The 113,532-nt window shown below is 74.7% G+C and carries 115 protein-coding genes (2 of these 115 only partly in view); 84 read left to right on the top strand and 31 right to left on the bottom strand.

Annotation, left to right across the window (positions count from 1 at the left end; genetic code table 11):
* A protein-coding gene (locus tag ND486_RS15545) for an FAD-binding oxidoreductase (RefSeq protein ID WP_251784881.1) crosses the window boundary here: on the bottom strand, positions 1-1,059 show its 5' portion. 87 nt of this gene lie to the left of the window's left edge; the window shows 1,059 of its 1,146 coding nt (coding positions 1-1,059); the start codon lies at positions 1,057-1,059; its stop codon lies off the left edge, out of view.
* Between the two features lie 56 nt (positions 1,060-1,115).
* Positions 1,116-2,570, bottom strand: coding sequence for an FAD-binding oxidoreductase (locus ND486_RS15540; RefSeq protein WP_251784880.1), 1,455 nt, complete (start codon positions 2,568-2,570; stop codon positions 1,116-1,118).
* A gap of 175 nt (positions 2,571-2,745) precedes the next feature.
* On the opposite strand from ND486_RS15540, the gene ND486_RS15535 reads away from it, so the two are divergent.
* The 11 genes from ND486_RS15535 to mnhG (ND486_RS15485) all read left to right on the top strand — a co-directional run bounded on the left by ND486_RS15535 (position 2,746) and on the right by mnhG (ND486_RS15485) (position 14,781).
* A complete protein-coding gene (locus tag ND486_RS15535; RefSeq protein ID WP_251784879.1) occupies positions 2,746-4,896 on the top strand; it encodes a malate synthase G in 2,151 nt (716 codons plus the stop codon).
* Positions 4,897-4,976: 80 nt separating this feature from the next.
* The gene (locus ND486_RS15530; protein ID WP_251784878.1) at positions 4,977-6,158 is read left to right on the top strand and encodes an MFS transporter; all 1,182 of its coding nucleotides are present in this window, start codon (positions 4,977-4,979) and stop codon (positions 6,156-6,158) included.
* A gap of 193 nt (positions 6,159-6,351) precedes the next feature.
* Positions 6,352-7,572 (top strand): cytochrome P450, encoded by a 1,221-nt coding sequence (locus ND486_RS15525; RefSeq protein ID WP_251784877.1) that lies wholly within the window; start codon positions 6,352-6,354, stop codon positions 7,570-7,572.
* Positions 7,573-7,633: 61 nt separating this feature from the next.
* On the top strand, positions 7,634-8,068 hold the full coding sequence (locus ND486_RS15520; protein ID WP_062404342.1) for a GNAT family N-acetyltransferase: 435 nt from the start codon (positions 7,634-7,636) through the stop codon (positions 8,066-8,068).
* Positions 8,069-8,241: 173 nt separating this feature from the next.
* Positions 8,242-10,614, top strand: a complete 2,373-nt coding sequence (gene mbhE / locus ND486_RS15515) for a hydrogen gas-evolving membrane-bound hydrogenase subunit E (RefSeq protein ID WP_251784876.1) — start codon at positions 8,242-8,244, stop codon at positions 10,612-10,614.
* Positions 10,611-11,195 (top strand): MnhB domain-containing protein, encoded by a 585-nt coding sequence (locus tag ND486_RS15510; protein ID WP_208821083.1) that lies wholly within the window; start codon positions 10,611-10,613, stop codon positions 11,193-11,195. The genes mbhE (ND486_RS15515) and ND486_RS15510 overlap by 4 nt, the downstream gene beginning before the upstream one ends.
* Entirely contained in the window at positions 11,192-11,650 is a 459-nt protein-coding gene (locus ND486_RS15505; protein WP_020622059.1) for a Na(+)/H(+) antiporter subunit C, read from the top strand. The genes ND486_RS15510 and ND486_RS15505 overlap by 4 nt, the downstream gene beginning before the upstream one ends.
* Before the next feature lie 5 nt (positions 11,651-11,655).
* Complete coding sequence (locus ND486_RS15500) at positions 11,656-13,287, top strand: Na+/H+ antiporter subunit D (RefSeq protein WP_251784916.1); 1,632 nt, start codon at positions 11,656-11,658, stop codon at positions 13,285-13,287.
* On the top strand, positions 13,284-14,066 hold the full coding sequence (locus ND486_RS15495; protein ID WP_251784875.1) for a Na+/H+ antiporter subunit E: 783 nt from the start codon (positions 13,284-13,286) through the stop codon (positions 14,064-14,066). The genes ND486_RS15500 and ND486_RS15495 overlap by 4 nt, the downstream gene beginning before the upstream one ends.
* On the top strand, positions 14,063-14,329 hold the full coding sequence (locus ND486_RS15490) for a monovalent cation/H+ antiporter complex subunit F (protein ID WP_062400930.1): 267 nt from the start codon (positions 14,063-14,065) through the stop codon (positions 14,327-14,329). The genes ND486_RS15495 and ND486_RS15490 overlap by 4 nt, the downstream gene beginning before the upstream one ends.
* Positions 14,311-14,781: a monovalent cation/H(+) antiporter subunit G gene (gene mnhG / locus ND486_RS15485; protein WP_307799284.1), complete on the top strand. Its 471-nt coding sequence runs from the start codon at positions 14,311-14,313 to the stop codon at positions 14,779-14,781. Before ND486_RS15490 ends, mnhG (ND486_RS15485) begins: the two co-directional genes overlap by 19 nt.
* Here the strand turns inward: mnhG (ND486_RS15485) and mnhG (ND486_RS15480) are convergent.
* The 6 genes from mnhG (ND486_RS15480) to mbhE (ND486_RS15455) are packed head-to-tail and all read right to left on the bottom strand — an operon-like array spanning position 14,697 to position 20,301.
* Positions 14,697-15,065 (bottom strand): monovalent cation/H(+) antiporter subunit G, encoded by a 369-nt coding sequence (gene mnhG, locus ND486_RS15480; protein WP_251784874.1) that lies wholly within the window; start codon positions 15,063-15,065, stop codon positions 14,697-14,699. The genes mnhG (ND486_RS15485) and mnhG (ND486_RS15480) overlap by 85 nt on opposite strands.
* Positions 15,062-15,334, bottom strand: a complete 273-nt coding sequence (locus tag ND486_RS15475; RefSeq protein WP_226355704.1) for a monovalent cation/H+ antiporter complex subunit F — start codon at positions 15,332-15,334, stop codon at positions 15,062-15,064. The genes mnhG (ND486_RS15480) and ND486_RS15475 overlap by 4 nt, the downstream gene beginning before the upstream one ends.
* Positions 15,331-15,822 carry a Na+/H+ antiporter subunit E gene (locus tag ND486_RS15470; RefSeq protein ID WP_208821089.1) on the bottom strand — a complete coding sequence of 164 codons (492 nt, stop codon included), beginning with the start codon at positions 15,820-15,822 and terminating at the stop codon, positions 15,331-15,333. Before ND486_RS15470 ends, ND486_RS15475 begins: the two co-directional genes overlap by 4 nt.
* The gene (locus tag ND486_RS15465; protein ID WP_251784873.1) at positions 15,732-17,261 is read right to left on the bottom strand and encodes a monovalent cation/H+ antiporter subunit D family protein; all 1,530 of its coding nucleotides are present in this window, start codon (positions 17,259-17,261) and stop codon (positions 15,732-15,734) included. The genes ND486_RS15470 and ND486_RS15465 overlap by 91 nt, the downstream gene beginning before the upstream one ends.
* The gene (locus ND486_RS15460) at positions 17,258-17,566 is read right to left on the bottom strand and encodes a sodium:proton antiporter (protein ID WP_062400935.1); all 309 of its coding nucleotides are present in this window, start codon (positions 17,564-17,566) and stop codon (positions 17,258-17,260) included. Before ND486_RS15460 ends, ND486_RS15465 begins: the two co-directional genes overlap by 4 nt.
* The gene (gene mbhE / locus ND486_RS15455) at positions 17,563-20,301 is read right to left on the bottom strand and encodes a hydrogen gas-evolving membrane-bound hydrogenase subunit E (RefSeq protein ID WP_251784872.1); all 2,739 of its coding nucleotides are present in this window, start codon (positions 20,299-20,301) and stop codon (positions 17,563-17,565) included. Before mbhE (ND486_RS15455) ends, ND486_RS15460 begins: the two co-directional genes overlap by 4 nt.
* A gap of 189 nt (positions 20,302-20,490) precedes the next feature.
* On the opposite strand from mbhE (ND486_RS15455), the gene ND486_RS15450 reads away from it, so the two are divergent.
* Genes ND486_RS15450 through ND486_RS15440 form a run of 3 tightly spaced genes read left to right on the top strand, consistent with a single transcriptional unit; the run spans position 20,491 to position 22,308 of the window.
* Complete coding sequence (locus ND486_RS15450) at positions 20,491-21,015, top strand: gamma carbonic anhydrase family protein (RefSeq protein WP_251784871.1); 525 nt, start codon at positions 20,491-20,493, stop codon at positions 21,013-21,015.
* Positions 21,012-21,692: a uracil-DNA glycosylase gene (locus ND486_RS15445; protein ID WP_062400939.1), complete on the top strand. Its 681-nt coding sequence runs from the start codon at positions 21,012-21,014 to the stop codon at positions 21,690-21,692. Before ND486_RS15450 ends, ND486_RS15445 begins: the two co-directional genes overlap by 4 nt.
* A 10-nt stretch (positions 21,693-21,702) precedes the next feature.
* Positions 21,703-22,308: a DUF1707 domain-containing protein gene (locus tag ND486_RS15440; protein ID WP_251784870.1), complete on the top strand. Its 606-nt coding sequence runs from the start codon at positions 21,703-21,705 to the stop codon at positions 22,306-22,308.
* 72 nt (positions 22,309-22,380) lie between these two features.
* Here ND486_RS15440 and rpmB read toward each other — a convergent pair whose 3' ends face one another.
* A complete protein-coding gene (rpmB, locus tag ND486_RS15435; protein WP_020627372.1) occupies positions 22,381-22,572 on the bottom strand; it encodes a 50S ribosomal protein L28 in 192 nt (63 codons plus the stop codon).
* Positions 22,573-22,729: 157 nt separating this feature from the next.
* Between rpmB and ND486_RS15430 the strand changes: the two genes are divergently transcribed.
* Together ND486_RS15430 and recG are read left to right on the top strand one after the other, a co-directional pair.
* Complete coding sequence (locus ND486_RS15430; protein ID WP_251784869.1) at positions 22,730-24,502, top strand: DAK2 domain-containing protein; 1,773 nt, start codon at positions 22,730-22,732, stop codon at positions 24,500-24,502.
* Positions 24,503-26,683 carry an ATP-dependent DNA helicase RecG gene (gene recG, locus ND486_RS15425; RefSeq protein WP_251784868.1) on the top strand — a complete coding sequence of 727 codons (2,181 nt, stop codon included), beginning with the start codon at positions 24,503-24,505 and terminating at the stop codon, positions 26,681-26,683. It begins immediately after the preceding gene.
* A 4-nt stretch (positions 26,684-26,687) separates the two neighbouring features.
* On the opposite strand, the gene ND486_RS15420 is transcribed toward recG, so the two are convergent.
* The gene (locus ND486_RS15420; RefSeq protein WP_251784867.1) at positions 26,688-27,335 is read right to left on the bottom strand and encodes a hypothetical protein; all 648 of its coding nucleotides are present in this window, start codon (positions 27,333-27,335) and stop codon (positions 26,688-26,690) included.
* Positions 27,336-27,607: 272 nt separating this feature from the next.
* Here ND486_RS15420 and ND486_RS15415 point away from each other — a divergent pair, with 272 nt between their 5' ends.
* Both ND486_RS15415 and rsmD read left to right on the top strand, forming a co-directional pair.
* On the top strand, positions 27,608-30,988 hold the full coding sequence (locus ND486_RS15415) for a pyruvate carboxylase (protein WP_251784866.1): 3,381 nt from the start codon (positions 27,608-27,610) through the stop codon (positions 30,986-30,988).
* 21 nt (positions 30,989-31,009) lie between these two features.
* Positions 31,010-31,564 carry a 16S rRNA (guanine(966)-N(2))-methyltransferase RsmD gene (rsmD, locus tag ND486_RS15410; protein WP_208821105.1) on the top strand — a complete coding sequence of 185 codons (555 nt, stop codon included), beginning with the start codon at positions 31,010-31,012 and terminating at the stop codon, positions 31,562-31,564.
* A 7-nt stretch (positions 31,565-31,571) separates the two neighbouring features.
* On the opposite strand, the gene ND486_RS15405 is transcribed toward rsmD, so the two are convergent.
* Genes ND486_RS15405 through ND486_RS15395 form a run of 3 tightly spaced genes read right to left on the bottom strand, consistent with a single transcriptional unit; the run spans position 31,572 to position 32,913 of the window.
* Positions 31,572-32,240, bottom strand: a complete 669-nt coding sequence (locus ND486_RS15405) for an HAD family phosphatase (protein ID WP_251784865.1) — start codon at positions 32,238-32,240, stop codon at positions 31,572-31,574.
* Positions 32,237-32,686 carry a PTS glucose transporter subunit IIA gene (locus ND486_RS15400; protein ID WP_073578206.1) on the bottom strand — a complete coding sequence of 150 codons (450 nt, stop codon included), beginning with the start codon at positions 32,684-32,686 and terminating at the stop codon, positions 32,237-32,239. The genes ND486_RS15405 and ND486_RS15400 overlap by 4 nt, the downstream gene beginning before the upstream one ends.
* A complete protein-coding gene (locus ND486_RS15395) occupies positions 32,683-32,913 on the bottom strand; it encodes a glucose PTS transporter subunit EIIB (protein WP_020626212.1) in 231 nt (76 codons plus the stop codon). Before ND486_RS15395 ends, ND486_RS15400 begins: the two co-directional genes overlap by 4 nt.
* Before the next feature lie 169 nt (positions 32,914-33,082).
* On the opposite strand from ND486_RS15395, the gene ND486_RS15390 reads away from it, so the two are divergent.
* Genes ND486_RS15390 through ND486_RS15360 form a run of 7 tightly spaced genes read left to right on the top strand, consistent with a single transcriptional unit; the run spans position 33,083 to position 38,690 of the window.
* Positions 33,083-34,378, top strand: coding sequence for a PTS transporter subunit EIIC (locus ND486_RS15390; protein ID WP_251784864.1), 1,296 nt, complete (start codon positions 33,083-33,085; stop codon positions 34,376-34,378).
* A gap of 26 nt (positions 34,379-34,404) precedes the next feature.
* Positions 34,405-34,671 (top strand): HPr family phosphocarrier protein, encoded by a 267-nt coding sequence (locus tag ND486_RS15385; RefSeq protein WP_062404348.1) that lies wholly within the window; start codon positions 34,405-34,407, stop codon positions 34,669-34,671.
* Complete coding sequence (locus ND486_RS15380; protein WP_251784863.1) at positions 34,668-35,831, top strand: N-acetylglucosamine-6-phosphate deacetylase; 1,164 nt, start codon at positions 34,668-34,670, stop codon at positions 35,829-35,831. Before ND486_RS15385 ends, ND486_RS15380 begins: the two co-directional genes overlap by 4 nt.
* Positions 35,831-36,610 (top strand): glucosamine-6-phosphate deaminase, encoded by a 780-nt coding sequence (locus tag ND486_RS15375; protein ID WP_208821117.1) that lies wholly within the window; start codon positions 35,831-35,833, stop codon positions 36,608-36,610. Before ND486_RS15380 ends, ND486_RS15375 begins: the two co-directional genes overlap by 1 nt.
* 20 nt (positions 36,611-36,630) lie before the next feature.
* Positions 36,631-37,365 carry a GntR family transcriptional regulator gene (locus tag ND486_RS15370; protein ID WP_208821119.1) on the top strand — a complete coding sequence of 245 codons (735 nt, stop codon included), beginning with the start codon at positions 36,631-36,633 and terminating at the stop codon, positions 37,363-37,365.
* Positions 37,366-37,395: 30 nt separating this feature from the next.
* Positions 37,396-37,878 (top strand): pantetheine-phosphate adenylyltransferase, encoded by a 483-nt coding sequence (coaD, locus tag ND486_RS15365; protein ID WP_073578201.1) that lies wholly within the window; start codon positions 37,396-37,398, stop codon positions 37,876-37,878.
* Positions 37,879-37,937: 59 nt separating this feature from the next.
* A complete protein-coding gene (locus ND486_RS15360) occupies positions 37,938-38,690 on the top strand; it encodes a DivIVA domain-containing protein (protein ID WP_062400965.1) in 753 nt (250 codons plus the stop codon).
* Positions 38,691-38,736: 46 nt separating this feature from the next.
* On the opposite strand, the gene ND486_RS15355 is transcribed toward ND486_RS15360, so the two are convergent.
* Both ND486_RS15355 and ND486_RS15350 read right to left on the bottom strand, forming a co-directional pair.
* Positions 38,737-39,936 carry an MFS transporter gene (locus ND486_RS15355; RefSeq protein WP_251784862.1) on the bottom strand — a complete coding sequence of 400 codons (1,200 nt, stop codon included), beginning with the start codon at positions 39,934-39,936 and terminating at the stop codon, positions 38,737-38,739.
* Between the two features lie 138 nt (positions 39,937-40,074).
* On the bottom strand, positions 40,075-40,572 hold the full coding sequence (locus ND486_RS15350; protein WP_251784861.1) for a glyoxalase/bleomycin resistance/extradiol dioxygenase family protein: 498 nt from the start codon (positions 40,570-40,572) through the stop codon (positions 40,075-40,077).
* 61 nt (positions 40,573-40,633) lie between these two features.
* Between ND486_RS15350 and ND486_RS15345 the strand changes: the two genes are divergently transcribed.
* The 6 genes from ND486_RS15345 (at position 40,634) to mutM (ending at position 45,095) form a co-directional block, all read left to right on the top strand.
* Positions 40,634-41,401: a helix-turn-helix domain-containing protein gene (locus ND486_RS15345; RefSeq protein ID WP_251784860.1), complete on the top strand. Its 768-nt coding sequence runs from the start codon at positions 40,634-40,636 to the stop codon at positions 41,399-41,401.
* A gap of 176 nt (positions 41,402-41,577) precedes the next feature.
* Positions 41,578-42,597: a MinD/ParA family protein gene (locus tag ND486_RS15340; protein ID WP_251784859.1), complete on the top strand. Its 1,020-nt coding sequence runs from the start codon at positions 41,578-41,580 to the stop codon at positions 42,595-42,597.
* Positions 42,598-42,623: 26 nt separating this feature from the next.
* On the top strand, positions 42,624-43,199 hold the full coding sequence (locus ND486_RS15335) for a DUF177 domain-containing protein (protein ID WP_062400972.1): 576 nt from the start codon (positions 42,624-42,626) through the stop codon (positions 43,197-43,199).
* Positions 43,200-43,269: 70 nt separating this feature from the next.
* On the top strand, positions 43,270-43,452 hold the full coding sequence (gene rpmF / locus ND486_RS15330; protein WP_251784858.1) for a 50S ribosomal protein L32: 183 nt from the start codon (positions 43,270-43,272) through the stop codon (positions 43,450-43,452).
* Positions 43,453-43,460: 8 nt separating this feature from the next.
* Positions 43,461-44,210 (top strand): ribonuclease III, encoded by a 750-nt coding sequence (gene rnc / locus ND486_RS15325; RefSeq protein WP_208821126.1) that lies wholly within the window; start codon positions 43,461-43,463, stop codon positions 44,208-44,210.
* 6 nt (positions 44,211-44,216) lie between these two features.
* Positions 44,217-45,095 (top strand): bifunctional DNA-formamidopyrimidine glycosylase/DNA-(apurinic or apyrimidinic site) lyase, encoded by an 879-nt coding sequence (gene mutM / locus ND486_RS15320; RefSeq protein ID WP_208821127.1) that lies wholly within the window; start codon positions 44,217-44,219, stop codon positions 45,093-45,095.
* A 13-nt stretch (positions 45,096-45,108) separates the two neighbouring features.
* Here mutM and lysA read toward each other — a convergent pair whose 3' ends face one another.
* Positions 45,109-46,443 carry a diaminopimelate decarboxylase gene (gene lysA / locus ND486_RS15315; protein ID WP_251784857.1) on the bottom strand — a complete coding sequence of 445 codons (1,335 nt, stop codon included), beginning with the start codon at positions 46,441-46,443 and terminating at the stop codon, positions 45,109-45,111.
* A gap of 203 nt (positions 46,444-46,646) precedes the next feature.
* Between lysA and ND486_RS15310 the strand changes: the two genes are divergently transcribed.
* Both ND486_RS15310 and ND486_RS15305 read left to right on the top strand, forming a co-directional pair.
* The gene (locus tag ND486_RS15310; RefSeq protein ID WP_178376874.1) at positions 46,647-46,964 is read left to right on the top strand and encodes a PadR family transcriptional regulator; all 318 of its coding nucleotides are present in this window, start codon (positions 46,647-46,649) and stop codon (positions 46,962-46,964) included.
* The gene (locus ND486_RS15305; protein ID WP_251784856.1) at positions 46,961-48,148 is read left to right on the top strand and encodes a hypothetical protein; all 1,188 of its coding nucleotides are present in this window, start codon (positions 46,961-46,963) and stop codon (positions 48,146-48,148) included. The genes ND486_RS15310 and ND486_RS15305 overlap by 4 nt, the downstream gene beginning before the upstream one ends.
* Before the next feature lie 40 nt (positions 48,149-48,188).
* Here ND486_RS15305 and ND486_RS15300 read toward each other — a convergent pair whose 3' ends face one another.
* A complete protein-coding gene (locus ND486_RS15300; RefSeq protein WP_062400981.1) occupies positions 48,189-49,235 on the bottom strand; it encodes a magnesium and cobalt transport protein CorA in 1,047 nt (348 codons plus the stop codon).
* A gap of 44 nt (positions 49,236-49,279) precedes the next feature.
* Complete coding sequence (locus tag ND486_RS15295) at positions 49,280-49,672, bottom strand: hypothetical protein (protein WP_251784855.1); 393 nt, start codon at positions 49,670-49,672, stop codon at positions 49,280-49,282.
* A gap of 346 nt (positions 49,673-50,018) precedes the next feature.
* On the opposite strand from ND486_RS15295, the gene kdpF reads away from it, so the two are divergent.
* Genes kdpF through ND486_RS15265 form a run of 6 tightly spaced genes read left to right on the top strand, consistent with a single transcriptional unit; the run spans position 50,019 to position 57,771 of the window.
* Positions 50,019-50,105, top strand: a complete 87-nt coding sequence (kdpF, locus tag ND486_RS15290) for a K(+)-transporting ATPase subunit F (RefSeq protein WP_062400985.1) — start codon at positions 50,019-50,021, stop codon at positions 50,103-50,105.
* Positions 50,105-51,787, top strand: coding sequence for a potassium-transporting ATPase subunit KdpA (gene kdpA / locus ND486_RS15285; RefSeq protein WP_251784854.1), 1,683 nt, complete (start codon positions 50,105-50,107; stop codon positions 51,785-51,787). The genes kdpF and kdpA overlap by 1 nt, the downstream gene beginning before the upstream one ends.
* A 38-nt stretch (positions 51,788-51,825) precedes the next feature.
* Entirely contained in the window at positions 51,826-53,928 is a 2,103-nt protein-coding gene (gene kdpB, locus ND486_RS15280) for a potassium-transporting ATPase subunit KdpB (RefSeq protein WP_308215848.1), read from the top strand.
* Positions 53,928-54,536, top strand: coding sequence for a potassium-transporting ATPase subunit C (locus ND486_RS15275; RefSeq protein ID WP_208821135.1), 609 nt, complete (start codon positions 53,928-53,930; stop codon positions 54,534-54,536). Before kdpB ends, ND486_RS15275 begins: the two co-directional genes overlap by 1 nt.
* A gap of 23 nt (positions 54,537-54,559) precedes the next feature.
* Complete coding sequence (locus ND486_RS15270; RefSeq protein ID WP_308215847.1) at positions 54,560-57,073, top strand: DUF4118 domain-containing protein; 2,514 nt, start codon at positions 54,560-54,562, stop codon at positions 57,071-57,073.
* Positions 57,070-57,771, top strand: a complete 702-nt coding sequence (locus tag ND486_RS15265) for a response regulator (protein ID WP_178376867.1) — start codon at positions 57,070-57,072, stop codon at positions 57,769-57,771. The genes ND486_RS15270 and ND486_RS15265 overlap by 4 nt, the downstream gene beginning before the upstream one ends.
* 7 nt (positions 57,772-57,778) lie before the next feature.
* Here ND486_RS15265 and ND486_RS15260 read toward each other — a convergent pair whose 3' ends face one another.
* Positions 57,779-58,576 (bottom strand): CAP domain-containing protein, encoded by a 798-nt coding sequence (locus tag ND486_RS15260; protein WP_251784853.1) that lies wholly within the window; start codon positions 58,574-58,576, stop codon positions 57,779-57,781.
* A gap of 22 nt (positions 58,577-58,598) precedes the next feature.
* On the opposite strand from ND486_RS15260, the gene ND486_RS15255 reads away from it, so the two are divergent.
* From ND486_RS15255 to ND486_RS15170, 18 genes are all read left to right on the top strand, one after another.
* A complete protein-coding gene (locus ND486_RS15255) occupies positions 58,599-58,889 on the top strand; it encodes an acylphosphatase (RefSeq protein WP_251784852.1) in 291 nt (96 codons plus the stop codon).
* Positions 58,890-58,951: 62 nt separating this feature from the next.
* Positions 58,952-59,368: a VOC family protein gene (locus tag ND486_RS15250; protein ID WP_062400995.1), complete on the top strand. Its 417-nt coding sequence runs from the start codon at positions 58,952-58,954 to the stop codon at positions 59,366-59,368.
* A 79-nt stretch (positions 59,369-59,447) separates the two neighbouring features.
* A complete protein-coding gene (smc, locus tag ND486_RS15245; protein ID WP_251784851.1) occupies positions 59,448-63,053 on the top strand; it encodes a chromosome segregation protein SMC in 3,606 nt (1,201 codons plus the stop codon).
* 56 nt (positions 63,054-63,109) lie between these two features.
* The gene (ftsY, locus tag ND486_RS15240; RefSeq protein ID WP_251784850.1) at positions 63,110-64,813 is read left to right on the top strand and encodes a signal recognition particle-docking protein FtsY; all 1,704 of its coding nucleotides are present in this window, start codon (positions 63,110-63,112) and stop codon (positions 64,811-64,813) included.
* A gap of 289 nt (positions 64,814-65,102) precedes the next feature.
* On the top strand, positions 65,103-66,362 hold the full coding sequence (locus ND486_RS15235; protein WP_237454072.1) for an ammonium transporter: 1,260 nt from the start codon (positions 65,103-65,105) through the stop codon (positions 66,360-66,362).
* Positions 66,363-66,365: 3 nt separating this feature from the next.
* Positions 66,366-66,704: a P-II family nitrogen regulator gene (locus ND486_RS15230; RefSeq protein ID WP_062401001.1), complete on the top strand. Its 339-nt coding sequence runs from the start codon at positions 66,366-66,368 to the stop codon at positions 66,702-66,704.
* A gap of 138 nt (positions 66,705-66,842) precedes the next feature.
* Positions 66,843-69,242 carry a [protein-PII] uridylyltransferase gene (locus ND486_RS15225; protein ID WP_251784849.1) on the top strand — a complete coding sequence of 800 codons (2,400 nt, stop codon included), beginning with the start codon at positions 66,843-66,845 and terminating at the stop codon, positions 69,240-69,242.
* A 99-nt stretch (positions 69,243-69,341) separates the two neighbouring features.
* Entirely contained in the window at positions 69,342-70,634 is a 1,293-nt protein-coding gene (locus tag ND486_RS15220; RefSeq protein WP_251784848.1) for an ammonium transporter, read from the top strand.
* Complete coding sequence (locus tag ND486_RS15215) at positions 70,631-70,969, top strand: P-II family nitrogen regulator (protein WP_251784847.1); 339 nt, start codon at positions 70,631-70,633, stop codon at positions 70,967-70,969. The genes ND486_RS15220 and ND486_RS15215 overlap by 4 nt, the downstream gene beginning before the upstream one ends.
* 217 nt (positions 70,970-71,186) lie before the next feature.
* Positions 71,187-71,870 carry an AAA family ATPase gene (locus tag ND486_RS15210; RefSeq protein WP_251784846.1) on the top strand — a complete coding sequence of 228 codons (684 nt, stop codon included), beginning with the start codon at positions 71,187-71,189 and terminating at the stop codon, positions 71,868-71,870.
* A gap of 10 nt (positions 71,871-71,880) precedes the next feature.
* Positions 71,881-73,449 carry a signal recognition particle protein gene (gene ffh / locus ND486_RS15205; protein ID WP_062401008.1) on the top strand — a complete coding sequence of 523 codons (1,569 nt, stop codon included), beginning with the start codon at positions 71,881-71,883 and terminating at the stop codon, positions 73,447-73,449.
* Between the two features lie 15 nt (positions 73,450-73,464).
* Complete coding sequence (locus ND486_RS15200; protein WP_251784845.1) at positions 73,465-74,583, top strand: amidohydrolase family protein; 1,119 nt, start codon at positions 73,465-73,467, stop codon at positions 74,581-74,583.
* Positions 74,580-75,575: a CPBP family intramembrane glutamic endopeptidase gene (locus ND486_RS15195; RefSeq protein WP_251784844.1), complete on the top strand. Its 996-nt coding sequence runs from the start codon at positions 74,580-74,582 to the stop codon at positions 75,573-75,575. Before ND486_RS15200 ends, ND486_RS15195 begins: the two co-directional genes overlap by 4 nt.
* A gap of 147 nt (positions 75,576-75,722) precedes the next feature.
* Positions 75,723-76,226 carry a 30S ribosomal protein S16 gene (rpsP, locus tag ND486_RS15190; RefSeq protein ID WP_251784843.1) on the top strand — a complete coding sequence of 168 codons (504 nt, stop codon included), beginning with the start codon at positions 75,723-75,725 and terminating at the stop codon, positions 76,224-76,226.
* A 5-nt stretch (positions 76,227-76,231) separates the two neighbouring features.
* Positions 76,232-76,462, top strand: coding sequence for an RNA-binding protein (locus ND486_RS15185; protein ID WP_149663515.1), 231 nt, complete (start codon positions 76,232-76,234; stop codon positions 76,460-76,462).
* Complete coding sequence (gene rimM / locus ND486_RS15180) at positions 76,459-77,010, top strand: ribosome maturation factor RimM (protein WP_062401014.1); 552 nt, start codon at positions 76,459-76,461, stop codon at positions 77,008-77,010. Before ND486_RS15185 ends, rimM begins: the two co-directional genes overlap by 4 nt.
* Before the next feature lie 94 nt (positions 77,011-77,104).
* Positions 77,105-77,320, top strand: a complete 216-nt coding sequence (locus ND486_RS15175; RefSeq protein WP_062401017.1) for a helix-turn-helix domain-containing protein — start codon at positions 77,105-77,107, stop codon at positions 77,318-77,320.
* Positions 77,321-77,333: 13 nt separating this feature from the next.
* A complete protein-coding gene (locus ND486_RS15170) occupies positions 77,334-77,879 on the top strand; it encodes a Clp protease N-terminal domain-containing protein (RefSeq protein ID WP_251784842.1) in 546 nt (181 codons plus the stop codon).
* A 19-nt stretch (positions 77,880-77,898) separates the two neighbouring features.
* Here ND486_RS15170 and ND486_RS15165 read toward each other — a convergent pair whose 3' ends face one another.
* Positions 77,899-78,657: an MgtC/SapB family protein gene (locus tag ND486_RS15165; protein ID WP_251784841.1), complete on the bottom strand. Its 759-nt coding sequence runs from the start codon at positions 78,655-78,657 to the stop codon at positions 77,899-77,901.
* A gap of 51 nt (positions 78,658-78,708) precedes the next feature.
* Here ND486_RS15165 and trmD point away from each other — a divergent pair, with 51 nt between their 5' ends.
* From trmD to ND486_RS15115, 10 genes are all read left to right on the top strand, one after another.
* Positions 78,709-79,485, top strand: a complete 777-nt coding sequence (trmD, locus tag ND486_RS15160; RefSeq protein ID WP_251784913.1) for a tRNA (guanosine(37)-N1)-methyltransferase TrmD — start codon at positions 78,709-78,711, stop codon at positions 79,483-79,485.
* A gap of 398 nt (positions 79,486-79,883) precedes the next feature.
* The gene (gene rplS, locus ND486_RS15155; RefSeq protein WP_060714490.1) at positions 79,884-80,240 is read left to right on the top strand and encodes a 50S ribosomal protein L19; all 357 of its coding nucleotides are present in this window, start codon (positions 79,884-79,886) and stop codon (positions 80,238-80,240) included.
* A 42-nt stretch (positions 80,241-80,282) separates the two neighbouring features.
* Entirely contained in the window at positions 80,283-82,547 is a 2,265-nt protein-coding gene (gene lepB / locus ND486_RS29790; RefSeq protein ID WP_251784840.1) for a signal peptidase I, read from the top strand.
* A gap of 93 nt (positions 82,548-82,640) precedes the next feature.
* Positions 82,641-83,411, top strand: a complete 771-nt coding sequence (locus ND486_RS15145) for a ribonuclease HII (protein ID WP_251784912.1) — start codon at positions 82,641-82,643, stop codon at positions 83,409-83,411.
* Positions 83,408-83,731, top strand: a complete 324-nt coding sequence (locus tag ND486_RS15140; protein ID WP_020627284.1) for a DUF2469 domain-containing protein — start codon at positions 83,408-83,410, stop codon at positions 83,729-83,731. The genes ND486_RS15145 and ND486_RS15140 overlap by 4 nt, the downstream gene beginning before the upstream one ends.
* 134 nt (positions 83,732-83,865) lie before the next feature.
* Positions 83,866-84,228 (top strand): YraN family protein, encoded by a 363-nt coding sequence (locus ND486_RS15135; RefSeq protein WP_062401027.1) that lies wholly within the window; start codon positions 83,866-83,868, stop codon positions 84,226-84,228.
* A complete protein-coding gene (locus tag ND486_RS15130; protein ID WP_251784839.1) occupies positions 84,228-85,742 on the top strand; it encodes a YifB family Mg chelatase-like AAA ATPase in 1,515 nt (504 codons plus the stop codon). Before ND486_RS15135 ends, ND486_RS15130 begins: the two co-directional genes overlap by 1 nt.
* Positions 85,739-86,920, top strand: coding sequence for a DNA-processing protein DprA (locus tag ND486_RS15125; protein WP_251784838.1), 1,182 nt, complete (start codon positions 85,739-85,741; stop codon positions 86,918-86,920). The genes ND486_RS15130 and ND486_RS15125 overlap by 4 nt, the downstream gene beginning before the upstream one ends.
* Positions 86,921-86,951: 31 nt before the next feature.
* Positions 86,952-88,025, top strand: coding sequence for a tyrosine-type recombinase/integrase (locus ND486_RS15120; RefSeq protein ID WP_251784837.1), 1,074 nt, complete (start codon positions 86,952-86,954; stop codon positions 88,023-88,025).
* A complete protein-coding gene (locus ND486_RS15115) occupies positions 88,000-89,043 on the top strand; it encodes a FliA/WhiG family RNA polymerase sigma factor (protein ID WP_251784836.1) in 1,044 nt (347 codons plus the stop codon). The genes ND486_RS15120 and ND486_RS15115 overlap by 26 nt, the downstream gene beginning before the upstream one ends.
* On the opposite strand, the gene ND486_RS15110 is transcribed toward ND486_RS15115, so the two are convergent.
* Positions 89,000-89,815 carry a M23 family metallopeptidase gene (locus ND486_RS15110; protein ID WP_251784835.1) on the bottom strand — a complete coding sequence of 272 codons (816 nt, stop codon included), beginning with the start codon at positions 89,813-89,815 and terminating at the stop codon, positions 89,000-89,002. The genes ND486_RS15115 and ND486_RS15110 overlap by 44 nt on opposite strands.
* Positions 89,816-90,279: 464 nt before the next feature.
* Here ND486_RS15110 and rpsB point away from each other — a divergent pair, with 464 nt between their 5' ends.
* From rpsB to ND486_RS15085, 5 genes are all read left to right on the top strand, one after another.
* Positions 90,280-91,143 carry a 30S ribosomal protein S2 gene (gene rpsB, locus ND486_RS15105; protein ID WP_062401033.1) on the top strand — a complete coding sequence of 288 codons (864 nt, stop codon included), beginning with the start codon at positions 90,280-90,282 and terminating at the stop codon, positions 91,141-91,143.
* Positions 91,144-91,236: 93 nt separating this feature from the next.
* Complete coding sequence (tsf, locus tag ND486_RS15100; RefSeq protein WP_251784834.1) at positions 91,237-92,052, top strand: translation elongation factor Ts; 816 nt, start codon at positions 91,237-91,239, stop codon at positions 92,050-92,052.
* Between the two features lie 101 nt (positions 92,053-92,153).
* On the top strand, positions 92,154-92,711 hold the full coding sequence (gene frr, locus ND486_RS15095; protein WP_020622047.1) for a ribosome recycling factor: 558 nt from the start codon (positions 92,154-92,156) through the stop codon (positions 92,709-92,711).
* A gap of 5 nt (positions 92,712-92,716) precedes the next feature.
* Positions 92,717-93,652: a phosphatidate cytidylyltransferase gene (locus ND486_RS15090; RefSeq protein WP_251784833.1), complete on the top strand. Its 936-nt coding sequence runs from the start codon at positions 92,717-92,719 to the stop codon at positions 93,650-93,652.
* Positions 93,649-94,401, top strand: a complete 753-nt coding sequence (locus tag ND486_RS15085; RefSeq protein ID WP_251784832.1) for a class I SAM-dependent methyltransferase — start codon at positions 93,649-93,651, stop codon at positions 94,399-94,401. The genes ND486_RS15090 and ND486_RS15085 overlap by 4 nt, the downstream gene beginning before the upstream one ends.
* 22 nt (positions 94,402-94,423) lie before the next feature.
* On the opposite strand, the gene ND486_RS15080 is transcribed toward ND486_RS15085, so the two are convergent.
* Complete coding sequence (locus ND486_RS15080; RefSeq protein WP_251784831.1) at positions 94,424-94,906, bottom strand: Rieske (2Fe-2S) protein; 483 nt, start codon at positions 94,904-94,906, stop codon at positions 94,424-94,426.
* Positions 94,907-95,076: 170 nt separating this feature from the next.
* On the opposite strand from ND486_RS15080, the gene ND486_RS15075 reads away from it, so the two are divergent.
* The gene (locus ND486_RS15075) at positions 95,077-95,655 is read left to right on the top strand and encodes a hypothetical protein (protein ID WP_251784830.1); all 579 of its coding nucleotides are present in this window, start codon (positions 95,077-95,079) and stop codon (positions 95,653-95,655) included.
* A gap of 31 nt (positions 95,656-95,686) precedes the next feature.
* The gene (rlmN, locus tag ND486_RS15070) at positions 95,687-96,796 is read left to right on the top strand and encodes a 23S rRNA (adenine(2503)-C(2))-methyltransferase RlmN (protein WP_062401040.1); all 1,110 of its coding nucleotides are present in this window, start codon (positions 95,687-95,689) and stop codon (positions 96,794-96,796) included.
* 86 nt (positions 96,797-96,882) lie between these two features.
* Here the strand turns inward: rlmN and ND486_RS15065 are convergent, their stop codons facing one another.
* Genes ND486_RS15065 through ND486_RS15050 form a run of 4 tightly spaced genes read right to left on the bottom strand, consistent with a single transcriptional unit; the run spans position 96,883 to position 101,233 of the window.
* Positions 96,883-98,007, bottom strand: coding sequence for an ABC transporter ATP-binding protein (locus ND486_RS15065; RefSeq protein WP_062401042.1), 1,125 nt, complete (start codon positions 98,005-98,007; stop codon positions 96,883-96,885).
* Positions 98,008-98,037: 30 nt separating this feature from the next.
* Positions 98,038-98,901 carry a carbohydrate ABC transporter permease gene (locus ND486_RS15060; protein WP_224403201.1) on the bottom strand — a complete coding sequence of 288 codons (864 nt, stop codon included), beginning with the start codon at positions 98,899-98,901 and terminating at the stop codon, positions 98,038-98,040.
* Complete coding sequence (locus ND486_RS15055) at positions 98,901-99,839, bottom strand: carbohydrate ABC transporter permease (RefSeq protein ID WP_373324099.1); 939 nt, start codon at positions 99,837-99,839, stop codon at positions 98,901-98,903. The genes ND486_RS15060 and ND486_RS15055 overlap by 1 nt, the downstream gene beginning before the upstream one ends.
* A complete protein-coding gene (locus ND486_RS15050; protein WP_226369757.1) occupies positions 99,836-101,233 on the bottom strand; it encodes a sugar ABC transporter substrate-binding protein in 1,398 nt (465 codons plus the stop codon). Before ND486_RS15050 ends, ND486_RS15055 begins: the two co-directional genes overlap by 4 nt.
* Before the next feature lie 159 nt (positions 101,234-101,392).
* Here ND486_RS15050 and ND486_RS15045 point away from each other — a divergent pair, with 159 nt between their 5' ends.
* Positions 101,393-102,385, top strand: a complete 993-nt coding sequence (locus tag ND486_RS15045) for a LacI family DNA-binding transcriptional regulator (RefSeq protein ID WP_251784829.1) — start codon at positions 101,393-101,395, stop codon at positions 102,383-102,385.
* A gap of 58 nt (positions 102,386-102,443) precedes the next feature.
* Here the strand turns inward: ND486_RS15045 and ND486_RS29785 are convergent, their stop codons facing one another.
* Complete coding sequence (locus ND486_RS29785; RefSeq protein ID WP_251784828.1) at positions 102,444-103,310, bottom strand: endonuclease domain-containing protein; 867 nt, start codon at positions 103,308-103,310, stop codon at positions 102,444-102,446.
* 141 nt (positions 103,311-103,451) lie between these two features.
* Positions 103,452-104,516, bottom strand: a complete 1,065-nt coding sequence (locus tag ND486_RS15035; RefSeq protein WP_251784827.1) for an ATP-dependent DNA ligase — start codon at positions 104,514-104,516, stop codon at positions 103,452-103,454.
* Between the two features lie 89 nt (positions 104,517-104,605).
* Between ND486_RS15035 and mug the strand changes: the two genes are divergently transcribed.
* The gene (gene mug, locus ND486_RS15030) at positions 104,606-105,178 is read left to right on the top strand and encodes a G/U mismatch-specific DNA glycosylase (RefSeq protein WP_251784826.1); all 573 of its coding nucleotides are present in this window, start codon (positions 104,606-104,608) and stop codon (positions 105,176-105,178) included.
* Here mug and ND486_RS15025 read toward each other — a convergent pair.
* Genes ND486_RS15025 through ND486_RS15015 form a run of 3 tightly spaced genes read right to left on the bottom strand, consistent with a single transcriptional unit; the run spans position 105,175 to position 106,638 of the window.
* A complete protein-coding gene (locus ND486_RS15025; RefSeq protein ID WP_208822450.1) occupies positions 105,175-105,351 on the bottom strand; it encodes a hypothetical protein in 177 nt (58 codons plus the stop codon). The genes mug and ND486_RS15025 overlap by 4 nt on opposite strands.
* Positions 105,352-105,362: 11 nt before the next feature.
* Entirely contained in the window at positions 105,363-106,343 is a 981-nt protein-coding gene (gene ligD / locus ND486_RS15020) for a non-homologous end-joining DNA ligase (protein ID WP_251784825.1), read from the bottom strand.
* A gap of 7 nt (positions 106,344-106,350) precedes the next feature.
* Positions 106,351-106,638 carry a DUF2631 domain-containing protein gene (locus ND486_RS15015; RefSeq protein ID WP_168172194.1) on the bottom strand — a complete coding sequence of 96 codons (288 nt, stop codon included), beginning with the start codon at positions 106,636-106,638 and terminating at the stop codon, positions 106,351-106,353.
* 73 nt (positions 106,639-106,711) lie between these two features.
* Between ND486_RS15015 and dxr the strand changes: the two genes are divergently transcribed.
* The 8 genes from dxr to ND486_RS14975 all read left to right on the top strand — a co-directional run.
* Entirely contained in the window at positions 106,712-107,857 is a 1,146-nt protein-coding gene (gene dxr / locus ND486_RS15010) for a 1-deoxy-D-xylulose-5-phosphate reductoisomerase (RefSeq protein WP_251784824.1), read from the top strand.
* Positions 107,854-109,173, top strand: a complete 1,320-nt coding sequence (locus ND486_RS15005) for a site-2 protease family protein (protein WP_251784823.1) — start codon at positions 107,854-107,856, stop codon at positions 109,171-109,173. Before dxr ends, ND486_RS15005 begins: the two co-directional genes overlap by 4 nt.
* On the top strand, positions 109,170-109,661 hold the full coding sequence (locus ND486_RS15000; protein WP_251784822.1) for a hypothetical protein: 492 nt from the start codon (positions 109,170-109,172) through the stop codon (positions 109,659-109,661). Before ND486_RS15005 ends, ND486_RS15000 begins: the two co-directional genes overlap by 4 nt.
* 55 nt (positions 109,662-109,716) lie before the next feature.
* Entirely contained in the window at positions 109,717-110,874 is a 1,158-nt protein-coding gene (ispG, locus tag ND486_RS14995; protein WP_174565920.1) for a flavodoxin-dependent (E)-4-hydroxy-3-methylbut-2-enyl-diphosphate synthase, read from the top strand.
* 45 nt (positions 110,875-110,919) lie between these two features.
* Positions 110,920-111,753 (top strand): GNAT family N-acetyltransferase, encoded by an 834-nt coding sequence (locus ND486_RS14990; RefSeq protein WP_251784821.1) that lies wholly within the window; start codon positions 110,920-110,922, stop codon positions 111,751-111,753.
* A gap of 101 nt (positions 111,754-111,854) precedes the next feature.
* A complete protein-coding gene (locus ND486_RS29780) occupies positions 111,855-112,565 on the top strand; it encodes a CPBP family intramembrane glutamic endopeptidase (protein ID WP_251784820.1) in 711 nt (236 codons plus the stop codon).
* 39 nt (positions 112,566-112,604) lie between these two features.
* Complete coding sequence (locus ND486_RS14980; RefSeq protein ID WP_251784819.1) at positions 112,605-113,051, top strand: MarR family winged helix-turn-helix transcriptional regulator; 447 nt, start codon at positions 112,605-112,607, stop codon at positions 113,049-113,051.
* A 52-nt stretch (positions 113,052-113,103) separates the two neighbouring features.
* A protein-coding gene (locus ND486_RS14975; protein ID WP_251784818.1) for a penicillin-binding transpeptidase domain-containing protein crosses the window boundary here: on the top strand, positions 113,104-113,532 show its 5' portion. The gene runs 1,404 nt beyond the window's last position; 429 of the gene's 1,833 nt are visible here — the first part of the coding sequence; it begins with the start codon at positions 113,104-113,106; the stop codon falls past the right edge of the window.

The following is a 113,532-nucleotide window of genomic DNA, read 5'->3' as shown; positions in this document are numbered from 1 at the left end:
CGGTGCGGGGCCCCACGCGGGGGCGTCGAGGGCCTCGGGCCGGTCACGCAGCACGCTGGTGCCACCGACCGCGGCGACGGCGTCGTGCACCTCCGCGACGGCGGCCCCCGGCACGGTGACGGTCGCGACGCCGGTCGCGAGGCCGGCCGTGACGGCGGTGGCGGGCAGCTGCTCCACCAGCGGCGCCAGCCGGGTCGGTGCGCACCCGATCCGGACGACGGCGCCGTCGAGGGCGGGCCCGTCGCCGTCACCGCCGGCGTGCGGGCCGTCGGTCAGCGACGTGTGGGCGTCCCATGCGTCCGCGCCCACCTCCCGGGCGTCGGCGCCGAGCAGCTCACGCAGCCGTTCCACCCGTGCGGGCAGGGTCCGGGCGCCGCCCTCCAACCGGACCAGCAGGCGTCCCGGGTCACCGGAGACCCACTCGACGGCGATCGGCTCCAGCGGGCTGGCCATCAGCTCCAGCACCCGCGACGCGGCCTCGGCCACCGGGCCGTCGACGCCCACGCAGGCGACGGCCTTCGGGACCGGGTGCAGCCGCAGGACGACCTCGACCAGCGGGCCGAAGGTGCCGTAGGAGCCGTGCATCAGCTTGGCCATGTCGTAGCCGGCGACGTTCTTGATGACGTGCCCGCCGGAGCGGACCATCGTGCCGTCGGCGAGTACCGAGGTGGTGCCGATGACCAGGTCCCGCAGACCGCCCCAGACCAGGGCGGACGGGCCGGCGTCGGCGGTGGCGAGGAGCCCGCCGACCGTGGCGCCGCGGGCGACCCGGGCGGCGTCGAACGCGAGGCGCTGACCGTGCTCGGCCAGCTGCTCCTGCAGCGCGCGGACCGGGGTCCCGGCGTGCACCGAGACGGTCATGTCGCCGGGGTTGTGGTGGATCACCCCGGACAGCGCGGAGAGGTCGAGCGTCGCGGCGACGTCGTCGGCCGCGCGGCCGGCCCAGCCGGTGGCGGTGCCGGCGCCGGTGATCGCGAGGCGGCCGGGGGTGTCCAGGACGGCGTCCCGGACCTCCTTCGCCGAGGTGGGGCGCAGCGTGGTGGGAGCAGCGCGTGTCATGTCGTCGGGCCCTTCCGGGTCTCGTACGGGTCGGTCGGACAGGTCGGCCGGACGGGTCACAGCCGTTCGATCAGGCCCGCCTCCTCCAGCGGGTGCGGCCGGTAGAGCCCCGGCTTCTCCCCGCACAGCCGCGGGGTGGGCAGGAGCTTGCCGGGGTTGCAGATGTGGTCGGGGTCGAAGCCGTCGCGGATGCGGCGCATGACGGCCAGGTCGTCCTCGCCGAACATCCGCGGCATGGAGCAGGCCTTGTCGGTGCCGATGCCGTGCTCGCCCGACAGCGAGCCGCCCATCTCGACGCACAGCTCCGCGATCTGTGCCGACAGGTGCTCGGCCTGCTCGGTCTGGCCCTCGGCGGCGGAGAACAGGACCAGCGGGTGCAGGTTGCCGTCGCCGGCGTGGAAGACGTTCGCGACGCGCAGCCCGGCGTCGGTGCCCATCTCGTCGATCCGTTCGAGGATCTCGGCGAGCCGGGTCCGGGGGACCACGCCGTCCTGGACGATGTAGTCCGGCGAGATCCGGCCGACCGCGGCGAACGCGGCCTTGCGGCCTCGCCAGATGTTCGCCCGCTCCTCGGGGGAGCCCGCGATGTGCAGCCGGGTGCAGCCGTGCCGGTCGCAGATCTCCTTGACCAGCGCGAACTGCTCCTCGCACTCCTCGACGGTCCCGTCCAGCTCGACGACGAGTGCGGCCGGGGTGTCGAGGGAGTAGCCGGCCCCGGTGGCGCCCTCGGCGGCCTCGATGGCCAGCGCGTCCATCATCTCGACCGCGGCGGGCACGATCCCGGCCGCGACGATGTCGGAGACGACCTGCCCGCCCGCCGACACCGACGGGAAGTCCGCCAGCAGCGTGCGCATGACCTCGGGGGTGCGCAGCAGCCGGACGGCGACCTTCGTGACGATGCCGAGCGTTCCCTCGGAGCCGAGGAACACCCCGCGCAGGTCGGGCCCGGACTGCTCCATCGTGTCCGAGCCGAGGGTGACCACCTCGCCGTCGGGGAGCACGACCTCCATCGACAGCACGTGGTTGGTGGTGAAGCCGTACTTGAGGCAGTGCGCGCCGCCGGAGTTCTCCGCGACGTTGCCGCCGATCGTGCACACCTGCTGGCTCGACGGGTCCGGGGCGTAGTAGAGCCCGTACGGCGACGCGGCCGCGGTGATCTCGAGGTTCGTGACGCCCGGCTCCAGCACCGCGCGCCGGTTCTCCGGGTCGACCTCGAGCACCCGGTTGAGCCGGTTCAGCCCGATGACGACGCCCTCGGCCACCGGCAGCGCGCCGCCGGACAGGCCGGTCCCGGCGCCGCGGGCGACGAACGGGATCCGGTGCCGGGCGCAGATCCGCACGCACCCGGCGACGTCCTCGGCGGTGCGGGGCAGCAGGACCAGCTCGGGGACGACCCGGCTGCCGGTCAGGCCGTCGCACTCGTAGGTGCGGGTACGGACCGGATCGTCGAGCACGTCCGCCGCGCCCAGGAGGGCGACGAACTCGTCGTGGATCGAGCGGGCCAGAGGCATCGCTGCACTCCCTTGCTGCGCGTGGCGGGGCTCACGGGAGGGTACGTCGACACGGTGACGCCACGCCTGTTCGACGTCGCGGTCAGGGTCCGTGTCACTTCCGTGATGCGGAAAAGATAATCCACTGGTAGAAATACGACCAGTTCTGACATCCACACGGAGAGGGTGGTCACAGATGGCCGACACCGCCGGCCTGCAGATCGACCAGCACCTGAGGTCCTTCGTCGAGGGCGAGCTCCTGTCCGACGTCGACCTCACGGCGGACGACTTCTGGGCGACCCTGGCCGGGCTCCAGGAGCGCTTCGCCCCGAGGATCGCCGACGCACTGGCCCGTCGCGACGAGATCCAGTCGCGCATCGACGAGTGGCACCGCGAGCACGGGGCCGGGTCGGTCGAGGAGTACGAGACGTTCCTCACCGACCTCGGCTACCTGCTTCCGGAGAAGTCCCCGACCATCGGCGTCGACCGGGTCGACCCGGAGATCGCCGAGGTCCCCGGCCCGCAGCTGGTCGTGCCCTCGACCGTCCCGCGCTACGCGCTCAACGCCGCCAACGCCCGCTGGGGCTCGCTGTTCGACGCCTTCTACGGCACCGACGCGCTCCCGCAGGACGGCGAGCTCGCACAGGGCTACGACGAGCGCCGCGGCGCGCAGGTGATCACCGCCGCCGACGAGCTGCTCGACGAGCTGTTCCCGCTCGCGAAGGGCAGCCACGCCGACGCCACCGCCTACCGGGCCTCGACCGACGGGCTCGTCGTCGACACCGGCGCGACCGGCACGGTCGGGCTGGCCGACCCCGCGCAGTTCGCCGGGTTCCGCCCGGTCGACGGCGACGGCCGCGGCGCGGTCCTGCTGACCCGCAACGGGCTGCACCTGGAGATCACGATCGACCCGACCACCCGGGTCGGCACCCAGCACCACGCCGACGTCGCCGACGTCGTGCTCGAGTCCGCGGTCACCACGATCGTCGACCTCGAGGACTCCGTCGCGACCGTGGACGGCGAGGACAAGGCGCTGGCCTACCGCACCTGGCTCGGGCTGCTGCGCGGCGACCTGACCGCCGAGTTCCGCAAGGGCGGGAGGACCGTCACCCGCCGCGTCAACCCGGACCGCGAGTACACCGCGGCCGACGGCTCCGACCTCACCCTGCCCGGGCGCTCGCTGATGCTGGTCCGCAACTGCGGCCACCACATGACGACGAACGCGGTGCGCACCGCCGACGGCGCCGAGGTCGCCGAGGGCGTGCTCGACGCGCTCGTCTCGGCCGTCGCCGGGCTCTACGACCTGCAGGGGAAGGGCCCGCACACCAACTCCCGCGCGGGCAGCGTCTACATCGTCAAGCCCAAGCAGCACGGGCCCGAGGAGGTCGCGCTCACCGTCGAGCTGTTCGGCGCCGTCGAGGAGGCCCTCGGGCTGCAGGCGAACACGCTCAAGATCGGCATCATGGACGAGGAGAAGCGGACCACGGTCAACCTCTCCGCCTGCATCGCCGAGGCCGCGAACCGGGTCATCTTCGTCAACACCGGCTTCCTGGACCGCACCGGCGACGAGATCCACACCTGCTTCGCCGCGGGCCCGGTGCTGCGCAAGGGCGACATGAAGTCCACCACCTGGCTGAAGACCTACGAGGACCGCAACGTCGACGTCGCGCTCGCGGCCGGGTTCGCCCACACCGCGCAGGTCGGCAAGGGCATGTGGGCCAAGCCCGCCGCCATGGCCGAGATGATCGAGCAGAAGATCGGCCACCCGAAGGCCGGTGCGAACTGCGCGTGGGTGCCCTCGCCCACCGCGGCCACCCTGCACGCGCTGCACTACCTGCGCGTCGACGTGCACGCGGTGCAGGACGAGATCGCCTCCCGCACCACCGCGGACCGTCGCAACCTGCTCGAGGTCCCGGTGACCGACGCGTCGTCGCTGTCGGCGCAGGACGTGACCCACGAGCTGGAGACCAACGTCCAGTCGATCCTCGGCTACGTGGTGCGCTGGGTCGGCATGGGCATCGGCTGCTCCACCGTCCCGGACCTGGAGGGCGTCGGGCTGATGGAGGACCGCGCCACCCTGCGGATCTCCGCCCAGCTGGTCGCGAACTGGCTCGCCCACGGCGTGGTCGACGAGCAGACCGTGCGGGACACCTTCGCCCGGATGGCCGCCGTCGTCGACGAGCAGAACGCCGGCGAGCACGGCTACCCCGCGATGGCGAAGGACCTGGAGTCCAGCGAGTCGTTCCAGGCCGCGCTGGAGCTGGTGTTCAGCGGGGCGACCGAGCCCAACGGCTACACCGAGCGGACGCTGACCCGCTGGCGTCAGCGGGCCAAGGCCGCGGCCTAGGCCGCACCACCACCGTCGACGACGACGCCCCCGGGACCGGTTCCCGGGGGCGTCGTCGCGTTCCGAGGAGGAGACCGATCGTGAAGCCGTGGACGCGGCCGGCCGCCGTGCTGTTCGGCGTCGGCTACGGCGCCAACCAGTTCAGCCCGCTGATGGTCATGTACCGCGAGCAGGGGCACTACTCGCCGACCGTGGTCGCCGCGTTCTTCGGTGTCTACGTGCTCGGTCTCGCCCCGGGCCTGCTCGTCGGCGGGCCCGCGTCGGACCGCTGGGGCCGCCGCCGGGTGCTGCTGCCCGCCACGGCCGCGTCGATCCCGGCCAGTGCCGTCATCGCGCTCGGTGCGTTCTCCGAGATCCTGCTCTACGCCGGCAGGCTGCTGTTCGGCCTGTGCATCGGCGTCGCGATGGCGGTGGCCACGACGTGGGTCAAGGAGCTGTCCGGGGAGGGGGAGGGCGCCCGGCGGGCGGCGCTCGCGCTCACCGCGGGCTTCGGCCTCGGACCGTTGGTCGGCGGGCTGCTCGCGCAGTTCGCACCGCTGCCGATGGAGCTGCCCTACCTGGTCCACATCGCGCTCATGGTCCCCGTCACCTGGTGGCTCGTGGCGGCCCCGGAGACGGTCGTGCCGGGCCGCTCCCGGTCCTGGCTGCGCGACCTGCGGGTGCCCGCCGCCGCGCACCCCCGTTTCCGGTGGCTGGTGCTGCCCGCCGCGCCGTGGGTGTTCGGCGCCGCCGCGCTGTCGTTCGCGGTGCAGCCGACCGCGCTCGGCGACGTCGTCGGCGGCTACGGGCTGCTCGTCGCGACGCTGCTCACCGCCGTCACCCTGGGCTGCGGCTTCCTCGCCCAGTCCGCGGCCCGGACGATCGACGCCCGCTCGCCGCTCGCCGCCACCCGGATCGGGCTCGCGCTCGTCGTCGTCGGGACGGTGGTGGCCGCGGCGGGTGCCGCCGGCCGCTCCGTCCCGGTCGCGTTCGGTGCCGCCGCGTTGCTCGGCGCCGGCTACGGCTTCGTGCTGCTGTCAGGACTGCAGGAGGTCCAGCGCATCGCCGCGCCGGAGCACCTGGCCGGGCTCACCGCGGTGTTCTACTCGCTGACCTACGCCGGTTTCCTGCTGCCGATGCTGCTGTCCGCCCTGACCGGGGCCGCGGGATACCCGGTCCTGCTGCTCGTCGTCGCCGGGGTGCAGGCGGTCTGCCTGGGCCTGGTCTGGGCGGGGGCGCACCGGGTGCGCCGGTCCCCACGGGAGCGGACCGCGGTGCCCTGACCCGTGGCCACGGCCCCGGTGTGGTCGCGGTCCGCGCGCTGATCCGCTCCGCGCGCGCGTCCGGGTCCGCGCGCGCCGCGGATCACCGCGCGCGGTGCGGATCCCCCCCCCCCCGCCGTCCGAGCCGGGGGTCCACCCGATGTCCACCCCGGGACGGAGGCGGCCACCGGCCGGCGCTCGTACCGTCGGGCGGGTGACCACCACCACCGGTCCGGACACCACGGACCTGCCGCGCCTCCCGTTCCCGCGCCACGACGTCCTCGAGCTGCCGCCGCTGTTCGACCGGCTGCGGGAGCGGTCCCCGATCACCCCGGTCCGGACCCCGGCCGGCGATGTCGCGTGGCTGGTCACCGGCTACGACGAGGCCCGCGCCCTGTTCGCCGACGACCGGCTCGGCCGCAGCCACCCCGAGCCGGAGCGGGCCGCGCGCATCTCCGACTCGATGATCTTCGGCGGGCCGAGCGGCGACTCGCCGGACACCGAGCGCGCGAACCACACCCTGATGCGCAAGCTGCTCGCGCCCGCGTTCTCCGCGCGCCGGATGCGCAGGCTCTCCGGGCACGTCGCGGAGCTGGTGGCCCGGCAGCTCGACGTCGTCGAGGCCGCCGGTCCCGGCGCCGACCTGCACGAGCTGTTCTCCTTCCCGCTTCCGGTGCTGGTCATCTGCGAGCTGCTCGGCGTCCCCTACGACGACCGCGAGGAGTTCCGGCGCTGGTCCGGTGAGCTGGGGCTGCTCCACGACCGGCCCCGCGCCGAGGCCGCCGCGCAGGCGCTGTTCGCCTACGTCCGCGGCCTCGTCGACCGCAAGGACGACGAGCCGGGGGAGGACGTGCTGTCGGACTTCGCCGCGCTCGGCTCGGCGCCGGAGCAGCGCGACCGGCTCGCCGCGCTCGGTGCCGGACTGCTGTTCGCCGGGCACGAGACGACGGTCGGCCGGATCGACACCGGCACCGTCCTGCTGCTGGACCGCCCGGGGGAGTGGGCGGCGCTCGCCGCGGACCCGGAGCGCGCCCCGGGGGCGGTCGAGGAGGTCCTGCGGCTGGCGGTGCCCAGCGGGGGCAACGGCGGCATCCCGCGCTACGCGCACGCCGACGTCGACATCGCCGGGGTGCACATCCCGGCGGGCGACGCGATCCTGCTCGCCCCGGGCGCGGCGAACCGGGACCCGCGGCACTTCGCCGGGGCGACCGAGTTCGACGCGGAGAGGAAGTCCTCGCACCTCGCGTTCGGGCACGGGCCGTACTTCTGCGTGGGCGCGAGCCTGGCCCGGGTCGAGCTGACCGAGGTGTTCCGGGCGCTGCCCGCCCGGTTCCCGTCGCTGCGCCTCGCCGTGCCGCGCACCGAGCTGGAGCTGCGCTCGGACGTGCTCACCGGAGGGCTGCGTGCGCTGCCGGTCACCTGGGACCGATCATGAGGACGTGGGGGAACTCGAACTGCGCGTGGCGGGGCTCGACCATCCGGACGTGACGCCACTGATGCGGCGGCTGCAGGCGTTCTACGGCGAGGTCTACGGCGACGGCGACGCCACCCCCGTCGACCCGGCCGACTTCCGGACCCCGTCCGGGTTGTTCCTGGTCGGCTACGACGACGGCGTCCCCGTCGCGACCGGGGCGTGGCGCGCCGTCGACGCCGATCCGGCCGACCCGGCGCGCCGTGACGGCGACGCGGAGCTGAAGCGGATGTACGTCGAGCCCGCCGCCCGCGGCCGGGGACACGCCCGGGCGGTGCTCGTCGCGCTGGAGCGTGCGGCCGCCGCCGCCGGGCGTCGTCGCATGATCCTCGAGACGGGTGACGGCCAGCCCGCTGCGATCGCGCTGTACGAGACCAGCGGATACCGTCGGACCAGCAACTTCGGTGCGTACCGGAACGACCCCCGCTCCCGGTGCTTCGCCAAACCGCTCGCGGCGTGAGACTCGGTACGGTCACGGGCGAAACGTCCGGTTGCGCCGATAGGATGACCTCGGCGTCGTCGCCGCGTCCCTTCCGGTGATCGTGCGGCGGCCTCTTCCGGCGCTCCCCGGGTCCGGCCGTGACGTGAGCGGAACCGCTGGTCCGAACGACCCCGTGACTCCAGGAGGTGTCGGTGCTCGCCGTCGTGGCCGCCCATCTCGTCCTGGCGCTGTGCCTGCCCGCGCTCGCCCGGTACCACCGGCGGCTGGCGTTCGGCGCCGGCGCCGCCCTGCTCGCCGCCACCCTCGTGTGGGCGATGACGCAGGCCTCGACCGCACTCTCCGGCGGGGTGACCGACCGCGTCGAGTGGGCGCCCGAGCTGGGGCTGACGCTGAGCCTGCGGATGGACGCGCTCGCGATCGCGATGATCGTGCTCGTCTCCGGCGTCGGAGCGCTGATCATGATCTACGCGGCCTGGTACTTCGGACCGCGCTCCACCGACGCGGCCCGCTCCGCGGCGCTGCTGGTCGCCTTCGCCGGGATGATGCTCGGCCTGGTGCTGGCCGACGACCTGCTGACCCTCTACGTGTTCTGGGAGCTGACGTCGCTGACGTCGTTCCTGCTCGTCGGGCAGGGCGGCCAGTACCGGGAGAACCGCCGCGCCGCGGTCCAGGCGCTCGTCGTGACCGTGTTCGGCGGGCTGGCGATGCTGCTCGGGATCGTGCTGCTGGGCCAGCTGGCCGGCACGTACTCGATCCCGGAGATCACCGCGGCCGCGACCTCCGGCACGCTCGCCCCGGACAGCCCGGTCGCGCTGTCGGTGTCGCTGGTGCTGATCCTGCTGGGCGCGCTGACCAAGTCCGCGCAGCTGCCGTTCCACCCCTGGCTCCCGTACGCGATGGCCGCCCCGACGCCGATCTCGGCGTACCTGCACGCGGCGTCGATGGTGAAGGCCGGGGTCGTGCTCGTCGCGCGGCTCGGGCCCGCGTTCTCGGTGCACCCCGTGTGGTGGGCGCCGGTCATGGTGCTCGGCCTCGCGACGATGGTGCTGGGCGGCTGGCGTGCGATGCGCCAGACCGACCTCAAGCGGCTGCTGGCCTTCGGCACCGTCTCCCAGCTCGGGTTCCTCATGGTGCTGTTCGGGTCCGGCTCGCGGGTGGCCGGGCTCGCCGGCATCGCGATGCTGCTGGCGCACGGGCTGTTCAAGGCGCCGCTGTTCATGGTGGTCGGGGCGATCGACAAGGCCTGCGGCACCCGTGACCTGCGGGAGCTGTGCGGTCTCGGGCGCCGCCGGCGGGGGCTCGCCGTGATCGCCACGCTCGCCGGCCTGTCGATGGCGGGCCTCCCGCCGATGCTCGGCTTCGTCGGCAAGGAGGCCGCGTTCGAGGCGTTCGTGCTCGAGGGCGGCGTCCGCGGCTGGATCGCGGCGATCGGGCTGGTCGCGGGCTCGCTGCTGACCGTCGCCTACACCGCACGGTTCCTGTGGGGCGCGTTCTCCACCAAGGGGCTGCACCCCACCGGCGGCGACCCGGTCCCGCTCGGCCTGTCCGGCCCGGCGTGGCTGTGCGCGCTGACCGGGATCGCGGCCGGGTTCGCCGCGCCGCTGGTCCAGCAGCTCGCCGCCTCCTACGCCGCGTCGCTGCCCCCGCTCGGCGACGCCTACGCCGCCCGCTACGAGCTGGCCCTGTGGCACACCCCCGGGCTGCCGCTGCTGTTCACCGGCGTCGCGCTGGCCGGCGGGCTCCTCCTGCACCGCTACGGACAGACCCTGACCGGGCACCTCTCGGTGCCGCACGTGTCCGCCCAGCGCGGGTACGAGGCCGTCGTGACCGGGCTGGAGCGCTCGGCGATCACGGTCACCGGCCGGCTGCAGATCGGCTCGCTGCCGGTCTACCTCGGCTGCATCCTCGCGACACTGATCGCGCTGCCCGGCCCGGTCCTCGCCGTGACCGGCACGTTCCCGACCGACCAGGCGCCCTACCACTCGATCATGCAGGTCCCGGTCGGGCTGATGGTGATCGTCGCGGCGATCGCGCTGTGCCTGGCGCACCGCCGGTTCACCGCGGTGCTGCTGGTCGGCGCGGTCGGATACGGCATCGGCGGCCTGTTCGTCATCGACGGTGCCCCCGACCTGGCGCTCGCCCAGTTCCTGGTCGAGACGCTCACCCTGGTGGCGTTCGTCTTCGTGCTGCGACGCCTGCCCGCCCACTTCGACGAGCCGGACAGCGAGCGCCGCGTCCGCGCCCCCAAGGCAGCGGTCGCCGCGGTCGGCGGCCTGCTCGTCGCGGGGATGGCCGTGGTGCTCTCCGGGGCCCGCACGCTGCCGCCCGCCACCACCGGGCCGTTCATCGCCGGCGCGCCGGAGGCCGGCGCGACCAACCTGATCAGCGCGATCCTGGTGGACTTCCGCGCGCTCGACACGGTCGGTGAGATCACCGTGCTGCTGATCTGTGCCGCCGGCACCGCGAGCCTGGTGCTCGCGACCCGTTACGACAAGAGGAAGGGCGGCACGGTCGTGCGCAGCGGCTCGGGATCGCCGAAGCACGAGCAGGAGGTGCTCGGATGACGGCCTCGCAGGAGAAGCCCGCACCCCCGCCGGGGGACGCCGAGAGCTGGGCCCGGATGGACCAGCCCAGCGGACGGTGGATGCTCCCCGGCGCCTGCCCGGACGTCCGCGAGCGGACCCTCGTGCTGGAGGCCGCGGCCCGGCTGCTGTTCCCCGTGGTGCTGGTGTTCTCGGTGTTCCTGCTGCTGGAGGGTCACTACGGCCCCGGCGGCGGGTTCTCCGGCGGCCTGGTCGCCGGGCTCGCGTTCGTGCTGCGCCACATCGCGGGCGGCGACGACAACCTGGGTTCCCGGTTCCGGATCCGCCCGCCCGTGCTGGTCGGCAGCGGGCTGATCGTCGCGGTGCTCACCGCGCTGGCCCCGGTCGCCTGGGGCGACCCGGTGCTCGCCTCGGTCAAGTGGACGATCACCTTCGGCCCGTTCGGCTACCTCGACATCGTGAGCAGCCTGCTGCTCGACGTCGGCGTCTACCTGCTGATCATCGGCGTGGTGCTCGACCTGCTGCGCTCGCTCGGCTCCGGCATCGCCCGCGACGCCCGCGAGGCCGGCGAGGACGTCCCGGGCGGAGGTGGCCGCGGATGAACACCACGATCAACCTGAGCATGGCGATCGTGCTCGCGGTGCTGTACTCGGTCGGGTTCTACCTGCTGATGCAGCGTTCGCTGATGCGCATCCTGATCGGCATCGTGGTGCTCGGGCACGGCGCGAACCTGCTGCTGCAGGTCTCCGGCGGTCCGCCCGGCCGCGCCCCGATCCTCGACGCGGTGCTGCCCGAGCAGATCGCCGACCCGCTCCCGCAGGCGCTGGCGCTGACCGCCATCGTCATCACCTTCGCCCTGACCACGCTGCTGCTGGCCCTGGGCTACCGCTCCTGGGTGCTCGTCGGGCACGACGAGGTGCAGGACGACGTGGAGGACCGCCGCATCGCCGACCGGCAGAAGCCCAAGGGCGCGATGGAGGAGGGCACCGCGGACGAGACCGACGCCGAGCCCGAGGACACCGCCGACTCCCACGAGCTCGAGGAGGGCCGCAAGTGACCCCGCTGCAGGCCCTGGTCACGCTGCCGGTGCTGCTGCCCATGCTGGGCGCCGCGAGCAGCGTCGTCGTCAGCCGTCGCGCCTCGGCCCAGCGGGTCATCGGCGTGGTGACCCTGACGCTGGTGTGCGTCGTCGGCGTGGTGCTGCTGGTCGCCGCGGACACCTACGGGCCGGTCGTCGCCGAGCTCGGCGGCTGGCCCGCCCCGATGGGCATCGTGCTGGTCGCCGACCGGATGTCGGCGCTGCTGCTGCTCATCTCGTCGGTGGTGACGCTCGCGGTGCTCGTCTACGCGATCGACCAGCGGATCTCCGACTACGGCCGGGAGACCGCCAGCACCACCTTCCACCCGATCTTCCTGCTGCTGTCGACGGGGGTGTCGCTGGCCTACCTGACCGGCGACCTGTTCACCCTGTTCGTCGCGTTCGAGATCATGCTGGCGTCGAGCTACGTGCTCATCACCCGGCGGACGTCGGCGTCGCGGATCCGGTCCGGCATGACCTACGTGATCGTGTCGCTGACCTCGTCGCTGCTGTTCCTCACCGCGGTGGGGCTCGTCTACGCCGCCACCGGCACGGTCAACCTGGCCGACCTCGCCGGGCGGATGGGTGCGCTGCCGGAGGGCCTGCGCGCGGTCCTGGCCCTGGTGCTGATCGTGGTGTTCGGCATCAAGGCGGCGATCGTGCCGCTGCACTTCTGGCTGCCCGACAGCTACCCGAACGCGCCCGCCCCGGTCACCGCGCTGTTCGCGGGGCTGCTCACCAAGGTCGGCATCTACGCGCTGCTGCGCACCCAGACGCTGGTGTTCCCGCAGGACAGCCCGTCGACGCTGCTGCTGGTGATCGCCGCGATCACGATGGTCGTCGGGGCGCTCGGCGCCGTCGCCCAGGACGACCTCAACCGGCTGCTGTCGTTCCTGCTGGTCAGCCACATCGGGTTCATGGTGTTCGGGCTCGCCCTGCACACCCCCGACGGCATCGCCGGGACGGGGCTCTACGTCGTCCACCACATCACGGTCCAGGCGACGTTGTTCCTGGTCAGCGGGCTCATCACCCGGCGGACCGGGACGGTGTCGATCTCCCAGATGGGTGGGCTGGCCCAGCGGGCGCCGCACCTGGCCGTGCTGTTCGCGATCCCCGCGATCACCCTCGCCGGACTGCCACCCACCTCGGGGTTCGTCGCGAAGCTCGCGCTGCTGCAGGCCGGCGCGGGCGCGGGCCTCGCCGGGGAGCTGGTCGCCGCCGTCGTCGTGCTGGCGAGCCTGCTGACCCTCTACGCCGTCGCCCGGGTCTGGGTGCGGGTGTTCTGGGGCGCCCCCAAGGAACCCCTCGCCGACGACGACCCGAACGACGAGCTCGTCGTCGGGACCGCGCGCAGCGCCCGCGGCATGTACGTCGGCGCGTCCGCGCTGGTCGTGGTCAGCGTTGCGATCGCGCTGTTCGCCGGCCCGCTGTCCGGGGTGACCGCCCGGGCCGGGGTGGACCTGCACGACCGGACCGGTTACACCGACGCCGTCCTCGGGCCGGGCGCGGACCCCGGCAGCGATGGGACCATCAGCGCCGGCGGGCCGGCCGGCGGCGTCGACGGGAACACGACCGTGCGGACCGCGGCCGGCGACACCCCGGAGGTGACCCCGTGAGCGAGCAGACCCCGAGCCGCGGTGGCGCGGGCACGGCCGACGGACCGGACCCGCGCGAGCTCGACGACGCCGAGAGCTCCCCCGAGGCCGTCCGCGACCGCGAGATGGGCGCGGCCGAGGCGGGCGAGACACCCGAGGCCGACCGCACCCCCGCCCGGGTGCCCCCGCCGGTCCCGGACACCGTCGCCGAGCCGATGGGCGGCTCCGCCCGCGGCGGGAGCGTGCGCCGGCGGATCCCGCAGGTGCTGGCTCTGGCGCTGGTCTGGGTGCTGCTGTGGGGGAGCGTGTCCCCGGCCGCGATCGTCGGCGGGCTGCTCGTCGGCGCCGCGGTGACGGCGGTCTTCCCGCTGCCGCTGCTGCCCGAGCGGCTCCCGTTCCGCCCGTGGAAGCTGCTGCGGCTGCTGGCGTTCCTGGCATCGGACCTGGTCGTCTCCGGGATCCGGGTCAGCATGGTGACGCTGCGGCACGGGCCGCGCGCCCGGTCCGGGATCGTCGGGCTGCCGCTGTGCACCGGCTCGGACCGCACCGCGACGACGATCGTCGCGGCCTGCGCGCTGTCCCCGGGCAGCTTCACGCTGCAGATCGACCGGGCCCGGCACCGCTGGTACGTCTACGCACTCGGCCTGCACCGGCCCGGCGCCGTCGAGCGGCTCCGCCGGGACATGATGCGGCTGCAGATGCGGGTCATCGACGCCGTCGGCAGCCAGGAGGACCGGGACCGGTGCGCCGCCGCCGTCGCCGCGGTCACCGCCGAGGACGCGGGGAGGAACGACCGGTGACCGTCGTCCACACGCTGGTACTGATCATGCTGACCGCCGCGGCGGCGCTGACGATGTGGCGGCTCCTGAAGGGCCCCACCACGCTGGACCGCATCGCGGCCCTGGACGTGTTCGTCGTGCTCATCGTGGCCGCGGCCGCGGTGTACGCGGCGATCTACTCCGACGGGTCGAACATCCCGCTGCTGGCCGCGGTCGCGCTGATCGCGCTGGTCGGCTCGGCGACGGCGGCCCGCCTGGTCGAACGATGGGAGCGGCACCGCTGATGGGCGTGCACGACGTGCTCGACGTGGTCTCCGCCGCGCTGATGCTCGCCGGCGGGCTGTCCTGCCTGCTCGGCGCGCTCGGGCTGGTCCGGCTGCCGGACCTGCCCGCCCGGCTGCAGGCCACCACCAAGCCGCAGACCCTGGGGCTGCTGCTGATCCTGCTGGGCGTCGCGGTGAACCTGGAGTTCGAGAACTCCTCGACGCTGATCCTGGTCGTGCTGTTCCAGGTGCTGACGGCGCCGGTCATCTCGCAGGTGGTCGGTCGCTCGGCCTACCGCAGCGGCGCGATCGACCGGGACGCACTCGTCGTCGACGACCTGGGGGAGGACATCGACGCCGACGCGCGTGCCCGGGAGGTGCGGACGGTTCAGCCGTCGTCGCCGCGGGAGCCCGCGGAGCCGGGGTCGTCCTCGCGCAGCGTCGACGGGGTCGACGGGGCACCGGAGCGGTAGGCGGCGTGCCCGATCGCGAAGCTCGCGATCGGGATCGTGAACAGCTGCAGCGCCACGGCGACGCCGAGGGTCAGCAGCACCCCGGGCTCGGGCACCAGGATCGCGACCCCGACGAGGATCGCGACGATCCCGAGCCCGGCGGCCTTGGTGACGGCGTTCGTGCGGTTGTAGACGTCGGGCAGGCGCACCATGCCGACCGCGCCCGCGGCGACCAGGAGCACCCCGGCGCCGAGCACGATCCCGCCGATCGCGTTCTGCACCGGCCCGCCGACGAGCACGCTCACCGCTTCGCCCCCTTCTCCGCCCAGATCAGCCGGGCCACGGCGACCGTGGTCAGGAACCCGACCAGCGTCGCGACGACGACGAGGTCCAGCATCGCGGTGGATCCCAGCCGCAGCGCCAGCAACGCGATCAGCCCGACGACGACCACGAAGCCGTAGTCGACGGCCAGCCCGCGGTCGGCGTCGGTGGGCCCGGCCAGGACCCGCCCGACCGCGACGAGCAGGCCGAGCGCCAGGACGACGATCCCGGCGTCCAGCAACAGGGTGCTCACGGGGTCTCCTCCGGATCGCGGTCGACCACGCCCGGGGCGGGGCGGCGCAGGAACGCCAGCAACCGGTCCTCCATCTCGTGCACGCTCGCCCGCAGCTGCTCGGGGTCCGAGGCGTGCATGCCGTGCACGAGCAGCTCCGGGCTGCGCGAGCCGGTGGTCAGGTTCAGGGCGAGGGTGCCGGGGGTCAGGCTGAGCAGGCTCATGATCGACGCGATCTCGATCATGCTCCGCGACCGCAGCCGGACCCGGACCACCGCCGGGTCGATGCCGTGCCCGGGGGTGAGGACCTCGCGGAGCACGACGGCGTTGGCGCGGAAGAACTCGCCGGTGAACCACAGCAGGAACCCCACCGCGGCGCGCGGGCGCCCGCCCCGGCCGGGTGCGCGTCGGCGGGTCGTCACGGCGCCCCCACCGCCCCGACGTAGGCGGCGGTGTCGGCGAGACCCTGCCCGGCGACCGACGAGAGCGCCAGCAGCGGCTCCGCCCACAGCCCGAGCAGCAGCGACAGCGCCCCCAGCGCCAGCGCCGGGGCCACCGCGCGGACCGGGACCCGCAGTGCGACCACGGTGCCCGCACCGCCCCCGGGGTCCGGCTCGGGGGCGTCGCCGCCCCAGAACGCGCCGTTCCAGATCTTGAGCATCGACAGCAGGGTGAACACGCTGACCCCGACCGCGACGAGCGCGGCGGTGACCATGCCCGCGTCGACCGCGCCGAGCACCAGGGCGAGCTTCGCGACGAACCCGGACAGCGGCGGGATGCCGGCCAGGCTCAGCGCCGACACCGCGAACGCGACCGCGGTCGCCGGGTTGCGGGCGGCGAGCCCGCCGAGCCGGGACAGCGTGTCGGTGCCGACGTACCGCTCGACCGCACCGGCGACCATCAGCAGTGCCGCCTTGACCAGCACGTACTGCACCAGGAAGTAGATCGCCGCGGCCAGCCCGGCCGGGGTCCAGATCGCCATGCCGAGCACGATGTAACCGATCTGGCTGACCATGTGGAAGGTCAGGATCTGGCGCATCCCCCCGGCGCCGACCGCGCCGAGCACCCCGACGACCATCGTCAGCAGCGCGGCCACCAGCACGACCGGCAGGAAGCGCGGGTCGCCGTCGTAGACGGTCGCGTAGATCCGGAACAGCGCGTACACGCCGACCTTGGTCAGCAGCCCGGAGAACAGCACGGTGACCGCGGCCGGGGCGGCGGTGTAGGCCCGCGGCAGCCAGTTGTGCAGCGGCACCAGCGCGGCCTTCACCGACAGCGCCAGCAGGATCACCGCGGTCGCCGCGGCCAGCGCCGGGTCGGTCACGGCGCGCCCGGCGAGGTCGCCGAGCTGCACCGTCCCGGCGACGCCGTAGACCAGGCCGAGCCCGGCGAGGAACACCGTCGAGGCCAGCAGGTTCACCGTCAGGTACAGCCGCGACGCCGCGATCCGCTCCGGGCCCCGGCCGGTCGCGATGAGCACGTAGCTGGGGACGAGCATGACCTCGACGAACACGAACAGGCTGAACAGGTCCGCGGTGAGGTAGGCGCCGTGCACCCCGGCGAGCAGCAGCAGCGACTGCGGCAGGAACGCACGGTCGGTGTCGGACCCGGTGACCGCGGCGAAGGCCAGGCAGGCGATCCCCAGCACCCCGGTGACGGTCAGCATGATCGTGCCGAACGCGTCGGCGGCCAGCGGGATCGCGATGCCGGCCGGCCAGTTCCCGAGCCGCTGCACGATCACCGCGCCGTCCGCGGTGGCGGCGAGCAGGACCGCGGACACCGCCGTCGACGCGGCGAGCGCGGTGAACGCGACGATCCGCCGCGCCGTCATCGGCAGCAGGAACGGCCCGCCCCCGCCCGGCGGGCGCGCGGTGAGCAGGACCAGCAGGCCCGCCGCGGCGAGCGGAACCAGGATCGGCGCGACGACGAGCGCCTCGAGGCCGGTCACCGGGGGTCCCCGCCCTCGTCCTCGTCGCCGGCCTTGAGCAGGGCCAGCAGGTAGACCGTGATCGCGAAGGCGATCACGATCGCGGTGAGCACGAACGCCTGCGGCAGCGGGTCGGCCATCTGCGCCCGGTCCTGCTGCCCCAGCAGCGCGGGCTCGCGGGTCGCCATCCCGCCCGCGGAGATGATCAGGACGTTCACGCCGTGCCCGAGCAGCACGAACCCGAGCACCGTGCGCAGCAGCTCGCGCTGCAGGACCAGGTACACCCCGCCCGCGACGAGCACGGCGACGACGACCGCGGCCGTCACCGGGAGCTCCCCAGCAGGGAGCCGGTGCGGGCGCGCCCGCCGATCCGGTCGGTCGCGGCCACGATCAGCCCCACCACCATCAGGTAGATCCCCAGGTCGAACACGAACGACGACAACAGCACCCCGCCGGGCAGGTACACCGGCGTCAGGAACGGCAGCCCCAGCGGGTACACCGCGATCCCGGTGAGCAGGCTCAGCAGGAGCCCGGACCCGACCAGCGGTTCGGGCCGCAGGCGCAGCGCCCACGCGTCGCCGCGGTGGGCGAGGCGCAGGAAGACGATCGCGACGCCCCCGACCAGCGACGAGATGAACCCGCCGCCGGGCTCGTCGTGGCCGCGCCAGAGCAGGAACAGCGACATCACGAGCATCAGCGGGGCCAGCACACGGCTGGCGACCCGCATGACGATCGTGTCGGCGGGGCCGTCGGTGGCGACCCGTCGGCGGGTGCTGCCCTCCGCGCCGGCCTCACCGCGCCGGATCAGCACCAGGAGCCCCAGTGCCGCCGCCCCGACCACGACGGCCTCGCCGAAGGTGTCCATGCCGCGGAAGTCGACGAGGATCGTGTTGACCACGTTCGTCCCGCCGGTGGCGGCCTCCGCGGTGTCCAGCAGGTACCCGCCGACCGGCGACGGCTCGCGGCGCCCGGTCAGCACGTAGGTGGCCGCCCCCAGCGACAGGCCCGCGGCCAGCGCGGCCACCGCGGCCGGGGCGCGCCGCCACCGCGCCGGGCGGTGCAGCCGGACCCCGCGCCCGCGCAGCACGAGCACCGCGACGACGGTGGTCAGCACCTCGACCAGCAGCAGCGTCATCGCGACGTCCGGGGCGCCGGCGAGCAGCAGCCACAGCGCCGTCGCCAGCCCGCCGAAGCCGGTCAGCGCCAGCGCCGCGGTGGCCGAGCGGGTCGTCACGGCCCCGGCGACCGTGGCCAGCACGAGCACGACGACCACCCAGTCCAGTGGCCGTGTGACCGGCGCGGGGAACGGCGGCAGCGCGGGCAGGGCCACCCCGGCGGCGACGGCGAGCACCGGCAGCGCCAGCACCGGGCGGGCCAGGACGGCGGCGGGGGAGGGGTCGGTGTCGGGGCGCCCCACCCGGGCGCCGAGGGCGAGCACCCCGGCCCGGATCCGGTCGAAGACCGCGGCGCCGTCGGGGACCGGGAGGCGCTCCAGCGCCCGGTCCACCCGATCGCGCCAGTGGAACAGCGCGTAGCCGCCGGCGACGGTGAGCACCGACAGCACCAGTGCGGTGCCGAAGCCGGGCCAGAGCACGAACGTGACCGGCTCCGAGCCCGGGTCCAGGTCGCGGGCGGCCCGGTCGGTCAGTGGGTTCAGCACCCGGACCGCGGGGCCCAGGACCAGCCCGAGCAGGGCGGCGACGGCGGCCGGGGCGAGGAACGCCCACGACGGCTCGTACAGGCCGGGCTGGCTGAGCCTGCCGCCGAACGCACCGTGCACGATCCGGGCGGAGTAGGCGAAGGTCAGCGCCGACGCCACGACCGCGACGGCGGCGGCCACCGGCCCGGCGCCGGGCGCGAAGTCGGCCTCGAGGAAGCCCTCGTAGAGGTTCTCCTTGGACACGAACCCGAGCAGCGGCGGCACCCCCGCCATCGACAGCGCGGCGACCCCGGTCAGCGCCGCGGTGACCGGCATGACCTTCCGCAGGCCGCCGAGCTCGCGCACGTCGCGGCTGCCCGCCTCCTTGTCGATGATCCCGACCAGCATGAACAGGGTCGCCTTGAACAGGGCGTGGGCGAAGGTGTGCAGCACCGCCGCGGACAGCGCGTAGGACGTGCCGACGCCGATCGCGGCGGTGAGCAGGCCCAGCTGGCTCACCGTGGAGTGCGCGAGCACCGCCTTCAGGTCGTGCTCGCGCAGCGCCAGCACCGCGCCGACGACGGCCGTCGCCAGCCCGAGCGGGACGAGCACCGCCGACCAGGCCACCGACGGCACGTAGACCGGGGTGAACCGCATCAGCAGGTAGATGCCGGCCTTCACCATCGTCGCGGCGTGCAGGTAGGCGCTGATCGGGGTCATCGCGACCATCGCGCCGGGCAGCCAGAACGTGAACGGCAGCTGCGCGGACTTCGTCGCCGCGGCCAGGATCAGCAGCGCCCCCGCGGGCAGGGCCAGGGGGCTGGCGAGCACCGCGCCCGGGTCGGCGAGGACCACGTCGAGGCTGGTGCCCCCGGCCGCGACGCCGATCATCACCACCGCGCCGAGCAGGGCGAACCCACCCATCGCCGTCACGACGAGTGCGCGGCCCGCGGGCAGCGCCGCCGCCGGCCCGGCGGTGTTGACGAGCAGGAACGACAGGACGGTGGTGAGCTCCCAGAACACGTAGAGCAGCACCAGGTCGTTCGCGGTGACCAGCCCGATCATGGCGGCGGCGAACCCGGTGAGCAGTCCGTAGACGGTGCCGATCGGGTAGTACGACTCCAGGTAGCGCGGGCAGTAGGCCATCACCAGCGCGCCGACGCCCAGCACGATCGTCACGAACAGCAGCGACAGGCCGTCCATCCGCAGACCGAAGGAGATGCCCAGCGACGGCATCCAGGACACGCCCGCGGTGAGGACCTCCCCGCGGACGACGTCACCGGCGGCGGTGTTCGCGTACACGGCCAGTGCGGCGAGACCCGCGGCCAGCGGATAGCCCGCGTTGCGGCCGAGCAGCCGGGCGAGCACCGGGGCGAGCAGCGCCAGCGCGACCGCCCCGCCCAGGGTGACCAGGGGGATCACCGGGCAGCGCCTCCGTCCAGGGGGCCGGGGGTGCCGGGCACCCTGATCATGACTCGGGAGCTTCTACCCGTTCGACGGGGTTTCCACACCGACGTCTCCGGTCACCCCGGTCGGTTGCGCCGCGCACGTCTCCGCGGGTGGGGTGGGCCCCCGGCGTGGCGGCCCGCGGGCGCTTCGTACCCTCGCGGTGTGCCTCTGTACGCGCTCGGTGACGCCGAACCGGACATCCACCCGACCGCCTACGTCCATCCGGACGCCGTCGTGATCGGCAACGTGACGCTGGGCCCGGAGTCCACCGTCTGGCCCACCGCGGTGCTGCGCGGCGACGACGGCCGGATCGAGGTCGGTGCCCGCAGCAGCATCCAGGACGGGTCGATCATCCACACCACCCTGGAGCAGCCGACGATCATCGGGGACGAGGTGACCGTCGGGCACAACGTGCACATCGAGGCGGCCACCATCGGCGACCGGGCGCTCATCTCCTCGGGCTCGGTGGTGCTGAACGGCTCGACGATCGGCGAGGGCGCGATCGTCGCCGCCGGCGCGGTGGTGTCGCCGAAGGCCGACGTGCCCGCGTACCGGATGGCGCTGGGCGTGCCCGCCCGCGTCCGCGACGGCTACGAGGTGCCCGCCGACCGCTGGCGGCACTCCGTGGAGTCCTACGTCGACCGGGGCCGCCGCTTCGCGTCGCAGCTGCGCCGGCTGGAGGGCTGATGGCCAAGCCGCTGAACGAGGTCGTCGAGGCCGGGTGGGCCCAGGCACTGGAACCGGTCGCCGAGACGATCACCGCGATGGGCGAGTTCCTGCGCGCCGAGATCGCCGCGGGCCGCCGCTACCTGCCCGCCGGGGCGAACGTGCTGCGCGCGTTCCAGCAGCCCTTCGACGAGGTCCGGGTGCTGCTCGTCGGACAGGACCCGTACCCCACCCCGGGCCACGCGGTCGGGCTGTCGTTCTCCGTCGCCCCCGAGACCCGCCCGCTGCCGCGCTCGCTGCAGAACATCTTCCGCGAGTACGCCGAGGACCTCGGGCACCCGGCGCCCACCTCGGGCGACCTGACCCCGTGGACCGAGCAGGGCGTGCTGCTGCTCAACCGGTGCCTGACCGTCGCCCCCGGGGAGCCGGCCTCGCACCGCAACAAGGGCTGGGAGGAGGTCACCGAGCAGGCGATCCGCGCCCTGGTGGCCCGCGACGCCGAGCCGATGGTCGCGATCCTCTGGGGCCGCGACGCCCGCAACCTCGCCCCGCTGCTGGAGGACGTGCCGACGATCGAGTCGGCCCACCCGTCGCCGATGTCGGCCGACCGCGGCTTCTTCGGGTCGCGGCCCTTCAGCCGGGCCAACGACCTGCTGGAGGAGATCGGCGGGGAACCCGTCGACTGGAAGCTGCCCTAGGCTGGACCGGGTGGACGACCCGGGGGACATGCGCATATCGGACGCCGACCGCGAGGCGGCGGCCCGCCGGCTGCACGACGCGGTCGGCGAGGGCCGCATCACGTTGAGCGAGCTGGAGGAACGGCTCGACGCGGTCTACGCCGCGCGCGTCGCCCGGGACCTGCAGCCGCCGCTGGCGGACCTGCCGGGCGGGCTGCCGCCGTCGGTCACCGCGCTCGCGCCCGTCCCCGCGCGTCCGCCCGCGCCGTCGGAGCGGGTGCGGCTGACGACCGCGGCGGGGACGATCAAGCGCACCGGGGACTGGCAGGTGCCGGCGGCGCTGCACCTGTCGTCGTCCATGGGGACCATCCACCTCGACCTCTCCGAGGTGCGGTCGCTGCCGCCGCGGATCGACATCGAGGTCGCACTCGGGATGGGCGAGGTCGTGCTGGTCCTGCCCGAGGGCGGCACCGCCGACGTCGACGGCACGAAGGCGTCCTGGGGCGAGGTGAAGACCCGGGTGCCCGCGACGCCCGGGGCGGCCGGGCCGCACCTCGTGGTGCACGGCAAGGTCGGCATGGGGTCGGTCACCGTGCGCGGGGCACGCCGCGGCTGGTGGCGGTCCGTGGTCGGCTGATCCGGCCCCGGGAACGACGAAGGCCCGGTCCCCAGGGGACCGGGCCTCGATCGTGGTTCGGGTCTCGCGCACTCAGACGCGGGTCACCTTGCCCGCCTTCAGGCAGGAGGTGCAGGCGTTGATCCGACGGCGGTTGCCGCCGTTGATCGCGGCGCGCACCGTCTGGATGTTGGGGTTCCAGCGGCGGTGGGTGCGGCGGTGCGAGTGCGAGACGGACATGCCGAAGCCCGGACCCTTGCCACAGACGTCGCAGACGGCAGCCACGTCGGACACTCCTCGGGTTGACGAACAGATTCACGAACAGATTCTCGGCACGGACGTGCCGAGGCTCGGCCTTCAATTCTAGCCACGCCCGTGTCGTGACCGGCGCGCGGGGCCGTCCCGCGGCACCGGAGGCCTCCGCGCACCTAGTGTGGGGCCCGTGGCCTCGCCGTTCGACCCCGCGCTGCTGCGCCGCTGGATCGACGCCGCCGCTGAGCGGCTCACCGCAGGCCGGGCCGAGATCGACCGCATCAACGTCTTCCCGGTCGCCGACCACGACACCGGGTCGAACCTCCTGCTGACCGCCCGTGCGGCGGCCTCGGCCCCGCTGGACGGGGACTCCCCGGCCGCCGACGCCCCCGCCGCGGACCCCGCCGCCGAGGACGTCCGGCCGGTGCGCGCCGCGGCGGCCCTGGCCGCGGCCGCGGTGCGCGGGGCCCGCGGGAACTCCGGCCTGATCCTGTCCCAGCTGTTCCGTGGACTGGCCGAGGAGCTGGAGGCCGCGGCCGCACGACGGCCGAACACCCCGGCCGGTGAGCTGCTCGCCGGGGCGCTGCGGCGGGCAGCGGCGCTGGCGGCCGTCGCGGTGTCCGCGCCGCGCCCGGGGACCGCGCTCACCGTGCTCGACGCCGCCGCCGCGGCCGTGGCGGCGCGGGTGGCGGCCGGGGCGGCCACCGGGCCGTCCTCCGCCGGTGCGGAGCTCACCCGGGTCGCCGACCTGCCCGACCCGTCCGGCGGCACCGACCCGTCCGGCCGCGCCGACCTCGACGGCGCGGGCCTCGACACGACCGGTGCGCTCGCCGAGGCCGCCCGGGTGGCCGCGGACGCGGCCCGGGCCGCACTGGCCCGGGCCACCGGGCGGCCGCCGGAGCTGGTGCGGGCCGGGGTCGTCGACGCGGGCGGGCTGGGCCTGGTCGTCGTGCTGGACGCGCTGGTCGCCGCGGCGGGCGGTGATCCGGGGCCGCCGCCGTCGTCGCAGGTGGGGACGCCCGGCCCGGCCTCGGCGGTCACCGCCGACGGCGAGCTCGTGCCGTGGGTGCCCCAGCCGGTCTACGAGGTCACCTACTGGCTGCCCGGTCCCGACCCGGCCGCGCTGGAGACGCTGCGTGCCCGGCTCGCCGGGCTCGGGGACTCGGTCGGCCTCGCCGGGGACGGCGGTGGCGGGGTGATGGTGCACGTGCACACCACCGAGGCCGGGCCCGCGGTCGAGGCGGGGCTGGCGGTCGGGCGCCCGTCGGGGATCCGGATCGAGGCGCTGCCGCCGGCGCCGCCGACCCGGGACCGCGCGGTCCTGCTGATGATCGAGAGCAGCGGGGCCGGGGCGCTGGCCCGGGCCGCGGGCGGGAACGTGCTGGTCGCCGACCCGGACCCGACCGTCGACGAGGTCCTGGCCGCGATCCGCGCGACCGGCGCCGAGCACGTCGTGGTGCTGCCGTGTGCCACGCACCGGCGCACGGTCACCGAGACCGCGGCCGAGCGGGTGCGGTTCGAGGGCATCGACGTGGTGGTGATCCCGGCGAGCTCGGTGCTGCAGGGCCTGGCCGCGCTCGCGGTGCACGACCCGGCCCGCCGTGCCCCGGACGACGTCGTCGCGATGGCCGAGGCCGCGGCCGCCACCCGGACCGGTGGGCTGGCCGTCGCCGAGGCCGAGGCGCTCACCTGGGCCGGTCCCTGCCGCCCGGGGGAGATCCTCGGGATCTCCGACGGCGAGGTCGTGCTGATCGCCCCGGATCTCGCTGTCGGTGCCCTGTGGTTGGCTCACCGCATGCTCACTCCGGGTGGGGAGCTGGTGACCGTGCTGCTCGGCGCGGCCGCCCCCGACGAGCTCGGGGAGCGGTTCGCCGAGGACCTGCGCCGCACCCACCCGGAGGTCGACGTCGTGGTGCACCGGGGGGAGCAGGGCGACTACCCGCTGGTGCTGGGAGTGGAGTAGATGGACGACGGGTTCGACCTCGACAGCAGGCTCGACGGGCCGCTCGGGCGCAAGGCCGCCGACGCGCTGGCCCCGCTCGGGCTGGAGACCGTCGGGGACCTGCTGCGGCACTACCCGCGGCGCTACGTCGACCGCGGCCGGCTCACCGAGATCGCCGGGCTGGTCGCGGGCGAGCACGTCACCGTCGTCGCGGCGGTGGCGCGTGCCGAGCTGCGGGAGATGCGCAACCGGCGCGGGAAGATGCTCAAGGCCGTCATCCGGGACGAGAAGGGCGGCGAGCTCGACGCCACCTTCTTCAACGGCTGGAAGCTGCAGGGCTTCATCAAGCAGGGCGTCGTCGGCGTGTTCTCCGGCAAGGTCGGGGTGTTCAACAACCGGCTGCAGCTGACCCACCCGCAGTTCGAGGAGATCGAGGAGAGCGACTCGCTGCGCCCGTTCCTGTCGGTCTACCCGGCGAACGCGAAGGTGACCTCGCAGGCCATCGCACGCTCGGTGCGCCAGGTCCTGGAGCAGATCGACGACCCGACCGACCCGCTGCCCGAGTCGCTGCGCGAGCGGGAGAAGCTGCCCGAGCTGGGGCGGGCGCTGCGGCGCATCCACGTGCCGGAGACCGAGGCCGACCTGTTCGCCGCCCGGCACCGCCTGGTGTGGGACGAGGCGCTCGGTGTGCAGCTGGCGCTCGCGCTCCGGCGGGAGGCCGCCGTCGCGCGGCCGGCCCCGGTGTGCCCGCGCCGCGACGACGGCCTGCTCGCCGCGTTCGACGCGGACCTGCCGTTCCCGCTGACCGAGGGCCAGCAGGAGGTCGGCGAGCAGATCGCCGCGGACCTCGCCCGCGAGTACCCGATGAACCGCCTCGTGCAGGGCGACGTCGGCGCGGGCAAGACGATCGTCGCGCTGCGGGCGATGCTGCAGGCCGTCGACGCGGGCACCCAGGCCGCGATGCTGGCCCCCACCGAGGTCCTCGCCGCCCAGCACGCCCGCTCGCTGCGCGCGATGCTCGGCGCGCTCGGCCGCGGCGGCGAGCTCGGCGCCGGGGAGGACGCGACCGCGGTGACGCTGCTGACCGGGTCGATGGGGGCGAAGGCCAAGCGGCAGGCGCTGCTCGACGCGCAGTCCGGGGCGGCGGGGATCGTCGTCGGGACCCACGCGCTGATCCAGGACACCGTCGGCTTCGCCGAGCTGGGGCTGGTCGTGGTCGACGAGCAGCACCGGTTCGGGGTGGAGCAGCGCGACGCGCTGCGCGCCCGCGGGAGCGCGGCCCCGCACATGCTGGTCATGACGGCGACGCCGATCCCGCGCACCGTGGCCATGACCGTCTACGGCGACCTGGCGGTGTCCGAGCTGAAGGGGTTGCCGAAGGGCCGCTCCCCGGTCGCGACGACGGTCGTGCCGCTGGCCGAGCACCCGTCGTGGATCGAGCGGGTGTGGCAGCGGATCCGCGAGGAGGTCGAGGCGGGCCACCAGTGCTACGTCGTGTGCCCCCGGGTCGGTGGTGCCGAGAAGGAGGGTGCCGAGAAGGAGGACGCCGAGGAACCCCCGCCGGACGACGACGGCGGCGAGGAGCGGCGCGCCCCGCTCGCGGTGCTCGACATCGCCCCGCTGATCGAGGAGAAGCTGGCCGGGCTGCGGGTCGGGATCCTGCACGGCAAGCTCCCGCCGGAGGAGAAGGACACCGTGATGCGGGCCTTCGAACGCGCCGAGCTCGACGTGCTCGTCGCGACCACGGTGATCGAGGTCGGCGTCGACGTGCCGAACGCGACCGGGATCGTGCTGCTCGACGCGGACCGCTTCGGCCTGTCCCAGCTGCACCAGCTGCGCGGCCGGGTCGGCCGGGGCAGCGCACCCGGCCTGTGCCTGCTGGTCACCGACATGCCCGCCGCGACCGCCGCCCGCGAACGGCTCGACGCGATCGCCGGGACCACCGACGGCTTCGAGCTGGCCCGCCTCGACCTGGAGCTGCGCCGTGAGGGCGACGTGCTCGGGTCGAGCCAGTCCGGCTCCCGCTCGGGGCTCAAGCTGCTGTCGCTGCTGCGCCACGGCGAGGTCATCGAGAAGGCCCAGGTGTACGCCCGGCACCTGGTCGCGGAGGACCCGGGCCTGGCCGGCCACCCGCGGCTGCGGGACCTGGTGGGGGAGACCCTCGGCGACGAGGAGCGGGCCGCCTACCTGGACAAGTCCTGAGCGGTCACGGCCCGGGGAGCTCGCCCCGGGCCGCGGCGTCCAGCCGGGCGCGGGCCGGGCGGGGCAGGTGTACCCGCCCGGACCGTTCCAGCCGGTCCAGCTCGACGCGGGCGCGGCCGTAGGCGGCGAGCCGCTCGGGTTCGGAGTCGGAGTCCCGCGCGGTGGTCAGCAGCTTCACCACCCGCCCGACGGTGCGCCGTTCCTCGGGGTCCAGCCCGGCGAGCCGGATCCGGTCGGCGGCGTCGACCGCGGCGGTCCAGGCGCGGCGGGCGGCGTCGACGGCGCGCACGTGGGTCCCGGCGTGCGGCTCGCCCGGGTAGCCGTCGGTGTCCAGCGCCTGGGCCTCGGCGAACGCGTCGACGAACCGGGCGGTGGCCGCCACCGTGGTGTCCGACAGCGCGGGGCGGCGCAGCACGGCCAGCGGGTCCGCCTCGTGCGCGGCGAACTCCGCGCGCAGCCGCTGGAACTCCGCCCGCGCGCGTCGCCACGCCTGCTCCGCGGCAACGGCCTCGGACGACAGCACGGGACGTACGGCCGGTTCCGGGGCGGGGCCGGGACCGGGGCCGCGGTCGGCGCGCAGCCGCCGGTAGGCGCCGATCACGGCCATCGCCAGCAGCGCGAACGACAGCAACTGGAACACCACGGCCACCACGCCACCACCTCCCCGCCGCGCCGGCCGACGGGGCCGGTACCCGCCCCACGGTGCCCGAGGTGTCCGGATCGCGCCACGCACCGGCCCGCGACGGCACGTCGTGCCACGCCACGGGGCACCACCGGCACGCCGGGACCGGGCGATGTCCCGCTGTGTGGGCACCCTGTCCCGAGCAGTGGTCGGGACCTGGCCGGTCGTGTCAGGATCACGCGTCCGTCGCGCGGGAACCCCCGCCGCCACGGGCGTCGTCGCCGATCGTGATGAGGAGAACGATGTTCCGCAAGGTGCTGGTGGCCAACCGGGGCGAGATCGCCATCCGGGCGTTCCGGGCCGCGTTCGAGCTGGGTGTCTCGACGGTGGCGGTGTTCCCGTACGAGGACCGCAACTCGCTGCACCGCGCGAAGGCCGACGAGTCCTACCAGATCGGGGAGCCGGGGCACCCGGTCCGCGCCTACCTGTCGGTGGAGGAGGTCATCCGGGCGGCGAAGAAGGCCGGCGCGGACGCGGTCTACCCCGGCTACGGCTTCATGTCGGAGAACCCCGATCTGGCCCGTGCCTGCGCCGAGGAGGGCATCACCTTCGTCGGGCCGCCGACGGAGGTCCTGCACCTGACGGGCAACAAGTTCCGCGCCGTCGCCGCCGCCCGGGAGGCGGGCGTGCCGGTACTGGAGTCCTCCGAGCCGTCCTCGGACGTCGAGGAGCTGCTCGCGGCGGCCGAGAACATCGACTTCCCGATCTTCGTCAAGGCGGTCGCCGGGGGTGGCGGACGCGGGATGCGCCGGGTCACCGAGCCCGGCGACCTGCGTGACGCGATCGAGGCCGCGAGCCGGGAGGCGGAGTCCGCGTTCGGCGACGGCACCGTCTTCCTGGAGCAGGCCGTGGTCAACCCGCGGCACATCGAGGTCCAGATCCTGGCCGACGCCGACGGCAACGTCGTGCACCTGTTCGAGCGCGACTGCTCGGTGCAGCGCCGCCACCAGAAGGTCGTCGAGATCGCCCCGGCCCCGAACCTGGACCCGGAGCTGCGGGACCGGATCTGCGCCGACGCGGTGAACTTCGCGCGGACGATCGGCTACGTCAACGCGGGGACCGTGGAGTTCCTGCTCGACGAGCGCGGCAAGCACCACTTCATCGAGATGAACCCGCGCATCCAGGTCGAGCACACCGTCACCGAGCAGGTGACCGACCGCGACCTGGTCATCGCCCAGCTGCGGATCGCCTCGGGCATGACGCTGCCGGAGCTGCGGCTGACCCAGGACGACATCACCCTCACCGGTGCGGCGATGCAGACCCGCATCACCACCGAGGACCCGGCCAACGAGTTCCGGCCCGACGTCGGCACGCTGTCGGTCTACCGCTCCCCGGGCGGCCCGGGCGTGCGCCTGGACGGCGGCACCGTGCACGTCGGCGCCGAGGTCTCCGCGCACTTCGACTCGATGCTGGTCAAGCTGACCTGTCACGGCCACGACTTCGCCAACGCCGCCCGGCGCGCCCGTCGCGCGCTGGCCGAGTTCCGGATCCGTGGCGTGGCGACGAACCTGCCGTTCCTCGCCGCCGTGCTGGAGGACGAGGACTTCAAGCAGGGCCGGGTCACCACCAGCTTCATTGAGGAGCGCCCGCACCTGCTCAAGGCCCGTCCGTCGGCCGACCGCGGCTCGCGCATCCTGCAGTACCTGGGCGAGGTCACGGTCAACAAGCCGAACGGCGACCGGCCGCTGGTCGTGGAGCCGGTCGACAAGCTGCCCGCCGACGTCGACCTGGAGACGCCCGCGCCGGACGGCTCGGCGCAGCTGCTGCGCGAGCTCGGGCCCGAGGGCTTCGCGCGCCGGCTGCGTGAGCAGACCGCGGTCGCGGTCACCGACACGACGTTCCGCGACGCCCACCAGTCGTTGCTGGCGACCCGGATCCGGACCCGGGACCTGGTCGCGGTCGCGCCCTACGTCGCGCGGACCATGCCCGAGCTGCTGTCGCTGGAGTGCTGGGGCGGCGCGACCTACGACGTCGCGCTGCGCTTCCTGGCCGAGGACCCGTGGGACCGGCTCGCCGCGCTCAAGGCCGCGGCGCCGAACATCTGCACCCAGATGCTGCTGCGCGGGCGCAACACCGTCGGCTACACGCCCTACCCGACGGAGGTGACCGACGCCTTCGTGCAGGAGGCGGCGGACACCGGCATGGACATCTTCCGGATCTTCGACGCCCTCAACGACGTCTCCCAGATGCGCCCGGCCATCGACGCCGTCCGGAACACCGGCACGGCGCTGGCCGAGGTCGCGCTCTGCTACACCGCGGACCTGTCCGACCCGGGCGAGAAGCTCTACACCCTGGACTACTACCTGCGCCTGGCCGAGGAGATCGTCGACGCGGGCGCGCACGTCCTGGCGATCAAGGACATGGCCGGCCTGCTGCGCCCGCCCGCGGCGAAGAAGCTGGTCACGGCGCTGCGGGAGCGCTTCGACCTCCCCGTGCACCTGCACACCCACGACACCGCGGGCGGGCAGCTCGCGACGCTGGTCGCGGCGATCGACGCCGGGGTCGACGCCGTCGACGGCGCGGTCGCCTCGATGGCCGGCACCACCAGCCAGCCGTCGCTGTCGGCGCTGGTCGCGGCCACCGACCACGCCGACCGCGCGACCGGGCTGAGCCTGACCGCGGTCGGGGACATGGAGCCGTACTGGGAGGCGGTGCGGAAGGTCTACGCGCCGTTCGAGTCCGGCCTCGCGTCGCCGACGGGGCGGGTCTACCACCACGAGATCCCCGGCGGTCAGCTGTCGAACCTGCGCCAGCAGGCGATCGCGCTCGGGCTGGGCGACCGGTTCGAGCTGATCGAGGACTGCTACGCCGCCGCGGACCGGATGCTGGGCAGGCTGGTGAAGGTGACGCCGTCGTCGAAGGTCGTCGGTGACCTGGCCCTGCACCTGGTCGGGGCCGGGGTGGACGCCGCGGACTTCGAGAAGGACCCGGCGGGCTTCGACATCCCGGACTCGGTCATCGGGTTCCTGCGCGGTGAGCTGGGCTCGCCGCCCGCGGGCTGGCCGGAGCCGTTCCGGACCCGCGCGCTGGAGGGCCGCAGCCCCGAGGCGGAGAAGGCGGAGCTGTCCATCGAGGACCGTCGCGGGCTGCGTGACGAGCGTCGCCGCACGCTGAACCGGCTGCTGTTCCCCGGCCCGACCAAGGACTTCGACAGCCACCGCGAGCAGTACGGCAACACCGCGGTGCTGTCGTCGAAGGACTTCTTCTACGGGCTGGAGGAGGACCTCGAGCACACCGTGGACCTGGAGCCCGGCGTCACCCTGATCATCGAGCTGGAGGCCGTCTCCGAGCCCGACGAGCGCGGCTACCGCACCCTGCTGACCACGCTCAACGGGCAGCTGCGCCCGGTGGCGGTGCGCGACGAGTCGGTCGCGACCGAGGTCAAGGCCGCGGAGAAGGCCGACAAGGGGAACGACGCGCACGTCGCGGCCCCGTTCGCCGGGGTCGTGACGCTGCAGGTCGACGAGGGCGACACCGTCGACGACGGCCAGACCGTCGCCACCATCGAGGCCATGAAGATGGAGGCGTCGATCACCGCGCACCGGGCCGGCACCGTGAAGCGGCTCGCGATCGGGCAGGTCACCCAGGTCGAGGGCGGGGACCTGCTGGTCGAGCTGGACTGAGCCGCACGGCACGATGGAGCGATGACCAGGCTGATCGCGGGCACGGCGGGCGGACGACGGCTCGCCGTGCCGCCGTCGGGGACCCGGCCGACCTCCGACCGGGTCCGTGAGGCGCTGTTCTCCGCGCTCGACCACGACCCGGGGCTCGGCGGTGCCGCCGTGCTGGACGTGTGCGCCGGGTCGGGCGCGCTCGGGCTGGAGGCGCTGTCGCGGGGCGCGACCGACGCGGTGTTCATCGAGTCGGACAAGCGGGCCGCGGGGGTGCTGCGGCGCAACCTGGCCGCGGTCGGGCTCGGTGGGTCGGTCGTCACCGGGCGGGCCGGGACGGTGCTGGCCGGGCCCGCGCCGCGGGCGTTCGACGTCGTGCTCGTCGACCCGCCCTACGCGGTGCCCGACGACGAGCTCGCGGGCTGGCTGACCGCCGCCGCCACCCACGGCTGGCTCGCGCCCGGTGCGGCGGTCGTCGTCGAGCGGGCGAAGTCGTCGGGTGAGTTCGGCTGGCCCGCCGGGTTCACCGCGGGCCGGTCCCGCCGCTACGGCGACACCGTCCTGCACCACGGCTCGCTCGGGGGCTGAGCCCGGATCAGGCCGCCGGGCCCAGCAGCCGGCCGGGCGTCAGGTCCGGCACCGTCCGGTGCGCCCCGGCGGCGGTCAGCTCCGCGTCCCCGGCTGTCGTCCGGACCCCGACGATGGTGCCCATCCCGGCCGCGACCAGGGAGGACACCCCGGCGACGGAGTCCTCGAACGCGACGCAGCCGGCCGGGTCGGCGTCGAGACGGCGGCACGCGGTGAGGTAGCCCTCCGGGTCCGGCTTGCCGCGCACGACGTCCTCGGCGGTGATGACGAGCTCGACCAGCGGTGCCGTACCGAGCACGTCGCCCAGCACCCGGTCGGCCCAGCCGCGACGGGCGCTCGTCACCACCGCGAGCCGGTGCCCGCGCCCGGCCAGCGACCGGAGCAGCGCGGGAGCGCCGGGGACGACGTCGACGTCGTCGGCGAGGGCGGTGCCGTGCCCGGCCAGCCGCGCGGCGAGCTCGTCGGTGTCGGTGGCGCGCCACGGCCCGTCGACCTCGCGCAGCGCGTCGGCCGCGCGGCGGCCCATGAACCGGTGCCGGTAGGTCTCGTCGTCGACCTCGGCGCCCCACTCGGCGAAGAACCGGGCCCAGGTCCGGCGGTGCACGTGCTCGCTGCGCACGAGGGTGCCGTCGAGGTCGAACACGACCGGGGCGCCGTCGGGAACGGTGCCCGTCACAGGCGGAACAGCTCGTCGCCGGCGCGGACCGTGTGCCCGGTGGGGGCGCTCACCGAGCCGGCGGGGGAGTCCAGCACGACGACCGGGCAGGTCGGCGCGAGGCCGGCCGCCCGCACGGCGGCGAGGTCCACGGTCAGCACCGGCGCGCCCCGCTCGACCGCGTCGCCCTTCGCGACGTGCGTGGTGAACCCGGCCCCGCCGAGCGAGACCGTGTCGATGCCGACGTGGACCAGGATCCCGGGGCCACCGTCGGCGGTGATCACGAAGGCGTGCGGGTGCAGCGCCGCGACGGTGCCGGCGACCGGGGCCAGCACGACCGCCTCGGTGGCGTCCGCGGGCGGCTCGACGGCCGTCCCGCCGCCGAGCAGCTCGTCGCGGAAGACCGGGTCGGGCACCCCCGCGGGGCCGACCACCGCGCCGTCGACGGGCGCGACGACGGACGTCACAGCAGGTCCCGGACGTCGTCGCAGAGGTTCTCCGCCTCCGGCCCGATCACGACCTGCACGACGGTCCCGGACCGGACCACACCGTGCGCCCCGGCGGCCTTCAACGCCGCGTCGTCGACCAGGCCGGGGTCGCCGACCTCGGTCCGGAGCCGGGTGATGCACGCCTCGATGTCGGTGATGTTCCCGGGTCCGCCCAGCCCCGCCACGATGTCGTCGGCCCTGCTCATGGGGTTCCTCCACCCTCCGGTCACTACTGGTCATGACCAGTGTCTTGACAGCGCCGTGTCCGGCCCGCACCCTCACTGGTTATAACCAGACCGTACCGGTTGTCGCGGCGGCTCCACAACGCCCGCCGAGCCCGTCCGGTCGCCGATACTCGACGAGGAGTGCGAGTCCATGAGCACTGACACCTCCACGGCGGAGCCGGTACGACGACGGCCGGGGCTGGCCGGGCTGCAGCGGCTCGGCCGGAGCCTGATGCTCCCGATCGCCGTCCTGCCCGCGGCCGGCCTGCTGCTGCGCCTCGGGCAGGACGACCTGCTCGGCGGCGTCGAGGCGCTGAAGCAGCCCGCGGCCGTGCTCGCCGCGGCCGGCGGCGCGCTGTTCGACCACCTGCCGATGATCTTCGCGCTCGGCATCGCGATCGGCTGGGCGCGCCGCTCCGACGGGTCCACCGCGCTGGCCGCCCTCGTCGGCTACCTCGTGATGGACGGCGTGTTCACCGCGCTGTCCCCGGTGCTGCTGCCCGGGGTGCTCGACTCGAAGGGCGAGCAGGCCACGATCGACTTCGGGGTGCTGGGCGGCATCGTCGCGGGCCTGGTCGCGGCACTGCTGTGGCAGCGCTTCCACCGCACGACGCTGCCGACCTTCCTCGGCTTCTTCAACGGCCGCCGGCTGGTCCCGATCCTCACCGCCGTGTCGATGATGGTGATCGCGTCGGTCATGAGCCTGGTCTACCCGGTGTTCAACGCCGGGCTGACCGGGCTGGGCAACGCCGTCGGGGAGAACGCCGTCGTCGGCGGCGGGATCTTCGGCCTGGTCAACCGGCTGCTGCTGCCCGTCGGGCTGCACCACATCGTCAACTCGGTCGTCTGGTTCCTCATCGGGGACTTCGACGGCACCCGCGGCGACCTCAACCGCTTCTTCGCCGGTGACCCGACCGCCGGGGCGTTCATGACCGGCTTCTTCCCGATCATGATGTTCGCGCTGCCCGCCGCCGCACTGGCCATCTGGCACGAGGCCCGCCCGGAGCGGCGCAAGCTCGTCGGCGGGATCATGGTGTCGGTCGCGCTGACCTCCTTCGTCACCGGCATCACCGAGCCGCTCGAGTACGCCTTCGTCTACGTGGCGTGGCCGCTGTACCTGATCCACGCGGTGCTCACCGGCACCTCGCTGGCGCTGGTCAACGCGCTCGACATCCACAGCGGGTTCGCCTTCTCCGCCGGTGCCATCGACTACGTCCTCAACTTCGGCCAGGCCACCCGGCCGCTGTGGCTGATCCCGATCGGGCTCGCCTACGCCGTCGTCTACTACGTGCTGTTCCGCTTCGTGATCCGTCGCTGGAACCTGCGGACCCCCGGCCGGGAGGACGACGAGACCACCGCCACCACCGCCACCACCCAGACCACCGGAACCACCCAGACCACCGACACCACCCGGACCACCGGCACCGCGGGCAGGGCCGACCGGTGACCGCCGCCGAGGAGCAGGAGAGCACCGTGCACACCCGCACCGCCGTCGTCGCGTCCCGGGTGGGGCTGCACGCCCGCCCGGCCGCGCTGTTCGCCCGCGCCGCCGCCGCCACCGGGCTGCCCGTCACCGTCGCGACCGACGGGAAGGACCCGGTCGACGCGCGCAGTGTCCTCGGGCTCATGACCCTCGGCGTCGTCTTCGGCGACGAGGTCGTGCTGCGGGCCGACGGCGACGGCGCCCCGGCTGCGCTGGACGGCCTCGTGACGCTGCTCGAGACGGACCACGACGCGTGACGGCAGACCGCATGCTCCGCGGCACCGTCGTCACCGACGGCCGGCTGCTCCCGGACTCGGTCGTCGCGGTCGCGGGGGACCGGATCGTCGCGGTCCTCCCGGCCGCGGCGTACGACGGTCCGCTCCCGCCCGCGTCGTCGTCGCTGCTGCTGCCCGGGTTGGTCGACGTGCACGACCACGGCGGCGCCGGGCACGGCTTCCCGGACGCGACGGCGGCGGGGGCGGCGGCCGCCCTCGCCCACCACCGCGCCCACGGCACGACGACGATCCTCGCCTCGCTGGTCTCCGCCCCGCCGACCGTGCTGGCGGAGCGGATCGCGACGCTGCGCCCGCTCGTCGTCGCCGGGGACCTCGCCGGGATCCACCTGGAGGGCCCGTTCCTGGCCGCCGCGCGGTGCGGCGCGCACGACCCGCGCGCGATCCTCCCGGGTGACCCCGTGCTGCTCGACGAGCTGCTCACCAAGGCCGACGGAGCCGTCGCGTCGGTGACCTACGCGCCGGAGACCGCGCACGCGGCGGACCTGCTCGCGGTGCTCGCCACGCACGGGGTGCTGCCGAGCATCGGCCACACCGACGCCGACGCCCGCACCACCGCGACCGGGATCGCCCGGGCGGGCGGCGCGCCGATGAGCGCCACCCACCTGTTCAACGCGATGCCCCCGATGCACCACCGGGCGCCCGGGCCGGTCGCGGCGTGCCTGGCCGCGGCCGGCCGGGGCGAGCTCGTCGTGGAGCTCGTCGCGGACGGGGTGCACCTGTCGCCCGACACCGTCGCCGCGGTGTTCGACCTGGTCGGGCCGGACCGGGTCGCGCTGGTCACCGACGCGATGGCCGCGGCCGGGATGCCCGACGGCCGCTACCACCTGGGCACGATGCAGGTCCGGGTCGACGACGGCGTCGCCCGGATCCCGGACGGGCCCATCGCGGGCGGCACCGCGTGCCTGGTCGACGTCGTGCGCGCCACGGTGCGCGACGCGGGGGTCCGGCTGCAGGACGCGGTGCTCGCCGCGACCCGCACCCCGGCCCGGCTGCTCGGGCTCGACGGCGAGGTCGGGTCGCTGGCCCCGGGCCACCGCGCCGACGTGCTCGTCACCGACGCGGACCTGCGGCCGCAGCAGGTGCTGCGCGCCGGCCTGCCCGTCACCGGCGGGGGTGCGTGATGGAGATCGTCGTCCTCGACGACCCGCGGGCCTGCGGGCGGGCGGTCGCCGACGCCGTCGCCGACGTCCTGGCCCGCGACACCGGCCGGCCGCCGACCCTCGGGCTCGCCACCGGCAGCTCGCCGCTGCCCGCCTACGCCGAGCTGGTCCGCCGCCACCGCGACGAGGGGCTGTCCTTCGCCGGGGCCCGCGCCTTCCTGCTCGACGAGTACCTGGGCCTGCCCGCGGGGCACCCGCAGTCCTACCGCGAGGTCATCCGCCGCGAGCTCACCGACCATCTCGACATCGACCCGGCCGCGGTGCACGCCCCGGACGGCACCCGCGCGGACCCGGCCGAGGCCGCGGCGGACTACGAACGGCTGCTCGCCGCGTGCGGCCCGGTGGACCTGCAGATCCTCGGCATCGGCGGCAACGGGCACATCGGGTTCAACGAGCCCGGCTCGGCGTTCGGCTCGCGCACCCGGGTCGCGACGCTGACCGAGCGGACCCGCGCCGACAACGCCCGCTTCTTCGACCGTCCCGCGGACGTGCCGCACCGGGTGCTCACCCAGGGGCCGGCCACGATCATGGAGGCCCGGCGGATCGTGCTCGTCGCGACCGGGGAGGGCAAGCGCGCGGCCGTGGCGGCGACGGTGTCCGGACCGGTCACGACCGACGTGCCCGCGACCGTGCTGCGCGACCACCCGCACTGCACGCTGGTGCTCGACCGGGCGGCCGCCGGGGAGCGGGCCGGGCCCGTCGCGGCCGGGCAGGTCGGCGGACCGGGACGGGGGCGGTAGTGGCTACGGTGGACGGCACCATGAACGGCGAGGTCCGGATCGGCGACGGGGTCGTGCCCAAGCACGAGCAGCTCCGCGTCCTGCTCGCGGAGACGATCGCGCGGGACTTCGCGCCCGGCGACGCCTTCCCCAGCGAGCGCAGGCTGTGCCTGGACCACGGCGTGAGCCGGGTGACGGTGCGGGCCGCCGTCGGCGAGCTGGAGCGCGACGGGCTGCTGACCCGGGTCCGCGGCAAGGGCACCTACGTCGCGGCCCGCACCGCGCGCTCCCGGCTGCACCTCGCGTCCTTCCACGACGACATGCGCCGGCTCGGGCTGACCCCGACCACGGTCGTCCTCGAGGTCGCGCTCACCACCGGACCGCCGGAGGCCGTCCGCGCGCTCGGTCAGGGCCCCGACGGCCGGTGCTGGCACCTGCGGCGGCTGCGCGTCGCCGACGGGGTGCCGATGTCGATCGACGACGCCTGGTACGACGCAGAACAGGTCCCCGACCTCGACGTCCACGACCTCAGCGGCTCGGTCTACGGGATCCTGCAGGAGCACTACCGGCTCCCCATCGACCGCGCCGAGCAGACCGTCGCCGCCCAGCAGGCCGACGAGGCCTCGGCGGTCCTGCTCGGGATCCCCGCCGGGCACCCGATCCTGGTGTTCGACCGGACCTCCAGCTCCGGTGACCGGCCGGTCGAGTACACCGTGTCGCGCTACCGCGGTGACCGCTACGAGCTGCACATGTCGCTGGACCGCAGCTGGGCCTGACCGGTGATCACCGGCTGATAGGTTCCGGCCATGCCCGAGGTCCGTCGCGCCGTCTGCCCCGGTTCCTACGACCCGCCGACGGTCGGTCACCTCGACGTCATCGCCCGCACCGCGGCGCTGTTCGACGAGGTGTTCGTCGCGATCCTGGTGAACCCCCGCAAGGAGGGGCTGTTCTCCGTCGACGAGCGCGTCGCGATGCTCACCGAGATCACCGCGGACCTGCCGGGCGTGCGGGTCGAGTCGTTCCAGGGGCTCGTCGTCGACTACTGCCGCGAGCGCGGCGCCCAGGCGATGGTCAAGGGCCTGCGCGGGGCGACGGACTACGACTACGAGCTCCCGATGGCGCACATGAACCGGCACCTGACCGGGGTCGAGACGCTGTTCCTGCCCGGTGCGCCCGGTCAGGTCTACGTGTCGAGCTCACTGGTCAAGGAGGTCGCCCGCGGCGGCGGCGACGTCACCGCGTTCCTCCCGCCGAGCGTGCACACCCGGCTGCTGGACCGGCTCGCCTGACACGCGGGAGCGGCGCCCAATAACGGGTCCGCGCCCGTGACGGTGAGAGGATCCGTCGCGTGTACCGGGTCTTCGAGTCGCTGGACGCGCTGGTGACGATCGTCGAGGAGGCGCGCAGCGTCCCGATGACGTCGAACTGCGTGGTCCCGCGCGGCGACGTGCTGGAGCTCCTCGACGACGTCCGCGAGGCGATCCCGGGCGAGATGGACGACGCCCAGGACGTGCTCGACCGGCGCGACGACGTCGTGTCCGAGGCCGAGCGCGAGGCGGAGGAGACCCGGACCGCGGCGAACTCCGAGGCCGAGGAGACGCTGCAGAACGCGCGTACCGAGGCCGAACGGCTCGTCGCCGAGGCGCAGGAGGAGGCCGGGCGCACCCTGGCCGAGGCCCGCCACGAGGCGGAGCGCGTGGTCGCCGAGGGCCGCCGCCAGTACGCCGAGGTCACCGACCGGGCCCGGGACGAGGCCGAGCGGATGAGCCACGCCGGCCGGGCCGCGCACGACCGGCTCATCGCCGACGGGCAGAACGAGCAGACCCGGCTGGTGTCCCAGACCGAGGTCGTCCGCTCCGCGCACGCCGAGGCCGGCCGGATCGTCGACGGCGCACACGCCGAGGCCGACCGGCTGCGCCGGGAGTGCGACGACTACGTCGACACCACCCTGGGCGAGCTGGAGACCACCCTGAACAACGCGCTCGGCGTCGTCGGGCGCGGGCGCAGCCAGATCTGGCGCGGCCAGTACGGCCCGAACTACGGCGGCGGACGGCCCCCGGAGCCGGGCCGCACCGGCACCGGGATGGACCTGATCGACTGACGGCCGCGGCGGTTCGGGCCGTCCCGGCCGAGCACCGACGCGGCGCTCACCCCGGGTCCACCGAGCCGCGGAGCCGGAGCGCGGCCCCGGTGGCACCCGCGACCGACATCACCACGACCACACCGCACAGGACCGAGGCCACCGGCGCCAGGCCCCACACGTCGACCGCGGCCCCCGCGAGCAGGCTCGCCACGGCGGCCGCGAGGTAGCAGTACAGGTAGACCGCGGCGAGGGTGCCGGCGCGCGTGCCCTCCGGGCTCCGGTCGAGCAGGACCCGGATCGCGCCGGCGAACGCGACACCGAACCCGGCCCCGGCCGCGACCGCGGCGGCGAGGTAGGCGGCGAAGCTCCCGAGGGCGATCGCGCCGACGAACCCGGCGGTGCCGGCCGCCAGCACGACGGCCCCGACGGTCAGCGCGCGTGCGGCGGGCAGCCGGGCGGCCACGAGCCCCGCCGCCGGTCCCGCGAGGTGGTAGACGGCGACGGCCAGGGCGCCGCTGAACAGGTCGTCGCGGCCCAGGACGGAGGCCGCGAGCGACGGGGCCAGCGCCTGGGTGAACCCGCCGAGGACGTAGGTCGCCGCGACGACGACACACACCATCGGGAACAGTCGGCGCGCGGCGCGGGGCACCCGGACCTCCGGCCGCAGCGACCGCAGCGCCCCGGGCCGCCGGACCGCGGTCTCCGGCAGCAGGGCGAGCGCCGCGGCGGCCACGACGAGCAGTCCCGCTGCGACGACGAAGGACCGGACGGGTGCGCCGTCCGGCGCGAGCTGCACCGCGGCTCCGGAGGCGAGCGCGCCGAGCGCGATGCCGCCCGGCGGCGCGCCGCTCGTGATCGCCCCGGCCAGCCCGGGACGCGCCGGAGGCGCCAGGTCGACGACGTAGCCGCCGAGCGCGGCCAGCGCGAGCCCCACCGACACCCCCTGGACCGCCCGCCCGATGATCAACGGTGCGGACGAGTCGACGGTGGCGAGGACCAGGCACGCCACCGCGCCGACGATCAGTGCGGGCACCGCCACCCGGCGCCGGCCCACGTGGTCGGACAGGCTGCCGCAGCACAGCAGGGCCACCAGCAGCGGCACGACGTAGACGGCGAACGCCCCGGTGAGCGCGACCGTCGAGATGCCGTAGGACCGCTGGTAGACGACGTAGAGCGGGGCCGGCACCCCGGCCGCGGCGCAGACCACCACGAAGGACACCGATGCCGTGGCGAAGGCCAGCGGGAGCGATCGGGGCCGGAGCACCGGTCTCAGGTCGCCGGGACGACGGACGGCGGAGCAGCGAAGATCACCGTCCGAGACTAGGCGTTCCGGATCGGCGTCCGGGACCGGAGGGCCCGCGGCGCACCGTCCGGCGCCGGGGCCGACCGGGCCGCCGTGCCCTCAGCCCTGCTGCGCCGCCCACTCCTCGACCCGGCGCGCGCTCTCCTCCGGCGACAGGTCCTCCACCCGGGTCATCACCGCCCACCGCACCCCGTACGGGTCGACGACCGAGCCGAACCGGTCCCCGGACACGAACGTCGAGACCGGCTCGCGCACCGTCGACCCGGCCTCGGCCAGCGTCGCGACGGCCGCGTCCACGTCGGGTACGTACACCGCGAGCGACAGCGACACCGGGTGGTCACCCGCCGGGGCGGCGACGAGGCCGTAGTCGGGCATCGCGTCGGAGACGGTGAACCGGCCGGCCGCCAGCTCCAGCTCGGCGTGCCCGACCATCCCGCCCATCTCGGTGACCGAGAGCACCCGGGCCCCGAAGGCGGCGCAGTAGAGTTCGATCGCCGCGCGGGCGGGCGATGCCACCAGGTGCGGGGTGAGTGAGGTGACCCCGTGCGGACGGCCGTCGGTGGTGTGGGCGCCGGTGACACTGCTCGTGAGCTCCATACGACGAGTCTCCCCGCCCCGCGACGGCGCGGATTGAACATTGCCGACAGGGGGTTGGTCGATGACCGTCGAGTCGCGCGGACACCTCAACCCGGGTGCCCCCGAGGTCGCGCTCGACCGGGCGCCCATCGGGCTCGACGACCTCGTCCGGTGGGTGTGGACCGCCCGCTGGGACGTGCCGCCGGGACGCACGGTGCGCCAGCGGGTGCTGCAGTACCCGGCGTTCAACCTCGTCACCGACCCGGTCACCGCGACGCTGCACGGGCCGCGCACCGGCGTCGACGTCCGCGAGCTGGCCGGGCGGTCGTGGGTCGTCGGCGTCCTGCTGCGGCCCGGCGCGACCCCGCTGTTCACGGCCACCGCACCCGCCGCGCTGCGCGGGACCGCCGAGGAGGTCCGCGGCGCGCCGGTGGCGGAGCTCACCGCGGCCGTGGCGGCCGGCGACCCGGCCGCGACGGTGCGGGACTGGCTCGCCCCGCTGGCGGACCGGGTCACCGACGCCGGACGCCTGGTCAACCGGGCCTGCGCGTTGGCCGAGTCCCGTGCCGACGTCCTGCGCGCCGACCAGCTCGCCGAGCTCGTCGGCGTCGCACCGCGGACCCTGGAACGCCTGGTCCGCGGCCACGTCGGACTGACCCCGCTGTGGCTGATCGAGTGCCGTCGCCTGCAGCACGCCGCCGCGGTGCTCCGGACCGACCCGGACACCGCGCTGGCCGGGCTGGCCGCCGATCTCGGCTACGCCGACCAGGCCCACTTCACCCGTCGCTACCGGGCGGTGCTCGGTGAGACGCCCGGCGCGACCCGGCAGGCGGCCCGCGCGGCCGGGTGATCACGGGTACTGCTGCGACACAGGTGCTTCACCGCGCGCAGTTGCTGTGGTCGGATACGCCGGACGCAGGAATCCAGGTCACCCGCCGTACTACTCTCCCGCGCATGGCACGCCGGCCCGAACCCGACCCGACGACCTGGTGGGCACGCTACGGGCACCGGCTGGAAGGACCCCCTGTGACGAACCCGGCGCAGCCCCCGGCCGAGGTCCCGGCTCCCGACGCCCCGCGTCCCGAGCTCCCACGCTCCGAGGCCCCGCGCGGGAACCCCGGGGCGGCCGCGGCGGACCTGCGCGAGGACGCCATGCTGCGCGCGCGGCCCGACCGGCCGCGCACCGGATGGCGGCGCGCCCTCTACGACGTCACCGGCGGCCGTGTGAACCCCGGCCCGAGCGACGCCGAGGAGCTCCGCTCCGGCCTGCTGAACCGGGTCCGCGCGCCGCTGGCCGGGGCGCACCGGGTGGCGGTCATGTCGGTGAAGGGCGGCGTCGGCAAGACCACGGTCGCGGCCTGCCTCGGACAGGCACTGGCCGAGCACCGCGGGGACCGGGCCGTCGTCCTCGACGCCAACCCCGACGCCGGCACGCTCGCCGACCGTCTCACCGGCGACTCCCGGATCACCGTCCGCGAGCTGCTGAACGATCTGGACTCGGTCGGCACCTGGACCGACGTGTCCCGCTACACGAGCCTCGCCGGGCGCCTGCAGGTCCTGGCCTCGGAGCAGGACCCCGCCTCGGGTGAGGCGTTCTCCCGCGACGAGTACGAGCGCGTGGTCGACCTCCTGGGCCGCTTCTTCAACATCATCATCACCGACTCCGGCACCGGGATGGTGCACTCCACGATGCAGGGCACCCTCGCGCGCGCCGACTCGGTCGTCGTGGTCGGGGCCCCGACCGTCGACGGCGCGGGCCGGGCCAGCAAGACGCTGGACTGGCTGGTCGCGCACGGCCACGGCGACCTCGTCCGCGACGCGGTGGTCGTGCTGTCCTGCGACCGGCGCAGCGCCGAGGTCGACGCCGTCCGGATCCGCGAGCACTTCGCCCAGCGGGTGCGCGGCGTCGTCGAGGTCCCGCACGACCCGCACCTGGCCACCGGCGGCCGGGTCGACCCGGCCCGGCTCCGCCCGGCGACCGCGGACGCGTTCCTGGAGCTGGGCGCCCTGGTCGCCGACGCGTTCGACGTGCGACGACGCGACTGACCGGGCCGCGTACGCTGGTCCGCGAGATGAACACCGCGCGCAGCCAGAACCGTCCCGACGACAACCCCTGGGTCCTCTCCACCCGTGAGCTGGCCCGCCGCCCCGGTAACCAGCGCACCGTGGCCCGTACGGTCCCCGCGCCGTCGGGCGACGCCGAGATCGGCCTGACCGGGGTGATCACCGTCCCCGGCGGGTCCGACGTCGAGCTCGACGTGTCCCTGGAGTCGGTGACCGAGGGCGTCTACGTCTCCGGCACGGCCGATGCCCGGCTGGCGGGGGAGTGCTCGCGCTGCCTGGAGCCGATCGGTGAGGACGTGCAGGTCCGGATCGGCGAGCTGTTCGCCTACCCGGACTCGGTCACCGAGGAGACCACCGACGCCGACGAGATCCCGCGCCTGGTCGACGAGCGCATCGACCTCACCCAGACCGTGCGCGACGCGATCGTCACCGAGCTCCCGATGGCGCCCCTGTGCCGCGAGGACTGCCCCGGTCTGTGCGTCGAGTGCGGCGAGAGGTGGGCCGATCTCCCGTCGGATCACGGGCATGAGACACTGGATCCTCGTTGGGCGGCGCTCCGTGAGCGCCTGCCCTCCACCGACTGAGCGGCGGCTCCACGTGAGCCCGCTCCCCGGTGGGCAGACCTGATCGTTCGAAGTACCGAGGAGTGTCATCATGGCCGTTCCCAAGCGCCGGATGTCGCGGTCGAACACGCGTGCGCGCCGGTCGCAGTGGAAGGCCTCTGCGCCGACCCTGGTCGCCTGCTCGAACCGCGCCTGCCGTGAGCCGAAGCTGCAGCACATCGCCTGCCCGACCTGTGGGCAGTACGACGGCCGTCAGGTCACCAGCCCGGCCTGATCGCAGCAGTGGGCGACAAGAGCGTGACCGGTCCGGTGACGGACCGGTCACCTCTGCTGTCCGCACTCGGTGTGGACCTGGACGAGGCGCTGCTCACGCTGGCGCTCACCCACCGGTCCTACGCCTACGAGCACGGCGGTCTGCCGACCAACGAGCGCCTGGAGTTCCTGGGCGACTCGGTGCTGTCGATCGTGATCACCGAGCGGCTCTACCGGGACCACCCGGACCTGCCCGAGGGGCAGCTGGCGAAGCTGCGCGCGAGCGTGGTCAACATGCACGCGCTCGCCACCGTCGCGGTGGCGCTGCCGACGCCGGACGACGGGCCGCACGGCCTCGGCGCGTACCTGTACCTGGGGCGCGGTGAGGAGCTGACCGGTGGCCGGTCGAAGGCCAGCATCCTGGCCGACGCCACCGAGGCGCTGCTCGGCGCGGTGTACCTCGCGCACGGCCTCGAGCCGTCCCGCGAGCTGATCCACCGGCTGTTCGCGGACCTGCTGCACAGTGCCCCGCTGCTCGGCGCGGGCCTGGACTGGAAGACCAGCCTGCAGGAGCTCACCGCCGCCGGCGGGCACGGCGTGCCCGAGTACCGGATCGACGAGGAGGGCCCGGACCACCTGAAGGTGTTCACCGCGACGGCCGTCGTCGGGGGTCGTGACCTCGGCAGCGGTGCGGGGCGCACCAAGAAGGAGGCCGAGCAGAAGGCGGCCGAGATCGCCTGGCACGCGCTGTCCGACGAGAGTGCCGGCTCCGGGCGGTAGCCGTCGATGCCGGAACTGCCCGAGGTCGAGGTCGTCCGCCGCGGCCTCGCCGACCACGTGCTGGACCGGCGGATCGCCCGCGTCGAGGTGCTGCATCCGCGCGCGGTACGCCGGCACCCGACCGGCGCGGACGACTTCACCGGCCGGCTGACCGGGCGCACGCTGTCCGCGGCCGCGCGGCGCGGCAAGTACCTCTGGCTGGAGCTGGACACCGCGGGCCCCGGCGACGACGCACTGCTCGCGCACCTGGGCATGTCCGGGCAGATGCTGGTGGAGCCCCCGGACGCGCCCGACGAGAAGCACCTGCGGGTCCGCGTCCGGTTCGACGACGACGGCCCCGAGCTCCGCTTCGTCGACCAGCGCACCTTCGGCGGGCTGTCGGTGCACCCGCTCGCCGCGGCCGCGGGCGGCGGCCTGGTGCCCGAGCCGGTCGCGCACATCGCGCGCGACCCGATGGACCCGGCGTTCTCGGCCGACGACGCCGTCGCGGCGCTGCGTCGCCGTCGCACCGAGGTCAAGCGTGCGCTGCTCGACCAGACCGTCGTCTCCGGGATCGGCAACATCTACGCCGACGAGGCGCTGTGGCGGGCCCGGCTGCACGGCACCCGGCCCACCGGGAAGCTCACCCGGGCCCAGGGTCACGCCGTCCTCGACGCCGCGACGACCGTCATGCACGAGGCGCTCGCCCAGGGCGGGACCTCCTTCGACGCGCTGTACGTCAACGTCAACGGCGCCTCGGGCTACTTCGACCGCTCCCTGAACGTCTACGGCCGGGCGGACCGGGCGTGCCGTCGCTGCGGCACCCCGATCCGCCGGGACGCGTTCATGAACCGCTCGTCGTTCACCTGCCCGCGGTGCCAGCCGGCGCCGCGGCCGCGTCGCTGAGCGGCGCGGGGGGTCAGGAGCAGTCGCGGCGCAGCAGGTCCTCCGGGGTGTCGCGGCGCAGCAGCGGCAGCGACGCCCCCGCGGCGACGGCGATCACCGGCGGGCGCGGGACCTGGTTGTAGGTCGACGCCATCGACGCGTGGTACGCGCCGGACACCGGCACCGCCAGCAGGTCCCCGGGCGCGACGTCGGCGGGCAGCCGGACGCCGTCGGCGATCACGTCGGAGGACTCGCAGTGCCGCCCCGCCACGCGGACCGTCTCCAGCGGCGCCCGGGTGGCGCGCCCGACGAGCCGGACCGGGTAGCGGGCGCCGTAGAGGGCGGGGCGCGGGTCGTCGCTCATGCCGCCGTCGACCAGCACGGTGATGCGGCCGTCGCCGCAGCGCTGCACGGCGCCGACCCGGTAGAGCGTCACCCCGGCCCGGGCGACGACCGCGCGTCCCGGCTCGACCAGCAGCCGCGGCTCGTCGATCCCGTGCGCCGCGCAGGTCCGGGCCAGGGTGCCCCGCACGGCCCGGCCGAACGTCGCCGGGTCCAGGCAGGGCTCGCCCTCGGCGTAGCCGACCGCGTGGCCGCCGCCCAGGTCCAGCTCGGCGACGGTGATCCCGTACCGCGCGCGCAGCGCCGCGATCACACCCACCATCCGGACCGCGGCGCGCTCGTAGCGCGACACCGACGGCACCTGCGAGCCGAGGTGGCAGTGCAGCCCGGCCAGCTCCAGCTCGGGGCGGGCCAGCACCCGTCCGGCGACCTCGCACGCCTCGGCGGGCGGCATCCCGAACCACGACGACGCGGTGCCGGTCGTGAGCCCCGGGTGGGTGCCGGCGTCGACGTCCGGGCTGATCCGCAGCAGCACCTTCTGCCGGTGCGGCGCGAGCGCGGCGATCCGGTCGACCTCCGCCGCCGAGTCCAGCACGATCCGCCCGACGCCCGCGGCGAACGCCGCCTTGAGGTCCTCGTCGGTCTTGACGGTGCCGTGCAGCACGATCCGGTCGCCGGGCAGCCCCGCGGCCGCGGCCACCGCGACCTCACCGCCGGAGCAGGCGTCGACCGAACAGCCCTCGTCGGCGACCAGGCGGGCCATCCCGCGGCAGAGGAACGCCTTGCCGGCGTAGACGATCTCGGCGTCGGGCAGCGCGGCCCGGTAGGCACGGCAGCGGGCGCGGACGTCGGCGGTGTCGAGCACCTGCACCGGGGTGCCGAAGCGGGCGGCGAGCCCGGCGAGGTCGACCCCGCCGATCTGCAGGGCACCGTCGGAGGTGGCGCGGGTCGTGAGCGGCCACAGGCCCGGCTCGAGGCGGGCGGCCAGCGTCGGGCGGAGGGAGGGGAGCAGGTCGGCGAGGGTCACCGGGATGACTCCTTGGTGGCGGGCGCCCGGTGCGGGCGCCGTGCCCCTCCGTTGTCACCCCGCGGGCGCCTCCGTGCCCGTTCCCGCTACGCCGCCCTGACGGGGCCGGTGCCACCACTGGCGGCACCTTGACACGCACGGGGTGCAGTGGTGCGCGCACTACTGCGCACTGCGTAGTACTCTCCGGTGCGCAAGGAGGTGCGATGGACACCAGTCAGCTGCTCAAGGGAGTGCTCGACCTCGCGGTGCTCGCCGTGCTCGACCGCGGGGACGGCTACGGCTACGAGGTCGTCCGTGCGCTGCGCGCGGCCGGGCTCAGCGAGGTGGGGGACGCGTCGGTCTACGGCACGCTGCGCCGGCTCTACGGTGCGGGCCTGCTGACCTCCTACGTCGTCCCCAGCGAGGAGGGGCCGCACCGCAAGTACTACGCGATCAACGAGCCGGGCCGGGCCCGGCTGCGGGAGACGACCGACCGGTGGCGCGCGTTCGCCACCACGATGGAAGGCCTGGTGGGCACGTGAGCACCGACGGCACCGGCGGCCCCGACGGCGCCGCCACGACCCGGATCGGCGACCCGGTCGGCACCGAGTACCTGCTCGGGTTGCGGGAGGCGCTGTCCGACCTGCCCCCGGCGGAGGTCGAGGAGATCGTCGAGGACGCGCGGGGCCACCTCGCCGACCTCTCCGACGAGCTGGGCCCCGGCTTCGACCGGGCCGCGGTCCGCGAGCGCCTCGGCACGCCGGAGGCCTACGCGGCGGAGCTGCGCGCGGCCGCGGGCTATCCGGCCCCGCAGGCGCCCGCCGGACGCCCCCGCACGGGCGGGGCGTGGTTCGCGGTGGCCGCGCTCCTCGGCGCCACCGGCCTGATGGTCCTCGCGGGTCCCGCCGTGTGGCAGGTCGGGCCGTCGGCGTCGTTCCCGATGTTCCTCGCGGCCCTGGCCGCCGGGGCCGGGGTGCTCGCCGTGTGGACCGACGGGCCGGGGCAGCCGTCGGTCGCGGCGCTGCCGTCGGTGGTGGCGCTGCGCGAGCGGATCGCCCGGACCCGGGCCGACGGCGGGGTCGGCGGGTTCGTCCTGACCCTCCAGCCCGGCTGGTGGGTGCTGCGCGGGCTGGTCGCGGCCGGGCTCGTCGGATGGGTGTTCGGCGGGGGCGGGTCCGCCGGGCTGCTGATCACCGTCGTCCTGGCCGTCGCCGCGGTGCCGCTGTCGGTGCTGCTCGGCCGCCGCAGCGCGGTCGACCGCCGGCTGCTGTGGGCCGTGGTGCCGCTGAACGCACTGGCCGCGGGCCTGCTGGTGGCCGGGGTGCCGGCCCAGGGGCAGGACCGCACCACCGACGTGTCGTCGTACTCGCCGCCGCCGGGGCTGACCCTCGACGGGAACACGGTGTCCGACGTGCGGCCCTTCGACGCGAACGGCAGGCCGCTGACCGGGGTCTACCTGTTCGACGAGAACGGCCGCCCGCTCGCCGTCGACGACGGTCACTGCCCCACCGACGGCTCCGCGGCCACCTCGACCGTCCCGGCGCCCGGGCCGTACCCGCAGGGTGTGCGCACGACCGACCCGTCGTCGGGGGAGTGCGTGACCGTGCCCCCGCCGCCGCTGGTCGTGACGATCCCGCAGACCACGGCGGCCCGTCCGGGTGCGCAGGCGCCGCCGACCGCGCCGCGGGCGACCCCGGCACCGGCCACGCCCGGAGCCGGCGGCTGAACCGGGGGCCGGGCGTCCACGGGGGGTGGGCGCCCGGCCCTCAGAGCCAGTCGTTGTGCTTGAACGCCAGGTACAGCCCCAGTCCGAGCAGCAGCATCAGCCCGATGGCCATCGGGTAGCCCAGCGCCCAGTGCAGCTCCGGCATCTCGTCGAAGTTCATGCCGTAGATGCCGGCGATCAGGGTCGGCGCGAACAGGATCGCCGCCCACGACGACACCCGCTTCATCTGCTCGTTCTGCGCGAAGCCCGCCTCGGTGAGCCGGGTCATCTCCTCGTTCTGCCGCTGTGCGACCAGGGTGGAGTTGACCGTCAGGATGTTGCCGAGCAGGTCGCGGAACCCCTCGACGCGCTCCCGCACCCGGGTGGCGTGGTCGATCACGTCGCGCATCGCCCGGCGCAGCTCCAGGTCCGGGGCGTCGCCGGACTTGGCGAACCGGGCCCGCAGCTCGACGAAGATCTCCTGCAGCGGCTCGACGGCCCGCTGGAACGCGATGACCTGCCGGGTCAGCTGGTAGATGCGCCGCGACACGTTCGGGTCGCCGCGGAAGACCTGCACCTCGATCTCGTCGATGTCGTCCTGCAGGCCGTCGAGGACGGGGAAGTAGTCGTCGACGACCCGGTCCAGCACCGCGTAGAGCACCGCCATCGGGCCGTGCGAGAGCAGGTCCGGGTCGCTCTCCAGCCGGTCGCGGACCTCACCGAGCTGCGGCTCGGCGGCGTGCCGGACGGTGATGACGAAGTCCGGTCCGAGGAACAGGTGCACCTCGCCGATCTCGACGACCTCGTCGGAGTCGACGTAGCGGGCCGGGCGCAGCACCACGAACTCGGTGCTGCCGTAGCGCTCCAGCTTGGGGCGCTGGTGGGCGTTGACGGTGTCCTCGATCGCCAGCGCGTGCAGCCCGAACTCCGCCGCGACCTGGTGGATCTCGTCGACGCCCGGCCGCAGCATGCCGATCCAGCAGAACGCGGGTGCCTCGCCGCCGTGGTCGGCACGGCAGCCCTGCAGCGCCTCGACCGCGCTGTCGACGGAGTCGGGCGCCGCCGCCCGCTTGCCGTCGACGTAGACCGCGTTGTCGATCACCGACATGCACAGACCTCCCCGCCGGGCCGGCCGGGCGGGTGCCCGGGCCGTCACCGAGCAGGGTAACCAGCGCTGTGCCGCGCAACCGCCGGGACGAGGAGGTGGGCCACCAGCGCGGTCGCCAGCAGCCCGGCCAGGAGCTCCAGGTCCCGCGCGCCGGTGTGCAGCTCGGCGAGGCGGTGCAGCCCGAAGCCGTCGGCGAACCCCCAGCAGACCGCCGCGGCGGCCAGCGCACCGGCCGCCGTCGTCGCGACGGCGAGCGCCGCCGTCCCCACCACCGCGACGGCGACCGCGACCGCGGCGACGAGGCCGGGCCCGGCACCGGCGGCCCCCGCGGCACCGGCGGCGAGCCCCGCGGCGACGCCGGTGGCGATCGCGGCGACGAACCCGGCGCCCCCGGGCAGGGGCGGCGGGACCGGACGGGCGGGGCGGCGCTGCAGCATGCGCGGGAGCGTGCGCCCCCGGCGGCGGCCCGGCCCGGTCCCTGACGCGGTGTTGGCGTCGTCACGCGCGTGTGTTGACGGGTTCCTGAGACCGACCGCCCGTCCGGGGGACGTGATGGCCACCACCGGGCGTCAAGAACGCGTCAACGCGCGGCCCGGTGGGCGTCAATCCGCCGTCATCGCCGCGGGCACGACCCCCGGTGCGGCGCACGATCCCCGCAGCCCGCCGGACAAGCCGGCGGGTGGGCACGACCGAGGAGAGTCCCGTGGCCGACCTGGCCTACACCGCGTTGCTGGTGGCGTCCTTCGCCGTCCTCGCGCTCACCCTGCGCGGGATGGAGAAGCTGTGATCGCGAACATCGCCGGGGGTGTGCTCGCCCTGGCCCTGCTGGTCTACCTGGTGATCGCGCTGCTCCGCCCGGAGCGGTTCTGATGGCGGGGCTCGCGCAGGCGGCGGCGCTGGTGGCGCTGCTCGCCGTGACCTGGAAGCCGCTGGGCGACTGGATGGCGCGGGTCTACACCGACACCCGGCACTGGCGGATCGAGCGGTTCGTCTACCGGATCTGCCGGATCGACGCCGCGTCCCCGCAGCGCTGGACGACCTACGCCGCGGGTGTGCTGGGCTTCTCGTTCGTCTCGATCGCGCTGCTCTACCTGATGCAGCGGCTGCAGGCCTTCCTCCCGCTCGGGTTCGGCCGCGGCACCGACGGCGCCACCTCGGTGTCGCCCGCGATGGCGTTCAACACCGCGGTGTCGTTCGTGACCAACACGAACTGGCAGTCCTACGTGCCCGAGCAGGTGCTCGGCCACACCGTGCAGATGGCCGGCCTGACCGTGCAGAACGTCGTGTCCGCCGCCGTCGGCATGGCGGTCGCGGTCGCGCTGGTCCGCGGCTTCGTCTCCCACGGTGCGACCGGCGACGACGAGGGGGGCCGGATCGGGAACTTCTGGGTCGACCTGACCCGCGGCGTCGTCCGGATCCTGCTGCCGATCGCCGCCGTCGCCGCGATCGTGCTCGTCGCCACCGGCGTGGTGCAGTCGCTGCGGTCCGGTGTCGACGTGACGACCGTCGACGGCAGCGTCCACACCCTGCCGCTCGCCCCGGCCGCCTCGCAGGAGGCGGTCAAGGAGCTCGGCACCAACGGCGGCGGCATCCTCAACGCCAACTCCGCGCACCCGTTCGAGAACCCGAACCCGCTGTCGAACCTGCTCGAGATCTTCCTGCTGCTCGTCGTCCCGGTCGCGCTGACGCGCACGTTCGGCGTGCTGGTCGGGCGGGTCCGCCAGGGCGTCGTGCTGCTGTCGGTCATGGGCGGGCTGTGGGCGCTGTTCCTCGCCGCGACCTGGCTCGCCGAGCTGCACCCCAACGGCCCGGCCGCGCTCGCCGCGGGCGGGGCGATGGAGGGCAAGGAGGTGCGCTTCGGCATCCCCGGCTCCGCCCTGTTCGTCGTGTCCACCACGGGCACGTCCACCGGCGCGGTCAACGCCACCCATGACAGCCTCACCGGTGCGGGCGGCGGCGTCGCGCTGCTGAACATGCTGCTCGGCGAGGTCGCCCCCGGCGGCGTCGGCTCCGGGCTCTACGGCCTGCTGGTGCTCGCGGTCATCGCGGTGTTCCTGGCCGGGCTGATGGTCGGGCGCACCCCGGAGTACCTGGGCAAGAAGCTCGGCCGGCGCGAGATCACCTACGCCGCCGTGTCGATCCTGGTCATGCCCGCGTTCGTCCTGATCGGCGCGGGCCTGGCCATCGCGCTGCCGGGCACCGCCGACGCGCTGGGCAACGACGGCGCGCACGGCTTCTCCGAGGTCCTCTACGCCTGGGCCTCGGCGGCCAACAACAACGGCTCCGCGTTCGGCGGGCTCACCGTGACGAGCGACTTCTTCCAGGCCGGGCTGGGACTGGCCATGCTGTTCGGCCGGTTCGTGCCCATGCTGGCGGTGCTGGCGCTCGCCGGCTCGCTGGCCCGCCAGCGCCGCGTCCCGGCCGGCGCCGGGACGCTCCCGACCGACGGCCCGCTGTTCGCCGGCCTGGTCGGCGGCACCGTCCTGCTCGTGTCCGCGCTGACCTTCTTCCCGGCGCTCGCGCTCGGCCCGATCGCCGAGGCCCTCTCGTGACCGCCACCCACCACCACCGTGCCGAGTCGGAGGAACCCGTGTCCGTGACGACCGAGCCGCAGACGGCACCGCCGAGCGCGACGCCGGTCGCCGCCGGGGCGTTCGCCCCCCGCCAGCTGCTGGCCGCCCTGCCCGAGGCCCTGGCCAAGCTCGACCCGCGGGTGCAGGCCCGCAACCCGGTCATGTTCGTCGTCTGGGTCGGGTCCGTGCTGGTCACGGTGCTCGCCGTCGCGGACCCGAGCGTGTTCGCGGTGCTCGTCGCGGTGTGGCTGTGGTTCACCGTGCTGTTCGCCAACCTCGCCGAGGCCGTCGCCGAGGGGCGCGGCAAGGCCCAGGCCGCCTCGCTGCGCGCCACCCAGCGCGACACCGTCGCCCGCAGGCTGGTCACCGACTCGCCCGCCGACCGCGACGCCGCCGAGGAGCAGGTCCCCGGCGCGCAGCTGCGCCTCGGCGACCTCGTCGTCGTCGAGGCGGGGGAGACGATCCCCGGCGACGGCGACGTCGTCCACGGCATCGCCTCGGTCGACGAGTCCGCCATCACCGGCGAGTCCGCGCCGGTCATCCGGGAGGCGGGCGGCGACCGCTGCGCCGTCACCGGCGGCACCACCGTGCTCTCGGACCGGATCGTCGTGCGGATCACGACGAAGCCGGGGGAGTCCTTCGTCGACCGGATGATCGCCCTGGTCGAGGGCGCCGCCCGGCAGAAGACGCCGAACGAGATCGCCCTGACCATCCTGCTGTCGGCGCTGACGATCATCTTCCTGCTCGCCGTGGTCGCGATCGCCCCGATGAGCGCCTACGCCGGCACCCAGGTGCCGCTGCTGGTGCTCACCGCGCTGCTGGTCTGCCTCATCCCGACGACCATCGGGGCGCTGCTGTCGGCGATCGGGATCGCCGGGATGGACCGGCTCGTGCAGCGCAACGTGCTCGCCACGTCCGGGCGCGCGGTCGAGGCCGCCGGCGACGTCGACACCCTGCTGCTCGACAAGACCGGCACCATCACCTTCGGCAACCGGCGCGCCACCGCGCTGCACCCCGTCGGCGGCACCGGGGTCGAGGAGCTGGCCCGCGCCGCGCGGCTGTCCAGCCTCGCCGACCAGACCCCCGAGGGCCGCAGCATCGTCGAGCTCTGCGCGGCCGAGCACGGCCTCCCGCCGGAGGCCGACGCGACCGAGGCCGTCGCCGAGTTCGTGCCGTTCACCGCGCAGACCCGGATGTCGGGCATCGACCTGCCGGGCGGTGTCGTCCGCAAGGGGGCCGCGGCCGCGGTCCTGGACTGGGCGCGCACGACCGGAGGAGCCGAGGACCGAGCCGAGGTGGAACGTCTCGTCGAGTCCATCTCCGACGGGGGCGGGACCCCGCTGGTGGTCGCCCGGGCGTCCGGACCCGGGGGTGACGGCGCGGCCGTGCTCGGCGTGACCGAGCTGTCCGACGTCGTCAAGCCCGGCATGGCGGAGCGCTTCGCCGAGCTGCGGGCCATGGGCATCCGCACCGTGATGGTCACCGGCGACAACCCGCGCACCGCGGCCGCGATCGCCGCCCAGGCCGGCGTCGACGACCACATCGCCGAGGCCACCCCCGAGGACAAGCTCGCCTACATCCGCCGGGAGCAGGAGGGGGGCCGGCTGGTCGCGATGACCGGCGACGGCACCAACGACGCGCCCGCACTGGCCCAGGCCGACGTCGGCGTCGCCATGAACACCGGCACCTCCGCCGCCAAGGAGGCCGGGAACATGGTGGACCTGGACTCCGACCCGACCAAGCTCATCGAGATCGTCGAGATCGGCAAGCAGCTGCTGATCACCCGCGGCGCGCTCACGACGTTCTCCGTCGCCAACGACCTCGCGAAGTACTTCGCGATCCTGCCCGCGATGTTCGTCGCGCTGTACCCGTCGCTGGGGCTGCTCAACGTCATGGGCCTGGCCACGCCGGAGTCCGCGATCCTCTCCGCGGTGATCTTCAACGCGCTGGTGATCGTCGCGCTGATCCCGCTCGCCCTGCGCGGGGTGCGGTACCGGCCGTCGTCGGCGGCGTCGCTGCTGCGGCGCAACCTGCTGATCTACGGCCTCGGAGGGGTCGTCACCCCGTTCGTCGGGATCTTCCTCATCGACCTGCTCGTCCGCTTCGTCCCGGGGATCTGATGCTCACCACCCTGCGCCGCCAGACCGCGACCGGCCTGCGCGTGCTCCTCGTCATGACCGTCCTGTGCGGCATCGTGTACCCGCTCGCGATCTGGGGCGTCTCCCGGATCCCCGGGCTCTCCGCGCAGGCCGAGGGCTCGGTGCTGCCCGGCGGCACCGGCTCGTCGCTGATCGGGATCGACCCGGTCGCCGCCGACCCGGCCGCCGACCCGTACTTCCACACCCGGCCCTCGGCGACCGCGGAGGCCGACGCCGGGCTCGGCCCGGCCGACACGACGACCTCCGGCGGATCCAACAAGGGCGGCTTCGACACCGGGCTGCTGGAGGCGGTGCAGCAGCGCCGCGCGGTGATCGCCGCCCGGGAGGGCGTCGACCCCGCCGCCGTCCCCACCGACGCCGTCACCGCGTCCGGCTCCGGGCTCGACCCCGACATCAGCCCGGCCTACGCCGCACTCCAGGCACCGCGCGTCGCCCGGGTCACCGGGCTGTCGCTCGACCGGGTGGAACAGCTGGTGGCCGACGCGACCAGCGGACGCACCCTCGGCTTCCTCGGCGAGCCCCGGGTGGACGTCACCGAACTCAACCTGTCCGTGCGGGACGCGCGGTAGTGGGGCGGGACCACAATGGCCGGGTGAGGGGAGAACTGCGCATCCATCTCGGTGCCGCACCCGGGGTCGGGAAGACCTTCGCCATGCTCGGCGAGGCCCACCGGCGGGTCGGCCGCGGTGCCGACGTGGTCGTCGGCGTCGTCGAGACCCACGGCCGCGAGCGCACCGCGGGGCTGCTCGAGGGACTGGAGGTGGTACCGCGGCGCACCGTCGCGCACGGCGGCACGGAGCTGCACGAGATGGACGTCGACGCGGTGCTGGCCCGCCGCCCCCAGGTCGCCCTGGTCGACGAGCTCGCCCACACCAACGCGCCCGGCTCGCGCCACGCCAAGCGCTGGCAGGACGTGGAGGAGCTGCTCGACGCCGGCATCGACGTCATCTCCACGGTCAACGTGCAGCACCTGGAGTCCCTCGGCGACGTCGTCGAGACCATCACCGGGGCCCGCCAGCAGGAGACCGTGCCCGACGACGTGGTCCGCCGCGCCGAGCAGATCGAGATCGTCGACATCACCCCGGAGGCGCTGCGCCGCAGGCTCGCGCACGGCAACGTCTACCCGCCCGAACGCGTCGACGCCGCGCTGGCGCACTACTTCCGGGTGCCCAACCTCGTCGCCCTGCGGGAGCTCGCGCTGCTGTGGATCGCCGACGAGGTGGACGTGGTGCTGCGCCGCTACCGCACCGAGCAGCAGGTGTCCGACGTGTGGGAGACGCGCGAGCGGGTGGTCGTCGCGCTGACCGGCGGCCGGGAGTCCGAGACGGTGCTGCGCCGTGCCGCACGGATCGCGAAACGCTCCGGCGGCGCCGACCTGATGGCGGTGCACGTGCTGCGCGGCGACGGCCTGGTCCCCGGCCGCGCCGGGGCGCCGGTGGTCGCCGCGGACCGGGTGCGGCGGATGGCCGAGGGGGTCGGGGCGAGCTTCCACACCGTCGTCGGCGAGTCCGTCGACGACGCCCTGCTCGACTTCGCCCGCGGGGCCAACGCCACCCAGCTGGTGCTGGGCACCTCCCGGCGCTCCCGGCTGGCCCGGGTGTTCGACCCCGGGATCGGGGCGCGGGTGGTGCAGGAGTCCGGACCGATCGACGTGCACATGGTCACCCACTCGGCCGCCGGGCGGGCCCTGCGGCTGCCGAGGCTGCGCAGCGGCCTGCCCGCGGGCCGTCAGGCCGCCGGCTGGGCGACCGCCGTGCTCGCGCCGGCGGCGGCGACCCTGGTCGGGATCGCGCTGACCGACTGGGTGGACCTGTCCACCGACGTCGTCCTCTACTTCCTCGCGACCGTGCTCGCCGCGCTGGCCGGCGGGCTCGGCCCGGCGCTGCTCGCGGCGCTGCTCGGCGGGCTGCTGCTGAACTTCTTCCTGTCCCCGCCGCTGTACTCCTTCGCGATCGCCAACCCCGGCAACGTCATCACCGTGGCGACCATGCTGCTGGTGGGGGTGCTGGTGGCGCTGGTCGTCGACCGGGCGGCCCGGCGGGCGGAGCAGGCGGCGCGGGCCCGGGCGGAGGCCGCGCTGCTGGCGTCGTTCGCGCGGACCGTCCTGACCCGGTCCGACCCGCTTCCGCGGCTGCTGGACCGGGTCCGGGAGACCTGGGCGCTGCAGTCGGTGGCACTGCTCGAGCAGGGCGAGGACCGGGTGTGGCGCCGGGTCGCCTGCACCGGCGACGCCGGGGCGTGCGACCGGCCGGAGAAGGCCGACGTGGACGTCGTCGTCGACGAGGGGCTGCACCTGGTCGGGACCGGCCGCGCCCTGCCCGCGGCCGACCGCAGGCTGCTGGAGGTCGTCGGCGGGCAGGCGCTGCTGGCGCTGCGCGGGCAGCGCGCCGAGGCCGGGGCCGCCGACGCCGAGCGCCGCGCGGCCGCCAACGAGACCCGCGGCGCGCTGCTCTCGGCCGTCGGGCACGACCTGCGCAGCCCGCTGACCTCGATCAAAGCCGCCGCGAGCAGCCTGCGCGACGAGCACCTGCCGCTCGGACCGGACGACCGCGCCGAGCTGCTGGCGACCGTCGAGGAGTCCGCGGACCGGCTCACCGGCCTGGTCGACAACCTGCTCGACTCCTCCCGGCTCGCCGCGAACGCGGTGACCCCGCTGCTGGCCCCGGTCGGTTACGACGAGGTCGCCGCCACCGCGCTCCTCGGCCTGGAGGGCGCCGCCCGGGTCCGTGTCGAGATCGACGAGGACCTGCCCGACGTCCTCGCCGACGCGGGCCTGCTCGACCGGGTGCTCGCCAACGTCGTGGACAACGCGCTGCGGCACGGCGGGACCGAGGTGGTCCTGCGCGCCAGCGCCTACTCCGACCGGGTCGAGCTGCGCGTCGTCGACCGGGGGCGTGGTGTCGCACCGCGCGAGCGTGACGCGCTGTTCGCCGCGTTCCAGCGCCTCGGCGACCGCGACGCGACGTCCGGGCTCGGCCTGGGCCTGTCGGTGGCGCAGGGGCTGACCGTGGTGATGGGCGGCGAGCTGACCGCGGAGGACACCCCGGGCGGCGGTCTCACCGTCGTCGTCTCGCTGCCCGCCGCACCGGTGGGGGTGGCCCGGTGAGCGGGGGCGGGCACGGCGTGCGGGTGCTGGTCGTCGACGACGACCCGCAGATCCTCCGGGCGCTGCGGATCAACCTCACCGCGCACGGCTACACGGTGCTCGTCGCCGCCGACGGCTCGGCCGCGCTGCGGGCGGCCGCGGACGGGCATCCGGACGTCGTCGTCCTCGACCTGGGGCTGCCCGACCTCGACGGCACCGAGGTCGTCGAGGGGCTGCGCGGCTGGAGCACGGTGCCGGTGATCGTGCTGTCCGCGCGCACCGACTCCACCGACAAGGTCCGGGCGCTCGACGCCGGCGCCGACGACTACGTCACCAAGCCGTTCGGGATGTCCGAGCTGCTGGCCCGGCTCCGGGCCGCGGTGCGCCGCGCCGCCGTGTCGACCGTCGACGGCGAGGCCGTCGTGACCACCGCGGACTTCACCGTCGACCTGGCCGCCAAGACGGTCGCACGCACCGACGGCGCCGAGGTGCACCTGACCCCGACCGAGTGGGGGATCCTGGAGCTGCTGGTGCGCCACCGCGGCAAGCTCGTCGAGCAGAAGCGGCTGCTGCGCGAGGTCTGGGGCCCGCAGTACGGCACCGAGACCCACTACCTGCGGGTCTACCTCGCCCAGCTGCGCCGCAAGCTGGAGCCGGTGCCGTCGCGGCCGAAGTACCTGATCACCGAGGCGGGGATGGGGTACCGGTTCGACGGCTGAGCCGGACTCAGCGGCCGAAGTCCTGGGTCCAGTACCCGTCGGCCAGCCCGACGCCGATCGTGGTCAGCGAGCAGTCCAGGATGTTCTTCCGGTGCCCGGGGGACTCCATCCAGTCCTGGACGACGGTCGCCGCGTCCGGCTGGCCCATCGCGATGTTCTCCGCACCGGGGGAGCCGTAGCCCGCCGCGGTGATGCGGTCGGCGAAGTCCCGGCCGTCGCGGCTGTCGTGGGCGAAGTAGCCCTGGGCGGCCATGTCCTCGCTGTGGCCCTGGGCGGCCGCGCTGATCCGCGGGTCGGCCCGCAGCGCACCGCAGCCCGCGGCGGCCCGCTCGGCGTTGGTCAGCTCCACGACCCGGGCGAGCTCGCCGGACAGCCCGGCCACCGCGCCCCTCGCCGACGGGACCGCCGGACGGGCCGCGGGGGCCGGCCCGGAGGCGCGGCCGGTGACGGGCTCGGCGGTGGCGGCCGCGGCGGTGGCCGCCTCGTGCGCGGAGAGCGCGTCGAGCGCGGTCCGGGCGGAGGAGCCCGGGTCGGCCGGGGCGGCGGCGAGCGCACCGCGGACGAGCGCGGCGCCGTCGACCGGTGCGCCGTCACCGGCCGGGGCCGGGGCCGTCGTCGCGTAGGCGGCGCCGACCGCCCGGAGCGGCCGGGTGTCGGAGACCGGTCCACCGGGCCGTTCGGCGTCGGGCGAGCCCACTGCCGTGAGCGCCGGTGCGGCGAGCGGGGCGGCCATGGCCAGCACGGCGCCGGCCCCCACCCCGCCGAGCACGGCGCTCGCGGCGCGCGGTGTGCGTCGTCGGGTCACGGCCGCGTAACGTACCAGCACTGTGAGTGGCAACACGGATTCGACCGTTCGGCTGATCGCATGGGTCCAGGGGGAGGTGCAGGGCGTCGGTTTCCGCTGGTGGACGCGGTCGCGGGCGCTCGAGATCGGCCTCGTCGGCCAGGCCCGCAACCTGTCCGACGGCCGGGTCGCGGTGACCGCGGAGGGTGACCGCGCCGCCTGCGACCGCCTGCTGGAGCTGCTGCGCGGCGGGGACACCCCGGGGCGGGTGACGTCGGTGTCGGAGCAGTGGGCTGAGCCGTCCGGCGCATTCTCCGGGTTCGTCGAGGCCTGACCGCTCAGTTCTGTCGGTGCGGGGGTCTACACCTGTGCCCACACCGACACCGGGAGGTCGCGATGCCCGTCCAGATGAACCCCTACCTGCACTTCGAGAACCGGGCGCGGGAGGCGATGGAGTTCTACCGCTCCGTGCTCGGCGGGGAGCTGCAGGTCATGACCTTCGGCGACATGGGCGCCGAGGGCCCCGTCCCCCCGCCGGACGGCGTCATGCACGCCTATCTCGGCACCCCCGACGGCTTCGCCCTGATGGCCTCCGACGGTGACCCGCAGCGCCCGGTGGGGCCGCCGTCGGGCATCTCGGTCAGCCTGTCCGGCGACGACCCGGACAAGCTGCGTGGCTTCTTCGCCGGGCTCGCCGAGGGCGGCGTCGTCGACGTCCCGATGGAGAAGCAGATGTGGGGCGACGAGTTCGGCCAGCTCACCGACCGCTTCGGCGTCCGCTGGCTGGTCAACGCCTCCGCCCCCACCACCTGAGGATGCGCGGGCGGGCCGTCGGGCACGGCGGCCCGCCCGGCTACCCTGGTCGCCCCCGCGCACCTGGAGATCCCCGCCCGTGCACCTCAAGACGCTGACGATGAAGGGCTTCAAGTCCTTCGCCTCGGCCACCACGCTGCGCCTGGAGCCCGGGATCACCTGCGTCGTCGGGCCGAACGGCTCGGGCAAGTCCAACGTCGTCGACGCGATCAGCTGGGTGCTCGGCGAGCAGGGCGCCAAGGCGCTGCGCGGCGGCAAGATGGAGGACGTGATCTTCGCCGGCACGTCCGGCCGGGCGGCGCTGGGCCGCGCCGAGGTCACCCTCACCATCGACAACTCCGACGGCGCCCTGCCGATCGACTACTCCGAGGTCTCGGTGACCCGCCGGATGTTCCGCGACGGCGCCGGCGAGTACGAGATCAACGGCTCCCGCGCCCGGCTGCTCGACGTGCAGGAGCTGCTCAGCGACTCGGGCATCGGCCGGGAGATGCACGTCATCGTCGGGCAGGGCCAGCTCGACGGGGTGCTGCAGTCCAAGCCGGAGGACCGCCGCTCCTACATCGAGGAGGCCGCCGGGGTCCTCAAGCACCGCAAGCGCAAGGAGAAGGCCCTCCGCAAGCTCGACGCGATGCAGGCCAACCTCACCCGGCTCACCGACCTCACCGCCGAGCTGCGCCGCCAGCTCAAGCCGCTGGGCCGCCAGGCCGAGATCGCCCGCCGCGCCCAGGCCGTGCAGACCGAGCTGCGCGACGCGCGGCTCCGCCTGGCCGCCGACGACTACGTGACCCTGTCCGAGGAGACCCTGCGGGAGGAGGCGTCCCAGGAGCAGGCCCGGCGCCGCCGCGCCGAGGTCGAGGAGCAGCTCGACGTCGCCCGCGGGCGCCAGGACGAGCTGGAGACCGCGCTCGCCGCGGACGCGCCGCGGCTGCAGGTCGCCCAGGACACCTGGTACCAGCTCTCCGCACTGGCCGAGCGGCTGCGCGGCACCGTGCGCCTCGCCGAGGAACGCGTCCGCCACCTCACCTCCTCGGCCGAGGCGGGGCGCACCCCCGGTCGCGACCCGGACGAGACCGAGGCCGAGGCCGACGCGGTCGCCGAGCAGGAGGACGAGCTGGTGGCCGCCGTCGCCGACGCCCGGCGCCTGCTCGACGAGGCCGTCACCGAGAAGGCCGAGCGCGAGCGGACCCTCGCCGCCGCCGAACGCGAGCACCTGGCCGCCGTGCGTGCCATCGCCGACCGCCGCGCGGGGATCGCCACCCTCGCCGGGAAGGCCGACGCGCTGCGCTCCGGCGTCGCCGCGACCGCGGAGGAGATCGAGCGGCTGTCCGAGGCGCTCGCCGAGGCGGTCGCCCGCACCGCCGAGGCCGAGGCCGAGCTGGAGACCGCGCGGGAGTCCCTCGGCGTGTCCGGGGACGACGCGGACACCGACGCGCTCGCCGCCCGGGTCGAGCAGGCCGAGGCCGCGCACCGCAGCGCGGCCGAGCGGGTCGCCGAGCTGGTCGCCGCCGAACGCGACGCCGAGCAGCGCCGCGCGCACTGGCGCGCCCGGGTCGACGCCCTGCAGGTCGGCCTGGTCCGCCGCGACGGCACCGGCGCCCTGCTCGACTCCGGCGCCGACGGCGTGCTCGGCGCCGTCGCCGAGCTCGTCGAGGTCGAACCGTCCGGCCGCGCCGCGGTCGCCGCGGCGCTGGGCGAGCTCGCCGAGGGCGTCGCCGTCGCCTCCGTGGTGTCCGCGGCCGAGGCGCTGCGGTCCCTGCGCCGGGGCGACGCCGGCCGGGCCGCGCTGCTCGTCGGCGCCGGGGCCGCGGGAGCCGACCGCTCCGCCGGGCGGGTGCCGGTCCCGGTCCCCGACGGCGACCCGCCCGCCGGGCGCTGGGCGGCCGCGCTCGTCACCGCACCGCCCGCGCTCGCCCCGGCGCTGGGGGAGCTGCTGGCCGGGGTGGTCGTCGTCGACGGCCTGGACGCGGCGGCCACCGCCGTCGGGGCCCGGCCGGGGCTGACCGCGGTCACGACCGAGGGGGACCTGCTCACCGCGCACACCGCCCGCGGCGGCACCAGCGCGGGGGAGGGCGCGCTGCAGCTGCAGGCCGCCGTCGACGACGCGGTTACCGCCCGCGACGCCGTCGACGCCGAGCTGGAGTCGCTGCGCCCCACCTGCGAGGGCGCCCGCGCCGAGGAGGCCGCCCGCGGGGCCGACCTGACCGCGGCCCGCGCCGCCGTCGCCGACGCCGACCGGCGCCGCTCGGCCGCCGCCGCCCAGCTCGGGCGGCTCGAACAGGTCGTCACCTCCGCCCGCGCCGAGGCCCAGCGGCTGCGCGACCGCCGCGACACCGTCGAACGGCGGCGGTCGGACTCGCTGATCGAGCTGGAGGCCGCCGAGCGCCAGCTGTCGCTGGCGTCCGACGCCCCGGTCGACGACGAGCCCGACACCGAGCTGCGCGACGAGGCCGCCGAGCGGGTCGAACAGGTCCGCTCCGAGGAGGTCGAGTGCCGCCTCGCGCTGCGCACCGCCGAGGAGCGGGCCCGCGCCATCGCCGGGCGCGCCGAGACCCTGCGCCGCCAGGCGCACGCTGAGCGCCTCGCCCGGTCCCGGGCCGCCGCCGCGGCCGCCGAACGGGAGCGGGCCTCCGAGGTCGCCCGGCTCGTCGTCGACGCCGGGCACGTCGCCGCCGAGCGGATCGAACGCTCCCTGGCCGCCGCGGCCGCCGAGCGCGACGAGATCCAGGCCGCCCGCGCCGAACGGGAGCGGGCCCACACCGAGGCCCGCGACACCACGACGAAGCTCACCGCGCTGCTGGAGAAGCTCACCGACGCCGTCCACCGCGACGAGATGGTGCGCCAGCAGACCCGGATGCGCCTGGAGCAGCTGACCGAGAAGATCCTGGGTGACCACGGCATCGGCGTCGACGACCTCGTCGCCGAGTACGGGCCCGAGGTCCCGGTGCCGCCGTCGGCCGCCGAGACCGCCGAGTACGAGGCCGCACGCGAGCGCGGCGAGCAGGTCTCCGCGCCGCCGCCGGTCCCGTTCGACCGGCCCACCCAGGAGCGCCGTCTCAAGCGCGCCGAGAAGGACCTGTCGCTGCTCGGCAAGGTCAACCCGCTCGCGCTGGAGGAGTTCGCGGCGCTGGAGGAGCGCTACAGGTTCCTGTCCACCCAGCTCGAGGACCTGAAGAACACCCGGCGCGACCTGCTCACCGTCGTCCGCGAGGTCGACGACAAGATCCTCGAGGTCTTCACCACCGCCTACCACGACGTCGCCGCCGAGTTCGAGACCGTGTTCGCGACTCTGTTCCCCGGCGGCGACGGCAGGCTGGTGCTCACCGACCCCGACGACATGCTCACCACCGGCATCGAGGTGGAGGCGCGCCCGCCGGGCAAGAAGGTCAAGCGGCTGTCGCTGCTGTCCGGCGGGGAGCGCTCACTGACCGCGATGGCGCTGCTCGTCGCGATCTTCCGGGCCCGGCCCTCGCCGTTCTACGTTCTCGACGAGATCGAGGCCGCTCTCGACGACGTCAACCTGCGCCGGCTCATCTCGCTGATGGAGGAGCTGCGCACCACCAGCCAGCTCATCGTCATCACCCACCAGAAGCCGACGATGGAGGTCGCCGACGCCCTCTACGGTGTCTCGATGCGCGGCGACGGCATCACCCAGGTCATCTCCCAGCGCCTGCGCCCCGCCTCCTGACCGGCTGACCGGCCCGTCCTGCACGGCGGGCCGGCCGGGCGTGGCAGGGTGGCGTCGTGACCACGCAGACCCTCTGGATCGTCGTCGCGATCGTCGTGGCGGTGTTGCTGATCGCCGTCGTCGCCGGGCTGGTGATCGCCCGCCGACGGCGCATCAGCCTGCGGTCCGACGAGCAGCAGCGCGAGCTCGGGACCGGTACGGACGAGCCACCGCGCACCGGCGGCAGCTACCAGGCCGGGGGCGGGTTCGCGTTCTCCTCCGGGACGGCCACCGCGCCCGAGCGCCCGCGCGCCCCCGGCGACGACGCCCCGACCGCCGCCACACCGGCCCCCGCCACCCCGGCCGCGCCGGCGCCGCCCGCCGAGGCCGCCGACGCGCCGACCGCCGACGAGGTCCGGACCCCGCCCGGCGGCACACCCGTCGTCGACGGGGCGACCGAGGCCCGCACCCCGCCCGGGGGCATCCCGGTCAGCACCGCCCCGCCGGTCCCGTCGACCGCGCCGCCCAGCAGCCCGACCGTCCCCACCGAGCAGACCGGGACCGTCACCGGCACCCCGGACGCCCGCGTCATCGACACGGCCGAGGCCAGCAAGGACCCGGCCACCCGCCAGCTCCGCCGCCCCGAGGGCCCCTCCGGGGCCGCCGGGACCGTGGCGACGCCCGACGGCGGCACCACCGAGCAGATCCCGGCCCCGCCCGCCGCACCCGCCGCGAGTGCCCCGACCGAGCCGGTCGCACGCCCGGAGGTCGCACCGAGCGCCCCGACCGAGCCGGTCGCGCGTCCGGCGACGGTGGACCCGCAGGCGCCGGTCGCCCCGGGCGCGCCCACCGAGGAGATCGCCCCGGCCGAGGGCCGGATCGGCCGGTTGCGCGGGCGGCTGTCGCGCTCGCGCTCCGGGCTCGGCCAGAGCCTGCTGGGCCTGCTCGGCGCCGGCGACCTCGACGAGGAGTCGTGGGAGGACGTCGAGGCCACCCTGCTGCAGGCCGACCTGGGCCCCGAGACGACCGCGGAGATCGTCGGGAAGCTGCGCGAACAGATCGCGACCCGCGGTGTCCGCACCGCCGAGGCGGCCCGTGCCGCCCTGCGTGACGTGCTCGTCGAGGCCCTCGGCACCGGCCAGGACCGCTCGGTGCACGCACTGCCGCACGACGGGCGGCCCGCGGTGCTGCTGGTCGTCGGCGTCAACGGCACCGGCAAGACCACCACCACCGGCAAGCTCGCGCGGGTGCTGGTCGCGGGCGGGCACCGGGTGACCCTCGGCGCGGCCGACACGTTCCGGGCCGCCGCCGCCGAGCAGCTCGTCACCTGGGGCGAGCGCTCCGGTGCGGGTGTCGTCCGCGGGCCCGAGGGCGCCGACCCGGCCTCGGTCGCCTTCGACGCCGTCAGGCGCGGCACCGACGACGGGGTCGACGCCGTGCTGCTCGACACCGCGGGCCGGCTGCACACCAAGACCGGCCTGATGGACGAGCTGGGCAAGGTCAAGCGCGTCGTCGAGAAGCAGGCCCGGGTCGACGAGGTCCTGCTCGTCCTCGACGCCACCACCGGCCAGAACGGGCTGACCCAGGCGCGGGTGTTCGGTGAGGTCGTGGACGTCACCGGGGTGGTGCTCACCAAGCTCGACGGCACCGCCAAGGGCGGCATCGTGTTCCGCGTGCAGCGCGAGCTGGGGGTGCCGGTCAAGCTCGTCGGGCTCGGTGAGGGCCCCGACGACCTGGCCCCGTTCGAGCCCACCGCGTTCGTCGAGGCACTGCTCGACTGAGGTCACGGTGCGGGCCGTCGCGGACGGCCCGCACCGTGCGCCACGTCACGAACCGGACCATTCGGATGACCTTCGGTCCTCCGGATCCGGTTGGGTAACTCAACCGTCATCCGGCGCGGCCGCCTGTTAACCGTTACGAAACGGACAGGCGCCGAATGCGAAACACGCGATCACCATTCTTCCTCCCCAGTCAGCCAGATGGACGGACATGGGAGGAACAGTGCCTGCAGAGGCCCTCAACGGCGGAGACACCGCCTGGATCTTGGCGAGCGCCGCGCTCGTACTGCTCATGACACCGGGGGTCGCGCTGTTCTACGGCGGCCAGGCCCGGTCCAAGAGCGTGCTGAACATGATGATGATGTGCTTCAGCTCGCTGGGCCTCGTCGGAGTCCTCTGGATCCTGTTCGGCTACTCGATGACCTTCGGCCCGGACCTCGGCGGCGGCCTGCTGGGCGACCCGTTCGCCTACTTCGGCCTCACCGCGATCCTGGCGAACGACCAGGCCGCCGAGACGCTGCCGCAGCTGGCCTTCGTCAGCTTCCAGGCGATGTTCGCGATCCTGACGGTCGCGCTGATCGCCGGTGCCGCCGCCGACCGCATGAAGTTCGGCGCGTGGATGCTCTTCTCCGGCCTGTGGGCCGTCCTGGTCTACTTCCCGATCGCGCACTGGGTCTTCGACCTGGAGCAGGGCTGGATCGCCACCTCGCTGGGCGCGCTCGACTTCGCCGGCGGCACCGCGGTCCACATCAACGCCGGTATGGCCGCCCTGGTCCTCTGCATCATCCTGGGCAAGCGCCGCGGCTGGCCGCGTGAGGCCATGCGCCCGCACAACCTGACCATGGTCATGCTCGGCGCCGGCCTGCTCTGGTTCGGCTGGTTCGGCTTCAACGCCGGGTCCTCCGGTGCCGCCGACTGGGCCGCCGCCTACGCCTTCACCAACACCATCGCCGCCACCGCCGCCGCCATCCTCGGCTGGCTGCTGATCGAGAAGATCCGCTACGGCAAGGCCACCTCGCTCGGCGCCGCCTCCGGCATCGTCGCGGGTCTGGTCGCGATCACCCCGGCCTGCGCCTCGGTCTCCCCGCTGGGCGCGCTCGCCATCGGTGTCCTCGCCGGTGCGCTGTCGGCCTACGCGGTCGGCTGGAAGTACAAGCTCGGCTACGACGACTCGTTCGACGTCGTCGGCGTCCACCTCGTCGCCGGCCTCTGGGGCACCCTGGCCATCGGGTTCTTCGCCACCGACATCGCCCCCGACGAGACCAACGGTCTGTTCTACGGCGGCGGCGTCGACCAGCTCTGGCGCCAGGCCGTGGCCGCGCTCGCCACGCTGGTCTACTGCGGCATCGTGACCGCGATCATCGCCTTCATCGTCAAGGCCACCCTGGGCCTGCGCGTCGAGGACGAGGCCGAGCAGGCCGGCATCGACGAGGCGGAGCACGCCGAGACCGGCTACGAGTTCTCCGGCCTGCGCGGCGGCAGCGGTCTCGGCTCCTCGCCGAAGCCGGCCACCGAGGCGAAGGCCACCCCCGTCGCGAAGCAGGAGGTCTGACCCGTGAAGCTCGTGACCGCCATCGTCAAGCCGTTCGTCCTGGAGGACGTCAAGGGCGCCCTGGAGCAGATCGGCGTGCTCGGTCTGACCATCAGCGAGGTCCAGGGCTACGGCCGCCAGAAGGGCCACACCGAGGTCTACCGGGGCGCGGAGTACTCGGTCGACTTCGTGCCGAAGGTCCGCGTCGAGGTCGTGGTCGACGACGCGCTGCAGGACAAGGTCGTCGACGCGGTCGTCGAGGCCGCCCGCACCGGCAAGATCGGTGACGGGAAGGTCTGGGTGACCCCGGTCGAGACCGTGGTCCGCGTCCGTACCGGAGAACGCGGCGCCGACGCCATCTGACCGACGGTCCCTCGCGACGGCCCGTCGTGCTCCCTTCCCGGAGTGCGGCGGGCCGTCCGCCGTCCGGACTCGAATCAGACATCACGGCATGTATGCGGTCGACTACTCGAACGAACAGGAAGCGGGTGGCGCGGGGCGATGACGGTCCTCGGGTCGGGCGAAGCGGCGGACCTGGTCAAGGCGAAATCGGTCCTCCTGGAATCCAACGGCCGGCACCACCACGGCCCGGAGGCGTTGCGGGCCGCGCTGGTCGACCTGCACGACTTCTGGCTCTCCTCCCGGTGCGCGGCACTCGGGGTCGGCGGTGAGGGCAGCGGGACGGCGCTGGCGGCCGTCGGTGCGCTCGGCCGGCGCGAGCTGTGCCCCTGGTCCGACCTCGACCTCGTGCTCCTGCACGACGGCCGGACCGACGTCGACGCGCTCGCGGAGAAGCTCTGGTACCCGCTCTGGGACGCCGGGATCGGGCTCGACCACTCGGTGCGCACCCCCGGACAGGCCGTGCAGATCGCGGCGACCGACCTGCGGGCGGCCCTCGGGCTGCTGGAGCTGCGGCACGTCGCCGGGGACGCGACGCTCACCGCGAAGGTCCGCGACGCCGTCCGCACGGCCTGGCGGGCCGGGATGCGCAGCCGCTTCGACGAGATCGTCGACACCACCACCGACCGCTGGCGGCGCAACGGCGACGTCGCCCACCGCATCGAGCCGGACCTGAAGAACGGCCACGGCGGCCTGCGGGACGTGCAGCTGCTCGACGCCCTGGCCACCGCCCAGCTCGTCGACCGGCCGGGGCCCGACGTCGTCGCCGCCCGTGCGCTGCTGCTGGACGTGCGCACCGAGCTGCACCGGCTCTCCGGCCGGGCCCGCGACGTCCTGCGCGCCCAGGAGGCCGACGACATCGCCACGATCCTCGACGTCGGGGACCGTTTCGACCTGGCCCGCGCCCTGTCGGGTGCGGCCCGCGCGGTCGCCTTCGCGGCCGAGGTCGGGCTGCGCCAGGCCCGCAACGCGCTGCCCCGCCGGGGGCTCGCCGCGCTCCGCCGCCCGCCGGTGCGCAGGCCGCTGGACTCCGGCGTCGTCGAGCACGCGGGGGAGGTCGGGCTCGCCCGCGACGCGTCCGCGGCGAAGGACCCGGCCCTGGTGCTGCGGGTCGCCGCCACCGCCGCCCGCACCGGGCTGCCGATCTCCGCGGGCACTCTGTCCCGGCTCGCCGACACCGCCCCGGAACTGCGCGCACCGTGGCCGCGGACCGCGCTGGCCGAGCTGCTCGCCCTGCTCGGGACCGGCAAGGCCGCCGTCGCGGTGATCGAGTCGCTGGACCGCACCGGGCTGTGGGGGCGGCTGTTCCCCGAGTGGGGCGCCGTCCGCGACCTGCCGCCGCGGGACCGCACGCACGTCTGGACGGTCGACCGCCACCTCGTCGAGGTCTGTGCCGAGGCCGCCCGGCTCACCACCCGGGTCGCGCGCCCGGACCTGCTGCTGGTCGGCGCGCTGCTGCACGACATCGGCAAGGGCCGCGGCGGTGACCACTCGGTGGTGGGGGAGTCGCTGGTCCGCCAGATCGGCGAGCGGCTCGGGCTGCGCGAGGGCGACCTCGTGCTGCTCGCCGCGATGGTGCGCCACCACCTGCTGCTGCCGCACACGGCGACCCGTCGCGACCCGGAGGACCCGGCGACGGTGTCGCGGGTGCTCGAGACGCTGCGCGAGGCGGTCGCACCGGCCGGCCGGGGCGACGCCGACGTGGCGCTGCTCCTCGAGCTGCTCGGCGCGCTGGCCGAGGCCGACTCGCTCGGCACCGGGCCCGGCGTCTGGAGCCCGTGGCGGCGCACCCTGATCCAGGGGCTGGCCGGGCGCTGCCTGTCCGCGCTCGACGGCCGTCCGTTCGTCGAGCCCGGCCCGCCGGACCCGGCCCACCGGGAGATGGTCGACGCCGTCACGGCGGCGGGGGAGCCGCAGGTCCGCTTCGCGGGCGACGGCGACGTCGCGTCGGTCACCGTCGCGCTGCCCGACGGGCGCGGGGTGCTGTCGGCCGTCGCCGGGGTGCTCGCCCTGCACTCGCTGCAGGTGCACACCGCCGACGTGAACGTGTCCGACGGGGTCGCGGTCGAGACGTTCGCGGTGACCCCGCGGTTCGGCGGCCTGCCCGACCCGGCGCTGGTCCGCTCCGACCTGGTGCGGGTGCGCGCCGGGTCGCTGGACCTGGTGCAGGCGCTGGCCCGCAAGGAGCGCGACTACGCGCCGTCGACGCCGGAGGTGGAACGGACCGCCCCGCCGCGGGTGCTGTGGTTCGACGACGAGGCCACCGGCGCGGTCGTGCTGGAGCTGCGCGGCACCGACCGCATCGGGCTGCTCCACCACGTCACCGCCGCCCTCGAACGGACCGGTGTCGACCTCGTCTGGGCCCGGGTCGAGACCCTCGGCGCCTCGGTCGTCGACTCCTTCGGCATCGGCGGGTCCCCGGACCTGTCGGCCCGCAGCGAGATCGAGAAGGCGGTCCTCACGGTGGCCGCCGGGCGCGGGGAGGCCCGGCCGACGACGTGACGCAGGTCGTGTCGCCTTGCAACAGCGGCCGCCCGGCGACGATCATGCTCGTCGCCGGTGCGGGCCCGCCCGGTGCGGCGTGCGACGAGGAGTGTCGACGTGGACACCGGGAACACCGCCTACCTGCTCGGCTGTGCCGCCCTGGTCATGCTCATGACCCCGGGGCTGGCGCTGTTCTACGGCGGCATGGTCCGTGCCAAGAGCGTGCTCAACATGATGATGATGAGCATCGTCTGCCTCGGCGTGATCGGGCTCGTCTGGGTCGTGTTCGGGTTCTCGCTGGCCTTCGGTGACTCGCACGGCGGGGTGATCGGCGGGTTCGAGCTGGCCGGGATCACCGACCCGAACGCGCTGGTCGGCGACGTGCCGGTGCAGGCGTTCGCGATGTTCCAGCTGATGTTCGCCGTGATCACCGGGGCACTGGTGTCCGGCGCCGTCGCCGACCGGGCCCGGTTCCGGGCGTGGACGCTGTTCGTCGCGGTCTGGGTGGTCGTGGTCTACATCCCGCTGGCGCACTGGACCTTCGCAGTCGACGGAGCGGTGTCGCAGCGTGGCGGCTGGCTGGTCAACACCGTCGGCGCCCTCGACTTCGCGGGCGGCGCCGCGGTCGAGGTGAACTCCGGCGCCTCGGCGCTCGCGCTCGCGCTGGTCCTCGGCGCCCGCCGTGGCTGGCCGCGTGAGCCGATGCGCCCGCACAACCTGCCGCTGGTGCTGCTCGGGGCGGGCCTGCTGTGGTTCGGCTGGTTCGGGTTCAACGCCGGGTCCGCGCTCGCCGCCGGGGCCACCGCGGCCAACGCCTTCGTCACCACGATGACGGCCGCGTCCGCCGCCGTCGTCGCGTGGCTGCTCCTGGAGGACCGGCTCGACGGCCGTCCGACCAGCCTGGGGGCCGCCTCGGCCGCCGTCGCCGGGCTGGTCGCGATCACCCCGGCCTGCGGCTACGTCGACACCTGGGGTGCGCTGGCGATCGGCGTGCTCGCGGGGCTGCTGTGCCAGCTCGCGATCCGGCTGAAGTACCGGTTCGGTTACGACGACTCGCTCGACGTCGTCGCGATCCACGGGATCGGCGGAGTCATCGGCATGCTGATGCTGGGTCTCGTCGCGACCGACGCGGTCAACCCGGCGGGCGCCGACGGCCTGTTCTACGGCGGCGGCCCCGCCCAGCTCGGCAGGCAGGCCCTGTCGGTGCTGGTCGCGGCGGTCTGGGCGTTCGGGATGACGGCGCTGATCGCCTGGGTGGTGTCGCGGACGATCGGCTTCCGCGCCGCCCCCGACGACGAGCACGGCGGCATCGACGAGGCCGAGCACGCCGAGACCGCGTACGAGTTCAGCACGATGCGCACGGCGGGCCGCGGGCCGGCCGGGCGGATCACCGAGGAGGGGGACCGATGAAGCTGGTGACCGCGATCGTCAAGCCGTTCGTCCTGGGCGACGTCAAGGACGCGCTCGAGGGGCTCGGGGTGCTGGGCCTGACGACCTCGGAGGTCCAGGGCTTCGGCCGCCAGAAGGGCCACACCGAGGTCTACCGGGGCGCGGAGTACTCGGTCGACTTCGTCCCGAAGGTCAAGGTCGAGGTCGTCGTCGACGACGAGCAGGCCGACCGGGTCGTGCAGGCGGTCGTCGACGCCGCGCACACCGGCCGGATCGGCGACGGCAAGGTCTGGGTCGTCCCGGTGGAGAACGTCGTCCGCGTCCGCACCGGGGAGCGCGGCACCGACGCCCTGTAGCCCTGCGGCCGACCGGGTGATCGTCACCGGCCCCGCCGCCCCGGCCCACCCGGCGCCCGCCCCACCCGCACCGGGGCGTTGATCAGCGCGTTCGCGCCCCGCGGAGGGCGGAAACGTGCGTCCCGCGGCCTGGCGGACCGGGCCGGGGACGGTCCGCGGCGGGCCGGACACACCGGGTGATCGGAACGATCCGGGCGACCGGACCGTTTCACCACACATGACCACCGCCCGTGCCGTGCCGACCGGCGCCGTCCCGCCGACCCGCGACACCGAGCACCGCCCCACCGAGCAGCGCCGCACCGATCCCGACGGCACCGGCGTGCCCGTTCGCCCCGGCCCTCCGTCCGACGACGGCCCGGCGGCGCCGCTGGTCGTCGTCCTGCCGGGACGGTCGCTGCTGCTGGTCGCGGGCCTGCCGGGGGCGGGCAAGACCACGCTGCTCGCCGGGCTCGACGCCCCGGCGGGCACCCGGGTCCTCGACTCCGGGGCCACCCGGGCCGTGCTCGCCCGGCTGCTCCCGGCCGCGACGCCGTACCCGGCCTACCGGTGGCTGACCCACCTGACCCACCGGGCGTCGGTGGTCACCGCGGCCCTCGGCCCCGCGGACACCGTCGTGGTCCACCTGCCCGCGACCGCGCCCCGGGTGCGCGCCGCGGTCCGCGCGCTGGCCCGCCTCGGCGGCCGCGCACCGCACTTGCTGTGGCTCGACACCGCCCCCGACCAGGCACTCGACGGCCAGCACGCCCGCGGACGGGTGGTCCGGTCGCGGCCGTTCGCGGCGCACGCGCGGCGCGCCCGGGACACCGCCGACGCCCTGCGGGCGGGCACCGAGACCGGCTGGTCCTCGGTCCGTCGCACCGATCGCTCCGGTGCCCGTGGGGGACTGGCGCTGGCCAAGTAGGCTGGTAAGGGTGTTCGACTCCCTCTCCGAGCGGCTCGGATCCACGCTGCGCGACCTGCGCGGCAAGGGCCGGCTCTCCGACGCCGACATCGACGCCACCGCGCGCGAGATCCGGATCGCGCTGCTGGAGGCGGACGTCGCCCTGCCGGTGGTGCGCGGGTTCATCACGCGTATCAAGGACCGGGCCAAGGGGACGGAGGTCTCCCAGGCCCTGAACCCGGCCCAGCAGGTCGTCAAGATCGTCAACGAGGAGCTCGTCGCGATCCTCGGCGGCGAGACGCGGCGGCTGCACCTGGCCAAGGAACCGCCGACGGTCATCATGCTGGCGGGTCTGCAGGGTGCCGGTAAGACGACCCTGGCCGGCAAGCTCGCGCGCTGGCTCCGGGGGCAGGGGCACACCCCGCTGCTCGTGGCCTGTGACCTGCAGCGTCCCAACGCGGTCAACCAGCTGCAGATCGTCGGTGAGCGCGCCGGCGTCCCGACATACGCGCCGCACCCCGGGGCCACCGGCTCCGGCGAGCTCCCCGAGGGCCCCGGCGACCCGGTCGGCGTCGCCCGCGACGGCATCGCGCACGCCCGCGACAAGCAGTACGACGTGGTCGTCGTCGACACCGCGGGCCGTCTCGGCGTCGACGAGGAGCTGATGCGCCAGGCGTCCGACATCCGGGACGCGGTGCAGCCCGACGAGGTCCTGTTCGTCGTCGACGCGATGATCGGTCAGGACGCCGTGGCCACGGCCGAGGCGTTCCGCGACGGCGTCGGCTTCACCGGTGTCGTGCTCACCAAGCTCGACGGCGACGCCCGCGGTGGTGCCGCGCTGAGCGTCCGCGAGGTCACCGGCCAGCCGATCCTCTTCGCCTCCAACGGCGAGAAGCTCGAGGACTTCGACGTCTTCCACCCCGACCGGATGTCCTCGCGCATCCTCGGGATGGGCGACCTGCTCACCCTCATCGAGCAGGCCGAGCAGGTCTTCGACGCCGAGCAGTCCGCGGCCGCCGCCGCGAAGATCAGCTCCGGGGAGCTGTCCCTGGAGGACTTCCTCCAGCAGATGCTGCAGCTGCGCAAGATGGGGCCGATCGGCAACATCCTGAACATGCTCCCGGGGATGAACTCCGGGCAGGCGAAGGCCGCGCTCGAGCAGGTCGACGACCGTCAGATCGACCGCCTGCAGGCGATCATCCGCGGTATGACCCCCGCCGAGCGGGAGGACCCGAAGATCATCAACGCGTCGCGCCGCCAGCGCATCGCGACCGGGTCCGGTGTGTCGGTCTCCGACGTGAACGACCTGGTCAACCGCTTCTTCGAGGCCCGCAAGATGATGAAGCAGATGGCCGGCCAGTTCGGCTTCGGCGGCGGCGGGCGCAGCGCGACCAAGAAGGTCCCGAAGAACCCGCGCAAGGCCCGGCAGGCCAAGAAGGGCCGGCGCAGCGGCAACCCCGCGAACCGTGCCGCGGCCGGGGCGCCGGACCTGTCGAACCTGCCGCCGAGCCTGCAGCAGCTCCCGCCCGGACTGGGCAACCTCGACCAGCTGCCGCCCGGGTTCGACCCGTCGAAGCTGAACTTCGGGAAGAAGAAGTAGCTAGGGTCGCCACCCATGACCGATCTTCCGGCCGCGGGGTGGCGGCTCCGCGGAACGCTGCTGGGCCCCGACGGTGCCGCGGGCGCCGACCTGTACGTCGACGGCTCCGGGCGGGTCAGCCCGGAGCCGCTGCCCGGCGCGGAGGACCTGGTCACCGACGGCTGGATCGTCCCCGGCCTGGTCGACGCGCACTGCCACGTCGGGCTCGGCCCGGACGGCCCGGTCACCGACCTGGAGGAGTGCGCGGCGCAGGCCCGCACCGACCGCGACGCGGGCACCCTGCTGCTGCGCGACTGCGGGTCCCCGGTCGACACCTCGCCGCTGCAGGCCCGCGAGGACCTGCCCGAGATCATCCGGGCCGGGCGGCACGTCGCCCGCCCGAAGCGCTACATCCCCGGGCTCGCCGCCGAGCTCGACGACCCGCGCCTGCTCGTCGACGAGGTCCGGGCCCAGGCCGCCCGCGGCGACGGCTGGGTGAAGCTCGTGGGGGACTGGATCGACCGCGCGGCGGGCCCCGACGACGCCGACCTCGCCCCGCTCTGGCCGGACGAGGTGCTCGCCGAGGCCGTCGACGCGGCGCACGGGGCCGGCGCCCGCGTCACCGCGCACGTCTTCGGCACCGAGGCGCTGCCCGGGCTGATCCGGGCCGGGATCGACTGCATCGAGCACGGCACCGGGCTCTCCGACGAGCTCATCGAGGAGATGGCCGCCCGTGGCACCGCCCTGGTGCCGACCCTGATCAACGTCGAGACCTTCCCCGGGATCGCCGAGAAGGCGACGAAGTACCCGCGCTACGCCGGTCACATGCGCGACCTGCACGCCCACGCCTGGGAGACCGTCGGGCGCGCGATCGAGGCCGGGGTCCCGGTCTACGCGGGCACCGACGCCGGCGGCGGCATCCGGCACGGCCGCATCGCCGACGAGATCACCGAGCTGGCCCGCGCCGGGCACCCGGACCCGATCGGCGCCGCGAGTTGGGCCGCAAGGTCCTGGCTGGGCCGCCCGGCGGGTCCGCTGCCCGGTGCGCCGGCCGACCTGGTCGTGTACGACCGCGACCCGCGGGGGGATCTCGGCGTGCTGCGGGCCCCGTCGGTGGTCCTGATCCGCGGACGTCGGGTATCAACGGGGGCATGAGCAGTTCGCCCGGTTCGCCGCCGGGACCGCCCGGGGCCTCCGCCGACGACCCGGTCGGCTCCACCCCGTCCGACGCCGCCGGTCCGCCGCCCGCCGGTCCGCCGCCCGCCGGTCCGCCGCCCGCCGGGTGGCCGCCCGCGGGGTGGCCGGGCGGGCCGGCGCAGTACGGCCCTGCCGGGCCCGGGCAGTACGGCCCCGCCGGGCCCGGGCAGTACGGCCCGGGTGGTCCGGCGACCCACGGTCCTGGCGCGCCGTACGGTCCGCCGCCGCGGCGCGGGCTGTTCGGGATCGAGCCGTCGCCGCCCCCGCCGCGACCGTTCCGCGGACTGCTCGCCTTCCTGGTCGTCGAGATCGTGTTCCTCGGCTCGTCGTTCCTGCTGGCGCTGGGCCTGGGGGAGGTCGACTCCGCGCAGGAGGTCCTGCTCGCGATCGTCGTCCCGACGATCCTGGCCGCGCTCACCTGCGTCGTCTGGACCCGGGTGTTCGGCAGCGGGCCCGTGGCCGACCTGGGCCTGCGGTTCCGCTGGGAGGACGTCGGCATCGGGCTGCTGATCGGCGTCGCCGGGCTGTTCGTCACGATCCCGGCCGCGCTGGCCTACCTCTACCTGGTCGGCCCGGACCTGACGACCTCGGTCGGCGTCGCCTTCGAGGGCATCCGCACGACGTGGCCGGTCGCGCTGGCCGTGATGGTCGGCGTCGTGGTGGTCGCCCCGGTCTGCGAGGAGATCGTCTACCGCGGCCTGCTGTGGAACGCCATCGCGCACTGGGTCGGCAACCGGTGGGTCGTGTTCGTGCTGACCACGGCGGTGTTCGCGCTGGCCCACCTGGAGTTCCTGCGCGCGCCGCTGCTGTTCGTCGTCGCCCTGCCGCTGGGGGTCGCACGGCTGCTGACCGGCCGCGTCACCGCCGGGATCGTGGCGCACGCGGTCAACAACTTCCTGCCCGGGCTGGCCCTGGCCCTCATGCTGGTCGGGGCCTTTCCCGCGGTCTGAACGACGTCTGGCAGAATGGCCGATCGGGTCCGTGGCCGGCCCTCTACCTGCCACGGCCGACACCTACGAGTGAGCGAGCCCGTAACCCCACGCGAGGCCGGCTGACTCATCGCAGCACGAATCGACATTCGCGAGGAGCACCACAGCGTGGCCGTCAAGATCAAGCTGATGCGTCTGGGCAAGATCCGTCAGCCGTACTACCGCGTCGTCGTCGCGGACTCCCGTACGCGCCGCAACGGCCGGGCCATCGAGACGATCGGCAAGTACCACCCGAAGAACGAGCCGAGCCTGATCGAGATCGACTCGGACCGTGCGCAGTACTGGCTGGGTGTCGGCGCGCAGCCGACCGAGTCGGTGCAGAACCTGCTCGAGATCACCGGCGACTGGCAGAAGTTCAAGGGTCTGCCGGGCACCGAGGGCACCCTGAAGCCGCAGGTCGAGAAGGTCGACAAGCTGGCTCGCTTCAACGAGGCGCTGGCGGCGGCGAACGAGGAGCCGACCACCGCGGCCACCACCCCGAAGAAGAAGGGTGGCGACCGCGTCGGCAAGACCGCTGACGCCGCCCCGGCCGAGGTCGCGACGAAGAGCGACGACGTCGCCGACGCGACCAAGGACGCGGCCGAGCCGGCCACCGAGTCGACCCAGTCGTGACTCTCATGGCGGACGCGCTCGAGCACCTCGTGCGCGGCATCGTCGACCACCCCGACGACGTCCGGGTGGACCTGGTCACCGGGCGTCGCGGCCGGATCCTCGAGGTCCGGGTGCACCCCGACGACCTCGGCAAGGTGATCGGCCGGGGTGGCCGGACCGCCACCGCCCTGCGCAACGTCATCGGTGGTGTGGGCGGTCGCGGCGTGCGCGTCGACGTCGTCGACACCGACCGGTGACGAGCTCCGCACCCGACGACGCCGGCCAGGTCCTGGTCGGCGTCGTCGTACGTGTGCACGGTCTGCGCGGCGAGGTCGTCGTCGAGCCCCGCACCGACGCACCGGCGGAGCGGTTCGCGCCCGGTGCCGTCCTGCAGGGCCACCGGCCCCGCGCCGCGGGCCCCGGGCCGCTCACCGTCACCGGTGCGCGCGCCCACTCGGGCCGCTGGCTCGTGCTCTTCGAGGGCGTCGCCGACCGCGACGCCGCCGAGGCCCTGCGCGGGGTCCAGCTCCGGCTGCCGACCTCCGCGCTCGCCGAGCCGGAGGACCCGGAGGAGTTCCACGTCCACCAGCTGACCGGTCTGCGGGCCGAGCTGGTCGACGGGACCGAGGCGGGCACCGTCACCGACGTCGTCCACGGCCCCGGCGGGTCCCTGCTGGTCGTCCGCCGGCCGGCCGGGCACGAGGCACTCGTCCCGTTCGTCGGGGCGATCGTGCCCACCGTCGATGTGGCGGGTGGGCGCGTGGTCCTCGACCCGCCCGACGGTCTGCTCGACCCGGAGGACTGATCCCGGCCCGGCACCCTGTGGTGCCGGGCCGTTCTCGTGGTCGCAGTGTCAACCAGGGTTGACATCCTCGGAGTGTCAACCTATGTTGACAGTCATGAGTGATGCGACGGCGGTGGCCGCGGCGGCGTCCAGCACGGACCCGGCCGTGGGGCTGCGGGCGGTGGTGGCCCTGCGCGAGCTGCAGGAGTCCCTGGAGGAGCTGCAGGTCACCAGCGCCCGCAACCAGGGCTGGTCCTGGCAGCAGATCGCCGACGCACTGCGGATCAGCCGGCAGGCGGTGCACAAGAAGTACCGCAGGCTCGGCCTGTAGAGGGGAGACGCACGTGTTCGCACGGTTCACCGGCGAGGCCCGCAGGGTCGTCGTCCTGGCCCAGGAGATCGCACGGATGAGGCACGCGGGGCGGATCGGGACGGAGCACCTGCTGCTCGGGATCCTGCGCAGCCCCGGCACGCCGGGGGAGGGGCTCCTCGCCGCGGCCGGGATCGACGCCCGCGCCGTCGTCGAGGAGCTCGACCGGGCGGACGGCGTGCCCGATCGCGACGCCGACGCCCTCGCCACCCTGGGCATCGACCTCGACGCCGTCCGGAGCGCGGTGGAGGCGGGCTTCGGGCCCGGAGCGCTCGACCGTCCGCGGCGCGAACGGTGGCGGGCCGGGCACATCCCGTTCGAGCGGTCCTCGAAGAAGGCCCTCGAGCTGGCGCTGCGCGAGGCGATCCGGCTCGGCGACCGGTCGATCGGGACCGAGCACGTCCTGCTCGGGCTGCTGCACCCGGACACCGCGGCCTCGCAGGTGCTCGACCGGCACGGGATGACGCTGTACGGGACCCGGCGCGCCGTCGAGCGACGGCGGCCCCGCCGGGCGGGCTGAGCCGGGCCCGCTCGTCGGCTCAGTCGTCGGTGCGGTCCGGGTCGTCCGGGTCCTCGGTCGGGTCCACCCGGGTCTCCGCCGAGCGCACCCCGTCGGTCTCCGACAGCGCGGCGGCCAGGCCGGGCAGGTCGCCCCGGCCGTCGAGACGCAGGGTCAGCGCCGCGACCCGGACGCCGCCGGCGGCCACCGAGCCGCGGTGCACGGCCACCCCCGCCACCGAGAACCCGGCCGCGGTGCAGCGCTCCAGGACCCCGCGCAGGACGCCGTAGCCGTCGTCGTAGCGGATCCGCAGCACCGGGGGTCGGCGACGGTGCCGCCGCACCACCCGCGCGACCGGCTGCAGGCCCCGGGTCACCAGGAAGTGCGCCGCCGTCGCCAGGACGGCCAGCGGGGCCAGGCCCGCACCGCACGCCGTCCCGACCGCGGCGGCCAGCCAGATCGTGGCCGCGGTGGTGAGCCCGCGCACGACGTCCTGCCGGACGAAGATCAGCCCGGCACCGATGAACCCGATCCCCGACACGATCTGGGCCGCGATCCGGGACGGGTCCAGCGCGACGTGCTCGGTCGCGAGCAGGTCGGCGAAGCCGTACTTCGAGATGACCATGAACACCGCCGCGCCGACACCGACCAGAACGTGCGTGCGCAGACCGGCGCTCTTCGCGCCGGCCTCGCGCTCCAGGCCGATCGCCGTCGTCAGGAGCAGGGCGAGCAGCACCGGCGGCAGCAGGCTCCACTGCGCCGCCGTCGACCAGAGTGGCTCGGCCCAGGATTCCGACATCGCATGACCTCCTTCTGCACGGGGGGACGGGCGCCTGCGACGATCCGCGCCGTGCGGATCGACGTCGTCACCATCTTCCCGTCCTACCTGCAGCCGTTGCGCGAGGCACTGCTGGGGCGGGCGATCGACCGCGGGCTGCTCGAGGTCGCCGTGCACGACCTGCGGGACTGGACCCACGACGTGCACCAGGCCGTCGACGACTCCCCGTACGGCGGCGGGCCGGGCATGGTGATGCGCCCCCAGGTGTGGGGCGAGGCCCTCGACGACGTGCTGGCCACCCCCGACCCGCCCGCCCGGCTGGTCGTCCCGACCCCGGCCGGGCGGCCGTTCACCCAGGCCACCGCGCACGCCTGGGCGGCCGAGGAGCGGCTGGTCTTCGCCTGCGGCCGCTACGAGGGCATCGACGAGCGCGTGCTGCTCGACGCCCGGGCCCGCGGCATCACCGTCGACGAGGTGTCGATCGGCGACTACGTGCTCGTCGGCGGGGAGGTCGCCGTGCTCGTGATGGTCGAGGCCGTCGCCCGGCTGCTGCCCGGGGTGCTGGGCAACCCGCGCTCGGCCGCCGAGGACTCCTTCTCCGACGGGCTGCTGGAGGGCCCGTCCTACACCCGTCCCGAGGTGTGGCGGGACCTGGCCGTGCCGGACGTGCTCCGCGGCGGCAACCACGCCGCGATCGCCCGCTGGCGGCGCGACCGGGCCCTGGAACGGACCCGGGACCGGCGCCCCGACCTGCTCGACGCGCTCGGGCCGGACGCCCTGGACGCCGCCGACCGCGCCGTGCTCGCCGCCCGGCGCCCCGACGACGACGCCGACGCCCCCACCGCCTGAGCGTTCCCGCCGGTGGGCGTCCGCGGCCCGGCTCCGGGGCCGGCGAGGGGGACCGTTCCGCCGTCGCCCGGCGGGCCCCCACCGGCGACCGGCGGTGCCCGGTCCGTCCGGTACGACCGGGCCCGCGGAGCCGCTCCGGACGCCCTCGCACCACCGGGTGTCCGGAGCGATCTGCCCGTCTGGCACTATGGACGGGTTGCCAGCGCCGCGTGTGGTGCCCGGTGACGGTCACGTGTGCCCCCGGTCCCGCCGGTGGCGCCGGCCGTACCGAGCCCGCCACGTGAGGAGCGTCGTCGCCGTACGGCACGACCGCCCCGTGGCCCGGGCGCGATCCCGGATCGACCCGGGACCGGCACCGCACGACCCGCACGAACGACACACGAGGACGGACCGTCGACATGAACACCCTGGACGCACTGGACGCGGAGACCCTGCGCTCCGACATCCCGAACTTCCGGCCCGGGGACACCCTCAAGGTGCACGTGAAGGTCATCGAGGGCAACCGCACCCGTACTCAGATCTTCCAGGGCGTCGTCATCCGCCGCCACGGCTCGGGTGCCCGCGAGACCTTCACCGTCCGCAAGATCTCGTTCGGCGTCGGCGTCGAGCGCACCTTCCCGGTGCACACGCCGAACATCGAGAAGATCGAGGTCGCCACCCGCGGCGACGTCCGCCGGGCGAAGCTGTACTACCTCCGCGACCTCCGCGGCAAGGCCGCGAAGATCAAGGAGCGCCGGGAGACCACCGCGTCCTGACCGTCACCCTGTCGTGACGGACCGGTGACGTAATCTCGACGCGTGGCCTTCCCCGAGCTCCCCGACGACCGCCGGGCCCGCCCCCGGCGGTATCGCGGCAGCGATGTTCCCGAGCGCCCCGGTCGGCGGCGGGCCCCCGAGGACCCGCCGCCCGCCGGTGGTGAGCCGGGCGGTGACGAGCAGCAGTGGCTGCTCGGCACCGCGCTGCAGCACGGGGTGCCGGCCCGGGACGGCTCCGCGGACGGTGAGCCCGAGGGCGCACCGCGCGGGGTCCGTACCCGGCACGCGGGCCCGGAGGACGGCGCCGACGAGGCCCGTCCCCGCGGGCGTCGCTACCGCAACGGTTTCGACGAGCTCGCCGCCGGACGTTCCGGGCGGCACGGCGTCGACGCGGGCGGCCCGCTCCCCGAGGAGCGGCCCGCCCCGGCCACCGAGGGCCCGGACACGCTGCGGGCCCGCTACGCGGCCCGGCTGAACCGGCCCGACGGCCCCGAGCCCGGCGCCGCACCGAACGGCAGGCCGTGGCCGCCGCCGTCCGGCAGCCGTCCGGAGCAGGCCCCGGACCCCCGTCATCCGTCGCCGCCGGCCGGGCGCCCCGAGGGCACCGGACGTCACGGCGTCCGCCCGGGCCCCGACCAGCCCGCCCCCGACGGCAGGCCCGGTCGCCGGGCCTCCGGGTTCGACCCGTCCGCCGCACCGCCCCTGCGTGGTCCCGACGCGCCCCGGCGCAACGGCCGGCCCCCCGCCGCCCCCGGCTTCGGCCCCTCCGGTCCCGCGCCCGGCGCCCCCGACGGTCACACCCCCCGCGGCCACGGTGTCGACGGCTACCCGGCGGACGGTCGTGCGCCCGAGGGCCGCGGGCCCGACGGGTACGCGACCGAGGGCTACGGCCGCCCCGACCCGCGCGGTCGTGTCTCCGGCCGTCCGCCCGTCCGCGGCCCGTCCGCCGAGTACTCCGACGGCGCCCGCCCGGAGCCCCGCCCCGACGGTGGTGTCCCCGGTCGCCGGCCCGTCGGCCCGCCCGTCGACGGTGCCGCACCGACGACCCGCCGTCCCGCCCCACCGGACGCCGACGGGGCCCCGACCACCCGTCGCCCGGCCCCGCCGGACCCCGACGCCGCCGCGACCACGCGTCGCCGGGTGCCTCCGGAGACCGACCCGCGGCGCGCCCGCGCGGCCGCCGCCCCGGTCGGCGACGACGTCGACGACGACCCCGGGACCGTCGCCGTCCCGTACCCCGGCGCCGACGCGCCGGCGCGGCCCCCGCGCCGCCGTCGCCCGGCCGCCGCCCCGGCGGAACCGGCAGAGGACCCCGACGACATCCCCGCCGACCCGCAGGACGCGACGGACGAGCCGGAGCGCGCCACCGGTGGCCGCGCCGCGCGCCGCAGCGGCCCCGTCGGCGTCGGCGGCCGGATCGCCGCCCTGACTGGGCGCGGCTCCGCCGCGGCCGCGGCGGGCGAGGAGAAGCCCAAGACGGCGTTCTGGAAGGAGATCCTGCTCCTGGCCGGGGTCGCCATCCTGCTGACGGTCCTCATCCAGACCTTCCTCGCGAAGGTCTACGTCATCCCGTCGGGCTCGATGGAGACGACGCTGCACGGCTGCACCGGCTGCAACAACGACCGCGTGCTCGTCGACAAGGTCACCTACAACTTCACCGACATCACCCCGGGCGACATCGTCGTGTTCCGCGGCACCGACGGCTGGGCCAGCGAGACCTACAGCGGCGAGGGCAGCGAGAACCCGCTGCTCAAGGGCCTGCAGTCGCTCGGCTCGCTGGTCGGCATCGCCCCGCCCGACGAGAAGGACTTCGTCAAGCGGGTGATCGCCGTCGGCGGCCAGACCGTCTCCTGCTGCGACGCGCTGAACCAGGTCGTCGTCGACGGGCAGCCGCTGGAGGAGCCCTACATCTACTACCTGCCCGAGGCGGGTCCGGCCCGGCAGATCCCGTTCGGCCCGATCACCGTCCCCGAGGGCCAGTACTGGATGATGGGCGACTCGCGGAACAACTCCGCGGACTCCCGGGCGGCCGGGCACGGCCCCATCCCCGAGGCCAACATCATCGGCAAGGTCCGGCTGATCGTGCTGCCCTTCGATCGGTTCGGCTGGGTCAGCGCGGTCGACCCGCAGACCACCGCCGAGGCGGCCGGCCTCCCGGGGCTGCCCGCCGGGCTGCCGCTCGCGCTGGGCATCCTGGGGACCCTGCCGCTCGCGGCCGGCCGGCGACGCGCTCTGCTCGCCCGTGCCGAGGCCGAGCGGTTCCTGCCCGCGACGCGCCCCCCGCACGGGTGGCGCCGGAGAGCCTGACCCGGGAGCACCGTGCCGGTTCCGCCCAGCCGCGCCCGTCCCACCGGACGGCCGCGCGCCCGCCGACGGCCCGTACGGGTCCTGCCCGACGGGCTGCGTCCGCCGCGCGCCGTCGTCCGCGACGGCGGCACCTGGACCCTGCAGACGGTCCTGCAGCGCCACGGGCTCGGCCCGGTCGCCGGCGTCGACGAGGCCGGTCGCGGTGCGAGTGCCGGACCGCTGGTCGTCGCCGCGGCGGTGCTGCGGCCCGCGGACGCGAAGGCCCTCGACGGGTTGACCGACTCCAAGCTGCTGACCCCGGCCGCCCGCGACCACTGGTACGACCGCATCCGCGCCCGGGCGCTGGACCACGCCGTCGTCGTGATCCCGGCGGCCGAGGTCGACCGCCGCGGGGTGCACGTGGCCAACATCGAGGGCATGCGTCGCGCGGTGGCCGCGCTGAGCGCGGTCCCGCCCGGCTACGTCCTGACCGACGGCTTCCCGGTCCGCGGCTTCGGCCGCCCCGCCCTCGCCGTGCCGAAGGGGGACCGGGTGGCGGCCTGCATCGCGGCGGCGTCGGTGCTGGCCAAGGTCACGCGGGACCGCATCATGACCGCGCTCGACGCCGAGCACGACCGCTACGGCTTCGCCGTGCACAAGGGCTACAGCACGCCGGACCACGAGGCCGCGCTGCGCGCACACGGGCCCTGCCCGGAGCACCGGTTCTCCTTCGCGAACGTCGCCGCGGTGGCCGGGCGCGAGGTCCCGGCGGGGCTGGTCCACAATGGGGCGCTCCCCGAGCAGGAACCCGACCCCGGAGACCCGGTGGACACGGTCGGGGCGTGGGAGTCGTTGGAGATCGTCACAGGAGGAGCGGGCCGGTGAGCGCCGAGGATCTCGAGAAGTACGAGACCGAGATGGAGCTCACGCTCTACAAGGAGTACCGCGACATCGTCGCCCAGTTCTCCTACGTCGTGGAGACGGAGCGGCGGTTCTACCTGGCCAACTCCGTCGACGTCGCCCCGCGCAACGCCGACGGCGAGGTCTACTTCGAGGTCCGCATGTCCGACGCGTGGGTGTGGGACATGTACCGCCCGGCGCGGTTCGTCAAGAACGTGCGGGTGGTGACGTTCAAAGACGTCAACATCGAGGAGCTCGACACCCCTGACCTGCGGCTCCCCGACGACGACCAGTTCCCGGGCTGAGCGCGTAGCAGACCCCACCGACGGTTCCGCCGCCCCGGCGGCGCGGCCGGCGGTGCCCGTCCCCAACCGGCGGATCCGTCCACAGTCTGCCGATCCACCCCCGCGACGGGCCCGTCCGGCCCGATCGTGGACCCATGGCAGCGAAGGACGAGCTCGGCCGCCGCGGTGAGGACACCGCCGCCGAGTACCTCGAGCGGGCACACGGGATGGTCGTGCTCAGCCGCAACTGGCGGTGCACGCACGGTGAGATCGACATCGTCGCGGTCGACCCGCAGCAACGGCTGGTGTTCTGCGAGGTCAAGACCCGTTCCGGGCTCCGCTACGGCGAGCCCGCCGAGGCGGTGACCCGCCGCAAGACACGCCGGATCCGGTTGCTGGCGAAGGCGTTCATGGCCGCCCACCGGGTGAGCTGGGTGGAGATCAGGTTCGACGTCGTGGCGGTCCTGATCCGGCCCGGCCGGCCGGTCACGCTCACCCACTACCCGGCGGCGTTCTGATGCGGCCCCCGGCACGGATCTGGTCGGTGGCGCTGCACGGCGTCGACGGCGTCCCCGTCGAGATCGAGGCGGTCATCGGCGGCGGGATGCCCGGCGTGCACCTCGTGGGCCTGCCCGACGCCGCCCTCAACGAGTCCAAGGACCGGGTCCGGTCCGCGATCGTGCACTCCGGCCGCACCTGGCCCAACGAGCGGATCGTGCTCGCCCTCTCCCCGGCGACCCTGCGCAAGACCGGCAGCCGGTTCGACCTCGCCCTGGCGCTGGGTGTCCTCGTCGCCGCGGACGCGGTGCCGCCCGACCGGCTGCGCGGCACCGCGCTGCTCGGCGAGCTCGCCCTCGACGGCAGGCTGCGGCCGGTGCTCGGTGTGCTGCCCTGTCTGCTCGCCGCGCGCGACGCCGGGATGGTCCGCGCCGTCGTGCCCCGAGCCGCGCTCGCCGAGGCCGCGCTGGTCGACGGGATCGAGGCGTTCGGTGCCGACAGCCTCGGCGACGTCCTGGACTGGGCGTCGGGCAACCGGCTGCTGCACCGGCACGACGGCGGGCAGGAGGAGGCCCCGGCCGTCGCGGCACCCGAGCTGGCCGACGTGCTCGGCCAGCACGACGCCCGGCGCGCCCTGGAGATCGCCGCCGCCGGCGGGCACCACCTGCTGATGGTCGGCCCACCCGGCACCGGCAAGACGATGCTGGCCCAGCGCGTGGTGGGGCTGCTGCCCGAGCTCGATCGCGCCGAGGCGCTGCAGCTCGCCGCGATCCGCTCGGTGGCCGGCCGGCTCGGCGACAGCGGGGCGCTCAGTACGTGCGCGCCGTTCGTGGCGCCGCACCACTCGGCGTCGACCGCGGCGCTGCTCGGCGGGGGCAGCGGCGTCGCCCGGCCCGGTGCGGTGTCGCTGGCCCACCGCGGTGTGCTCTTCCTCGACGAGTGCCCGCACTGGCCGGCCTCGGTCCTCGACGGGCTGCGCACTCCGCTGGAGGAGGGCGAGGTCCGGCTGTCCCGCGCCGACGGCACCGTGCGCTACCCGGCCCGGTTCCAGCTCGTGCTCGCGGCGAACCCGTGCCCGTGCGCACCGCCGATCGACCGCGACTGCACCTGCCGCCCCGACGTCCGCCGCCGCTACATGTCCCGGCTGTCCGGCCCCCTGCTCGACCGGGTCGACCTGCGGGTGGCGATGGAGCCGGTGACCGCGCTGCGGGTGACCGAGAAGCGGGGCGAGGACACCGCGACCGTCCGCCGCCGGGTGCTCGACGCCCGCGCCGCCGCCGTCGCGCGCTGGTCGGAGCACGGGTGGCGGTGCAACGCCGAGGTGCCCGGCCCCGCCCTGCGGACCCGCTTCCCACTGCCCGCCCGGGTGATCGCACCGCTGGAGGCCCGGCTGCGGGCCGGGGACCTCAGTGCCCGCGGCGCAGACCGCGCGCTGCGGGTCGCGTGGACGCTCAGCGACCTCGCCGGGGCCGAACGGCCCGACCGCGGCCTGGTCGACGCGGCGCTGTACTTCCGCGAGCGGGGTGCCGCGTGAGCGCCCCGGTCCCGGCCGTCCGCCCGGGTACCGACTCCGGCACGGTGCCCGAGGAGGTCCTGCGCGCCCGCGCCTACCTGCTGCGCTGCGTCGAACCCCCGAACCGGCACCTCGTCGCCCTGGTCGACCGGTACGGGCCGGTCGAGGCGGCCGACCGGCTGCGTCGCGGTGCCGTCCCCGACGAGCTGCTGCGCGCCGCGGCGGCCCGGCGGGGTACCGACCGCTCCGAGGCCGACCTGGAGGCGGCCGCGGCAGCCGGGGCCCGGCTGCTCGTGCCGGAGGACCGGGGCTGGCCGTCGTGGCCGTTCCGGTCGTTCGCCGAGGCCCCGCGGGCCGACCTCGCGCCCCCGATCGCGCTGTGGGCCCGCGGGCCGGGGGAGATCGCGACGCTCGCCGACCGGTCGGTCACCGTCGTCGGGTCGCGTGCCGCGACCCCGTACGGGCTGAACGTGGCCGCGGACTTCTCCGCGACGCTGGCCCGGCGCGGCGTCGCGGTCCTCTCCGGCGCCGCGTTCGGGATCGACGCCGCCGCGCACCGCGGAGCGCTCGCCGTCGACGGCGCGACGGTCGCGGTGCTGGCCTGCGGCCCGGACCGCGTCTACCCGGCCGCGCACACCGGTCTCCTGGAGCGGATCGCCGCGACCGGACTGGTGCTCACCGAGTACCCGCCCGGCACGATCCCCGGGCGGCTGCGGTTCCTCGTCCGCAACCGGCTGCTGGCCGCACTCGGTGTCGGGACCCTGGTCGTCGAGGCCGGGGCACGCAGCGGGACGAAGCGCACCGCCGCCGACGCGACCGCGCTCGGGCGCCCGCTGATGGCGGTGCCGGGGCCGGTGACCTCGGGGATGTCGGTCGGCTGCCACGAGCTGGTCCGCTCCCACCAGGCGGGCCTCGTCGGGCGGCCCGAGGACGTCCTGGAGGTCGTCGGCCGGCTGGGTGTGGACCTCGCCCTGCCGCCGCAGGGGGAGTCCCGCCCGACCGACGGGCTCGACCCGCGGGTGCTGGCTGTCCACGACGCGCTGCCCGCCCGGGCCGCGTGGCCGCCGGGACGGATCGGGGAGGCAGCGGGCGTCGGACCCGACGAGCTGCGCGCGGCACTGACCGAACTGGAGGACCGTGGGCTCGCCGAGTACCACCAGGGACTGTGGCAGCGTCCGGCACGCCGCGCGGGTCCTTGACCGGGGCCCCGCGGCGGCGGACCGTCCGGGCATGGCGCGCACAGAGTCCTCCGGTCCCGCGGGGTCGTCCGGTCCCGCGGCCACCGAGCCGGTCCCCGGCGCGGTCGACGGGCCGGCCGTGGGCCCGGCGGGCGCCCGTGCCGCGGGCGCCGGGTCCGCAGGGAGCGCCGGGCCGGCGGGCAGCGACGGGGCCGCCGCCGGTGACGGGCTCGCGCCGGACGTCGCCACCGCCGTCGAGGAGTTCACCGGGCACCTGCGCCACGAGCGGAACCGTTCGCCGCACACCGTCCGCGGCTACCGCTCGGACCTCACCGACCTGCTGCGCGGGCTCCCCGGCCTCGGTGCGCTCGACCTGGACCACCTGCGTCGGCGGCTCGGCGCGACGCACGCCGCAGGCGCCGGGCGGGCCACCGTCGCCCGGCGCACCGCCGCGGCCCGCACGTTCTGCGCCTGGGCGGTGCGCACCGGGCGGCTCGACCACGACCCGGCCGCCCGGCTCGGGTCGCCGCGCGCGGGCACCGTCCTGCCGGAGGTGCCTGCCGCGGCGGAGACCGCGGCGGTGCTGGCCGCCGTGACCTCCGGCGCGGCCGAGGACGCCCCGGAGGCGCTGCGCGACCTGCTGGTCCTCGAACTGCTCTACGCGACCGGGATCCGGGTCGCGGAGCTGTGCGGGCTGGACGTCGGGGCGGTCGACGAGTCCGCCCGTACGCTGCGGGTCCGGGGCAAGGGCGACCGGGAACGGACCGTCGTGTTCGGGGTGCCCGCCGCGCGCGCCCTGCGCCGCTGGCTCGACCACGGCCGATCGGCGCTGGCGACCCCGTCGTCTCCGCCGGCGCTGCTGCTGGGCGTGCGGGGCGGGCGGCTGGACCCGCGCGTCGCCCGGACCGTCGTGCACCGCGCGATCCGGGCGGTACCGGGCGTCCCCGACGTCGGACCGCACGGTCTGCGGCACGCCGCGGCGACCCATCTGCTCGAGGGCGGAGCCGACCTTCGTTACGTACAGGAGTTACTCGGTCACGCTACGCTGTCGACGACACAGCTCTACACGCATGTGACCGTCGACCGGTTGAAGGTGGTTCATGACCAGGCGCACCCTCGGGCCTGAGGCGTCCCCCACGACGCCCCGCCGTCCCGACGCGTTCCCCACCGCCCTGGCCACGGCCCTCGACCGGAGGGCCGCAGGGGCCGACCTGCCCCGCGCGGCCGTCCTCGGACCGGTCCCCGACCCACCCGGGCACCCGCGCCGCGGCCCCCTCGACGCCACCACCGGACGACCGTCGGCGGGCGCGGCCCCCGCGTGCATCGCCCTCGTCCCGGCGACGGGCCGGGCGCCCCGCGACACGCCCGACGCCGCACCGGGTCACCTGAACGAGACCGTCGAGCCGGCCGTCGTGCCGCTGTGGCGCGAGTTCCTCGCCACCCGCGCCCCCGCCGCGCGACGACGCCTGGTCGAGCACCACGCCCCGCTCGTGCGCGGCGTGGGGGCGAAGCTGGCGGTGCGGCTGCCGTCGTCGATCGAGCTCGCCGACCTGCTGCAGTCCGGGACGTTCGGCCTGATGGAGGCCGTCGACCGGTTCGACCCCGCCCGCGGGATCCGCTTCGAGGCCTACGCGGCCCAGCGGGTCCGGGGCGCCATGCTCGACGAGCTGCGTGCCCAGGACTGGGTGCCCCGCACCGTGCGGGCGCGCAGCCGCGAGGTCGAACGGGCCCGTGAGGCGGTGCAGTTCCGCGCCGGGCGCCCCGCGACCGACGGCGAGCTCGCCGCGGAGCTGGGCGTCGCGGTGCGCGACCTCCGTCAGGCCCGGCGGCCGATGTACCTGGTCAGCGCCGAGGACCTCGGCGCGGGCGGCCCGGCGGGCTCGCCGCTGTCGACGCTCCCGGCCGACGACTCGGTGGACCCGGTGACCGCGGCGGTCCGGAGGGAGACCGGGGCGGAGCTGCGTGCCGCGATCGGGCTGCTGGGGGAGCGGGACCGGCTGGTCCTGCATCTCTACTACGTCGAGAACCGGACGCTGGCCGAGATCGGCGGGGTCCTCGGGGTCACCGAGTCCCGGGTCTGCCAGCTGCACGCCCGGGTGATCACCCGGCTGCGGGCGTCGATGCAGCCGGCGCTGGCGGGCTGACCCGGTCCGGAGCGTCCTCCGCGGGCTCCGGCGCCCCCTCCCAGGGGAGCAGCCGCACCCGGGGAGGCCGCAGCAGGACCAGTGGGTCCAGGTGGTCGAGCCGCTCCCGGCGCACGCCCCAGTGCAGGCAGGCCGCGACGGGGCACCCGATGTGCCCGGGTTCCAGCGTCCCCACCGGGTCGCCCCCGGCGAGCCGCGCACCGGCGACGACGACGGCGCTCACCGGTTCGTAGGTGCTCCGCAGCCCGTCGGGGTGGTCGACGGAGACGACGCCGCGCCCGGCGATCCGCCCGGCGAACACCACCACCCCCTCCCGTGCGACGAGCACCGCCTGCCCGGGGGAGCCGCCGAGGTCGGCGCCGCGGTGCCCGCGGCCGTAGCGGAACGCGGGCTTGCGGAACACCGCGGTGACCGCCGGGGGCGGGAGCAGCGGCCAGGCGTAGTCCGCCCCCGGGGCCGGGATCCCCGCTCCGGGCGGCCGCGGCGGCGCGGGCGCCGGGCCCGCTCCGTCCGGGGGCCCGCCCGGAGCGGGCCCGGCGCCGGGCGGGTGCGGGATGCCGTCGGCCCCGGGAGGTGGCTCCGGAGCCGGGACGGTGGTCCCCGACGCCGCGACCGCCGACGCCGCGACCGCCGACGCCGCGACCGCCGACGCCGCGACCGCCGACGCCGCGACCGCCGGTGCCGCGACCACCGGTGAAGGGACCACCGGTGCGGCGACCGCCGCCCCCGGCGGCACGAGCGCCGCTCCGGTCACGACCACGGCGAGCAGCACCGCCCCCGCCCGTAGCCCGGTCCGCCATCCGGGGAGGGACGCGTGACGCGGGTCCCGGGGCGGGGGAGCGGACGGCGAGGGGAGAGGCACCCGTCCAGCCTGCGACGACGACCGCTCGTCGCCGGGGTGGACCGTCGTCCTGGGGACGTACCGGCCGGTTGTGGACAGCCGCCGCCGGAACCGGGCTCCGCCGCGATCGGCCCGGAGGCCCCGGCGTACACTGGAGCCCGCACCACGTCCGTCGTGGTGACTTCGCGCGCCCGCTCGCCCGTCGCGCCGTTCCCCCAGGGTACGGCGTCGGGAGCGGAGGCCGGGCGGTCCTGCGATCCCGACGTCACGCTCACGTGTGACCAGGGGGAGCGGGTCCGGCTCCGCCGCGGGCGCCAGGGTGGTCCACCGACCGGTGGGCCCACGAACCGCCTGCGCGGCATCCGCCGCGCCCGACCGAGAGGTGATCGCAGGCCATGGCCGTCGTCACCATGAAGCAGCTGCTCGACAGCGGCGTGCACTTCGGGCACCAGACCCGTCGCTGGAACCCGAAGATGAAGCGCTACATCCTCACCGAGCGCAACGGCATCTACATCATCGACCTCCAGCAGACGCTGTCGTACATCGACCGCGCCTACGAGTTCGTGCGCGAGACCGTCGCGCACGGCGGGACGATCATGTTCGTCGGCACCAAGAAGCAGGCCCAGGAGGTCATCGCCGAGGAGGCGGCCCGGGTCAACATGCCGTACGTCAACCAGCGCTGGCTGGGCGGCATGCTCACCAACTTCCAGACCGTCCACCGTCGCCTGCAGCGCCTCAAGGAGCTCGAGGCGATGGAGCAGAACGGTGGCTTCGAGGGCCGCTCGAAGCGCGAGATCCTCACGCTGACCCGTGAGAAGGACAAGCTCGAGAAGACCCTCGGCGGTATTCGCGACATGTCCAAGGTCCCGTCCGCCGTCTGGATCGTGGACACCAAGAAGGAGCACATCGCCGTCGGCGAGGCCCGGAAGCTCAAGATCCCGGTGGTCTCCATCCTGGACACGAACTGCGACCCGGACGAGGTCGACTTCCCGATCCCGGGCAACGACGACGCGATCCGCTCGGCCGCGCTGCTGACCAAGGTCATCGCCAAGGCCGCCGCCGACGGTCTGGTCTCCCGTGGCCAGCGCCGGGGCGAGGGTGGCGAGGCCGCCGCCGAGCAGCCGCTCGCCGAGTGGGAGCAGGACGTCCTGGCGGGCAACGAGGTCGGCTCCGACGGTGCCAGCCTCTCCGCCGCCGGTGGCGACGGTGCGGCGGCCGCGGCCGCCCCCGCCTCCACCAGCAACGGCACCCAGAACTGAGTGCGCGCGTCCGGCGGGCCCACGCACCGTGGGCCCGCCGGACGCGACCCGGTGATCCATTCCCGTCACGACCCAGAGGACGAGAGACACCCGATGGCGAACTACACCGCCGCCGACGTCAAGCGGCTCCGTGAGCTCACCGGCTCCGGGATGATGGACTGCAAGAAGGCGCTCGAGGAGTCCGAGGGCGACTTCGACAAGGCCGTCGAGCTCCTCCGCATCAAGGGCGCGAAGGACGTGGGCAAGCGCGCCGAGCGCGCCACCGCCAACGGCCTGGTCGTCGCCGACGGCGGCACCCTGGTCGAGCTGGACTGCGAGACCGACTTCGTCGCCAAGTCCGACGACTTCATCGCGCTGGCCGAGAAGATCCTGGCCACCGCGGTCGCCGAGAAGCCGGCCGACCTCGACGCCCTGCGCGAGACCAAGCTCGAGGACGGCACCGTGGGCGAGGCCGTGCAGGCCCTGTCCGCCCGCATCGGCGAGAAGTTCGAGCTGAAGCGCTACGCCCAGGTCGCCGGCCAGTCGGCCGTCTACTTGCACAAGCGCGCCACCGACCTGCCCCCGCAGATCGGCGTCCTGCTCGCCTACTCCGGCGACGACGCCGAGGCCGCCCGCGGTCTCGCGATGCAGGTCGCGGCGGCCCGGCCGGAGTACCTGACCCGTGAGCAGGTCCCCGCCGAGATCGTCGAGAACGAGAAGAAGATCGCGGAGGCGACCGCCCGCGAGGAGGGCAAGCCCGAGCAGGTCCTGCCCCGCATCGTCGAGGGCCGGGTCAACGGCTACTACAAGGACGTCGTGCTCCTGGAGCAGGCCTCCGTCGTCGACCCGAAGAAGTCGGTCAAGGCCGTCGCCGACGAGGCGGGTCTGACCATCACCGACTTCGTGCGCTTCGAGGTCGGCCAGAACTGATCCTTCCCACCCCCGCCCGGGTGGTGCTCCGCGCACCGCCCGGGCGGAGGGTGAGAGGATCGTGACCGCCAGCGAGTACGACCAGGCCGGGGGATGCAACCGTGATCGAGGAAACCCTCTTCGACGTCGAGGAGAAGATGGAGAAGGCCGTCACGGTCGCCCGTGACGATCTGGCGTCGGTGCGTACCGGCCGGGCCACTCCGAACATGTTCTCCCGGATCGTCGTGGACTACTACGGCGCGTGGACCCCGCTGAACCAGCTCGCCTCGGTGTCGATCCCCGAGGCGCGGATGGCGGTCATCAAGCCCTACGACGCCAGCCAGCTCAAGCAGCTCGAGAAGGCCATCGCCGACTCGGACCTCGGGGTCAACCCGTCCAACGACGGGCAGATCATCCGCGTGATCATCCCGCAGCTCTCCGAGGAGCGGCGCCGGGACATGGTCAAGGTCGCCCGCGGCAAGGGCGAGGACGCGCGTGTCGTGCTCCGCGGCCTGCGCCGCAAGGCGATGGACGAGCTGCACCGCATCCAGCGTGACGGTGAGGCAGGCGAGGACGAGGTCGCCCGCGCCGAGAAGGAGCTGCAGGGCGTCACGGACCGCTACGTCGCGCAGATCGACGAGCTGGTCAAGAACAAGGAATCCGAGCTCCTCGAGGTCTGAGCCCGGTGCCCTCCTCCTTCGACGCCGCCGTCCCCGTGACCTCCGACCTCCCCGGTGACGGGCCGGCCGGTGTGTCGGCGAACCCGGACGGGCCGAAGCCCGTCCGGGGGCAGAAGGGGTACAAGCGGTCCCGGCTGGGCCGCAACCTCGTCGCGGCGATCGCGGTCGGCGTCGGGCTCGGCGTCATCATCCTGCTGAGCCTGCTGATCCAGCGTCAGGGCTTCGTCCTGGTGCTCGCCTGCGTCACCGCGGTGGGCACCTGGGAGCTCGCGGGCGCGCTGCGCCGGGGTGCCGACATCCGGGTCTCGCTGCCGGTGCTGCTGGTCGGCGGCCAGGCCGTCGTCTGGCTGTCCTGGCCGTTCGGCCTCTACGGGGCCGCGGTCGCCCTCGCCGCGACGGTGCTGGGCTGCCTGCTGTGGCGGATGCGGACCGGCGCCGCGCACTTCGTGCGCGACATCAGCGCCTCGCTGTTCGTCGCGGTCTACGTCCCGCTGCTCGTGGCCTTCGCCGTGCAGCTGACCGTCGCCCCGGACGGCGTGGGCCGGGTCCTGACCTTCCTGCTCTGCGTGGTCGCCTCCGACGTCGGCGGGTACGCGGCGGGCGTCGTCGCGGGCCGGCACCCGATGGCCCCCACGATCAGCCCGAAGAAGTCCTGGGAGGGCTTCGCCGGTTCGCTGGTCGCCGGGATGGCCGCGGGCTCGCTCTGCATCGGTCTGATGCTGGACGCGCCCTGGTACTGGGGGCCGCTCGTCGGTGCGCTGCTCGTCGCGACGGCCACCCTGGGCGACCTGGTCGAGTCGCTGGTGAAGCGCGACATCGGGGTCAAGGACATGGGCAACCTGCTGCCCGGGCACGGCGGTCTGATGGACCGTCTGGACTCGCTGCTGCCGACCGCGTTCGTCGCCTGGGCGATCCTCGGGATCGTCGTCCCGGTCGCGTGAAGCGCACCTACCAGGGGTTCGGCGGTCAGCCGAAGCCCGGCCCGGCCATCCCCAGCCCGAACATCTGGAACTGGCCCGAGGTCTACGAGATCGAGAACCGCGCCCAGGACGCCGACGGCGAGCTCTGGGCCGCGCTGTGGGACGGGACCGGCGGCTGGGCGGGGGCCGACGTCGTCGACGTCGGCTGCGGGGACGGCTTCCACCTGCCGCGCTTCGCCGAGCAGGCTGCCACCGTCACCGGTGTCGAGCCGCACCCGCCGCTGGTCGAACGGGCACGACGGCGCGTGGCCGGAGACGACCGCATCACCGTGCACGCCGCGGGCGCCGAGCGGCTCCCGCTGCCCGATGCCTGCGCGGACCTGGTCCATGCCCGCACCGCGTACTTCTTCGGGCCGGGCTGTGAACCGGGGCTCGCCGAGGCCGAGCGGGTACTGCGCCCGGGCGGGGTGCTCGCCGTCGTCGACCTGGACTTCACGGTGCGGCCGTACGGGACGTGGCTGCGTGCCGACCTGCCCCGCTACGACCCGCCCGCGGTCGACCGGTTCTTCGCCGCCCACGGCTTCGCGCTGCGCCGGGTCGTCTCGACCTGGCGGTTCGACACCCGCGCGGACCTGGAGGAGGTCCTGCGCATCGAGTTCTCCGCCCGGACCGCGCGCCGGGCGATCGACGACGTCGCCGACCGCACCGTGCGCGTGGGCTACCGGCTCCACACCCGGCGCCGCGCCGACGGCCTCGTCCTGCCGTCCTGAGCCCGCGGCGCCGGGAGCGGCCTCAGGCCAGGGTGATCGACCCGTCCGCGACGGTGACCTGCCGCGGGTCGAGCGGCCGCTGGGCCGGCCCGTCGACGACGGCGCCGTCGAGGGAGAAGCGGCTGTTGTGGCACGGGCAGACGATCTGGCCGTCGGTGACCTGGCTGACGGTGCAGCCCTGGTGCGGGCAGATCGCGGACAGGCCGGTGAACGTCCCCTGCTGCGGCTGGGTGACGACGACCTGCGCGTCGGCGTAGATCGCGCCGCCGCCGACCGGCACCGCGGACGCCGGGCCGAGGACGGTGCCGGGGGAGCCCTCCGGGGCGTCCCCGGTCTGGGCCTGCCCGCCGCCTGCGGTGGTGCTGGAACCGCCGCCACCGCAGGCGGCGACCGCGCCGATCGCGGCCACGCCGGCACCGGCGATCATCGCGCGGCGGCCGAGGGCGGGCCCTCCGGCGCGCGGGGCGGGGTCGGGCTCGGTGGAGGACGTCGTGGGGAGGGTCATGGCTCTCCTGGGGGAGGCCGGGCGGGCCCGGCGGTGTGGTGGTGGCGGCCCGGGGCTCGGGGACCCGGGCACGTGACGAGCCTCCCATGATGTCCGGTTCGAGGTGGGACGGGTGTGTCGTTCCGCCACACCTGCGCCGTGTCCCGGGCCGCTCTCGCTACCGTGGATGCATGCCGTACACGATGCGCCAGCCGTCGCTGGGCGTTCCCGTGCCGAGCCTGGAGATCGTCCTGGGCCTGCTGGCCTGGGTGGTCGGTGCGGGCGGTCTCGGGAACGGGTTCGCCACCGTCCTCGTCGCGCTCGGGATCTTCCTGACCGCGTACCTGTGGATCGTGCGCCGGCGCAACGCCGCGATGGCGGTGACCCTGCACCCCGAGCGGAAGCGGCGGATGCAGCGGCTGATCGTGATCGGCGTCGCCGGGATCGTGCTGCTTCCGTCGCTGCTGTCCCTGGTCGACTACGGCGAGCTGGCCACCGCCCTGTCCGCCGCCCTCGTCGGGGTGCTGCTGATCCAGGCGTCCACCGTGCTGGAGGAGCGCAGCCTCGTCGCGACCGGCGGCCTGGTGCTGCTCATCGCCGCGTTCGGCGCCTTCCTGGCCCTGACCTACCAGGGCCAGGGGACCGGGTCCGCGGTGCCGGTGACCGGGCTCTGCGCCGGGATCGTGCTGTGGGTCGCGGCCGCGCGCAGGCTCGGGATCCTGGAGGACCTGTCCCGGCGCTACAACGTGCGGATCCCCGGGATCCGCTGACCCGCGGCCGGGCTGGCACACTGGAGGTGCCATGTCCAGCCTCCCGCTCGTCTTCGACGCACCCCGCCGCGGTACTCCGCCCCGCCACCTCGCCGACGTCGACCCGGCCGACCGTGCCGCCGTCGCGCAGGAGCTCGGCGTACCGCGGTTCCGCCTCGACCAGTTGGCCCGCCACTGGTTCGGTCGTCTCACCGACGACCTCGACACCATGAGCGACCTCGGGGGTGACGTCCGGGAGAAGCTGCGCCCGCTGCTCCCGCCGCTGGTCACGCCGCTGACCGAGAAGGCCTGCGACGGCGGCGCCACCCGCAAGACGTTGTGGCGCGGCCACGACGGCGTGCTCGCCGAGAGCGTGCTGATGCGCTACCCGGACCGGGCGACGGTCTGCATCTCCAGCCAGGCCGGCTGCGGGATGGCGTGCCCGTTCTGCGCCACCGGCCAGGGCGGCCTGCAGCGCAACCTGTCGACCGCCGAGATCGTCGACCAGGTCCGCCGCGCCGCCGCCCAGGCCCGCGACGGCGTACTGGACGAGCCGACCCGGCTGTCGAACGTCGTGTTCATGGGGATGGGCGAGCCGCTCGCCAACTACAAGCGGGTCGTCGCCGCCGTCCGCCGGATCACCGAGCCGGCCCCGGACGGGCTGGGCATCTCCGCGCGCGGGGTCACCGTGTCCACCGTCGGGCTCGTCCCGGCGATCGACCGGCTCCGCGAGGAGGGGATCCCGGTCACCCTGGCCATCTCGCTGCACTGCCCGGACGACGAGCTGCGCGACACCCTCGTACCGGTCAACAACCGGTGGAAGGTGGCCGAGGTCCTCGACGCGGGCCGGCGCTACGCCACCACGACCGGCCGCCGCGTCTCCATCGAGTACGCGCTGATCCGCGACGTGAACGACCAGCCGTGGCGCGCCGACATGCTGGCGAAGGTCCTGCGGCAGCACATCGGCACGTCCCGGGTGCACGTCAACCTCATCCCGCTGAACCCGACGCCGGGCAGCGAGTGGGACGCCTCGCCGAAGCCCGTCGAGGAGGAGTTCGTGCGCCGGGTGCGCGCGGCAGGCGTCGCCTGCACCGTCCGCGACACCCGCGGCCAGGAGATCGACGCGGCCTGCGGACAGCTCGCCGCGTCGCATCCGGGCTGACCAGCCCGGCGTCCCCCTCGCAGCTCGCCGCGTCGCGTCCGGGCCGGCCCGCCCGGCGACCCCCTCGCGTCGCCGGGCGGACCCGCTCAGAGCCGGTCGCCGCTCTCCGGGTGGAACAGGTGCAGCCCCTCGGTCGACGGCGTCAGTGCGACCCGGTCCCCGCGCCGCGCCCCGGTGCGCCCCGCGGTCCGCACGACGACGGCGTCGTCGCGCGAGCCGGTCAGCGACGCCGTCGCCGACAGGTCGCCGGAGGACTCGGCCAGGGTGCCGTAGAGGTAGGCGTCGGACCCGAGCTCTTCGACGACGTCGACCCGGGCCGGGATGCCCTCGCCGCCGTCGGGGGAGACCGTCCACTGCTCGGGACGGATGCCCAGGGTCACCTCGGTGAGCTGGTGCGCCCCGATCGTCGACCGGACGTCCTGGGGCAGCGCGACCTCCCGCCCGGCGAGGGTCACCCCGCGCTCGGTCACCTTCGCGGTGAACAGGTTCATCGCCGGCGAACCGATGAACCCGGCGACGAACGCGTTCTGCGGCCGGTCGTACAGGTCGGCCGGGCTGGCGAACTGCTGCAGCTTCCCGTCGGCGAGCAGCGCGACGCGGTCGCCCATCGTCATGGCCTCGACCTGGTCGTGGGTGACGTAGACGGTGGTGACGCCCAGACGTCGCTGCAGCGCCGCGATCTCGGTGCGGGTCTGCACCCGCATCTTCGCGTCGAGGTTCGACAGCGGCTCGTCCATCAGGAAGACCCGCGGCTCGCGCACGATCGCCCGGCCCATCGCGACGCGCTGGCGCTGGCCGCCGGACAGGGCGCGCGGCTTGCGATCGAGGTAGTCGGTCAGGCCGAGGATCTCGGCGGCCTCCTTGACCTTGACCGCGCGCTCGGCCTTGTCGATCCCGGCCATCTTCAGCGGGAAGGCCATGTTCTCCCCGACGGTCTTGTTCGGGTAGAGCGCGTAGTTCTGGAACACCATGGCGATGTCCCGGTCCCGGGAGGGGACCCCGACCATGTTCTCGCCGTCGATCCGGATCGAGCCGCCGTCGATCTCCTCGAGGCCCGCGAGCATCCGCAGCGCCGTCGACTTGCCCGATCCGGACGGCCCGACGAGCACGACGAACTCGCCGTCCTCGATCGTCAGGTCCAGCCGGTCGACGGCCGGCTTGGCTCCGGGGGTGTAGATCCGAGATGCCTGGTCGAACACCACGTCAGCCACGGCGGGCTCCCATCCTGGTCACGAACACGATCACTTGACGGCCCCGAAGGACAGGCCCTGGACCAGCTTGTTCTGGGCGATCCAGCCGGCGATGACGACCGGCAGCGCGGCCACGGTGGCCGCCGCGCAGAGACTGGCGAAGTACAGACCCTCGGAGGTGATGAACCCGACGAGGTACACGGGCACGGTCGCGGCCCGCGAGGCGGTCAGGTTCACCGCGAAGAAGAACTCGTTCCAGGCGAAGATCATGCAGATCAGCGCGGTGGCGGCCATGCCGGGCGAGATGATCGGCAGCACGACCTCGCGCAGCGAGCGCCACAGCGACGCCCCGTCCATGCTCGCGGCCTCCAGGAGCTCCTTGGGGACCTCCAGGAAGAACGACCGCATCATCCACACCGCGATCGGCAGGTTCATCGCCGTGTAGAGCACGACGAGCGTCCAGATGTTGTCCAGGGCACCCAGGTAGTTCACGACGACGTAGATCGGCACGATCGCCGCGACGACCGGCAGCATCTTGGTCGAGATGAAGAAGAACAGCACGTCCTGGGTCTTGCGCACCGGCCGCAGCGACAGCGCGAAGGCGGCCGGGGTGCCCAGCAGGAGCACCAGGACCGTCGAGGCGACCGTCGCGAACAGCGAGTTGAGCAGGTAGGGCCCGACCCCGCCGCCGAACACCTCGGCGAAGTTGTCGAACGTGGGGACGAAGAACACCGTCGGCGGGATCGTGACGGCCTGCGCCTCGGTCTTGAAGGCGGTCATCACCATCCACAGCACGGGGAAGAAGAACCCGAGCCCGACGATCCAGGCCAGCACGCTCAGCAGCGGCCCGGCCCCGCGCGGCGCCTTCCGCGGCGTCGTCGCGGGGGTGGAGGTCCGTTCGGCGACTGCGGTCATCACGCCTCCTCGGCGGCGGAGAAGCTGCGGAAGATCAGGCGCAGCGCCAGGGTGGCGACGATGATCGTCGCCACCACGGTGACCACGCCCATCGCGGCGGACTCGCCGATGTCGAAGCCCAGGAACGCCCGCTGGTAGATGTAGAACGGCAGGTTCGCCGACGCCGTACCCGGACCGCCCTGGGTCATCATGTAGATCGTGTCGAACGTGTTGACCAGGTAGATGGCGCCGAGCACGACACCGAGCTCGATGAACCGCTGCAGGTGCGGCAGCGTCACCTCGCGGAACACCGCGAACCCGGTCGCCCCGTCCATCCGGGCGGCCTCGAGGACCTCCTGCGGCTGGGAGCCGAGCCCGGCGAGGATCAGCAGCATCATGAACGGCGTCCACTGCCACACCAGCGCGATGATCACCGCGGCCCGCGGGAAGGTGGACACCCAGTCGGTCTGCCCGGCGCCGAACGGCGAGAGCAGGAAGTTCACCAGGCCGTAGGTGGGGTCGAACAGCACCGACTTCCACAGCAGCGCACCGGCGACCGGAGTGATCAGGAACGGCGTGATGATCAGCGTCCGGACGATGCCGCGGCCGAGGAACGCGCGGTTGAGCAGCAGCGCGATCAGCAGCCCGAGCACCATCGCGATCGCGACCGCGCCCAGGGTGAGCAGGATCGAGTTCAGCGCGACGCCGCGGAACTGCGAGTCGGTGAACACCGTCGCGTAGTTCTCCAGCCCGACGAAGCGCTGGCTGCCGGGGCGCACCAGGTTCCAGGACTGCAGCGAGTACCAGATCGTCACCAGGAACGGCAGCTGCGTGACGATGATCGTGAAGATCAGCGCGGGCAGCAGCGGTGCCCGGCGGATCCAGCCGTCGCGGCGCTCCGCGGCCGGTGAGGTCTGCCGTTCCGGTGCCGCCTGCGGTGGTGCCTCTGTGGTCGTCACCGGTCGCCCCCGCTCTGCTGGTAGGACTCGCCGACGGTCTCGGCGTACTGCTGGGCCTGGTCAAGGGCCTCGTCAGCGGTCTGCTGCCCGGCGATGGCCGCGGAGATCTGCTGGCTGACCCGGGTCCCCAGGTCCTGGAACTCGGGGATCCCGACGAACTGCAGCCCGGTGTACGGGACGGGGTCGCGGGTCGGCCGGTCCTGGTCGGCGGCGTTGATCGCGGCGATGGTCTGCGGCGCGTAGGCCTTCGACGCCGCGACGTACTCGGGGATCCGGTAGGTCGACTGGCGGGCGCCGGGCGGGACCGAGGTCCAGCCGAGCTCCTCGCCGACCATCTTCTGGTACGGCTTGGACGTCATCCAGGACAGGAACTTCCAGGTCGCGTCGACCTGCTCGGGGCCCTTCTCCGCGGTGGTGCGGGGGATGGCCAGCGCCCACGAGTACAGCCAGCCCGAGGACAGGCCGTCGACGCCGGTCGGCGCCGGCGCGTAGCCGACCTTCCCGGCGACGTTGGACTGGGCCGGGTCCTCCAGCAGACCTGCGGCGACGGTGGCGTCGAACCACATCGCGGTGTTGCCCTGGCTGAACTGGTTGCCGCACTCGGAGAACCCGGAGCCCGCGGCGCCGGCCTGGCCGTCGCGGCGGACGAGGTCGACGTAGAAGTTGACCGCCTTGCGCACCTCGGGGGAGGTCAGCTGGGCGTTCCACCGGTCGTCGAACCAGCGGCCGCCGTAGGAGTTGATCATCGCGTCGACCGGGGCCATGACCTCGCCCCAGCCGGGCTTGCCGCGCAGGCAGATGCCACCGCGGCCCTGCTCGCGGTCGGTGAGTCGGTCGGCGAACTGCGCGACCTGGTCCCAGGTCGGCTTCGCGGGCATCGTCAGCCCGGCCTGCTCGAACAGGTCCTTGCGGTACATCAGGAACGCGGACTCGCCGTAGAACGGCACCGAGTACATGTGTCCGTCGGGGCCGGACAGGGCGCCGCGGATGGTCGGTGTGAAGTCGTCCCGGTCGTAGCCGGGGGTGGCGTCCATCAGCGGGTCGAGGTCGACCAGCCAGCCGTTGCGGGCCCACTGGGGGGTCTCGTAGTTCGAGATCATCACGGCGTCGAACTCGTCGCCGCCGGTGGCGACCGACGCGGTGATCTTCGCGCGGGCCTCGTTCTCGGACAGGCTCACGAAGCGCACGGTGATGCCGGGATTCTCGGCCTCGAACCGGGGGCTGAGCTCGATCGCGTCCTCCATCTGCGGGTTGGACACGATCGCGATCGTCACGATCCGCGTGCCCTGAGGCAGGCCGAACGTGCCGGCCCCGGCGCAGCCGGTGAGGGCGAGACCGATGACCGCCAGCAGCGCGGTGAGGACGGCGGGACGCGACCTGGTTCTCGGGCGCACGGGCACTCTCCTCGTCGTCGAGGGCTCCGACGGGTGTGCAACGGTGTGGTCCGGGACACGTCCGTCCGGTATGACCGGTGCACGGTATGCGTGGAGTAACCGCTTGCGCAACCGGTTGCCTGTACGCTGTCGCCAACCCGTGACCCGCCTCGGAGGTGCGTGATCGCGACCATGGCCGAGGTCGCCCGGCTCGCCGGGGTCTCCACCGCGACCGTGTCCCACGTCCTGAACGGCACCCGGCCCGTCCGGGAGACCACCCGCGAGCAGGTGCTGGCCGCGATGGCGCAGGTGCACTACACACCCAACGCCGCCGCACGCTCGCTCGCGACCGCGCGCACCCGGACCGTCGGGCTCGCGCTGTCGGCGATCTCCAACCCGTACCTGGGCGAGCTGCTGCACGCGATCGAGGACGAGTCCGCCGCGGCCGGGCACACCCTGCTGCTCGCCGACCCGCACGACGACCCGGGCTACGAGGCGACGGCCGTCGCGCAGCTCCGCAGCCGCGTCGACGGCGTGCTGTTCGCCCCCTCGGGCGACTCCACCGCGACCCTCGAGGCGCTCGCCGCACAGGGCGTGCCGACGGTGCTGGTCGACCGGATGCTCGACGGCGAGCTGGACGAGGTCGGCTCGGAGAACGTCGAGCCCGTCGCCGGGCTGGTCACCCACCTGGCCGAGGCCGGGCACGCGAGCATCGGCTTCGTCGCCGGCCTGGCCGGGCTCGCGACGACCGTCGAGCGCCTCGCCGGGTACCGCCTCGGGATGCGCCGGGCCGGCCTCCCGCCCGGGCCGGTGGTGGAGGGGCGCTCGGACAGCGAGCCCGCCCGCGTCGTCGTGCGCGAGCTGCTGGCCTCGCCCGAGCGGCCCGCCGCGCTGGTCACCGGCAACAACGCGATGACGATCGGCGCCGTCCAGGCCGCCCACGACCTGGGCCTGCACATCCCCGGGGACCTGGCGCTGGCCGCGTTCGACGACTTCCCGTGGGCGGATGCGTTCAGCCCGCGCCTCACCGTCGTCGCGCAGCCGTTCGCGGACATCGGGCGCGAGGCGGTCCGGCTGCTGCTGCGCCGCATGGCCGAGCCCGAGGCGCAGCGGCGCTCGCTGCGACTGCCGACGACCTTCGTGCACCGGGAGTCCTGCGGCTGCCGACCATGATCGGCAGGAGTGGAGCGTGCAGGCGAGTGCGCTACGTCCGGCACTCCACTTCCGGCGATCATCGCCGTAGCGCGGCGACGATCCGGGCGACGGTGTCGGCCGGCCGGTCCCGGATGTCGTGCCAGGTGAAGCGGAGCACGGTCCACCCCGCGATGACCAGGGCGTTCTGCTTGGCGCGGTCGGCGCGGAACCGCGTCGGGTCCGAGTGGAAGGCCCAGCCGTCGACCTCGACGGCGAGCCGTCGGGCCGGGAACGCGATGTCGATCTGCCGGCGCCGGAACCCGAGGCCGCGTACGAACCCGTCCACGCCCGCCCGCCGTAGGTGACCGATCAGGCGTCGTTCGGCACGGGAGTCGGCCCGGTCGGCCGCCTCGACGAGCAGGTCCCCGGCCCGGGCCATGCCCGCCGCGCCGAGGTTGCGGTGGTGGGCCCGGGTGACCTCGTCCAGGGACAGACCACGCTGCAGGACCCGGTCGAGGAACGCGGCGCCGTCGGGCAGCGCGGCCGCGGTCTCCGGCGCCGTCAGCCCGGGGGAGGTGACGGTGACGCCGCGCGCCCCGACCCGGTCGGCGGCGGGCAGGTCGCGACGTCGCAGCCGGATCCCGGGCGGTGCCGTCCGGCGCACCCGGCGTCCCACCGTGACGTCGACCGGCGCGCCATGGGGGAGTGCGGGCAGCTGGTCGAGGGCGACGGCGGCGCCCGGCCCGTGCAGCGTCGCCTCCGGGCCCGCCCACAGCGCGGCGGCGAGCAGCGTCGCACCGTCGGTCGGCCGGTGCCCGGACGAGCGGAACACGCCGGGGTGGAGCTCGGTGAGCTCGCCGCGGGCGACCTTGCCGCGCAGCACGAACGCGGTCGTCCCGCAGCGGCGGGCCTGCTCCCGGCTGATGACGCCGTCCTGGTGGCGGAGGAAGTCCTCGTAGCGCACCCGATGCAGGGTGCCGTGGTGCGTCGCCGGCCACGGGTGAACCACGTGCAACGTCCACACCGGCGAACGACGGCCGACCATGATCGCCGGGAGTGGAGTGCGGAGGGGAGTCCACTGCTTCCGCCGCTCCACTCCTGCCGATCACCCGCGCCCGGCGAGCACCTCCGCGAGGTCGAAGTTCACGGGGCGCTCCAGCTGCTCGTAGGTGCACGAGGCAGGCTCGCGGTCCGGGCGCCACCGCACGAACTGGGTGGTGTGGCGGAACCGCTCGCCCTCCATGTAGTCGTAGCGGACCTCGACCACCCGCTCCGGGCGCAGCGGGACGAAGGACAGGTCCTTGCCGGCGTTCCACCGGCTCGTCTCGGACTTGCGCGGTGTCCGCTCGCCCTCCAGCTGCTTCGCCCAGGCCCACGGGTGGTCGTCGAAGTCGGTGACCAGCGGCTGCAGCTCGGTCATGAGCTCGCGGCGGCGCGCCATCGGGAACGCCCCGACGACCCCGACCGACACCAGCACCCCGCGGGCGTCGTGCAGGCCGAGCAGCAGCGACCCGACGGCGTCCGGGCCGGACTTGTGCACCCGGTACCCGGCGACGACGCAGTCCGCGGTCCGCTCGTGCTTCACCTTGGTCATGACGCGCTTGTCGGGCTGGTAGGTCCCGGCCGGGTCCTTCGCGATGAGCCCGTCGAGCCCGGCGCCCTCGAACTTCTCGAACCAGCGGCGCGCGGTGGCGGTGTCGTCGGTGACCGGGGTGAGGTGCACCGGTGGGGCGACGCCGGCGAACGCCTCCTCCAGCAGCGCGCGGCGCTCGGCGAACGGGCGTGCGGTGAGGTCGTCGTCGTCGAGGGCCAGCAGGTCGAAGGCCACGAACGAGGCCGGCGTCTCGGTCGAGAGCAGCGTCACCCGGCTGGCCGCGGGGTGGATCCGCTGCTGGAGCGCCTCGAAGTCCAGTGCGTTCCCGGAGGCGACGACGATCTCCCCGTCGACGACCGCGCGCGGCGGGAAGTGCGCCTTCACCGCCTCGACGACCTCGGGGAAGTAGCGGGTCATCGGCTTCTCGTTGCGGGAGCCGATCTCCACCTCGTCGCCGTCGCGGAAGACGATCGAGCGGAAGCCGTCCCACTTGGGCTCGTAGAGCCTGCCCTCGGGGATCGACGGGGCGGGCTTGGCCAGCATCGGCTTCACCGGGGGCATCACGGGCAGGTCCACGGCGGACGAGTCTCCTCTCGATCGTCGGCGCGAGCATCCCGGCTCGCCCGTCCGAGGGGGGACCGGCCGGGTGCGCCAGACTGATCGGTGTGGGACGACTGCCCGACCGGGAGGCGCTGGAGCGGGCGCGGGACGCGACGATCGACGACGTCCTGCCCGGGCCCGGCGACCCGCCGCTGCGGGTGCTGTTCTGCGGCATCAACCCCGGCCTGGTGTCGGCCGCGACCGGGCACCACTTCGCCCGTCCCGGCAACCGGTTCTGGCCGGTGCTGCACGGGTCCGGGTTCACCCCGCGCCTGCTGGCACCGGCCGAGCAGGGCGAGCTGGCGCGGCTCGGGCTCGGCATCACGAACATGGCGCCCCGGGCCACCGCGCGGGCCGACGAGCTGTCCGACGACGAGGTCGTCGCCGGTGGGGAGCGGCTGCGCGCGCTCGTCGCGGCGCGGGAGCCGGGGTGGCTGGCCGTCGTCGGCATCGGGGCCTACCGGACCGCGTTCGGGCGGCGCGACGCGGCGGTGGGGGAGCAGACCGACCGGCTGGGGACGACCGGGATCTGGGTGCTGCCGAACCCCTCGGGACTCAACGCGCACTGGTCGCGCGCGGCGATGGTCGCCGAGTTCGCGCGGCTGCGGGCCCGCGCCCGGGAGCAGGGGCCGGGCTAGGCCCCCGGGGTCGTCGAGCGCAGGAACAGCCCGAGCGCCAGGCCGACGGCGAGGAAGACCAGCAGCCACCACCACGTGCCGGACAGCACCCACACGGCGGACCCGACGGCGAGACCACCGCCGATCCCGTACCCGAGGCGGTTCAACCTGTCCTTGCGTGGCCCGTCGTCCATGGGTGCCGAGCCTAGCGGCCGCCCCCGTCGAGATCGGGCAGATCGGGCGTCTCCGCGCCGTCGCGCTCGTCGCGGTCGGCCCACTCCAGCAACGGCTCGATGCCGAACACGGCCTCGTCGATGCCGGCGTGCAGGTCGCCCAGCTCGGCGTAGCGGGCCGGGACGGTGGCGATCGTGAAGTCCCGGGGCTCGCAGTCGTCGATCTCGTCCCAGGACACCGGGGCCGACACCCGCGCGTCGGGGGTGCCGCGCACCGAGTAGGCGCAGGCGATCGTGTGGTCGCGGGCGTTCTGGTTGTAGTCGACGAAGACCGTCGACGGGTCGCGGTCCTTGCGCCACCAGGACAGGTCGACGCGGTCGCAGCGGCGCTCCACCTCGCGGGCGAACGCGTGCGCGGCGCGGCGGACGTCGGCGAACCCGTGGTCGGGCGGGATGCGCACGTAGACGTGCAGTCCGGAGCCGCCGGAGGTCTTCGGGAACCCGGTCGCGCCCAGCTCGTCGAGCACCTCGTGCACCACGCCGGCGACGCGGCGGACGTCGGCCCAGGACGCGTCGGGCATCGGGTCCAGGTCGATGCGCCACTCGTCGGGGGACTCGACGTCGGCGGCGCGGGAGTTCCAGGGGTGGAACTCGACGGTGGACATCTGCACCGCCCAGACGACGTCGGCCGGGTGGGCGACGCACAGCTCGTCGGCGGTGCGGTTGTACCGGGGGAAGGTCACGCGGACGGTGCGCACCCAGTCGGGGGCGCCGCGCGGCAGCCGCTTCTGGTGCACCTTCTCCCCGGTGACGCCGGTGGGGAAGCGGTGCAGCATGCACGGCCGGTCGCGCAGCGCGCGGACGACGCCGTCGCCGACGGCGGTGTAGTAGTCGGCGAGGTCCCGCTTGGTCTCGCCCCGCTCGGGGAAATAGACGCGGTCGGGGCTGGACAGCCGCACCACGCGGTCGCCGATCGTCAGCTCGACCGGCTCACCCGCCCCGCGCGCGGCCACCCGTGGCTCAGAGCCGGCGACGCCGCCGGTAGACCGGGTACGCGACCGCGCCGATCAGGCAGACGGCAGCGGGCACGGCCGAGAACAGGAACTCGGTCCAGCTCACCGGGTGCCCGATGGTGAACAGCAGCAGCACGATGCCGGTGACGGCGGCCGCGATCGGCAGACCCTTGGGGAAGTTCTGGTGCCAGCCCCAGTCGACCGACGGCTCGTCGGCCGGGTCGACCCCGGAGGCGACCGCGATCTCGCGGGTCTTGCTGGTCGTTGCGCTGTGCGCCACTGCCTTGCTGGCCACCGTGTGTCCTCCTGCTCCGGCTCCGTGCGGGGTCATCGTCGCACAGCTCGCGGGCCGAGGATGATGTGCGGTGATGAAGTCACTCGTCGTGTTGGGCAGCACCGGGTCGATCGGCACCCAGGCCCTGGACGTGATCACCCGCGCCGGCGGGTTCACGGTGTCCGGGCTGGCCGCGGGCGGATCGGACGTGGACCTGCTGGTGTCCCAGGTCCGCACGCACCGGGTCGGGCGGGTCGCGGTCGCGTCCGCCGCGGCGGCGGCGCGGCTGCGGGGAGAGCTGCCCGGCGTCGAGGTGCTCGACGGCCCGGACGCCGCGACCGAGCTGGTCACCGCGTGCGGCGCCGACATCGTCCTGAACGGCATCACCGGCTCCCGCGGCCTCGGCCCGACCCTGGCCGCGCTCGCCACCGGTGCCCGGCTCGCGCTGGCGAACAAGGAGTCGCTGGTCGCGGGTGGTCCGCTCGTGTCGGCGGCGGCCGCGCCGGGGCAGATCGTGCCGGTCGACTCCGAGCACTCCGCGCTCGCGCAGTGCCTGCGCGGCGGGCGGGAGTCCGAGGTCGACCGGCTGGTCCTCACCGCCTCGGGCGGCCCGTTCCGCGGCCGGTCGCGCGCGTCGCTGCGGGACGTGACCGTCGAGCAGGCCCTGAAGCACCCGACCTGGGACATGGGCCCGGTCATCACCATCAACTCGGCGACGCTGGTGAACAAGGGCCTCGAGGTGATCGAGGCGCACCTGCTGTTCGGGGTGCCCTACGACCGCATCGACGTCACCGTGCACCCGCAGTCGATCGTGCACTCGATGGTCACCTTCACCGACGGCTCGACGATCGCGCAGGCGTCGCCGCCGGACATGCGGCTGCCGATCGCGCTGGCGCTCGGCTGGCCGGACCGCATCGCCGGCGCCTCGGCGCCGTGCCGCTGGGACACCGCGCAGAGCTGGACCTTCGAGCCCCTCGACGACGACGCGTTCCCCGGTGTGCGGCTGGCGCGCGCCGCCGGGACCACGGGCGGCTGCCTGCCCGCGGTGCTCAACGCGGCCAACGAGGAGCTCGTCGAGGCGTTCGTCGCCGGGGCGATCGGCTACACCGACGTCACCGACCTCCTCGGCGGGGTGCTGGAGGCGGCCGACGCCTGGACGGGTGACCCGGCTACCGTGGACGACGTGCTGGCTGCCGAGACCTGGGCCCGCGCCCACGCGCGCGAGAAGGCGGGAACGTGACCATCGTCTGGACGGTCGTCGGTATCGCGATCTTCTTCTTCGGGCTGCTGCTGTCGATCGCCTGGCACGAGCTCGGGCACTTCACCACGGCCCGCTGGTTCGGGATCAAGGTCCCGGAGTTCATGGTCGGCTTCGGCCGCACCCTCTGGTCGGTGCGTCGTGGCGAGACCGAGTACGGCATCAAGATGATCCCGCTGGGCGGCTACGTCCGGATGATCGGGATGCTGCCGCCCGCGAAGGGCGGGACGCTGGGCCGCAGCCGTCGCACCGGTCCCTTCCAGGGGCTGATGGACGACGCGCGGCGCCAGTCGCAGGCCGACGTGCTGCCGCAGGACGCGGACCGGCAGTTCTGGACGCGGTCGCCGTGGAAGCGGATCGTCGTCATGTTCGCCGGGCCGTTCATGAACCTGATCCTGGCGGTCGCGCTGTTCTTCGTGACGTTCATGGGCGTCGGCATGGTCGCGCCGACCACCCAGATCGCCGCGCTCGAGGAGTGCGTGCTCCCGGCGGTGGCGGTGCAGGGCCAGGCCCCGGAGAAGTGCCCGGCCGGGGCGCCGCTGGCGCCCGCGCTGGCCGCGGGTGTCCAGCCCGACGACCGCATCGTCGAGGTCGGCGGGCAGCAGTTCGGGCCGGACGACGGCATGGCGGTGCAGGACGCGATCCGCGCGTCGTCGGGGCCGACCCCGATCGTCGTGGAGCGCGGCGACCGGCGGATCCCGCTGACCGTGGACGTCATCCCCAACACGCTGCCGGACCGGAACTCCTCGGACCCGCAGGCCACCGTGACCGCGGGCTACCTGGGGGTCCTGCTCAACACCAGCTACCAGCCGTTGACGGCGGGGGAGACCGTCGCGCAGATCGGCGACGGGGTGGCCCGCACCGCGGAGGCCGTCGTCGCGATCCCGGCGCGTATCCCGGCGCTGTTCGGCGCCGCGTTCCTCGGCGAGGAGCGCGGGCAGGACAGCCCGATGGGCGTCGTCGGCGTCTCCCGGATCGGCGGCGAGATCCTCGCCCAGCAGGACGTGCCCTGGCAGCAGGACGTGGCGTTGTTCCTGAACATGCTCGCCGCGGTGAACCTGTCGCTGTTCCTGCTGAACCTGCTCCCGGTCCCGCCGCTGGACGGCGGCCAGATCGTCCCGGCGATCTGGGAGGCGATCAAGCGCAACACCGCGAAGCTGCTCGGACGTCCCGACCCCGGGCCGGTCGACGCGGCCAAGCTCCTGCCCGTCGCCTACGTCTTCGTGATCGTCTTCCTGGGGTTCTCGGTCATGGTCGCGATCGCCGACATCGTCAACCCGGTGCGGCTGTTCGGGTGAGCGCAGCACCCGAGGGCGCACGCCCGCTGGCCGTCTTCGACATCGACGGCGTCCTCGCCGACGTCTCGCACCGGCTGCACTACCTCGACGTGCACCGGTGGGAGAAGTTCTTCGCCGCCGCGCACGCCGACCCGCTGCTCGACGAGGGCGCGGACCGGCTGCGCGCGGCGCAGGACGAGTACGACGTCGTCTACCTGACCGGCCGCCCCGAGCGGAACCGCAGGCTGACCGAGACCTGGCTGAGGGGCTTCGGCCTGCCCACCGGGCCGCTGTTCATGCGCCCCGACGACGACCACCGCCCCGCCCGGTACGTCAAGCGCGAGGTCCTGCGGCTGCTCGCCCGCGAGCGCGAGATCGCGATGATCCTCGACGACGACCCCGCCGTCGTCCGGGTGCTGGAGGCCGACGGGTGGCCGGTCGAGCTCGCGACCTGGCTGCCGCACAGCTCGACGCTGCAGGACGCGCAGGAGAACCAGGGCCGCACGTAGTGCCCCTGCTCACCGGGTACGGCGGGTCCCGCGGCGCGGTGGGATAGTGGAGGTCGTGAGCGTCTCCCTGGGTATGCCGTCCGCGCCCGCGCCGACCCTGGCCCCGCGCCGGAGGACGCGGCAGCTGCAGGTCGGCCCGGTCGGTGTCGGATCCGACCACCCGATCTCCGTCCAGTCCATGACGACCACCCTGACCTCCGACGTCAACGCGACCCTCCAGCAGATCGCCGAGCTGACCGCGGCCGGCTGCGACATCGTGCGCGTCGCCTGCCCGTCCGCCGACGACGCCGAGGCCCTGCCCGCGATCGCGCAGAAGTCGCAGATCCCGGTGATCGCCGACATCCACTTCCAGCCCAAGTACGTGTTCGCCGCGATCGAGGCCGGCTGTGCCGCGGTGCGGGTGAACCCGGGCAACATCCGCAAGTTCGACGACCAGGTCAAGGAGATCGCGCAGGCCGCGAAGGACCACGGCACGCCGATCCGGATCGGGGTCAACGCGGGCTCGCTCGACAAACGCCTGATGGAGAAGTACGGCAAGGCGACGCCCGAGGCGCTCGCCGAGTCGGCCATGTGGGAGGCGGGCCTGTTCGCCGAGCACGACTTCCACGACATCAAGATCTCGGTCAAGCACAACGACCCGGTCGTCATGGTGCGGGCCTACGAGCTGCTCGCCGAGCAGTGCGACTACCCGCTGCACCTGGGCGTCACCGAGGCCGGGCCCGCGTTCCAGGGCACGATCAAGTCGGCCGTCGCGTTCGGGGCGCTGCTGCGCCAGGGCATCGGCGACACCATCCGGGTCTCGCTGTCCGCACCGCCGGTCGAGGAGATCAAGGTCGGCCAGCAGATCCTGGAGTCGCTGAACCTGCGCCCGCGCAAGCTGGAGATCGTCTCCTGCCCGTCCTGCGGGCGCGCCCAGGTCGACGTCTACACCCTCGCCGACGAGGTCACCGCCGGTCTGACCGGTATGGAGGTCCCGCTGCGCGTGGCCGTCATGGGCTGCGTCGTCAACGGTCCCGGTGAGGCGCGCGAGGCCGATCTCGGCGTCGCCTCCGGCAACGGCAAGGGCCAGATCTTCGTCAAGGGCGAGGTCATCAAGACCGTCCCCGAGCACAAGATCGTGGAGACGCTGATCGAGGAGGCCATGCGGCTCGCCGAGGAGATGGGCGAGAGCGTGGACGGTGTGACGGGTGAACCGCAGGTGACCGTCGGCTGAGCGAGTGCCGGTACCGGACGGGCGTCGGCGTGGCATCATGAACCCGTGCTGAGGGTGGCCGGAGCACGGCTTCTCGACGATCGTCACCGCTCCGGGGTGCACGACGTGCTCGACGCCGACCCGGTCGCCGCGTGCATGGTCGCTTCCCGTATCGAGGCGGTCGGCCTCGACCCATGGCGGCTGGGCGGTGAGCTGTGGTCCCACGGGGCCCCGGCGGACGGTCTGTGCTTCTCCGGGGCGAACCTGGTGCCGCTGCGCGGTGACCGGGCGGCGCTGCGTGCCTTCGCCGACCGGGCCCGCCGGGCCGGACGGGTGTGCTCGTCGCTGGTGGGGCGGGCCGAGCTCGTCCTGCCGCTGTGGGAGGAGCTCGCACCGGGCTGGGGCCCGGCCCGCGAGATCCGGCCCGACCAGCCGCTGATGACCCTCGAACGGCCGCCGATGATCGCGCCCGACGCCCGGGTGCGTCCGGTCCGGATCTCCGAGCTCGACCGCTACCTGCCGGCCGCCGTCGCGATGTTCACCGAGGAGGTCGGCGTCGACCCCCGGGAGGGCGACGGCGGGGCGGGCTACCGGGCCCGGGTCGCCGAGCTGATCACGTCCGGGCGGGCGTTCGCCCGGTTCCACGACGGTGAGGTCGTGTTCAAGGCCGAGATCGGCGCCCTGTCGCGCACCGTCGGCCAGATCCAGGGGGTCTGGGTGGACCCGGCCTGGCGCGGGCACGGGCTCGGCACGGCCGGGACGTCGGCGGTCGCGGTCGCGCTCGCCGGGATGGGCCGCTGCGCCAGCCTGTACGTCAACGCCTTCAACGCTCCGGCCCGGGCCGCGTACCAGCGGGTCGGGTTCGTGCAGGTCGCGCGGTTCGCCACCGTCCTGTTCTGACCACGATCGGGTCGCGGTGCTTGACCGTGCCGCAACGGCACGGTGTCGACTCGGCCGTGGCCGCGGACATCCGCCGCGCCACCACGAGCAGGGAGGTCGTCGTGTCCCGTTCCAGCTCCGCGTCGCCGGTCGTCACCGGGACCGGTCCGCGCCCGGGGTGGGTGGAGGTCGTCGTCGGCCTGGTCGTGCTGGCCGCCGTCGCCTACGGGGGCGGACCGCTGGTGCTGCGGATCCTCGACCCCGGTCCGCTCGCCGGGGGCCTGTTCCTCGCGGCGCTGTCGGGGATCGCGGGCATCGCCGGGTTCGCCGCGGCCGTCGCGGTCCGGCGTCGCCCGCTGCCGGAGTTCGGCGTGCGGGCGACGTCCGTGCGCTGGCTGCTGCTCGGCGCCGCCGGGGCGGTCCTGGCGTTCGTCGTCAGCCGGCTGCTGGTGGTCGGGATGGTCGCGCTCGGGATCGAGCCGGAGAACATCCAGGGCGCCTACGCCGACGCGGGCAGCGGCGGGGCCTGGTCGGTCGCGCTGTCGCTGCTGTTCCTCGCGGTGCTGACACCGCTGGGGGAGGAGCTGCTGTTCCGCGGGGTGGTCACCTCGGCGCTGCTGCGCTACGGCGCCGTCGTCGGTGTGCTGGGCAGTGCCGTGGTCTTCGCGCTGGCGCACGGGCTGAACGTGGTGTTCCTGACGGCGCTGGTCGTCGGGCTGGTCGCGGGTGAGCTGCGACGACGCAGCGGCTCGGTGTGGCCGGGGGTGGTCACCCACCTGGTGCACAACGCCATGGCCCAGGTCGTCGCGCTGGCGTTCGCCGGGGTGCTGTGAGCGACGGGCAGCTACCAGGCGCCTGATAGCGTCCGGTCCGTGCCCGACGAGGACGTGCCGCTCTGGGAGCTCATCCGGACGGCCCACGTCGTGGCCCGGGGGTTCCACCGGGTGTTCGCCCGGGCCGGCCTGACCGCGACCGGCTTCGGCGTGCTCGCCGAGCTCGCCGACCGCGAACGGACGGGCAGGCCGCCGCCGTCGCAGGCCGAGCTCGCCCGGATCGTGCTGCTGCGCCCGCAGAGCGTGGGGGAGCTGGTCACCGACCTCGTCGCCCGCGGCCTCGTCCGCCGCGACGGGCCGGGCGGCCGTGGGCGCCGCGCCGGTCTGGAGCTCACCGACGACGGCCGCGCCGCGCTGCAGCGTGCCCGGCCGCTGGTGCAGGAGTTCACCGCGCCGGAGGCCATCGGGCTCGACCGGGACCGGACCGCCGAGCTGACCGCGATGCTGCGGACCGTGCGCGAGACCCTGGCCGCGGCGGAGGACTGACGGGGCGCCCGGACACCCGGGCCTCACACCGGGCGCGGCATACTCGCTGATCGTGATCGCCACCCTGCGGAAGCGCCCCCTGGTCCTGGCCGCCGCGATCGTCGTGCTCGTCGCGGTGGGTGTCGTGGTGGCGCTGCTGCGCCCCTGGGGAGGTGCCGGGACGACCGCCGAGCGGTACGTCACGGCCTGGGCCGCGGGGGACGCGCCGGGCGCGGCCGTCTACACCACGGACGCGGAGACGGCGGGCGCCTACCTGCAGAAGTCCCGCGACGACCTCGCCCCGGCCGGCATGACCGCCCGGGTGACCGGCACCCGCACCGACGGCGACCGCGCGACGTCGACGGTGGAGGTCGCCTGGGACCTGGGGCAGGGCCGGGCCTGGAACTACACCCTGGACCTGCCGCTCGTCGCCGCCGACGACGCCGCGGGCAACGACACCGGCTGGGCGGTCGACTGGTCGCCCGCCGCGTTCGCGCCGGGC

Origin of the sequence: Pseudonocardia sp. DR1-2 (assembly GCF_023717215.1) — a bacterium.
GTDB lineage: Bacteria > Actinomycetota > Actinomycetes > Mycobacteriales > Pseudonocardiaceae > Pseudonocardia > Pseudonocardia alni.
Note: the sequence above shows the minus strand (reverse complement) of the source record. Positions and strands in the feature narration are given on the sequence as shown.

Excerpts from the sequence above, each read along its gene's own strand:
- ND486_RS15540 (WP_251784880.1), bottom strand. The coding sequence starts at position 2,570 with ATGCCTCTGGCCCGCTCGATCCACGACGAGTTCGTCGCCCTCCTGGGC.
- ND486_RS15130 (WP_251784839.1), top strand. The coding sequence starts at position 84,228 with ATGCGGCCCCCGGCACGGATCTGGTCGGTGGCGCTGCACGGCGTCGAC.
- ND486_RS15275 (WP_208821135.1), top strand. The coding sequence starts at position 53,928 with ATGCTCACCACCCTGCGCCGCCAGACCGCGACCGGCCTGCGCGTGCTC.
- ND486_RS15115 (WP_251784836.1), top strand. The coding sequence starts at position 88,000 with ATGACCAGGCGCACCCTCGGGCCTGAGGCGTCCCCCACGACGCCCCGC.
- ND486_RS15225 (WP_251784849.1), top strand. The coding sequence starts at position 66,843 with ATGACGGTCCTCGGGTCGGGCGAAGCGGCGGACCTGGTCAAGGCGAAA.
- ND486_RS15250 (WP_062400995.1), top strand. The coding sequence starts at position 58,952 with ATGCCCGTCCAGATGAACCCCTACCTGCACTTCGAGAACCGGGCGCGG.
- ND486_RS15080 (WP_251784831.1), bottom strand. The coding sequence starts at position 94,906 with ATGACCCTCCCCACGACGTCCTCCACCGAGCCCGACCCCGCCCCGCGC.
- ND486_RS15395 (WP_020626212.1), bottom strand. The coding sequence starts at position 32,913 with ATGAGCAGGGCCGACGACATCGTGGCGGGGCTGGGCGGACCCGGGAAC.
- ND486_RS15310 (WP_178376874.1), top strand. The coding sequence starts at position 46,647 with ATGGACACCAGTCAGCTGCTCAAGGGAGTGCTCGACCTCGCGGTGCTC.
- ND486_RS15535 (WP_251784879.1), top strand. The coding sequence starts at position 2,746 with ATGGCCGACACCGCCGGCCTGCAGATCGACCAGCACCTGAGGTCCTTC.
- tsf (WP_251784834.1), top strand. The coding sequence starts at position 91,237 with ATGGCGAACTACACCGCCGCCGACGTCAAGCGGCTCCGTGAGCTCACC.
- ND486_RS15175 (WP_062401017.1), top strand. The coding sequence starts at position 77,105 with ATGAGTGATGCGACGGCGGTGGCCGCGGCGGCGTCCAGCACGGACCCG.
- ND486_RS15215 (WP_251784847.1), top strand. The coding sequence starts at position 70,631 with ATGAAGCTGGTGACCGCGATCGTCAAGCCGTTCGTCCTGGGCGACGTC.
- rplS (WP_060714490.1), top strand. The coding sequence starts at position 79,884 with ATGAACACCCTGGACGCACTGGACGCGGAGACCCTGCGCTCCGACATC.
- ND486_RS15370 (WP_208821119.1), top strand. The coding sequence starts at position 36,631 with ATGAACGGCGAGGTCCGGATCGGCGACGGGGTCGTGCCCAAGCACGAG.
- ND486_RS15025 (WP_208822450.1), bottom strand. The coding sequence starts at position 105,351 with ATGGACGACGGGCCACGCAAGGACAGGTTGAACCGCCTCGGGTACGGG.
- coaD (WP_073578201.1), top strand. The coding sequence starts at position 37,396 with ATGCCCGAGGTCCGTCGCGCCGTCTGCCCCGGTTCCTACGACCCGCCG.
- ND486_RS15505 (WP_020622059.1), top strand. The coding sequence starts at position 11,192 with ATGAACACCACGATCAACCTGAGCATGGCGATCGTGCTCGCGGTGCTG.
- ND486_RS15350 (WP_251784861.1), bottom strand. The coding sequence starts at position 40,572 with ATGGAGCTCACGAGCAGTGTCACCGGCGCCCACACCACCGACGGCCGT.
- rsmD (WP_208821105.1), top strand. The coding sequence starts at position 31,010 with ATGACCAGGCTGATCGCGGGCACGGCGGGCGGACGACGGCTCGCCGTG.
- rpmF (WP_251784858.1), top strand. The coding sequence starts at position 43,270 with ATGGCCGTTCCCAAGCGCCGGATGTCGCGGTCGAACACGCGTGCGCGC.
- ND486_RS15165 (WP_251784841.1), bottom strand. The coding sequence starts at position 78,657 with ATGTCGGAATCCTGGGCCGAGCCACTCTGGTCGACGGCGGCGCAGTGG.
- ND486_RS15200 (WP_251784845.1), top strand. The coding sequence starts at position 73,465 with ATGACCGATCTTCCGGCCGCGGGGTGGCGGCTCCGCGGAACGCTGCTG.
- ND486_RS15415 (WP_251784866.1), top strand. The coding sequence starts at position 27,608 with ATGTTCCGCAAGGTGCTGGTGGCCAACCGGGGCGAGATCGCCATCCGG.
- ND486_RS15120 (WP_251784837.1), top strand. The coding sequence starts at position 86,952 with ATGGCGCGCACAGAGTCCTCCGGTCCCGCGGGGTCGTCCGGTCCCGCG.
- kdpA (WP_251784854.1), top strand. The coding sequence starts at position 50,105 with ATGGCGGGGCTCGCGCAGGCGGCGGCGCTGGTGGCGCTGCTCGCCGTG.
- ND486_RS15375 (WP_208821117.1), top strand. The coding sequence starts at position 35,831 with ATGGAGATCGTCGTCCTCGACGACCCGCGGGCCTGCGGGCGGGCGGTC.
- rlmN (WP_062401040.1), top strand. The coding sequence starts at position 95,687 with ATGTCCAGCCTCCCGCTCGTCTTCGACGCACCCCGCCGCGGTACTCCG.
- ND486_RS15060 (WP_224403201.1), bottom strand. The coding sequence starts at position 98,901 with ATGACCGCAGTCGCCGAACGGACCTCCACCCCCGCGACGACGCCGCGG.
- ND486_RS15185 (WP_149663515.1), top strand. The coding sequence starts at position 76,232 with ATGGCGGACGCGCTCGAGCACCTCGTGCGCGGCATCGTCGACCACCCC.
- ND486_RS15195 (WP_251784844.1), top strand. The coding sequence starts at position 74,580 with ATGAGCAGTTCGCCCGGTTCGCCGCCGGGACCGCCCGGGGCCTCCGCC.
- rpsB (WP_062401033.1), top strand. The coding sequence starts at position 90,280 with ATGGCCGTCGTCACCATGAAGCAGCTGCTCGACAGCGGCGTGCACTTC.
- ND486_RS15300 (WP_062400981.1), bottom strand. The coding sequence starts at position 49,235 with ATGTCGGTGATCGACAACGCGGTCTACGTCGACGGCAAGCGGGCGGCG.
- mnhG (WP_307799284.1), top strand. The coding sequence starts at position 14,311 with ATGGGAGCGGCACCGCTGATGGGCGTGCACGACGTGCTCGACGTGGTC.
- mutM (WP_208821127.1), top strand. The coding sequence starts at position 44,217 with ATGCCGGAACTGCCCGAGGTCGAGGTCGTCCGCCGCGGCCTCGCCGAC.
- ND486_RS15520 (WP_062404342.1), top strand. The coding sequence starts at position 7,634 with ATGCGGCGGCTGCAGGCGTTCTACGGCGAGGTCTACGGCGACGGCGAC.
- ND486_RS15335 (WP_062400972.1), top strand. The coding sequence starts at position 42,624 with ATGAACACCGCGCGCAGCCAGAACCGTCCCGACGACAACCCCTGGGTC.
- ND486_RS15295 (WP_251784855.1), bottom strand. The coding sequence starts at position 49,672 with ATGCTGCAGCGCCGCCCCGCCCGTCCGGTCCCGCCGCCCCTGCCCGGG.
- dxr (WP_251784824.1), top strand. The coding sequence starts at position 106,712 with ATGAAGTCACTCGTCGTGTTGGGCAGCACCGGGTCGATCGGCACCCAG.
- ND486_RS15345 (WP_251784860.1), top strand. The coding sequence starts at position 40,634 with ATGACCGTCGAGTCGCGCGGACACCTCAACCCGGGTGCCCCCGAGGTC.
- ND486_RS15210 (WP_251784846.1), top strand. The coding sequence starts at position 71,187 with ATGACCACCGCCCGTGCCGTGCCGACCGGCGCCGTCCCGCCGACCCGC.
- recG (WP_251784868.1), top strand. The coding sequence starts at position 24,503 with ATGGACGACGGGTTCGACCTCGACAGCAGGCTCGACGGGCCGCTCGGG.
- ND486_RS15235 (WP_237454072.1), top strand. The coding sequence starts at position 65,103 with ATGACACCGGGGGTCGCGCTGTTCTACGGCGGCCAGGCCCGGTCCAAG.
- ND486_RS15510 (WP_208821083.1), top strand. The coding sequence starts at position 10,611 with ATGACGGCCTCGCAGGAGAAGCCCGCACCCCCGCCGGGGGACGCCGAG.
- ND486_RS15075 (WP_251784830.1), top strand. The coding sequence starts at position 95,077 with ATGCCGTACACGATGCGCCAGCCGTCGCTGGGCGTTCCCGTGCCGAGC.
- ND486_RS15135 (WP_062401027.1), top strand. The coding sequence starts at position 83,866 with ATGGCAGCGAAGGACGAGCTCGGCCGCCGCGGTGAGGACACCGCCGCC.
- ND486_RS15390 (WP_251784864.1), top strand. The coding sequence starts at position 33,083 with ATGAGCACTGACACCTCCACGGCGGAGCCGGTACGACGACGGCCGGGG.